We start from the raw sequence: 113,983 nt of genomic DNA on the forward strand, positions 1-113,983 counted from the left end.
GAGTTTTGCTTGCTCTGTGTACTTCCCCATGACACCCCCAAAGGTTGTGTCCAACATTTGGGGGTCAGTTCACTCTGCGTGGGAATGCAGCCAGTGACGCTCCGCGTCACATGCCGAAGCGGACGCAGAGCGTCCAGTGAGGCATTCCCACGCCGAGCGTGGGAACGATCACGCCGAGGTCAGTGCCGGCGCTTGAGGGTGTCCGACGGCAATTCGCCGAACTGCTTGCGGTAGCTTTCGGAGAATCGCCCCAAGTGCAAAAAGCCGTAATCCATGGCCAGTTCGGTCACATTGCGCACTGTGCAGGTCGGGTCGCCCAGGCAAGCATTGACCCGCTCGAGCTTTTTCTGCCGGATGTAGTTTTTTGGGGTGGTGGCCGCATTGCGCTGAAACAACCCATACAGCGAACGCAGGCTCATCTGTGCCTGACGCGCCAGCTCTTCGCTGCAAATGTCCTGCTTGAGGTTGCGTTCGATGTAGTCGGCGATCAACTCGAAGTTCGCTGACTGCGAACCGAGACCGAGGCGCCTGACGTTGGTTTTCATCAGGCTGAGCATCTTGCTCACGACAATGTGCGCGTAATGCTCCTGAACACGGGGCATGCGCTCGGTCGCTTCAGCTTCCTGGCAAACCATGCCCAGCAGATTGACGAAGCCTTCAAGCTCATCCAGTTGGTAGCGGTTCTCGAGAAACCGCACGCCCTGCCCCGGGTGCAACCAGCGTTGCTCCTGGCACACCGATTCGAGCAGGCTGGCGGGCATTTTCACGATGAATTTTTCGCAATCGTCGGAGTACGTCAGGTCCACCGGATCGTCCGGGTTGATCAGCAGCAACTCACCGGGCGCAAAGTAGTGTTCCTGCCGATGACCGCGCCACAAGCAGTTTCCGCGTAACAGCACTTGCAAGTGGTAGAGGGTTTCCAGCGCTGGCGAGGTCACCCGCACACTGCCGCCATAGCTGATACGGCACAGGTCGAGGCTGGCGAATTTACGGTGATTGAGACTGGCCTGAGGGTTGCCGCTTCTGGGTAAGCGGATGCAATGGTTGCCCACGTGCTGATTGACGTAGCCCGACACCGCATAGGGATCGGCCTGCTCAAACACTCTGCTGCGCTCACTCAATAGATGCGCTTGCATAACCGCTCACTCTAATTGTAATTATCGGCTGCGGTGCGGGCGCTATTGGGCACGCACCCCAGGAAAATCAGGCCTGGCCATTCTATGCGAGCCGCGACAAAGCGGAAGACCACGAGATAAACGGTCAGTTATCCCGTGGCCTGGGCCCGCGCTGATCAGTCTTCCAGTGCGCGCACTCGCTCGTGACGATGTTGCTCTTGCGGTTGCGCCGACGACTGCAGGGTGAAATCGAATTCGATCTCGGCAAAACGTCCGCTGACACCATGCTCACGTGCACGTTGCTGATCGTCACTGAAGGTGATTTTGGCGATCAGTTCGTCGCGGGTGGCGTAGGCGAAATCGTCGTGCAGGTACTTGTCACCGTCCAGGTTGATCTGGGTGGTCAGGTGGCGATGGTCATGCGCCGAGATGAAGAAGTGGATGTGCGCCGGACGCTGGCCATGACGACCCAATTGATCGAGCAGCTGCTGGGTCGGACCGTCCGGTGGGCAGCCGTAGCCCGACGGCACGATGCTGCGAAAACGATAGCGACCTTCGGCATCGGTGACGATCCGGCGACGCAGGTTGAATTCAGACTGGCTGCCATCGAAGTACGAATAGGTGCCGCCGGTATTGGCGTGCCAGACATCCACCACGGCGCCGGCCAGTGGCTGGCCTTCGGTATTCTTGACCTGGCCCTGCATGAACAGCACCACGCCCGGATCAACGCCGTCGTCCAGCCGTGCTTCACCGTTGGACAGCGGTGCACCGGCGACATACAGCGGGCCTTCGATGGTGCGCGGGGTGCCACCGGTTTTACCGGCCTGCGCGTCTTCGGCATCCATCAACAGGTCCAGGTAGTGTTCCAGGCCCAAGCCTGCAACCAACAGGCCCGCTTCTTGGCGCGCGCCCAGTTCGTTCAGGTAGTTGACGGCTTTCCAGAACTCTTCCGGGGTCACTTCGAGGTCTTCGATGATGTTCACCGAGTCACGCAGGATGCGGTAGATCAGCGCTTTGGCGCGCGGGTTGCCAGCGTCGTTGAGCAGGCCACTGGCTTCTTCGAGAAACTTCTGGGCGCTGGCAGTATGGGAAATTTTGGCGTTCATGATTAATCCTCATCTTGTATTTATTAGAGTACAGAACTGGCAGGCAACGGCTCAGCGATCATCCTCATGAATAGAGGAAGGATGCCTGCACATCGCGTTCACTTCGATAGCCATGTAGGGGTAAAGCGGCAGTTGCATCAGCAGGTCGTGCAGTTCCTGCACGCTGTCGACGTCGAACACGCTGTAGTTGGCGTAAAGCCCGGCGATACGCCACAAATGGCGCCACTTGCCCTGCTGTTGCAGGCGCTGGGCCAGGGCCTTTTCGTCGGACTTGAGCCGAGCGGCGCGCTCCGGGTCCATATCGACCGGCAGGTTCACGGTCATCTTTACGTGAAACAACATGCTGTTCTCCTCAGGCGGAATAAATGGCAGTGGAGGTTTTGTCGCGGCAGAAAAACGCCAGCCGCTCTTCGTCCAGGCTCAGGCCAAGGCCGGGGGCCTGGGAAACATGCAAATGGAAATCGCGGTAAACCGGCGGCTCGCTGAGGATGTCTTCGGTCAGCAACAACGGGCCGAACAGCTCGGTGTCCCAACTCAGCTCGTTCAACGTGAGGAAGGCATGGGCCGAGGCCAGCGTGCCGATCCCGCCTTCAAGCATGGTGCCGCCGTACAGGCCGATGCCTGCCGCTTCGGCAATCGCCGCAGTACGCAACACCGCGCGGGGGCCGCCATTTTTGGCGATCTTCAGCGCAAACACCGAAGCCGCGCCTTCACGCGCCAGGTTGAACGCATCTTCCACGCACTCGATCGACTCGTCCGCCATGATCGGTGCCGGGCTCATCGCGTTGAGGCGCACCATGCCGGCACGGTTGTTGCGCGAGATCGGCTGTTCGATCAGGTCGATACCATTACCACCGAGAATCCGGCAGGCTCGCAGCGCCACCGCTTCGTCCCAGGCCTGGTTGACGTCGACGCGCACGCTGGCGCGGTCGCCCAAGGCCTTTTTGATCGCAATGACGTGAGCCAGGTCGCGGTCGACTTCGCCGGCACCGATCTTCAACTTGAAGATCCGGTGACGACGCAGGTCGAGCATCTGCTCGGCTTCAGCTATGTCCTTGGCGGTATCACCGCTGGCCAGCGTCCAGGCCACTGGCAACGAGTCGCGTACACGGCCACCGAGCAACTCACTGACCGGCAGCCCAAGGCGTTTGCCATGAGCATCGAGCAAAGCGGTTTCGATGCCGGATTTGGCAAAGGTATTGCCGCGAATACTGCGCTCCAGGCGCAACATCGCCGCATTGATGTTGCAAGCATCCTGTCCCAGCAGCAGCGGCGCAAAGTGCTTGTCGATGTTGGTCTTGATGCTGTCCGGGCTTTCATTGCCGTAGGCCAGGCCACCGATGGTGGTCGATTCGCCGATGCCTTCGATACCGTCGGCGCAACGTACGCGGATGATCACCAGCGTCTGGTTCTGCATGGTGTGCATCGCCAGCTTGTGCGGGCGGATGGTCGGCAGATCGACGATGATCGTATCGATCGATTCAATGGCAGAAGAAAGCATGTCGATACCCGTCAGGTTCTTGAAGTTCTGTGACGGATTCTCGTACGGCTTTTTTCAAGGTTCCAATATAGAATTGGTCTGGATCGATACCTTAAAGGTATTCACCATCGTCGACTGTGGAGGGCTCATGGAGCTGCGTCATCTGCGTTACTTCCAGGTGCTGGGTCAAACCCTGAATTTCACCCGCGCCGCCGAACGCCTGCACATCGCTCAGCCTCCCTTGAGCCGGCAGATCCAGCAACTGGAAGATGAACTCGGGGTGATGTTGCTGGAACGTGGCAGGCCATTGCGTCTGACCGAAGCCGGGCGGTTTTTCCTTGAGCACTCCAGCGCCCTGCTTGAGCAACTGAGCAAGGTCTGCGACAACACCCGACGTATCGGCCTGGGTGAAAAGACCTGGCTGGGTATCGGTTTTGCCCCTTCGACCCTCTATGGCGTGTTGCCCGAACTGATTCGCCGACTGCGCAGCAACGAGTCGCTGGAACTGGAGCTCGGCCTGTCGGAAATGACCACGCTGCAACAGGTGCAAGCGCTCAAGGCGGGACGTATCGACGTTGGCTTCGGGCGGATTCGTATCGATGACCCGGCAATCATTCAAACCGTTTTGAATGAAGACCGTCTGGTGGCTGCCCTGCCCGCTGGCCATCCACTCTTGGCCGGCCCCATCAGCCTCACCGAGTTGGCCAATGAACCGTTCGTGCTGTATCCCGGCAATCCCCGCCCCAGCTATGCCGACCATGTGATCGCGCTGTTCGAGTCCTACGGGGTGAGCATCAAGGTCGCGCAATGGACCAACGAACTGCAAACCGCCATTGGCCTGGTGGGCGCCGGTATCGGCGTCACGCTGGTGCCGGCCTCGGTACAGTTGCTGCATCGCGACGACATTGGTTTCACGCCGGTACTGGAAACCAATGCCACATCGCCGATCATCCTGAGCCAGCGCGTCGGCGATGTCTCGCCGGGATTGAATCATTGCCTGAAAATGATCGAAGCCTTGCGTACGCGCGATCCGAAATGATCGCCCTGTGCGTTCGTGGTGACCCGGCGCGTCAGTCCTGCTTGTAGCCCCGAACGTCGTCGACGCCACGGTTGGCCAACTGGTCGGCGCGTTCGTTACCGGGATGCCCGACGTGGCCGCGTACCCACTTCCAGGTAACGTTGTGGCGGTTGACCTGCTCGTCGAGCTGCTTCCACAGATCAGCATTCTTCACTGGCTCTTTCGCAGCAGTTTTCCAGCCGCGCTTCTTCCAGTTGACCATCCATTCGTTGATGCCTTTCATCACGTATTGCGAGTCGGTGACCAGCAATACGTCGCAAGAACGCTTGAGCTCTTCAAGGCCACGAATCGCACCCATCAGTTCCATACGGTTGTTGGTGGTATTGGCTTCGCCGCCCCAGAGTTCCTTTTCAACGCCCTTGCACACCAGCAGTGCGCCCCAGCCGCCGGGGCCAGGATTGCCCTTGCAGGCGCCGTCGGTGAAGAGTTCTACGCTATCGCTCATGCCAACCTATCCAGAAAATGTCTGTGGCTGCCGATCAATGATCGACAACGCCCAAGGCCGGGCAAGCCCGGCCGGGAAAATAAAATGCTTATTACGGCTCGCTGTGGCGTCGATTGACCTTGGCCATCGGCAGCGGGATCAACTTGCCCATAGGCTCGCGGCGCACCTGGCGGACCGGTCGCAAGCCGACGACGATCTTGCGCGCCACCAATAAATAGAAACCGCCACCGGACAGCTGCCAGTCACCGGCCTTGCGTTCCCAACCGGCCAAGCGGGCTTGCCACGCCGGGGACGCAAGCGGCGGACGATAGCACCCGAAGCGGCGTTTCTCCAGTGCAAACCCCAGCAGGTTGAGCCAGTCGGCGACCCGCGACGGCGAAATGCAGCGCGCCTTGCGCATGGCGTCGCTCGCAAACATGTGGCGCAGCCCCCAACTGCTCCAGGGGTTGATCCCGACAATCAGCAAGTGCCCGCCGGGACGCACCGCGCTGGCGGCTTCACGCAGCAGACCGTGCGGCGACAGGCAGAAATCCAGACCGTGTTGCATCACCACCACGTCGGCGGCGTGCTCACTGATCGGCCAGGCCTGTTCTTCGCAGACTATTTCCACACCCGGCAGCGGCGCTCCCAGACGGACATTGCGCTGCACCTGCTTCGCCGCCGGTGGCGCTTCGGCCGAAGGACCGTAATGCACCAGATACCCACCAAAGAAACGCCCCAGTTCGTCTTCGAGCATCCGGCGTTCTTCATTCAACAAAAATTGGCCGATGGGACCTGACAGCCACTCGCGAGCGGCGCTGATCAATGCCAGCCAGTCAGGATCAGCCTGAGCGAACGCTTTATCGGTCATTGCATTCTCCAACTCGCCAAGAAGCTCTAAGATGCACCATTGTTTTCCGCTTGGCGAATCCTGCGATGATACAGATCAGTGCCCTTCCCGCCTTCACCGACAACTACATCTGGTTGTTACAGGATCACCGCAGCCAGCGCTGCGCCGTGGTCGATCCGGGTGATGCCGCCCCCGTGCAGGCCTGGTTGGCCATGCATCCGGGATGGCAGCTCAGCGACATCCTGGTCACCCATCACCACCATGATCACGTCGGCGGCGTCGAGCGACTCAAAAAAGCGACGGGCGCCACCGTCTACGGCCCGGCCAGCGAAAACATCCCCGGACGTGACATCGCCCTCAACGATAATGATCGCGTCAGCGTACTCGGCTTAGAGTTCGACGTGTATGCGGTGCCGGGCCACACACTGGGTCATATCGCTTACTACCATCAGGGGCTGCTGTTCTGTGGCGACACCCTGTTCGCCGCCGGTTGCGGACGCCTGTTCGAAGGCACGCCGGCACAAATGCACCACTCCCTCAGCCGCCTGGCCGCGTTGCCCGAAGACACGCTGGTGTACTGCACCCACGAATACACCCTGAGCAATCTGCGCTTTGCCGCGGCTGTCGAGCCGAACAACCCGGACATTGCCGAGCGTCTCGAGAAAGTCTCCCAATTACGCGAGTCGGGTAGCATGTCGCTACCGTCGACCCTGGCGCTGGAGAAACTTACCAACCCTTTTCTGCGTACTGGCGAAACATCTGTTAAAGAAAAAGTAGACGAACGGAATGGCCAGGATAACCGGGCTCCGAGTGAGGTTTTTGCGGCTCTTCGAGCGTGGAAAGATACGTTCTAGAGAGGGCCACTATTGGTCCAAAAATTCTGAATGGTTGACCGCACCCCGTACGCTTTCTAGAATCGCCCGACATTTTTGCCCGGAACTAACTTCCAGCCAATGTCGTCATCTATTCGTAAATCCATCAATTCAGACGCATTGACCCGCTTGGCTCAAGCCATCGCGGTGGCTGTGTCCGCCACCCTGGCGGGCTGCCAAAGCACCAGTCAGGTGCCACAAACCGACGTGGCACATACGCTTCCCACCCGGACCAAACAAAAACCTATCTGGCTCAACGAGAAACCAAGCCCACAAGCCGCGCAGGACGTCTGGGAGCGCATGCGCCAGGGCTTCCAGTTGCAGGACGGGCTGGGCGTCAACCCGCGCATCGAGCAACAGCGCCTGTGGTTCGCCAGCAATCCATCGTTTCTGCAAGGCGCCAGCGAACGTGGCAGCCTGTACATTCATTACATCGTCGAACGCCTTGAAGAACGCAACATGCCGCTGGAACTGGCGCTGTTGCCGGTGATTGAAAGCGCCTACAACCCGATGGCCTATTCGCGCGCCGATGCGGTCGGCCTGTGGCAGTTCATCCCGTCCACCGGGCGTTACTTCAACCTGCGTCAAACCCGCTTCTACGACGGCCGTCGCGACATTACCGCATCGACCATCGCGGCGATGGACTACCTGACCCGCCTGCACGATATGTTCAACGGTGACTGGCTGCTGGCCCTGGCGGCCTACAACGCCGGTGAAGGCACGGTCAGCCGGGCCATCGAGCGCAACGAAAAGCTCGGCCTGCCAACCGACTACTGGAACCTGCCACTGCCGGCGGAAACCCAGGCCTATGTGCCCAAGCTGCTGGCCTTGTCACAAGTCGTGCTGTCGCCAGAAGCCTATGGCGTGAACCTCAACCCGATTGCCAACCAACCCTATTTTGAAGTCGTCGAAATCAACCAGCGCATGGACCTGTCCAAGGTTGCCGCGGTGGCCAATATCGACGAAGACGAACTGTTCCAGCTCAACCCGGCCTTCAAGCAACGCACCACCATCGACGGTCCCCAGCACTTACTGGTGCCGACGTCCAAGGCGCAGTTGCTGACCGCCAGCCTGTCGACCATGAAACCCGAAGAGCTGATCAGTCAGCGTCCGCTCAAACCGGTTTTCGAAGGTGCAGACGACCGCGAGCTGGCAACGCTCAAGCGCAGCTACCGGGTCAAGCGCGGCGACAACCTGACGCAGATCGCCAAGGCCAACAAGGTCGAGGTCAAGGACCTGCAACACTGGAACAAGCTGAACGGCAAGGACCTCAAGGTTGGCCAGACCCTGGTGATGCGAGACACCAGCAAGAGCAAGCGTAGCGGTGGACGCATCAGCACGGTGGTTGCGGCCAACAACAAGAAGCAGACCCAATACAAGGTCAAGCAAGGCGACTCGCTGTACATCGTTGCCAAGCGCTTCAACGTTGAGATGCAACACCTCAAGCGCTGGAACCCACGTGTTGGCCAGGCCCTCAAACCTGGGCAGGTGCTGACGGTTTCTTCCCCGCGTTAAGACAGCCCGCGGCCGGGCTTTTGTGGTGAGGGGGCTTGCCCCCGTTGGGCCGCGAAGCGGCCCTGAAACATTCTTCACCCCCGCACATCGAGCCAGCCGTATTTGCGACGGCTGCGCCGTCGAACGGGGGCAAGCCCCCTCGCCACAGGAATTGCCGCCTGTTGAGTGCTTTAATTCCCTACCTTTTTCCTGTCGATACAAGCTGTTACTGTACGGTCCACAAAGCCCAAGCCGCCTGGACCGGATCTCTGCCTTGATACGTCCCCTCCTGCTCCTAATCAGTCTGGCCTTGAGCTTCCCCGCAAGCGCAACGATCAGCGAAAGCCATGGTTATGCGCAGTTCGGCACACTCAAGTACCCGGCCAAATTCACCCACTTCGACTGGGTCAATCCGCAAGCGCCCAAGGGCGGTACATTGCGGGTCATGGCGTTTGGCACCTTCGATACGCTCAACCCCTACACCTTCAAGGGCACCAGCCCGGTCGCAACCCCGAACTTTCTGCAGTACGGCATCAACGAGCTGAACGAACCGTTGATGGTCGGTACGGGGCAGTACGCGCCGTCCGGCGATGAACCCGCCTCCAGTTACGGGTTGATCGCCCAGTCTGTCGAATACAGCGAAGACCGCAGCTGGGTAGTGTTCAACCTGCGCCCACAAGCACGCTTTCACGACGGCACGCCGATCACCGCCTACGACGTCGCGTTTTCCTATCGCTTGCTGCTCAAGGAAGGTCATCCGCAATACCGCACCAATCTTCAGGAAGTGCAACGGGTCGACATTCTGAACCCACAGCGCATCCGCTTCGTGTTCAAACGTGCCGGTAATCCGTTGCTGATCCAGCGCCTGGGCGAGTTGCCGGTGTTGCCGCAGCATTACTGGGAAGGTCGCGACTTCAAGGCGACCACCTTCGAACCGCCGCTGGGCAGTGGCCCTTACCGCATCACCGAGGTTCAGCCGGGGCGGCAACTGGTGTTCGAGCGGGTCAAGGATTACTGGGGCAAGGACCTGCCGGTCAACCGCGGCAAGTACAACTATGATCGCGTTGAAGTCGAGTTTTATCGCGACAGCGACGTGGCGTTCGAGGCATTCAAGGCCGGCGAGTTCGATATCTACATCGAGCACCAGGCCAAGAACTGGGCCAATGGCTACAGCTTCCCGGCCGTGCGGCGTGGCGAGGTGATCAAGGCGCAGATCGACCACCAGATTCCAACCCAGACCCAGGGCCTGTTCATGAACACCCGGCGCAGTACGTTCGCCGACGACAAGGTGCGTGAAGCCCTGGGCTTGATGTTCGACTTCGAATGGACCAACCGCGCCCTGTTCAGCGGTGCCTACAAACGGGCCATGAGCTATTACCCCAACAGCGAGTTCACAGCCACAGGCGTACCGGTCGGCCATGAATGGCTGATGCTCTCGCCCTACCGCGATCAGCTCCCCGCCAAGCTGTTCACCGAGCCCTTCAGCCTGCCGCAGACCGACGGCCGCGGCATCCCCCGGGAAACCCTGCGCCGGGCGCTGGGTTTGCTCGCCGAGGCTGGCTGGAAACTCAATGGCCAGCGCCTGCAGAATGCTGTCGGGCAGCCACTGCGTTTCGAGATCCTGCTGGTCAATCCGAACCTGGAGCGCATTCTCCAGCCCTACGCCGAGAACCTCGCCAGTATCGGCATTGACGCGCACCTGCGCACCGTCGACCGTGCGCAATACAAGCAGCGTCTGGACCAGTTCGATTTCGACATGATCCTGATGACCCTCGACCAGACCCTCAGCCCCGGACTTGAACAGTGGCAGTACTTCCACTCGAGCCAGGCCTCGGTCAAGGGCAGCAAGAATTACGCGGGCGTTGCCAACCCGGTGGTCGATCATTTGCTGGAACAACTGCTCGCGGCAAAATCCCGCGACGAGCAACTGGCGGCCGGCAAAGCGCTGGACCGGGTGCTGCTGTGGCAGCACTACTGCATCCCCAACTGGTATATCAATTATCATCGCCTGGCGTACCGCAACCGGTTCGCCTTCGTCACCACACCGCCCTACTCCCTGGGGCTGAATGCGTGGTGGCTGAAGACTTTGGAGAAAGCCCAATGATGCGTTTGCGTACCCTGCTGGGTCTGGTCTTTGCGGGGCTAGCCTGCACGGCCCACGCTGCCCCGCAGCACGCCTTGACCCTGTACAACGAGCCGCCGAAATACCCGGCCGATTTTAAACATTTCGACTACGTGAACCCGGACGCGCCCAAGGGTGGGAGCTTCCGTCAGGCCGGCGCCGGTGGCTTCGACAGCCTCAACCCGTTCATCAGCAAGGGCGTACCCGCCGGCGATATCAGCCTGATCTATGACACGCTGGCCAGACAGAGCCTTGACGAACCCGTCACCGAATACGGCCTGATCGCCGGCAAGATCGAGAAAGCTCCAGACAACACGTGGGTGCGCTTCTACCTGCGCCCCGAGGCACGGTTCCACGACGGCCACCCGGTACGCGCCGAGGATGTGGTGTTCAGCTTCCAGACCTTGATGAAAAGCGGCTCGCCGCTGTATCGCGATTACTATAGCGACGTCGACAACGTGATCGCCGAGGACCCGTTGCGGGTGCTGTTCACCTTCAAGCACACCAGCAACCGAGAGCTGCCGCTGATCCTTGGACAGCTCTCGGTATTACCCAAGCACTGGTGGGAACACCGCGACTTCAGCAAGGGCAATCTGGAGATTCCGCTGGGCAGCGGCCCGTACAAGGTCAGTGAGGTCAAGGCCGGACGTTCGATCCGCTATGAGCGGGTCAAGGACTACTGGGGCAAGGACCTTCCGGTCAATCGGGGCTTTTACAACTTCGACACCATGAGCATCGATTACTACCGCGACAACACCGTCGCGCTGGAAGCGCTGAAGGCCGGACAGTTCGATTACTGGCTGGAGATGACCGCGAAAAACTGGGCCAACGCCTACAACATTCCGGCCGTCACCGAGGGTCGCCTGATCAAGGAACAGATCCCAAACGGTAACCCCACCGGCATGCAGGGTTTTGTCTTCAACCTGCGCCGCCCGATATTCCAGGACGTGCGTGTGCGCCAGGCCCTGAGCCTGTTGCTGGATTTTGAATGGACCAACAAGCAACTGTTCAACGGCGCCTACGCGCGCACCCGCAGCTACTTCGAAAACTCGGAAATGGCCGCCACCGGTCTGCCGGATCAGGACCAACTGGCGATCCTCGATCCGTTCAGAGGCAAAATCCCCGAGCAGGTCTTCAGCGAAGCGTTCCAGAACCCGGTGACCGATGCCAGCGGAATGATCCGCACCCAGCAGCGCAAGGCCTATCAACTGTTGCAGGAAGCCGGCTGGCAGATCGTCGACGACAAGATGGTCGATACCAATGGCAAACCGGTCAGCATCGAATTCCTGCTGGCGCAGACCGAGTTCGAGCGGGTGCTGTTGCCGTTCAAACGCAACATGAGTGACCTGGGGATCGAACTGGTGATTCGTCGGGTCGACGTGTCGCAGTACATCAACCGCGTGCGCTCGCGCGACTTCGACATGATGGTCGGCAGCTTCCCGCAGTCCAGCTCACCGGGTAACGAACAGCGCGAATTCTGGAAGTCCGAAAGCGCCGACAAACCCGGCAGCCGCAACTACATGGGCCTGAAAGACCCGGTAGTCGATCAACTGGTCGAAGAGCTGATCAACGCCGACTCGCGCAAAAGTCTGGTAGCCCATACTCGGGCGCTCGACAGGGTGTTGCAATGGGGCTACTACGTGATCCCCAACTGGCACATCGATACCTGGCGCGTGGCTTACTGGAATCACATTGGCCACCCGAAAGTCTCACCGACCAATGACGTGGGCATTTCCACCTGGTGGATCAAGCCCGACGCTAAACCTGCGATCGAAGTGCTGACCAAAGAACAAGCCGATCCTGCGGGCATGGAGCAATAAGATGCTGGCGTATATTTTTCGGCGACTGTTGCTGATCATTCCAACCCTGTTCGGCATTCTGCTGATCAACTTCGTGATCATCCAGGCCGCCCCCGGCGGCCCGGTGGAACAGATGATCGCCAAGCTCGAAGGCTTCGAAGGCGCTACCAGCCGCATTGCCGGCGGCGGTGCCGAAGTCTCGGTAGCCGGTTCCAGCTATCGCGGCGCGCAGGGCCTGGACCCGGCGCTGGTCAAGGAAATCGAGCACATGTACGGCTTCGACAAGTCGGCGCCGGAACGCTTGTGGATCATGATCAAGAACTACGCCACCCTGGATTTCGGCGACAGCTTCTTCCGGGACGCCAAGGTCATCGACCTGATCAAGGAAAAGCTGCCGGTGTCGATCTCCCTCGGGCTCTGGAGCACGCTGATCATGTACCTGGTGTCGATCCCGCTGGGAATCGCCAAGGCCACCCGGCACGGCAGCCACTTCGATGTCTGGACCAGTTCGGCGATCATCGTCGGCTATGCGATCCCGGCGTTCCTGTTTGCGATCCTGCTGATCGTGGTGTTTGCCGGCGGCAGCTACCTGGACTGGTTCCCCCTGCGCGGCCTGACCTCGAATAACTTCAGTGAATTGAGCTGGATGGGCAAGGTCCGCGATTACTTCTGGCACATCGCGCTACCGGTGACAGCACTGGTGATCGGTAACTTCGCGACCATGACCCTGTTGACCAAAAACAGCTTCCTCGACGAGATCAACAAACAGTACGTCGTCACCGCCAAGGCCAAGGGCCTGACCCGGCACCGCGTGCTCTACGGCCATGTGTTCCGCAACGCCATGCTGCTGGTGATCGCTGGCTTCCCTTCGGCCTTCATCGGGATTTTCTTCACTGGTTCGTTGCTGGTGGAAGTGATCTTCTCGCTCGACGGCATGGGCCTGATGAGTTTTGAAGCAGCGATCAACCGCGACTACCCGGTGGTGTTCGGCACCCTGTTCATCTTCACCCTGCTGGGGCTGGTGGTGAAACTGATCGGCGACCTCACCTACACCCTGGTCGATCCACGTATCGACTTCGAACACCGGGAGCATTGAGATGAACCTGTCCCCTCTCAATCGCCGACGTTTCGAACGGTTCAAGGCCAACAAGCGCGGCTGGTGGTCGCTGTGGCTGTTTTTGATCCTGTTTGGCGCGAGCCTCGGTGCCGAACTGATCGCCAACGACAAGCCGCTGGCGGTGCATTACGACGGCCAATGGTATTTCCCGGCGCTCAAGCGTTACCCGGAAACCACCTTCGGCGGCGAATTCCCGCTGGAAGCCAACTACAAGAGCCCGTACATCCGCGAACTGCTCAAGGCCAAGGACGCCTGGACTTTATGGGCGCCAATCCCGTTCAGCTACCAGAGCATCAACTACGACCTGAAAGTCCCGGCACCGGCACCGCCCTCGGCAGACAATCTGCTGGGCACCGACGATCAGGGCCGCGACGTACTGGCGCGGGTGATTTACGGCTTCCGGGTGTCAGTGCTGTTTGCGTTGACGCTGACCATTCTCAGTTCGATCATCGGCGTGATTGCCGGTGCCTTGCAGGGTTTCTATGGCGGCTGGGTCGATCTGGCCGGGCAGCGCTTCCTGGAGATCTGGTCGGGTTTACCGGTGTTGTACCTGCTGATCATCCTCGCCAGTTTCGTGCAGCCAAACTTCTGGTGGCTGCTGGGGATCATGCTGCTGTTTTCCTGGATGAGCCTGGTTGACGTGGTCCGCGCCGAGTTCCTGCGTGGGCGTAACCTGGAATACGTACGCGCCGCCCGCGCGCTGGGCATGCAGAACGGCGCAATCATGTTCCAGCACATCCTGCCCAACGCCATGGTCTCGACCATGACCTTCATGCCGTTCATCCTCACGGGCGCCATCGGCACCCTGACCGCGCTGGACTTCCTCGGCTTCGGCCTGCCGGCAGGCAGCGCATCGCTGGGTGAACTGGTGGCTCAGGGCAAATCAAACCTACAAGCGCCGTGGCTGGGCATGAGCGCCTTTGCAGTGCTGGCGCTGATGTTGAGTTTGCTGGTGTTTATCGGCGAGTCCGCTCGCGATGCCTTCGACCCGAGGAAGTGAAATGAATCAGGACAATCTGATCGAAGTGCGCAACCTCTCTGTCGAGTTTGTGGTCGGTGAGCGCGTGCAACGGGTGGTGGAAGGTGTCAGCTTCGACATCAAGCGCGGTGAAACCCTGGCACTGGTCGGCGAAAGCGGCTCCGGCAAATCGGTGACGGCGCACTCGATCCTGCGCCTGCTGCCCTACCCCTTGGCGCGGCACCCCACCGGCACCATCACCTACTCCGGGCATGACCTGCTGTCGCTGAAAGAGAAAACCATCCGGCACATTCGTGGCAACCGGATTGCGATGATCTTTCAGGAGCCGATGACCTCGCTGAACCCGCTGCACTCGATCGAGAAACAGATCAACGAGGTGCTCGGCATTCACAAAGGCCTGACCGGTAAGGTCGCGACCCAGCGCACCCTGGAGCTGCTGGAACTGGTGGGCATTCCCGAGCCGCACAAACGGCTCAGGGCCCTGCCCCATGAATTGTCCGGTGGTCAGCGTCAGCGCGTGATGATCGCCATGGCCCTGGCCAACGAACCGGAACTGCTGATCGCCGACGAACCGACCACCGCACTGGACGTGACGGTTCAGCTGAAAATCCTCGAACTGCTCAAGGAGCTGCAAGCCCGTCTGGGCATGGCCCTGCTGCTGATCAGCCACGATTTGAACCTGGTCCAAAGAGTCGCGCATCGCGTATGTGTCATGCAGAAGGGTTGCATCGTCGAACAGGCGTCGTGCGAAGAGTTGTTCCGCGCGCCGCAGCATCCTTACACCCGGGAGCTGCTGGCAGCGGAACCTCGAGGCAACCCGGCAACCAATGTCATTGGCCCGCCGTTGCTGCAAGTCGAGGACCTGAAAGTCTGGTTCCCGATCAAAAAAGGCTTTTTGCGCAACACCGTCGATTACGTCAAAGCGGTGGACGGAATCAACTTCAGCCTGCCTCAGGGACAGACCCTGGGCATCGTCGGCGAGAGCGGTTCGGGCAAGTCCACGCTGGGTCTGGCGATTTTGCGGTTGATTGCCAGCAAAGGCGCGATCCGTTTTGAAGGCAAGTCGTTGGATTGCCTGTCGCAGCAACAGGTAAGGCCGCTACGGCGGGAAATGCAGGTGGTGTTTCAGGACCCCTTCGGTAGCCTGAGCCCACGGATGAGCGTGAGCCAGATCGTTGGCGAAGGCCTGCGGATACACCGGATCGGTACAGAGACCGAGCAGGAACTGGCGATTATCGCGGTACTCAAGGAAGTCGGTCTGGACCCGGCAACCCGGCACCGCTATCCCCACGAGTTTTCCGGCGGACAACGGCAGAGAATCGCCATTGCCCGAGCCCTGGTGCTAAAGCCGGCGTTGATTTTGCTGGACGAGCCGACCTCGGCCCTCGACCGCACCGTGCAACGCCAAGTGGTTGAACTGCTGCGCTCACTGCAAAGCAAGTACAACCTGACGTATCTGTTCATCAGCCATGACCTGGCGGTGGTTAAAGCGCTGAGTCACCAGTTGATGGTGATCAAGCACGGCCAAGTGGTCGAACAAGGTGACGCGCAAGGTATCTTTGCCGCACCGCAACATCCCTATACACAGCAGTTGCTGGAGGCCGCTTTCCTGGCACCAGCCACTGCGCAATAACCTGAAAGAGGAGCAACACATGGGTTTTCTCGCCGGTAAGCGCGTACTGATCGTCGGTGTCGCCAGCAAGCTGTCCATCGCATCCGGCATCGCTGCCGCCATGCATCGCGAGGGCGCTGAGCTTGCCTTCACTTATCAGAACGACAAACTCAAGGGTCGTGTCGAAGAGTTCGCACAAGGCTGGGGTTCGAACCCTGAGCTGTGCTTCCCGTGCGATGTGGCCAGCGATGAAGAAATCGCCAGGGTTTTCGAAGAGCTGAGCAAAAAATGGGACGGCCTGGACTGCATCGTGCACTCCGTTGGCTTCGCTCCAGGCGACCAACTGGACGGCGACTTCACCGAAGCCACCACCCGTGAAGGTTTCCGCATCGCTCACGACATCAGCGCCTACAGCTTCGTGGCCCTGGCCAAAGCTGGCCGCGAGATGATGAAAGGCCGCAATGGCAGCCTGCTGACCCTGTCGTACCTGGGCGCCGAGCGCACCATGCCGAACTACAACGTAATGGGCATGGCCAAGGCTTCCCTGGAAGCTGGCGTACGTTACCTGGCCGGCTCCCTGGGCCCGGAAGGCACTCGCGTCAACGCGGTATCGGCTGGCCCGATCCGCACCCTGGCCGCTTCCGGCATCAAGAACTTCCGTAAAATGCTGGCCGCCAACGAAGCGCAAACGCCGCTGCGTCGCAATGTCACCATCGACGAAGTCGGCAACGCCGGCGCCTTCCTGTGCTCGGACCTGGCCTCCGGCATCAGCGGCGAAATCATGTACGTGGACGGCGGCTTCAACACCACTGCCATGGGCAACATCGAAGAGTGATCTTCGCGCGTTAACAAGAAACCCGCCGATGGCGGGTTTTTTGTACCTTGTGCAAATCCTGTAGGAGCCTGGCTTGCCAGCGATAGCGTCCGCGAGATCGCCATCGCTGGCAAGCCAGGCTCCTACAGAACCTAAACCAGACACCGCGCAAACAACTGCTGGATCGGTTGTGTACGCTGGCTGTAGCGCTGTAGCAGCACAATCTCCCGATAAAACGTCAGTTCGCCCAACGAGATGATCCTGACTTTCGCCCCGTACTCAAGCCAAAGCCCCGCCTGGGGAATCAACGCCACGCCCAGCCCGCACTCGACCATTTTCACAATCGCTTCCAGCTCATCCAGCTCCAGCGCGACTTTGACCTCGATCTGCTGCTCGCGCAGAAAGCGTGTCACCAGCCGTCCACCAAACGAGTTGCGGTCATAACGCACCTGTGGATGCGTGCTGAGCACCTGCAACGGATCCTCGCCTTCAAGGTCCGGCGGCACGATCAACACAAACGGCTCCTGCCGAATCACCTGGGCCGACAGTTCCTTGGGCAACTCAAAGGGTGGCTTGATCAGGATCGCCAGATCAAGTTCGCCAGCGTCGACCTGACTCAACAGGTTGAGTGACACGCCGGGCACCAGTTTCGGCTCGAGCAACGGCGCCTGCTGCCGCAAGCGCAGCAATGCCTGGGGCAGCAAACCGGTTTGGGCGGTCGCCACAGCGCCGACCCTCAATTCGCCGCGAAACTCGCTGACGTCGTCACTCACGGCCATGCGCTGAAAGGTTTCGAGGATTTCCCGGGCCATCGGCAACGCTCGCTGCCCAGCCGCGTTGAGGATGGCCTGACGCCCGGTGCGGTCAAACAGGCGAATACCCAGCGCCTGCTCCAGGTTGCGCATTTGCGCGCTGACGGCCGACTGCGTGAGGCCAATGTGCATGCCGGCTGCGGCGAACGTGCCATAGCGAGTCACTGCGATGAAGGTTTTCAGTTCACGCAGCATGAGCGCCTCGATTGATCGATTTAATTTGAGCTGGAGGCAAAAATTATCGTCTTTTAATCAAAAATCACAAGACTAGAATCAGCTCAACTCTCCTGTCATCGAGGCTTGAACACCATGCGTCTCTCCCCTTTTCATCTGGCCATCCCGGTGTATGACCTTACAGCTGCGCGGCTTTTCTATGGCCAGGTGTTTGGCCTGGAGGAAGGACGTTCAAGCGAACATTGGGTGGACTTCAACTTTTTCGGTCACCAATTGGTCATCCACGAACACCCGAAAACCGCCACCCAGGAGTCCGCCCACACCAATGCCGTGGACGGTCACGACGTACCGGTCCCGCATTTCGGCGTGGTGCTGTCGATGGAGGAATGGGAGTCCCTGGCCGAACGGCTCACATCACTGGGCACGCGTTTCGTGATCGAGCCCGGTATCCGCTTCAAAGGACTGGTGGGCGAACAGGCGACGATGTTTCTGTTCGACCCGTGTGGCAACGCGCTGGAGTTCAAGGCGTTCAAGGACATCGACCAGCTGTTCGCCAAGTAACCTTCAGCGTCATACCGGCCTGCAAGCGGATCCCGCCTAGCTCCCCGCCACCGGACATGGCCCACCCGCCTCTGCCCACAGCTTGAACTGGGTGACAAAAATATCGTGAGGCACCGGCACCGGAGTCCTGTTGCCACCGGGATTCCAGCCCCAGAGCACCAGTTTGTCGTCGCTGACATGGGTGATCAGCGCGGCAAAATCACGGTCGCCGTTGCTCGAACGATCCTTGATCATCTGGCACAGCCGGTCGGCCGGCAAGCCGATCCAGGCCATTTTGTGCGCAGCCGATGGCAGCCCCCAATGCGGTGCACCGGGTGGCGCGTGGGGGCCGTAGCTGGCAGGCGGATTGCTGTCGGCGTGGCAGGTCGCACAGGGTAGCCCCGCCGCTCCCTTGCCGTCAGTGCCACGAACCACGTTCATGGCATGCGGTTTCCCGGCGTCGAACTGCAAGGGCGAGTCACCGGGGATATGGCAGTTCTGGCAGCGCGGGCTCTGGAACACCTTCTGCACCGTGGCAAACGCCGCCAGTGCGGCTTGATCGTCGGCAAACAGCTCAGAGGCGTAACCACCGCCCCCAAGCAACAACAACGCGCCCAGAAGCAGATGCCGCCTCATCTCACACCCCCGCCAATTGCAGCGGCAGTTCGCGCAAGCGTTGCCCGGTCAGCGCAAACACCGCATTGGCCACCGCCGGCGCCGTCGGTGGCACCCCGGTCTCGCCGATACCGCCCGGCTTTTCAGTACTGGGGACGATGTGCACCTCGACCACCGGCATTTCATTCAGGCGCAACACCTGAAAGTCATGGTAATTGGACTGCACCACTTTCCCGTCCTTGAAGGTCAGCTTGCTGTGCAAGGTGAACCCCAGGCCAAAGGTGATAGCGGATTCCATCTGCGCGGCGATGCTCGCCGGGTTCACCGCAATCCCGCAATCGACCGCACAGACCACCCGGTGCACACGGATCTTCAGGTTGTCCTGGGACACCTCGGCGACCTGCGCAACGTAACTGCCAAAAGACTCATGCACCGCCACACCCAACGCGTGCCCCGCAGGCAACGGCGCCTTCCAGTTGGCCTTCTCCACCGCCAGGTTCAGCACGCCCAGATGTCGCGGATGATCCTTGAGCAAGGTCCGCCGGTACTCCACCGGGTCCTTGCCGGCCGCCGTGGCCAGTTCATCGATCAATGACTCGACGACAAACGCCGTGTGAGTGTGCCCCACAGAACGCATCCAGAGCACCCTGATGCCGGTTTTCGGCGAATGCAGATCGACCAGATGGTTGGCCAGGCCCTTGATGTAAGGGCTGTCGGCCACACCTTCGACCGAGGTGGCATCGACGCCGTTTTTGACCATCGTCGCTTCGAATGAGGTGCCGTCCATGATCGACTGCCCGACCAGTACGTGCTGCCAGGCCTGAGGCATGCCCTTGGCGTCCAGGCCAATGCGTGCGTGATGGAGGAACGCCGAGCGGTAGTAACCACCGCGTATGTCGTCCTCCCGCGACCAGACAGTTTTCACTGGCGCACCGGCCGCTTTGGCGACTTGCACTGCTTCACTGACAAAGTCCGAGGTCGGATTGGCTCGACGACCAAAACCGCCACCGAGGAATTCGGTATGAATCTCGACCTGCTCGGGTTTGAGCCCGGTGATTTTCGCCGCGACCATTTGATCCAGCGTTTGAAACTGGGTGCCGGTCCAGATTTCGCATTTGTCCGGGGTAATTTTTACCGTGCAGTTGAGCGGCTCCATCGGTGCATGGGCCAGGTAGGGAACGCTATATTCAACATCAATCGTCTTCACCGCCTTGCTCAGCGCGGCACTGATATCGCCCGCCTGGCTGGCCGGGGCCCCGGGGACTGCGGCAAGTTTTCGGAAGTTTTGCAGCAAGGCGTCGCTGTCTAGCCCAGCGTTGGGGCCCAGGTCCCAGTCGATTTTCAACGCATCGCGACCGAGTTTCGCCGCCCAATAATGATCGGCCACCGCCGCTACGCCCGTCGGCACCTGCACGACTTTATGCACGCCCGGCAGTGCCAGCGCCGCCGCGCCGTCGAATGATTTGACACTGCCACCGAACACCGGCGAGCGCGCGACCATGGCCGTCAGCAACCCATCGAACTGCACGTCCATGCCGAATTTCGCCTGGCCGGTGATTTTTTCCGGGGTATCCAGCCGTTTGGTCGGTTTGCCGATGATCTTCCAGTCCTTGGCCTCCTTGAGTTTGATCGATGCCGGATCCGGCACCGGCAGCTTGCCGGCGTCATTGGCCAACTCACCGTAAGTGGCGCGCTGATCACCGGCGATCACCACGCCCGGCTCGGTCCGTACTGTCGAGGGCGCGACGTTGAATCGCTTGGCGGCGGCCTCGATCAGCATCAAGCGCGCGGCCGCACCGGCCTGACGGTAGCGGTCGAACTCCATCCAGGTCGAGGTCGAGCCGCCGGTAATCTGCATGTTACCGAAGGCTGGCAGACCATAATCGGCCGCCGATGCCGGTGCATGCTCGACGCGAATCTTCGTCCAGTCGGCATCCAGTTCTTCGGCAATCAACATGGTCAGACCGGTCCAGATCCCCTGCCCCATCTCGGAGTGCCCCAACAGAATGGTCACGCTGCCATCGGGCGCGATGCGCAAAAAGGCGTTGGGGGCGAACACCGCGTCCGGCGTCGAAGCCGCCTGAGCAAAGCGATTGGCTCCCGGAATGACAAACGCCACCACCAGCCCTGCACCGAGCACGGCAGTGCTTTTCAAAAAGTCCCGTCGAGAAGTCTCGATCTTCGTGCTCATCGTCATGCCTCCCCGATTTGCGCAGCACGTTTGACCGCCGCACGAATACGCGGGTAGGTCCCGCACCGACAGATATTGCCCGACAGCGCCTGATCGATATCGCTGTCGCTCGGCGATGGGATTTTCGCCAATAAAGCCGCCGCCGACATGATCTGCCCCGACTGACAATAACCGCATTGCACCACGTCGATCTCGGCCCAGGCGCGCTGCACCGGGTGCGAACCGTCGCTCGACAAGCCTTCGATGGTGAGGATTTTCTGGCCATTGGCGACGGCCGCCGCCGGGGTGATGCAGGAGCGTAACGGCGCGCCGTCGACATGCACCGTGCAGGCGCCGCACTGCGCCATGCCGCAGCCGAACTTGGTACCGGTCAAGTGCGCGACATCGCGCAATACCCACAACAGCGGCATGTCGCCGGGCACGTCCAGGGATTGGTCTTTGCCATTGATATTGAGCGTCAGCACGGCGGTCTCCTCAGTCACTCACGATGTCCTTTCAGGGCGTCACTGCGGCAACGACTGCCTACGCGCGCCTCGGTTTATCCATTGAGCTAAGCGCAATTTTCCCGAAGCCTTGGTTTGCGCGACCGCCGGTCACAAAAAAATGATGAACGATAGAGATTCGAACGAATCCCGACGCGCCATGCAGGCCATGTTGAAGATGAAGAAGATCGAGATCGCCACACTTGAGCGGGCCTTTAATGGCGAGAGCTAATACACTCCCCCCACTGGACTGCCAAAGGACGCTGCAGATGAAACACGCCACTGCCAAGGATGCCGACAAAGCCCCACGTTTCTGGCGCGATGACGCACTGCCCTTCATCGAAGCCCGTTCCATCGCCGACGGCCGCGAAGTCTGTTATGCCCGACACTCCCACGAGCAGTTTTCCATCGGTGCGATTACGCACGGGCGCAGCACCTATCTGCATGAGCAGTCTGCATTTGAAGTCGGCACCGGCACCGTGGTGCTGATGAACCCCGGCGACGTGCATGCCTGCAACCCGATCGACGATCAGCCGTGGTCCTACCGCATGCTGTTTATCGATACGCCCTGGCTGACCGACCTTCAGCATCAGCTGGGCTTCAGCGAGGAGTTGGGCTTTCGGCGCTTTTCCACTACCCACTGCGCCGACGCCGGCCTTTTTAGCGGGCTCAATCAGCTGTACGACGTTCTGCTCGACGAACAGCTGGAGACGCTGCAAAAACACAGCGCCACCATAGCGTTTTTTACCGAGGTGCAGCTAAAGCTCAATCCGGCCGAACTGACCGTTCGCGAGCCCAACCTGAAGCTGGAACGAGCAGCCGAGTACATCCGCGACAACTGCACCCTGGCGCTGAAACTCGAAGACATCTGCGAGGCGGCAGATCTGTCGGCGTCGTACCTGATCCGTGCTTTCAAGCAGCATTACGGCATGACGCCCCACGCGTTTCTGGTCAACCATCGCATCCAGTTCGCCCGCAGCCAACTGCGTCGGGGCAAGTTGATTGCCGACGTGGCGCTGGAAGCCGGGTTCTCTGATCAGGCACATTTTCAGCGAGCGTTCAAACAGCATTTGGCCGCGACGCCGGGGCAGTATCGCGGTTGAAGCCCGAGATTTATGGCAACAGCAAGTAACCCGCACTCACCGCCAGCAACGACGCCATGAACCGGTTAAACAACCGCATACCGCCGGCATTGCCCAGGTACTGTCGCAGAAAGGTCCCGGCATAAGCCCAGCAGGCCACCGACAGGTAGCAGACCACCAGATACACCGCCGCAAACTGCCAGACCAGCTGCGCCTCGCCATCGGCAACAAAAGCCCCCATCCCCGCGACACAGGCCAGCCAGGCTTTCGGGTTCAGCCATTGCATCAGCGCGCCGTAGAACATCGTCGGCGCTTGCCCTGAATCACCCGCACTGAGCCGACCATCGTCAGTGGCGAGCTTCCAGGCCATGAACAACAGGAACGCCACCCCGCACAACTGCACCGCCCGCGTCAGCGATGGCCAGAGCTTTAGCAGTTCATGCAGGCCCAACCCCATCAACACCAGCAACAGCACAAACCCCAGCGTTGCACCCGCTACATGCCGTTGGCTGGCGCGAAAGCCGTACTGCGCGCCAGAGCTCAGTGCAACGATGTTCACCGGCCCTGGGGTGATCGACGACGCCAGCGCAAACGCGGCCATGGAAATGATCAGACTCATTGCACACCTTCTTCAATAACTTCGGGACATCCCGGCGCTCAAAGTAGGAGAACACTGATAGGCCTGTATTGAAGAAAAACACCCCCGTGCAGTCCTCGACATTTCAGATCGAACGCGTCGGTCACCCAGGTGTCATTAATAGTAATGGGATCGCGGTCTCTGCCCCCCCTCACACCGTTGAACGGGCAGCGAGTCCAGACAGAAGAGCAGAGTCACCGATAGGGATGTGGCAAGTGACCCTTGCGCTACGCCGAAATCATTGCGAAGGAGATCCACCGATGGTGACTCACTATAAGACTGCCGGACATCTGGCCTGCGGCCGCCATGGCAGCAATCTTACGTCTACGACTGAATTTGCCCGCGTCAAATGCCGCAGCTGCCGTAATACCGACGCGTTCAAGGACGCCCGAAAAGACGCTCGCAACGCCGCACGTCGAGCGGCGCGTAGAGCCAAAGTCGCCCACGCCTCGATTGACTGGCGCGCATCCTGGATCAAAAGACTCAGCGAGATGCCGGGCCAGCAACGTCTCCCACGGGGATTCAGTGGCCAGCCGTACGTTTAGGATTGTGGAAACACAGAGATCAGTACGCCGATGATTGCCATCGGCGTATGCGGTTTGCGAATGGCCGAATCAGTCGTGCTGCAACAGCCCCGAACTGTATTGATTAAAGTTGTTGCCGATCGCGCTACCGCCAAAGCTCATCTTGTTGGGGCTACGGCCGTCGAATTGATGGCAATCCTCTGAAAAACAGCTGCTGGTTGTCACGCCAGAGCACGCGCTCAACAACAACGTGCCGGTGATCAAAAAGACTTTGACGAGGTTCAACTTCATTTTTCAGTTCCCCTTGGCTGGAAACGAGGCGATGCACGATCCGAGTTAACCATCCTACGCCGCCAGATGAGCTGAAACATAATGAAACATTGCAGACTGACAGCCCGGGTTCAGCTTCTGGAGAAACCCCATCCATTGACAACCTGCCGCCAGCTGCGTAAATCGGTTCTCTCTCCCGACTTCAAGAGCTCGCCATGGATATAGCAGCCATCCCGTTCGGCACCACCGACTGGTCGACCGTCGAACCCACCGTCCACGCCGGCGAACGCGGCAGCGCCTATTGGCGCACCCAGCAGTTCGGCGCAATTCGCGTGCGAATGATCGAATACACCGCCGGTTACCTGGCAGACCACTGGTGCTTGAAGGGTCACATCCTGCTGTGCCTTGAAGGCGAGCTGCACACTGAACTCGAAGATGGGCGCCAGTTCGTGCTGAAACCCGGCATGAGCTATCAGGTGGCGGATAATGCGGAGTCTCACCGGTCGTCGACGGAGACGGGGGCGAAGCTGTTTGTGGTTGATTGACCTGCACGCTATGCCTTGACCGCCTCGGTTGCAGCCTCGTCAATAAACGCCGCCACCTCAACCGACTTCGACGCCAGCGAAGCATGGCTTGCAGCCAGAGTGATGACCTTTCTGGGATTGAGACGGGCCGCCATCATTTTCTGGTTTTGCGGATGAATCATTCTGTCTTCACTGGATATCTGGTACCAGGACGGTTTGTTCTTCCACGCAGGCGCAGAAATGGTATCGCCAAAAGTGCTGGCAACCGGTGCCTTCTGCGTTACGGCCATCACCAGCGCCTCGTCAGGCGTTAGATCCTGGCAGAAGCTATCGTGAAACTTCTCGGGTTTGAGCCACAGGTAGCCGTCGCTGTCAGGCTCAAGATTGGGCGCTGCGGCAGGAAGACACTGCTGCGTAATACTGCCGGGACTCTCCCCTGCGTCAGGCGCGAACGCGGCGATATAAACCAGTCCGACCACATTGGGGTGATTGCCCGCTTCGGTAATCACGGCCCCTCCGTATGAGTGCCCCACCAACAGGACCGGTCCGTTCAGTTGGGCAATCATCTTGCGAGTACGCTCGACATCATCGGCAAGCGATGTCAGCGGCATTTCGACCGCGCGAATGGACGTATAGCCCTTGCGCGTCAGTTCAACGATGACCCTGCTCCAATGCGCAGCGTCCCCCCAAAAACCGTGCACTAACAAAATCGTAGGTTTATCGCTCATGGCCTGACTCCTATCCGTGAATAAAGACTATTCGCCAATGACTGCAGAGTAGCGTAGCCCTTTGGCGTATCGGGTATGCTCTGGCCGGTCCATTATTGTGGGGACGGTGTCGACCGACCATGACCAAAATGCCGAAGACTGTGCAGAGACACCGAGATAGCAAGTCCCCTGTAAAAGATCTCAGGCATCCCGCTGCCGATGTTTTCTTTGAGGTATTCAACATTGCCCGCATGCGGGGTGAGCTGCTTGGAGAGGCCGTCATTCTGTCTGCAAAGGTGCTGCGGTTCCCGGCCGGCAGGGCCTGTTTCCATGTCGTGCATGACGGACCTTGCCGGTTCCACCTTGCAGGCAGGAGCGAGGCTATTCACCTGTCACCGGGAGACATTGTTTTTGTCCCGCACGGGCAAGGCCATCACATTGAGGGCGGCGCCTTTCCATCGCGTATGGGCAAGCACAGTGACAACGATGCACCAGCCCGTATTACCAGCGGTGTGTTCCAATTTGATGGCAGTGGCGGTCAGACCCTGATGCTCGGACTGCCCGAACTCCTGCATGTAGCCTGTAAGCCGGACGCACAGCCTGATGCCGTCGGATCGAGGGAATGGCTGTCGCTAACCATTGCCGCAATGCAAAAAGAAGTCGAAAGCCCTTCAATCGGAAGCGCTGTCATGCTGTCCAGAATCATCGACTTGATGTTCATCTGGGCAGTACGCCATTGGCTTGCAAGCGCTCCAGAAGGGGTGACGGGATGGATTGCAGCATTGCGTGATCCCGTGATGGGTCACGCACTCGCGTTATTGCATGCAGAGCCTGGAGCCGACTGGACGGTCGAACGACTGGCCGCATTGGTCAATCAGTCGCGCTCCAATCTGGCACACCGGTTTGGACGACTTGTGGGTCAATCACCCATGCGCTACCTGACTCACTGGAGAATGCAGCTTGCCGGCCAGTTTCTCTCGTCGTCAAGCCGGCGGGTTTCGCAAATCGCCGAAGAACTGGGCTACCAATCCGAGGCGGCATTCAGTCGTGCATTCCGACGCGAATTCGAGCTCGCGCCGACTGAATATCGCTCACGACACGGCCGACAACAGCCATAGCTGAACCCACAATGGGAACAGCGCACAAGACGACCATTGATCTGCGAATCCGGCCCACGCCCATTAAAAACATATTTATATGCTTCAATTGATATTGTTGGACAATCCCACGACAAGAGGGTGCCGTCATGAATATCAAAACCTTGGCTTTACTGCTGTTGGCGCTCTGCGCCCAGCCCGTCTGGAGTCAAACTCCTCCCGCCTCGCCTGCACCAGCCGAAAGCGCTGCGCTCACCACGCGCCTGTCGTTGCGCGGCCTTTGGATCGAGCATATTTTCTGGACCAGAAATTACGCGATAGCCAACCAGGCCGCTAACCATCAACAAGCCCAGGTCGCCGCTGCTCAGGTGGTAGACAACGCAACCCGCATCGCCAACAGCCTTGCTCCGCTGTATGGCCAGCCCGCTGCCGATCAACTGCTCAAGCTGCTTGCCGGTCACTGGGGCGCGGTGAAACATTACAGCGACGCCACTGTCGCCAAAGACAAGAAGGGCCAGCAGGCCGCTGTCGCAGAACTGACGAGCAATGCCAAAGCCATTGCGGCATTTCTCGCCAGCGCCAACCCCAACTTGCCTGAAAGCACGCTGGTGACGATGCTGGCAGCTCACGGCGGCCACCATGTCGCCCAGATCGACCAGCTCGCCGCGCACGACTATGCCAGTGAAGCGAAGACCTGGCAGATGATGCGCCCCCATATACTGGCGCTGGCTGACACGCTGACGGCGGCACTGGTCAAACAGTTCCCGGACAAGTTCTGATACCGAGCGAGCACAGACCATGTTTGAAGGATTGGGCCGTACACAGCAGGACCTGCTCAATGCGCTGCTGCACCACGCGGGCGGTATGAGCATTGACGAGTTGGCTGAGCAACTGGCTGTCACACGCACCGCGATTCGCCAGCATCTGGCGGCTCTGGAGCGTGACGGACTGGTGCTGCGCGGCGAAACTCGTCCGACAGGCCGGCGACCGGAGCAGCTGTATCAGCTCACCGACCATGCGCGAGAGCAGTTCCCTCGCCACTATCAGTTACTGGCTAGTGTGCTGATTGAAGAAGTGGCCGACATCATCGGCCCCGTTGAACTGGCTTCGCTCATGCGCCGTATGGGCCGCAAACTGGCCTTTGACCGTGAACGTCAGGTGGTTGACGAAACAAAAATCGTGCAGCACATGAACCAGACGGGATACGAAGCGCAGGTGTTCTTTCGCTCATCCGACGACAAGGAAATCGTCGCGCACAACTGCGTCTTCCACCGCTTGGCCGCGGCCTATCCGGTGGTGTGTGAGCTGGATCTGGCGTTGATCGGGACGTTGGGGGGGGCCGAAGTCGACCATACGGAGTGCATGGTACGGGGCGGCAAAGTCTGCCGATTCAAGCTTCGGCCGATCGAGCACCAAGCAGAGGCTGAAAAGGATGCACCACCCGATCCAGCAACGGCTCGATGATCGGCAAACAGCAGCTGCCTCGCGTTCACGACGTCGAGGCAGCTGTTTACACTTGAGACTTAAGCCTGGACCAGGTTGGAGATCTTGACGTCCGGATCGACGTCAGCCTCGTAGTCCACCCCTTCGATCCCGAAGCCGAACAGGCGCAGGAACTCTGCCTTGTAACCGGCAAAATCGGTGAGTTCGTAAAGGTTTTCATTGCTGACCTGATCCCAGAGTAGCTTGACGCGCTCCTGGACTTCAGGCGCCAGCTCCTTGTAATCCGCGCGCAGACGCCCTTCTTCGTCCATGACCGGAGGATGGCCGAACAAGCTGTCCTTGTAGAGCGCGTAGACCTGCTCGATGCAGCCTTCGTGTGTGCCCTGCTCTTTCATGACCTTGAACAACAAGGACAGATACAGCGGCATGATCGGGATCGCCGAACTGGCCTGGGTCACTACCGCTTTCAATACCGAAACCCGTGCATCGCCACCCAGGTCCGCCAGTCGCTCGCGAATGCTCAGGACTTTCTGGTCCAGGTCCTTCTTCGCCGCGCCGATGGAGCCATTCCAGTAAATGTCGTGGGTCAGCTTTTCGCCCAGGTAAGTGAATGCCGTGGTTTTCGCCCCCTCGGCCAGAACGCCCGCTTCGTGCAGGGCGTCGATCCACATCTGCCAGTCTTCGCCACCCATGACCTTGACGGTACCGTCGATTTCTTCCTGGGTCGCTTCGGCCAAGGTGGTCACGTTGACCTCTTCCTTGTCGGTGTTCAGGCCGCGCTGGGTAACCGACTTGCCGACCGGCTTGAGCGTCGAGCTGTAGACTTCACCGGTTTTCGGATCGGTACGACGCGGTGCGGCGAGGCTGTAGACCACCAGGTCGATCTTGCCCAGGTCGCGCTTGATGGTCTCGATGGTCAGGCGCTTGACTTCATCGGAGAACGCATCACCGTTGATGCTCTTGGCGTAGAGACCTTCCGATTCGGCGAACGTATGGAAGGCCGCGGTGTTGTACCAGCCGGCGGTGCCGAGTTTGCCCTCGACGCTTTCACGCTCGAAGAACACGCCCAGTGTCTTGGCGCCGCAACCAAAGGCCGCGGTGATGCGCGCAGCAAGTCCGTAACCGGTCGATGCACCCAGCACCAGGACATTCTTTGGCCCATCGGTGATCTGTCCTTGCGCACGGACGTAGTCGATCTGATTCTTGACGTTGGCTTTGCAGCCAGTGGGGTGGGTAGTCACACAAACAAAACCACGAACGCGCGGTTTAACGATCATAAATATCTCCCTCTTCCAAGATGCCGAGAGCCAATACTGGCTATAAAAGTCATAGACGCTGGGAAAACGGAAGCGTCACGGTGGCGGGCCGATTCATTGACCTCACTGTCCGGGCCTGTCGCAAATCCAGCGCATACCCTCGATGATTTGAGCCGCTGTTTCCAGTCCGAGAGTGGCGTTATTCAAAAACAACCTAACACGCGGTGATGACATTCTGGACGAACCCGTTTCCATTGCTAGCGTTATCCGTAGAAACACCTCAGGTCGTCAGGAGCAGTCCGGTGAACAAGCCCATGGAAGAGCCTTATGGCGGTAGGCGCAGGACCTATCTGTTCAAGGAATCGCACCTGAGACCACGGCAACGGGCCCTGCTCCTTGCACTGATTCTGTTGCTCATCAACGGTGTCGGTCGATTGTTCATGGTGGACGTGGTCGGACTTGATGGCGCAATCCTCCAGCTTGTGGTGGTCCTCACTGCCTTCGCCACGGTGATCTGTGGCGCCCCACTCATCATGTTTCTTAGCATGGGCTGGTTCACCCGCTACAGCGAATTCCAGAACAGCTTGAAGGGCGGCGCCCTGGCGGCCTATCTGCAACGCTTCTGGTCGACCAGTCTGATCCATTCACTCCAGGACGAAGGAAAGCTGGGGCCGAGCGGTTCCGTCGATGATTGGCGAGCCTGCTCCGACAAGAACCCGGAACTGTGCGAGCGTTTGTTTGCGCGGATCTACCATGAGCAATATGGATTGGTGCCGTTCATTGTGCCTTTCATCATTCTCTTGTTGGTGGCTTATGCCGCGGCAGCCTTGGTCGCCTCCAACTATGTCATCCCCAACTGCGACAACACGCTTAAAGTGGCGTGCGTGTACAAGCTCGGGATTCCACTGCTGGTCAGCTCGCTGGCGGGGGCTTTCATGTTTATCGTGAGCGACTCCGTCCTCAGTATCCGCCGCAAGTCACTGAACATTTCCGATGTGTATTGGTACTCCCTGCGCCTGTTTCTGGCCATTCCGCTGGCAATGGTGATCATGAATGCCGGCGCTGGAGATGGCCCGCATATCGTCACCGCCTTTGCCTTGGGTACCTTGCCGATCGATCCGCTGATGAAGATCGTGCGAAGACTGGGCTTTCCCCAACTCACCGACCAGGACATAAGGGACGGCAGTTCAGACAAGTTGCTGGTCCTGGAAGGCGTGACCCTGCCTGTGGTTGCGACGCTGGAGTCAGAGGGCATCAACTCGATCGAGCAGGTGGCTGCGGCGGATCCGGTATTGCTTTCAATCCGCACTGGATTCCCCTTCAGGTTCACTTTGCGCCTGGGCTCCCAGGCTATCGTGCGGCGTCATCTCGGGGAAAACGCGGCCAGGCTACTTCCAGTGGGGCTGGCAGATGTCGTCCCGGTTTTCCTGCTGGTGCGGGCACTCGATACCCCGGCGGTGCCTACCGGGGATTCCCCCAACAAGTACGACGGACCGTTTCCGCGGATCGAGACACCCGATGCGGTCGTCCAGAACGCGGCCGTCCGCCTTTTCCCCGATGACAATGACCTGCAACGCCAGGCCATCACCCGAATGAAATTCCGGCAAATTGCGGCCGAAGAATATACGGTGATGCTGGCACGGATAACGCCGCCCGATACCGGGTTGTAACTACAGGGCGAAGGTCATTTACGCGCCAACTTATACCTGACGCACTCGTTATAGAAACTCTGCCGGACAGCCTCGGGTTTGAACTTCGATTGACTGTCGTAGGTTTGCTCGGTAATGCCCATGGCCATCATCCGCATCCAGCCCTTACTGAACTTGTATGCCTGGATCTTCTGGCGAGCGGCATACAGCGAGACCCCGGACAGCTTGAGTTCCTGGGCCCTTGCCGCTGTACCCGCGCCCCAGCTGCACATAAACCGATCATTGGGCATCAACTCTCTTGCCTGGACAGAGACCGCAATGCTCGCCAGTACCAGCGAGATCGGCACGATCAACACATTGCGCATTTGCATTCCGCCTAACCACCTGAAAATGAAGCGATTTTGGCGGTAATTTTGAGGCTTCGGGGCCAGCAAAATGCCTTCTGTCCGGCTTTATGGGGGATGACGTTTGTCGAGCTACGGATTATTGCGGCTGAAATGTCTGAAGGTAGGCCAACAGGTTTTCGATCTTTTCCGGATCGCTGATACCCCAGAAAATCATGCGGGTCCCGGGGACTACTTTTTTTGGCGCTTCGATATAGGCGGCCAGCGTTTCGCGGGTCCAGACCACGTCTGACGATTTCATCGCGGTAGAGTACTGGTAGTCCGTCGTGCTGCCGGCATGGCGCCCAAAAATGCCATTGAGTTGCGGACCAAAAGAACCTCGGGCTGAATCGCCCACTTGATGGCAACCGCCGCATATTCGGTTAAAGAGTTTCCCACCCGCATCAGCATCGCCGGCCGCTTCTGCGTGCGCACTGAATACGCCTGTATTGAGTATCAAGGCGACGGTTAGTACTGCGGCTTTCTTCATGCTCTGCTCCCCATCAGGTGTTGCCTACAGCTTTGAAGCACTACAGCGTGCTCTGTGGCCGCTATTACCAGGATTTACGGTCCACGAGGGGACACGAAACCCTATGAACAGAGGGTTCATTCCTGCTTTCGATCAAGTGCTGAGCGGCACGCCGGCCCATTTCGTAATACGGGAGTTGCACGGTGCTCAGCGGTGGATAGAACAACTCGGCAACGCCAATCATATTGTCGTAGCCAAGTACGGCCACCTCGGCGGGAATACGCAGGCCACGACTGAGCAGGTATTGATAAGCGACCAACGCAATGCGGTCGTTGCCACAAATAAGCAGATCGAAGGTCGGCTTTCCATCCGACTCACGCAATTGCTGCTCCAGCGCTACAACCGTTTCCTCATAGGCGTCATCGGTCGACAGGTTGTATTGGGGAACACTGTTCAGGGGGATACCGCCCTCTGCCAGGGCGCGAACCAATCCCTGCTGGCGCAACTCCCAGGCGAGACTGGTTTGCGGCAGGTTGATGCACAACGGATGCCGGTAGCCACGCTTCAGCGCTTGCCGCACGGCCTGGTACTGACCGTCTTCGTCATCGGGGACGTAACAGGCCACGCCTGGCTCTGAACTCATGCAGTTGCTGAGTACCAGCGGCAGGCTGCGGAGCACCTGGGGAATCTCGACGGTACGAAGCTGCATGGCGCTGAAGATGATCCCGTCGGGCTGATGCGACAGCATCAGGTCGATGGTTTGCTGACTCGGCGGAGCCTCGAACACGTTGAGAATAAAGACGTTCCAGCCGTTTTCTCGTGCCGTGCGCTCCATTGAAAGCAGCATTTCTACAGCGAAGGGGGTTGTCGCGGTATCCAGCGCGAAGACTCCAATAGTCTTGCCACTGGAGTGACCGCCACGGATCTTGCGCGCAGAAAGACTGGGGACGTATCCGAGGGACTCGACCGCTTGACGAACTTTCGCCAGCGTTTCCTGGTTCAGCTTTTCCGGGGTGTTGAGCGCCCTGGATACGGTCATGAGGGAAACCCCCGCCAGCCGTGCGACATCTTTAACTGAAGCCATTCGCGGGTGCCATTGCTTATCTGGCCGGGCATCATGTCATGCTTGGCAAAAGCATGACAACACGATGCCCGGCAGCAGGCGGCACGAATGGTCTGCCAGGGGTGCTCAGAGCTTGAGATCGGCCAGGTTCCAGACAGAAATCTCCCCGAACACCCCAGCTCCGTTGACCGCAAAAGCGCTGACACCCTGGCTGTCGGGCCGCGGATAAATCCGACTGCTCAAGCTATAGACGCCATCGTCGACAAACACCTCGATGGACGAGCGATCGAGAAAAATCCGCAGCGCAATTCGCGTTTGCTCTGCTTTCACCGGAACGCTACGAACACCGCTCACGCCAGCACCCGAGTGTTGCCTGTCGAGGACCAGACGTCGGGACATGGCATCGAAATACAGCAATGTCCGTTCCTGTTGGTCTTCACTACAGCGCAGCGCCAGGCCAAAGCGCTCGGCGGTGCTGTCTGCCAGATCCAGATCCAGCTCAAGCTCAAACTCCAGCAGGGCGCCACGAACTTCAAGTGTGCGGTTCCGGGATTCGACCGCGCCGACCTGCAGCATTTGTCGGGATTGCCGTAGCGCTGTCAGCTCACGAGCCGGACGCATACGCAGCCGCTCGCCGTCGCGGCTCAACTCACGTGGCAACGACAGTGCACCGCACCAGTGTTGCGCCTGACTCGGCATAGGGCTGTCCCACATGTCCATCCATGCCCAGAGCAGACGGCGTCCGTCCGGCGCCAGCAGGGTCTGCGCGGCATAAAAATCGTGACCGTGATCGAGTTCGTGGAGCTTGCCTCTCTCAGTGAAATAGCCGGAGTCATCCAGCACGCCCAATCGATAGCTGTTCTGGAATTTATTCCAGTTGTCGTACCCGCTGGGCTTCAGGCCTTGCGGCGAGTACAGAAAAACGTCGCATCCATCCACTTCGAATACGTCCGGGCACTCCCACATGTAACCGTCGGACTCGCGCTGGCCATCCAGGGCACAGCCGAGGTATTCCCACTGATGCAGATCCTCGGAGCGATAGAGTAAAAGCTGCGGGTCGTCCCCCTGACGAGCACCAAGCGCCATCCACCATTGGTCTGCGCGCTTCCAGACCTTCGGGTCGCGAAAATGCATGATGTGCGGATGCGGTGGCGTTTCGATCACCGGCCCATGCTTGGTGAACGTGAGACCATTCGTGCTGCTGGCCAGGCATTGGACCTGGTGAATTTTCTGGTCATCACCCGGTTCCCCTAACCAGGTGTGGCCGGTGTAGATCAGATAAAGCGTATCGCCGCAAACAACAGCCGACCCTGAAAAACAACCGTCTCGATCGTAGGGATCGCTGGGCGCCAGCGCTATGGGCAGATGCTCCCAATGCACCAGATCGCGGCTCTTGGCGTGCCCCCAATACATCGGCCCCCACTGCGCGGAGTAAGGGTGATGCTGATAGAACACGTGGTATTCGCCTTGAAAATAGACCAGCCCATTTGGGTCATTCATCCATCCGACCGGGGGCGACAGGTGATAGCCGAGGCGATAGTCGTTGCCGCGTTCGGGCAGTTTTTTTTCGATGGCGCGATGCGCTTTTTCCAGCAGTACAGCGTGCATGGATTGATCCTTACTAGGGTTCGTAACGGTTGGCTGATTGCGCCATGGCAGGAAGCTCTATCGAATCAAGAGCGCTTGCCCGGGATGATTGGCGGGCGGGATCCGCACGTAACAACGACCATGACAGCAGCAGGCAACTGCCTACCAGGCCAGCCATCGCTACGTAAACGCTCGAGAAGCCAACATGGTCGTAGCCGTATCCAACAAGTGGCGACAGCAGCATCGCGGTCAATTGCTGGGCGAACTGGAATCCCACCAGATAAATCGAGGCCGACAGCCGCGAATCGAAGTTCAACGAAATGTATTTGAATACCGAGACCAGCAGGATCGGGACTTCAAGGGCGTGCAACATCTTGCAAGCGGCTATGGTCCAGGCATCTGTTGCCAATCCGGAACCAAGAATGCGGACGAACATGATGCTGCCAGCCAGGATCAATCCGTACTTGGCGCCTGTACGACCGACCACCCATGGCGCGAACAACATCAAGACCGCCTCGAGCAGAACCTGGGATGAATTCAGGTAGCCATAGGCTCGTGTGCCCTCCTCCGGGGTTGAGAAAAACGAGGAGAAATACACCGGAAACTGCTGTTCGTAGATCATGTAGATTCCACAAACCCCGGTCAGGTACAAGCTGAACGCCCAGAAGCGCGGCAGTGTCAGCAACTTCCAAAGATCGTTAAGCCGCACTGGTTTGCTGGCTTCGCCACCCGCTTGCGCTTCTGGTTTGTTGAAGCGCTTGAGATCCAGGCGGAACAGGATCAGCAAGAACACGACCCCGGCGGCACTGCTCATGTAAAACGCAATCTTCGGGTCAATGTTGAAGACCACACCAACGACGCCTGTCGCACTCGCCCAACCCAGCGAACCCCACATTCTGGTGGTGCCAAACTCGAAACCCGCGTGACGCGACAGTCGCTCCGTATAGGACTCGATGACACCCACGCCCGCGAGCATGGCAAACGCCAGGAAAGCCGCGCCGACCACGGCCCCCAACACCACGTTCTGGGCCAAAAGGTTGGCGTATACGTAGATTGCAAATGGGGCCGAGGCGCAGAGCAGTACACCAATCCATACCAGCAGTTTTTTCGACAGGCCAAGTCGATCCTGAAGAGCACCATAGAACGGCTGAATCAGCAGTGCCGCAATAGCGTTGGCGGCAAAAATAAACCCGGTTTCCGTTCCATTCAGACCGATGACTCGATGAAGCCATATCGAGAACAGCGAGTAGCTGGATGACCACGAAAAAAAGAAGAAAAACAGTAAACCACTGATGAGCCAGTACTCACGTTTGACTGATAGCTGCATGTGACGACCCTCTTGTTTTTATTCAAGTTAACGTTAACATAGCAGCGCATTACGCGTCCTCTCCCTGCTCGCTGTCAAGTGGATCCGAATACCCGGGTGAACAAGGCAGGATTCAGCCCTGCCGAAAGCGGTTCGCACGGCATGCTCGCCTACCATCAGCCTGACTTTTTCGGTCGTGAGGGCTACTTCAAAGCTGCGCTGTTGTATGGCAAGGGCTGGGGGCGGAGGTCAATAGCATCGGTGCCGATGGCGACTTGCTGGACGAGGCTCAGACCGTGCGGCTGGCGCTCTATGGCCATACCCGCCTGAATCAGGATTGGAGCATCGCACCTGCGATGATTGCCGAGCGCAGCAAGGATCGCTATGTCCCTGGCGACGACTATCGCTATGTGACGCTCAACATGCGCCTGGCCAACGAACTGAGCAGCAACTTCGAAATGCAATATGAGCTGAGCTGGCAGAGGATGGACCTGAACGCGCTTGGCTATAAGGACCGACAAACAGCCAATGGTGACTACTGGAAATTCACGTTGGCGCCCACTTTCAAGGCACAAACCGGAGACTTCTTCGCTCGCCCTGAATTGCGTCTGTTCGCCACGTACATGAACTGGTCCAGGGACCTCGATAACTTCAGTGCAACAGACGATTTTGGTCAGAAGGGCTTCAAGTCTGGCGGGGTCTGGCAATTCGGAGTGCAGATGGAGACCTGGTTCTAGGAGCCCTTGAGGGCTAAGCCGGCCCAGCAACGCTTGAGATCACTCGCCTTCAGCCAGCGCGTCCTCCCGTAAATGCTTGATGAGCTGCTCGGCGAAAACACTGACCGCTCGCGGCACCTGCCGACGGCTGGGGTAGACGATGTACAAGCCGTTGTTGAAGCGCCCATGCTCGGGCAACACCTGAATCAGCCGTCCGGCCTGCAAACTCTCGCGCAAGATCGCCATCGGTAACAGGCAAATGCCCAAGCCAGCAACCGCCGCCTTCAACTGGGCCTGCGCGGTGTTGGCACTAAACCGGCCCGTGACCTCGACACTGACGAAGCCTTGTGGCCCGTCGAGATTCCAGGCGGTGCGCGGTGCCTGCCTGGAGCGTCGAATACATTCGTGCATCGACAATGCCTGCACCGTGTCCGGCGTGCCGTGAACCTGTAAATAACCGGGGCTGGCGGCCAACACCTGGCTTCCGGTGCCGACCCTTCGCGCGACCAGGCTGGAGTCCGGCAAATCACCGGCTCTGATGGCGACATCGATCCCTTTGTCGATCAGGTCGTCCCGGCTATCGCTGAGCAGAAAGTCCAACTGCACACCGGGATACTGTTGAAAGAATTCCGCTACCCAGTCCATCAGATAAACGTCGAAAAAATCGGCGGGGGCCGCGACCCGCACAGCGCCGCTCGGTTCCTGGCTCTCCCCTGCCAAATGGCGAGCCGCCTCGATCAGGTCATTGACCTGCGTTGCACTGCGATCATGCAGGGATCGTCCCGCCTCGGTCAGCACCAGTTTACGCGTGGAGCGCTGCAACAAACGCACTCCCAAATGCTCTTCCAGCTGACTGATACGGCGGCTCAGGGTATTGGCCGGCATGCCCATGCGGCGCGCAGCGCTGGCAAAGCTACCCGCCTGCACCACCTGGACAAACATCGCGACTTCATTGAGATCCAGCACCGCATTACTTCCAGGAATGGATGAGTCAAACCCGATTATAACCGCTTATCAACGTATCACCGTCTGGATACGCTGGAGTCCACGTCAAACCATTCAAGGGTGCTACATGACACTTTCAACAACGACATTGAGTCCCCTGGCCTCTCCTCGAGTCCCAGCCTCGCGTGATATCAACCTGCGCACCCGTGGTCATGGGCACGGCCCCATTGTTCGGCTCATGAGCCCCTCGGATCTGGGCCAGTTACTCAAGCCGTTTGTGTTTCTCGACCTGTTCGCAGCGGATACCTCGGTCATTGGCAACATGCCACTTCATCCCCATTCGGGGATCGCGACCATTACCGTGATCACGGAAGGCAACCTGCGCTTTGACGATCCAGACTCAGGTTCTGGATTCATTGGCTACGGCGGAGTCGAATGGATGCGCGCAGGCGCGGGTGTCTGGCATGGTAAAGAGATGTCTGCCGGCACATCAAAGCGGATCCAGGGGTTTCAGCTGTGGATCGCGCTACCGGCAGACCTGGAAAACGCCGTTGTCGACAGCCAATACCTCGAAGCATCCGCCATCCCGGTGGCTGGACCGGCCCGCGTCATCCTTGGTGACTATCAGGGCATCCGCAGCCCTGTGCGTGCGCCCTCAGGTGTGAACTATTTATTGGTCACCCTGGCCGCAGGCCAAACCTGGGAGTACCAGCCACCGTCCGGGCACGAGGTGCTTTGGCTCAGCGTCAGTCGGGGGGCGGTGCATTCGCCGGAGCTAATCCAGGCGGGAGAGCTCGTTGCCTTCACGCCAGGTAACGGTGCGTTGAAACTTGAGGCTGGGGATAAAGAAGACGCGGTGTTTGTGCTGGGGTCGGCCATTCCTCACCCGCACGACCTGAAGATGGGCAATTACTCCGTGCACACCAGCCTGGAGGCGTTGAAAGCCGGAGAGGCAAAGATTGCGGAGCTGGGCAAACGTCTACGAGCAGAATCCTTGCAGAGGACCGGGTCGGGGTCAGTACCGATCTACAAATGACGCCACCTGGATTGCGAACCCCCCCCTCTGCTCATTGTCGAGATCAAAGCACTCTCCGCGCAAAAACCGCAGCGAGATGTTCATGACAGTAGCGCCCTCAGCGCTGCTGGTATGACTACAACCTCCTTGGTTTCGGGTGAAATACACACGTGAGTGACATTGGCGGTGAAAGACAATGTGTCACTGTTGAGAAAGCCCTCGACTAAAAAAGTGAAGGAATGAGTCCCTAGTTTCTCCACGCTGACCTTGATGCTCAACTCGTCGTCCCACGTCAAAGGCCTTAGCAGCTCCAATGACATGGCGCGCACCGGAGGCAATATATCGAACCCCATCAGCGTTCTGAGTCCGGGCGCTCCCAGCCATCTATCAAGCGCCGTATAAATGGCTTCCACTGCAAAATATGAAAATCGCGGGGTGTAAACCACACCTGCCGGGTCGCAATCTCCAAATAGAATGGTTCTGCTGACGAAAACCGCTTTAGGCATCAATCTGTTCTTCCTTGAAATGTCAGTCATATTCCGCTTCCCGATGCTCCCCCAGCAGGCGCCGTTGACGCGGTGTCGCGGCGGCCAGCACGCTGGGGTTGAAGCGCCAGTGCAGGTAAGGCGAGAACTTCTGCGCCACCATTCGCCGGCCGTAGTGTACCTGTAACAGGTAGCGCACGCGGTCGGGGGTTCGGTTGTCGCTACCGGCGTGCCACAGCTCACTGCGAAACATCAGAGCGTCCCCGGCCCGACACAGCACTGGTTTCGCCATACTGCCATGCCACTGGCTTTCGCCGCGAGCAGGCGGTCGCCCGGCTCGGTGGCTACCGGGGATCAACCGGGTAGGACTGAGGTCGGCATCGATATCGTCGAGGTAGAGCTGTGCGGTGCAGATCTGCATCGGCAACTCGAAGGCCGGGTCGGCCAGCAGGCTTCGCGGCAGTTCCATCACCAGGTAATCCAGGTGCAATTGGGCGCCGATGAAGCCGGGATGGCAGCGCCAGGCGGTCTGGCCAATGATGTGACAATCGTCTCCCAGGGCCGCTTCGGCCAGTTCGATGACCCCATCCAGATCGAGAAACGGCAACCAGAACGGGTCGCGGTTGAACACGCATTTGTAATGGTCAAGCAAGCCGCTGTAGTCCCAGTGCTCGGGCTTCAGGCCATCTATTGCATGGCGCAGCGCGCTGATTTGGGTGCTATCCAGCACGCCGGGCAGCACCACAAAACCGTCCTGATGCAAGGCTTGAAGGCGGTTGGCAGTCAGTGATGACAAGCACTCGGTAGTGTCCATGTTGCGCACCCGAAAAATGCCGACAACTCCCACTCATACTGGCACTGCGCGGGGCGCTTCGCCACGTTTGCATCCTGACGGAATCTGAGCGAACGCGTCTATCGTGCGGTACCGTCGTGAGGCTTATAAAAGACAAATTTTCGGGTCTCGGCGGTCTTGATGTATTCCCTGGCCCATTCGGGTTTCACGTGCTTACTATGGAAATACATGGCGCCATGGGTTCGGTCAGTGAGTTGGTGATTGAGCGCTTTTCGCGCTATTTCCGTAGCAGCCGCATAGGGAGCGTCTTCGTCGGTATGATCCGAACGTCGATCACACCACCACGAAAACTGGCAAGCATGCTTTTGCGAACCTTGCTTGACCACCTCGCACACCGTACCTGGAAAACCTTCATGGCCTAGCCGGTTCAACACCACATTGGCAACCGCTTCCATGTCGGCCAATTCCCCACCTTTGGCCTCCCAGAAAATAGTGCGTGAAAGGCAAGTTATTGCATCCTTCAAAGGTGCTTTGCCTGCCGGATCGACCGCCTGCGCTTCGGAGGGCGTAATCGCCTCGGCCTTGGGCACCGGCGTCTTACTGCCGTTTTCCGCAGTCTTCTGTTCCAGGACCTGCGCCTTGTCCACCGCCACCGCCTTGTTCTGCACTTGGTCGGCCGCGCTCGCCTGCCCGCCGAAAAGGGCTATCGCAAGGCAGGTGGCTATACAGATCAGGCGCATGGTCGAACCTTCTTGCCGAGTCATGTTGGCGGCTCCGCTTATTGCGGTCGACACCGTAGCGGCCCAATCATTCCAACAGACTGACAGCTGGCAACTATTGCCGCTGCGTATCAACCCGACCGGCCACTCACCCTTCTGCTTTGCGTGTAGATATGCCGACGCAGGGGAACTCCTGACTGCCGCCACACCTCCAAATTTAAGTAGCACATCCGTTGCTTCATCCATTCGGAGGACGCCGTCATGCGTCGCACACTTGTCATCTCTTCGCTAATCCTTTGTCTGCCCTTTGGTTCGGCCTTTGCCCGTGTGGATGCACGCGATGTCGCCACCTCGGCAGGGGTTTCCGCATCCCTTTACTCAACGTTCAAGGACCACAAACTGGTCGTTTCCGCCCGCGATGACGCTTCCAGCTTCGTGGCGAGTGGAGGTGCCATTCGCGGTGCCTATCTGGAGTCGGAGTTGAAACGGATTCGACTTGAACACCCAGGCCTCAAGGCCAGCGACGAAGATCTGGCCCAAGCAATCCTCATTCAAGCCGAGGCACCTGCCGATCACTAGAGGCATACGCACGTCAGTGACAGACTTCGGGGCTCACCGGGATGATGACGTTGGCCTAACGTCCCGGTCCTCGGCCTCTGTACTGACATGCACCACCGACCAGGAACTACTGTCCGACGCCACGTATCAAAAAACATAAGGCCGATCACTCAGGCCTCATGCATACGGAGGACTCGCCATGCGACGTATATTCCTCATTCCTTTGCTGGTGCTGCTTTGCCTGCCCTTTGGTTCGGCCATGGCCCACAGGCGCCATATGCCCGACATTGATGCGCGCGATGTGGCGACGTCGGCAGGGATTTCCTTGTCGCTGTACTCGACACTCAGAGACGACAAAATCGTCACGCCAGCCCGCGAAGACCTCTCCAGCTTCGTCGCGAGCGGCGGCGCCATTCGCGACGCCAATCTGGAGTCGATGTTGATGCAGGCTCGACGCGATCATCCTGGCCTCAAGGCCAGTGACGAAGAGCTGGCCCAGGCGCTGCTCGTTCAATCCGAGGCACCTGCTGATCACTAGAGATACGGTGAAGTGTCGAGTCGATCCCTCCTGCAAGGGATCGACGACACGACCGTGAGTCGGCATCGTCGTTGCACTCGCAAGCCGCTCAAAATCATCCCCAAATTTAATGGTCAGGTAATACATCCCCGACTAAACTCGCGTACATGAAACGCTACCTGCGATTTTGCCTCATCTTCCTGATTAGCCTGGCGCTTCCCCTCAGCGGGATGGCGGGCGTCCAGGCGCCCACCGAGCCTTGCCCCATGCAAACCATGGGCATGGCGATGATGGATGGCATGGGGCAAGACTGCTGCCACGACATGAAAAGCCCCATCGAGCACGGTAAACCCTGCAAGCCGGGCCAGGAATGCAAGACGGGCGGCATGCTGCAAGTCTCGATCATCAAGCCTCCTGTTACCTTGTTCAGCCCTGTTGCACTTTCCTTCTCCAGCGATTTCCTGCCAGTACAAACCCCTTCAGGGGTGTGGCGACCGCCCCGCGTTTGATTCCTGTACCACGTTGAGCCTCATTCCGCTTTAGCGGGATGGCATACCTGCGCATGCCTTGTGGCGCGCGCAGTGGATCATCACAGGAATCGTAAACATGAACTCCAAGTGCTATTGCACAGGTTGGGCCCTCGTGGCCGGCCTGGCGGCAAGCGTACTGGCATTGCCGAGCCTCGCCGCCCCACTGACGTTCGATGAAGCGTTGCGGCTGGCCGAAACCAATGCCCCGTCGCTGACCGCCCAAGCGGCCAAACTCCAGGCCGCGAGCAGCGCCGCCATACCCGCCGGCGAACTGCCTGACCCGAAGTTAAAGCTCGGCGTGCAGAACTATCCCATTGGCGGCCCTGACCGCTGGAGCATTGACCAGGACTCCATGACCATGCAGATGGTCGGGGTTATGCAGGAGGTGCCCAATCGCGACAAACGCAAAGCCCGTATTGAAGTGGCCAATGCGGCTGTTGATCGAGCCGCGGCCGACGCGCGTATCGAGCGTCTGAACGTCCGCCAGGCCACGGCACTGGCCTGGATCAGCAGCTACTCCATCGAACGCAAAGAGGCATTGTTCGAGGATTTTTACAAAGAGAATCGCCTGTTGGCCGATACCGTGCGGGCGCAGATCGCCGGGGGCCGCGCCCAACCTGCCGATGCAGTGACACCCAAGCAGGAGGCGGCTCAATTAGCCGATCAACAGGACGACCTGGCCCGACTGCGTGCTCAAGCCCGAGCGGCACTCAAGCGCTGGATTGGCCCGGCCGCCAATGACCCGCTCACCGGCAGTTTGCCGCAATGGCCCATCGAGACCTCGGGTTACTCCCATAAGCTGCAACATCACCCCGCACTGGCGGCCTTCGAACCGATGACCCGCGAAGCGGAGGCCAAAGTCCGTGAAGCCGAGGCGGAAAAACAATCCGACTGGAGCTGGGAGCTCGATTACCAACACCGTGACCGTCAGTTCGGCGACATGGTCAGCGTGCAGTTGTCGTTCGACCTGCCGCTGTTTCCCGGCTCCCGACAAAATCCAAAAATCGCCGCCAAACACGCCGAACTCAATCAGTTGGAGGCTGAGCGTGAAGACATGGTGCGCGAGCATACCCAGCAATTAGAGGAGAGCCTGGCCGAATACGAACGCCTGAATCGAGCCGTGCGCCGCAGTCAGGAAAGTCTGGTGCCCTTGGCCAAGGAAAAGGTCGGGCTGACCATGGCCAGCTACCGCGCCGGTAAAGGTGACCTGGGGGCAGTCATCGCTGCCCGACGTGAACTCATCGAAGCCCGCCTCAAACAGATCGATGTCGAAGAACAGCGAGCCCTGAGCAACGCACGCTTGTATTTCAATTATGGGGAAAGCAGCCAATGAACACTCGAATCTGGAAAGGGGCTTTATTGACTGGCTTGTCGGTTGCCCTGGGCGTTGCCGGCGGTTACTGGTTTGCTCAGCAGCGCATGAGCGCAATGCCCGGTGCAGCAGCCGAACCAAGTCCCACGACGCAAGACGAACGCAAGCCGCTGTATTGGTATGACCCGATGTACCCGCAGCAGAAGTTCGACAAACCAGGCCAATCACCCTTCATGGACATGCAACTGGTGCCCCAATATGCCGATGCCGCGACTGACAGCGCAGCCATCCGCGTTGACCCCAGTCTGACCCAGAATCTCGGGCTGCGTCTGGCGACGGTGACCCGTGGCGTCCTTACTTCCAGCATGGACGTTGTCGGTGCGCTGGCATTCAACGAACGGGAAGTCGCCGTGATCCAGGCACGGACTGCCGGTTTTGTCGAGCGGGTTTATGCCCGTGCTCCCGGCGATGTGCTCAAGGCCAATGCGTCATTGGCGGATATCCTGGTACCGGAGTGGGCTGCTGCTCAGGAAGAATTCCTGGCCCTCAAGCGTAACGGCGATGTCGACTTATTGGCCGCAGCACGTCAACGGCTGCGCCTCACCGGGATGCCGGCGACGCTGATTACTCAGGTCGAACGCAGTGGCAAAGTCCAGTCGAACCTGACGCTCACCAGCCCCATCGGTGGTGTCTTGCAAGAGCTGGATGTCCGTACGGGCATGACTGTGTCGGCTGGCGAGACACTGGCTCGCGTCAATGGCTTGAGCAGTGTCTGGCTGGCGGTGGCCGTTCCAGAGTCGGAGAGCGGATCGATCGTCGTCGGCCAGACGGTGGAAGCACGCCTTCCAGCTTTCCCTGGAACCGTCCTCAATGGCACGGTCAGTGCGATTCTGCCCGAAACGAATATGGACAGTCGCACCGTTCGCGTACGCATCGAGTTGCCCAACCCTGACGGGCGCCTCAGACCCGGATTGTCGGCGCAGGTGCGCCTGAACCAGAAGACCGGGCAAAGTGTGTTGTGGGTGCCGAGCGAAGCGGTCATCCGTACTGGCCGGCGCACGCTGGTGATGCTCGCCGAAGACGCGGGTCGCTACCGTCCGGTAGAGGTGCAACTCGGGCAGGAAAACGACGGCAAGACGGTGGTATTGAAAGGCCTGCAAGAAGGTCAGCAGGTGGTCAGCTCCGGGCAGTTCCTGCTGGACTCCGAGGCCAGCCTCAAGGGCATCGTCGCCAGCCCCCTGGAAGCATCACCACCTGCCACCGATGATGGCTTGCGCGTTGAGCGTCTTGAAAAACTGGGGGGGCAACCATGATCGCCGCCCTGATTCGCTGGTCGGTGGCCAACCGCTTTCTGGTGCTGCTGGCCACGCTATTCGTCACCGCCTGGGGCGTCTGGTCGGTTCAAAGCACGCCGATCGATGCACTGCCGGACCTGTCGGATGTGCAAGTCATCATCCGTACGCCTTATCCAGGACAAGCACCGCAAATCGTTGAAAACCAGGTGACCTACCCGTTGGCCACCACCATGCTCTCGGTACCGGGAGCGAAAACCGTGCGCGGCTATTCCTTTTTCGGTGACAGCTTCGTGTACGTGCTGTTCGAAGACGGTACCGATATGTATTGGGCTCGCTCGCGGGTGTTGGAGTATCTGAGCCAGATACAAAGTCGCCTGCCCGCCAGCGCCAAACCGGCATTGGGGCCAGACGCCACAGGTGTGGGCTGGATTTTCCAGTACGCGCTGGTCGACCGCAGTGGTGGGCATGACTTGGCGCAATTGCGGGCCTTGCAGGACTGGTTCCTCAAGTTCGAGCTCAAAACCCTGCCGAACGTTGCGGAAGTGGCGACTGTGGGCGGCATGGTCAAGCAGTATCAGGTGCAGCTCGATCCGCTGAAACTGGCCAGCCTCGGCATCACACAGGCGCAGGTGACCGAGGCGATCGGCAAGGCCAATCAGGAAACCGGTGGGGCCGTGCTGGAGATGGCGGAAACGGAATTCATCGTGCGAGCGTCCGGCTATCTGAAAACGCTCAATGACTTTCGGGCAATCCCGCTCAAGCTGAGTTCAGGCGGCGTGCCGGTGACATTGGGCGACGTCGCCACGATCCAGCTCGGGCCGGAAATGCGTCGCGGCATCACCGAGCTCGATGGCGAAGGCGAGACCGTTGGCGGCGTGGTCATTCTGCGCAGCGGCAAAAACGCTCGCGAAACGATTGCGGCAGTCAAGACCAAACTCGATGAACTGAAAAGCAGCCTGCCGGCGGGCGTGGAAATCGTCACGACCTACGACCGCAGCAAGCTCATCGACCGCGCGGTGGCGAACCTCAGCCACAAGCTGATTGAGGAGTTCATCGTCGTCGCCTTGGTCTGCGGGATCTTCCTCTGGCATTTGCGCTCCTCGTTGGTGGCGATCATCTCCTTGCCGGTTGGGGTGTTGATGGCCTTTATCGTCATGCGCCACCAAGGGATCAACGCCAATATCATGTCCTTGGGCGGGATCGCCATCGCCATTGGCGCCATGGTCGACGCCGCCGTGGTGATGATCGAGAACGCCCACAAAAAGGTCGAGGCCTGGCACAAGGCCCATCCTGGGGAAGAACTCAAGGGCGAACATCACTGGCATGTCATGACCGAAGCGGCGGCCGAGGTCGGGCCGGCGCTGTTCTTCTGCCTGTTGATCATCACCCTGTCGTTCATTCCGGTGTTCACCCTGGAGGCTCAGGAAGGTCGTTTGTTTGGTCCACTGGCCTTCACCAAAACCTACGCCATGGCAGCGGCAGCTGGATTGTCGGTGACCCTGGTACCGGTGCTGATGGGTTACTGGATTCGTGGGCGGATTCCCAATGAGCAACAGAACCCGCTGAACCGTTGGTTGATCAGGCTCTATCAGCCGGCCCTCGACGCGGTGCTGCGTCGACCAAAAATCACCCTGCTGGTCGCACTGCTGGTGTTTCTCAGCGCGGTATGGCCGATGTCCCGGTTGGGCGGCGAGTTTCTGCCACCGCTGGACGAGGGCGATCTGCTCTACATGCCTTCGGCCCTACCGGGGTTGTCAGCACAGAAGGCCGCACAGCTTTTGCAACAGACCGACCGCCTGATCAAGACCGTCCCTGAGGTCGAACACGTCTTTGGTAAAGCCGGTCGCGCTGAAACCGCCACCGACCCGGCGCCGCTGGAGATGTTCGAAACGACCATCCAGTTCAAGCCGCATGAGCAATGGCGCTCGGGCATGACCCAGGAAAAGCTCGTGGAAGAACTGGACCGGGTGGTGCGTGTGCCTGGATTGACCAACATCTGGATACCGCCGATTCGTAACCGTATCGACATGCTGGCCACCGGTATCAAGAGCCCGATCGGGGTGAAGGTTGCCGGCACCAATCTGACGGAGATCGATGCCGTCACCCAGGCCGTCGAGCGTGTCGCCAAGGACGTGCCCGGTGTCAGTTCAGCACTGGCCGAACGCCTGACCGGTGGCCGTTATATCGACGTGGATATCGACCGCAAAGCCGCTGCGCGCTACGGACTGAATATCGCCGATGTGCAGTCGATCGTGGCCGGCGCAATTGGCGGTGAAAACATCGGGGAGACCATTGAAGGCCTCGCCCGCTTCCCGATCAATGTGCGTTATCCCCGTGAGTGGCGTGACTCGCTCGGCGCCTTGGAACAGTTGCCGATCTACACCCCACTGGGCAGTCAGATCACTCTCGGCATGGTTGCTAAGGTCAACGTCAACGACGGCCCGCCGATGCTCAAGAGCGAGAACGCCCGACCGTCCGGCTGGGTGTACATCGACGTGCGCGGGCGGGATATCGCCTCGGTAGTCGCCGACCTGCGCCGGGCGGTCAGTGAGCAGGTCAAGTTGCAGCCCGGCATGAGCCTGAGCTACTCAGGGCAGTTCGAGTTTCTCGAAAGGGCCAATGCCCGGCTCAAGTTGGTGGTGCCAGCCACGTTACTGATCATTTTCGTGCTGCTCTATCTGACCTTCGCCCGCTTCGACGAGGCCTTGCTGATCATGGCCACCCTGCCCTTCGCCCTGACTGGCGGGGCATGGTTCCTCTACCTGTTGGGATTCAACCTGTCGGTGGCCACAGGCGTCGGCTTTATCGCACTGGCCGGTGTGTCTGCCGAGTTTGGCGTGATCATGCTGCTCTACCTGAAGAACGCCTGGGCCGAACGAGAAGATCTCGGCGACAGCACCGAACGCGGTCTGGTCGCCGCGATTCGTGAAGGCGCGGTGCAGCGTGTCCGCCCCAAGGCCATGACCGTGGCCGTCATCATTGCGGGCCTGTTACCGATCCTTCTGGGGAACGGCACCGGTAGCGAAGTGATGAGCCGCATCGCCGCGCCGATGGTCGGGGGCATGGTCACAGCCCCCCTGCTTTCCCTGTTTGTGATTCCGGCAGCCTACCGCTTGATGCGCCGCCGGCACCTCCCCGTTGCACCCACCAACCCACAAGGAAAAATCGTATGAAACTGACCCTGATCGCCGTTGCCAGCGCCGTTGCCGCATTGTCTCTTTCTGCTCAAGCCGAGGACATGCCGGGCATGAAAATGGACGGTATGGAAAGCATGCAGATGAAACAGGAAACCACGCAGGCCCCCACCGCCAAGGCCGAGGGAACAATCAAGGCGGTCGATACTGCCAAACAGACCGTGACCATCGCCCACGGCGCCGTTGCGACCTTGCAATGGCCGCCTATGACCATGGCCTTCAAGGCTTCGCCGGAGCAGCTGGATCAGGTGAAAGTCGGTGACCGGGTGGAGTTCCAGTTCAAGGCGCAGGGCACGGTTGCCACCCTCGTCGCTATCAGCATAAAGAAGTGAATGGGTAACGCGACCAGGCAAGGTCAACTTTACTAACACCCGAATCGAGGAAAAATCCGACTGCGTATGCCGCCCCCTGCCGGGGGGCGGTTTTAGTCCGCAGACCTGAATGGCATCGACGGGTCAGGACGCCTTTCACTCAAGCGCATGCCACCAACCGCAAGCCGGTCGGCCGGCCCGCCGCGCAATGCCACCTATACTCAATTTCACCTCCCCCCTCTCGGGGCCTGCACTGCCAACAATAAGTAGCAGAGGTGGAACATGGTCTGGCAGCAAGTCTACGATCCCTTCGGTAACCCGGTGGTCTCGACCCTCATGGCGGCGTTACCGGTTGTGGTGATGCTCACGTCCCTGGCGTTTTTCCATCTCAAGGCGCATATCGCGGCCTTGCTGGCCCTGAGCACAGCCTTGCTGATCGCCATCTTCGCCTTCGGCATGCCGGCGAACATGGCCGGTTCCGCTGCTCTCTTAGGTGCCGCAACGGGTCTGGTTCCGATTGGCTGGATCGTGCTCAACATCATCTATCTGCATCGGCTGACCACTGAGAACGGCTCGTTCAAAGTCCTGCAGGATTCCCTCGCACGCATCACCGACGATCGTCGCCTGCAATTGCTGCTGATCGCCTTTTGCTTCGGTGCGTTCTTCGAAGGCGCGGCGGGGTTCGGCACGCCGGTGGCGGTGACCGGGGCGATTCTGATCGGGCTGGGTTTCTCGCCTCTGGCCGCATCCGGCCTGGCGTTGATCGCCAACACCGCGCCAGTGGCGTTTGGGGCCTTGGGCACTCCCATCATCACTCTGGCGAAAGTCACCGGGCTGGATGAAATGGAACTGTCGATGATGGTCGGCCGGCAGTTGCCGTTCTTCTCGGTGCTCGTGCCGTTCTGGTTGATCTGGGCCTTCGCCGGTTGGCGCAAGATGCTGGAAATCTGGCCGGCGATTCTGGTGGCCGGAGTCAGCTTCGCGGTGCCACAGTTCTTCGTGTCCAACTACCATGGGCCAATGCTGGTGGACGTGATTGCTGCACTGATTTCCATGGCTTGCCTGACCGGTTTTCTCAAGGTCTGGAAACCCGCCCGCGTACACACCTCCGCCGCCTTGTCAGGGCGGGTCGACGACTCAAAAATTGAGGAATCGCCAGACGATAAACAGGCGGCCAATGCAACCTTTGCCAGCGATGCCCGACCCACCGTCATGCGTGCGTGGATGCCCTGGATCATCCTCACGGTTTTCGTCTTTGCGTGGGGCACCCAAGGCTTCAAAAACATGTTCGACACCCGTCCGGCCATGGACCCGCAAACCCACTCGGCCAAGCTCGATCCCCAGGGTAAGCCGGTGAGCGAGGCGAACCCGATCTTCGCACCGGCCCTGACCTTCACCACGCTGCACTTGCAGGTCGAGAAAGTTCCGCCCGTGGTGCCGCAACCGAAGCCTGAGGAAGCGATCTACAAATTCACCTGGTTCACCAGCACCGGCAGCGGCATCTTGCTGGCGGCGATCTTCGGCGGGCTACTGATGGGTTATTCGATCCCGCAACTGGTGAGCCAATACCTGCGAACGCTGTGGGTGGTGCGCTATTCGCTGATCACCATCGCGGCCATGCTCGCCCTCGGTTACATCACCCGCTATTCCGGCCTCGACGCGACCATGGGCCTGGCGTTCGCCGCCACCGGGATCTTCTACCCGATGTTCGGCACCCTGCTCGGCTGGCTCGGCGTTGCCCTGACCGGCTCGGACACGGCGTCCAACGTGCTGTTCGGCGGCTTGCAACGGGTGACCTCGGAACAACTGGGCATCAGCCCGATATTGATGGCCGCGGCCAACAGTTCCGGCGGGGTCATGGGCAAGATGGTCGACGCCCAGTCGATCGTGGTGGCCTCCACCGCCACCCGCTGGTATGGGCATGAAGGGGAAATCCTGCGCTATGTGTTTTTCCACTCCATCGTGCTGGCGATACTGGTCGGTGGGCTGGTCACGTTGCAGGCGTATGTGGTGCCGTTCAGCCATTTGGTGGTCGGCGGGCATTGATCGACACCGGCGGGTTGCTTTCCTTTAGCTCCATGCCCGGGATCTTCGCCCGGGCATGGAGCGTGTCAGTCAGCATCGCCCTCCTCTTACACCAGCCGCTCGATCTTCTGATGCTGCCAGACCATTGTGTAATACGCCGTCTGCAACGCCAGCATGCTCAGGTAAGCCAGCGGAAACGCCATCCACACCCCTTGCAATCCGAACTGCGCATCCAATAAATACGCCATCGGCAACTGCACCCCGACCACGCACACGATCGCAATTGCCACCGGTACCATCACCGTGCCGCTGGCGCGCATGATGCCGCCGATAACCGCCTGGAAACCGAACACCAGCAGGCTCCAGAGCATGATGTGCAACAGGTGTTCGGCCATGGCCTGGGTGGACGGATCGGTGAGGAACAACCCCAGCAACCAGTGCGACAGCAGGTAACCCAACACCACCAGGCCACCGGTCAGCCACACGTTGATCAACAGCCCGGTGCGCAGGATCAGCCCGATCCGTTCGATGCGCCCTGCCCCGATGGCCTGGGCGCCGAGGATCGACGCCGTGATCGCAATCGACAGCGCCGGGAACTGCACGTAATTGACGATCTGCGTCACCGCCCCGTACGCCGCCGTTGCCTGGGAACCGTGCTGGTTGACCAGCGCCAGAATCACCAGCTCCGACAACGACAGCACCACCATCTGCAACCCCGTGGGCAGACCAATGCGCAGCACTTTGCCGAGGATCCCCAGGTCCAGCCGCATCGCCGCAAAAAACGCCCGATCCGGCGCCAACGGATGCCCCTTGCGAATCAACCGCCAGGCCAGCCAACCCATCGCCGACAGATTGCCCGCCAACCCGGCAAACGCCGCACTCTGAATGCCCATCTGCGGCAAGCCGAACCAACCGCGAATCAACGTCGGCGTCAGCGCCAGCCCGATACACGTCGACACCAGCAACGCCACCAGTGGCGACAACGTATCGCTGACCCCACGCAACAACTGGGTGAACAGCACATAAACCAACAGCGACGGCAGGGTCCACATCATCACATGCGCATACGCCACCGCATCGTCCAGCACATCCGCCGGCGTCCCCAACCCCTGCAACGCCGGCCGCGCAAACACACTCCCCACCACCGCCGCCACCAAGCCGATCATCGCCCCCAACAGCAACGTCGTCCCGGCAATCGCCTTGACCATCTGCGGCTCCCGCGCCCCCCACGCCTGACCGATCAACACCCCGGCCCCCGCACCAAGGCCGATGACCAGCGCGATGAAGAAAAACACGATAGGGAACATCCCGGACACCGCCGCCAGGGCTTGAGTGCCGAGCATTTGGCCGATGTAGATGCTGTTGATCGTGCCTGACATGGATTGCAGGAAGTTCGACAGGACCATGGGGGCCAGGAACAGGAGGTAGGTTTGCCAGAGGGGGCGTTGGGTGGAATGTGCTTGCATGGGTGAGAGGTTCCGTCTCGGGTGGGGCTGCCGTGACGGGATTCTACGGAGGGTGGAATGAGTAATAAACACAATTAATGAGGGCCGACCCTCTACATCTCGTCCGGATAAACCAATCAGAAATACGCAGATACATCACTGAGAGTTCGGTTACGGAAAAGAGATCTACGCTCAATCCACACCCATCAAAGGAAGGTACGCATGCTTTACATACCGTGTATGAAAGTTGGCCAGAACGATGTAAAAGCACTGATCAATCTGGAAGATGCTCGTAAGGAATTAGTGTCCCCTCTGCTCAACATGAGAGGCATAGAACGCCACCTTAATGATTTTCTCGCAGACTGGGGTGACTACGCTTATTTGATGGATATATCCAGATCTGCGCTAGACATTGCCAATGACGTGATAGGTGAAAGAGATCTACACAACCCCAACAATCACTTCGAAAACAAACGTAATTGGTTTGTCGAGATCAAAGCTCAAAACAGTTCATTGATACCGGTCGTCTCCTGGTTAGACACCGACAACGCCCGAGACATCATACAACAGGCAAGGCTACTGCTAGCTGAGTTTGACACCATCGCAATCAGGGTTGCTTGCCCCTCTGAAATCGCGGGCCCAAGCTGGGACAGGGCCATGAGTATTCTGGATGCCATACCCGATCCAGAAAATATACTTGTGATTCTGGACTTTGGAGATAGATCTCCAATATCTACCATAAATGGCGGCACACTCGACCACAGTTTATCCGCCCTGGATAACTACGAGGTGTATGGCGTGGCGCTTGTCAGCTCGTCTTTTCCAAGTCAAAAGCCTCAATCCGGCAGCTCCAGCACCGCCCTATGTCACGACATCGTCTGGCAAGCTGAGGCCAGACAACTCAACGACTCAATAAACCTGATTTATGGCGATTATGCGGGCACCAACCCTGGCGCCGCAGTCGAGTACATTCAAGGCATGGCCGTCATACCCTTCGCCAGTTATTACGTACCTAACGAATGGTGGTTGAAGCGATTGGGGAGAGATAAAGAATTTGAAAACTACGTCCAGCTAGCCAGAGAAATCCGTCAACTACCCGATTACCATGGTGACGATTTTTGCTGGGCAACCAGGGAATATGGTCGGATAAGCCAAACCAATGAACGATATGGCAACAATGGAGTATGGAACGGTTTTAGAGCCAACCAGCACATTTGCGCAACGCTACAGTTTCTTCAATACGAAGATGATGGCGACATACTTTCCATTGACGACATGCTCTGACCTACTGAGTAACGAGCTTTAAGCCTGCTTAAAACCTTATCTCGGATCAACTCCCACTCCAGCGCCTCTGCGACTTCGAGGCGCACTTCTTTTATTTTCATCGCGCTTTTCGTTTCTACTTGAAATTCTTTACAGATCTCATCTAACTCGGACCGCCACAAAAGCCCCGTCAGCGTGAACTTATCGCGCAATTTATTGTGCGTGGCCTTCCTGACCACGGCGATAGATCCAAGGTCGTCAACCACCAGAATCCCAACGCTTTTATGAGTGACGCCAAAGGCTTTTTCCAGGTGCTTGGAATGACAGCAAAGCCATACCTGATCAAAGCACGTGAGATAAGCTTCCTGCTGCCCTTCCCACCTGGACAGGCTATCTGATGCGGACTTTATTTCGAATGCCGTTAGCTGGCCGTTAGCGTGTACAAGATCTGCACGCCTCGCTTTGTTGATGAAGCAAAGCTCGCCGATGAAAACATCGTCTTCAGCATGAGGCATGGTCTTGGCGACCCATGTTTTGAGCAATTCGCGGATATGATCTGGAGTGTGCATGGCGCAGGAGTATAGCTTCTCTACCCTGCGAAACCTATGCGCGATGTGGCTCTATCTGTGGACATGAAAGGTCCGGGGGCGCATCAATACAGATCCTACAGCAGCCTCGGAATCCCTCACCTTGCCCCCTGATTGGATGAAGCTTATAGTCCGCCCCGTCGCCCAAATGGCGACCAGGTTTGGCGACCTGTCGATCGGGTGCAAAAGCGCTGTGCTTTTTTGCAGGCGCTGTTGCACGCTCGCAAAGCTGTCTTTATGGCAGCTGTGCGCGGGAGACCTTCGGGTCTGCCGGTATTCCGATCCCGGTTCGCCAACCTGCGTACAGCTGCCACCCAATCGTTTGGCGACGATTGGGGGCGGTCAACCTTTGCATTGATCGGAGTTTTCAAACATGGATAGATACATGCCCCTCACCGGAATCGACCTGATCCCGGCATCCCTGCTCATCGACACCCAAGCCCCACTCGACGTGCTGCAAGCCACCGCCGACTACCGCATCCGCACCGTCACCCAGGTTCTCGAAAATATCGCCTTTCGTGCCGACATCGAGAGCGACACCGTGGTGCTGGCCGACTTCGCCAAGCTGCTGGCCATTCCGTTGCGCGATGGGTGCGATTTGATGGATGTGATCGGCAGACGCTTGCGGGCGCAAGCGTCGAAGTGAATGAAAGCGGGCGCCTTGAAGGCGCCCGTTTTGTGTGCGGGGGAGCGATAGTGTCGTGAGATCAACCGGAACGGCGCTATTTGATCTGCACAATGACCGGGCCTTCCGTAACGATCGGCGGGCTCGCGTGGATATGCGAGGCATTTTTCTGAATCCACTCGCGCGCGACTTTCAAGCTCGCATCGCTGCCGGCCTTGTCCGTGCAAACAGTCACCGCCGTCACACCATCACCCGTATTCAGCAGTGTGTAGCTGACGAGGCCAGGCACTGTCCGCAGGGCAGCTTCGACATCGGCCTTGCGCTCTTCTAATAGATTGAAAAGCTGCTTTGCTCCCGTACCCAGGTAGGTTCTTATCACCGCATACATAGTCGTCTCCTTTGGGAGTCACGTCTTGATGCCAAGCCAGATCCGATGATCGCCGCTATCACTCAGGTTTCAGTTCACTCCCGACTTTTTAAGTTTAGCCAAACGCTGGTGACAAACGAGATGCAACGACTACCGGCCGCTTTTGACTGTGGATTCAACCGGTCGTTGTATTGAGTTGAGTCGCCCTGGTTTCATTGGCTGTGAGTGACTGCTCCTGGCCGATTGCTGGCTGTCTCGTCCGGCCGGGGGCCGACGCTGGCTTGCGCCCTGTCCACCAGCCGTTGCACCCACTCGGCATCCTGGTTATTGACCACGGCGTAGCGGTCCGGGGGGAAAAAGGTCCAGTGATGGGCGACCTCGACAAGGCGCTTGAGTTCATCGGCAGACACCCAATACGGCGTGTCGACCAATGGCATCGGCGCGCCGCCGAAACGCCGGCCGAGAGGGAGGTTGGTGCCGGGGGCAAAGGCGATCGCCAGTTCCTGGCAGGGATGCATTTGCTTGTCCGGCGTGGGCATTTTCCCAACCCGTCCATAGTTGAAGCTGCCCGGATATTCTTCCTTGAGCACCAGCCAATGGCCCGCAGTAGTCTTGGCCAGGACCCATTGCGACACACCGCTGTCTTGCACGCATTCAAGCTTGCCGTTTGTCCATTGCATGAGGGTGTTGCAGTCCGGATCATAATCGGAGGACCACAGGCTGGTGCCAGATACCAGGCTATGGTGCTCAAGCTCGGCCAACCCTTGGTCCGGCATGGACTGCCAGTAGCGTTTGGTCGGGTCGTGGGCATCGCGCAAGAAGTTGCGTAACCCCCAGGCAGCCATGAAGAGCAGCGTCGCGAGGGCAAGCCAGCCAAAGGAGGCTCCGACGATCCGGTCAATATCCAGGCCGGGGGCGAATAACGAGCGATAGAGCAACAGGCCCAGTAAAAACGCGATACCCGGCAGAACAGGGCCAAAGCACAACGGCGGCACTAACACCTCGATCCAGCTGAAGCGGTGCCTGGACGCGTGCTCCCGCGCCCAGGCTTGCTCCTGGGCGAGCATCGGCGCCTGTTCGCGTGGGGCAATGCCAGGGGCGGGTGTCTGAAAGCGCATGGACAGTGTGTAAGGGTCATCTCTCATGGATCAAATCATGCTCTTGAAGTAATCGCTCTTCGGATATTTGAGTCATTCCTGCAACTCAGATCCAGTGACGTCCGACGCAGAATAAGGCGTAAGAATGAAATGCATACCTTCGAGCGACCGCTTTTGGCTGTGGATTCAACCGATTCCTGACTGTCACGACTGGCCGAAATCGACCCATTGTCGTCAGTCACAACCCCTGAAAGCGGTCATTCAAATGTCGAGAAGCTGACACTGACGGCCTTCAGCAAGTGGTTAGTCGTCCGTGTGCCCTTGGCGCCGAAGGACGACATGCGTGGCCTTCTCCGACGCTACGTGTTCAACGCATTCGTATCCCAAAGTCCGCAAGTCAACCCCTTCGAACAGCGATTCTCCACGGCCGAGCAGGACCGGTGCGATAGCAATGTGCAGTTCATCAATGAGGCCCTCACGAAGATACTGCCGGATTGTGTCCGGCCCACCGCCGATTCGCACGTCCATTCCGGCAGCAGCCTCGCGTGCACGGTCGAGCGCCTCGCGAATGCCTCCTGTTATGAAGTGGAACGTCGTGTCGCCTTCCATCTCGATGGGGGGACGAGCGTGATGGGTCAAGACGAAGACTGGAGCGTGATACGGTGGATTATCTCCCCACCAGCCTTTCCAGTTTGTGTCCGGCCAGTCCCCACGAATGGGTCCGAACATGTTCCTCCCAAGAATCCAGGCCCCAACATTCTGAAAGCCACGGGCGGCGAAATCATCGTCAACCCCGGTCGTACCGCCGTCCTTGCCGAACAAGGCCCGCTGGAACGTGCGTGTCGGGACTAGCCACTGGTGCAGTTCCGTCCCGCCAACACCGAGCGGATTGTTGATGTCTTGATTCGGACCGGCTCCGTATCCATCGAGCGAGAGGGTGAAGCCCTCAACGCGAACCCGTGTCATCGTTTGCCTCCGTTTAGACGCCTAGCAGGTAAGCAGCGAATGCCGGCGTTCGGCTGCGAAGCAGTCGTAAAATCAGACACCACGTTTTTTCAGGTTAACCGTGGATGCAGGATTTACGACTGCTTCGCCCGAGCGCGGACCGATCCGAACGCAGGCTTCGCCAGCTGCTACAGGGTTGCACTGCTCAGATCTGCGCCAGCGCCTGGGCCAGGTCGGCGCGCAGGTCTTCGACATCCTCGACCCCCACTGACAAACGTATCAGCGCATCACCGATGCCAAGCTCTGCACGGGTTTCGGCGGGGATGCTGGCGTGCGTCATGATCGCTGGATGCTCGATCAGGCTTTCGACCCCGCCCAGGCTCTCGGCCAGGGCGAAGATCTGCACGCTCTCGAGGAAACGCTTGGCACCGGCCAGGTCGGTATCGAGGTCGAGGGAAATCATCCCGCCGAAACCGTGCATCTGCCGTTGCGCCAGTTCGTGCTGCGGGTGCGACGGCAGGCCCGGATAGTAGACGCGTGCCACCTGTGGCTGATGCGAAAGCCAGCGCGCCAGTTCCAGCGCGTTGCTGCAGTGACGCTCCATGCGCAGCGCCAGGGTCTTCACGCCGCGCAGGGTGAGAAATGCGTCAAACGGCCCGGCGATAGCCCCCACCGCGTTCTGCAGAAAGCCCAGGCGCTCGCGCAGTTCAGCATTCTGCCCGACCACCGCGATGCCACCGATCACGTCGGAGTGGCCGTTCAGGTACTTGGTCGTCGAGTGCAGCACGATATCGAAGCCCAGCTCCAGCGGCCGCTGTATCCGTGGGCTGGCGAAGGTGTTGTCGGCCACACAGATGATGCCCCGTTCGCGGCAGGTACGCGCGACCGCGGCAAGGTCGGTGATGCGCAGCAAGGGATTGCTCGGCGTCTCGACCCAGACCATCCGTGTGTCGTCCTGCAGCGCCGCTTCGAATGCCGTCAGGTCAGTCAGATCGACGAAGCTGAAACGATGCCCGGCGCTGCGCCGACGCACCTTGTCGAACAGCCGGAAAGTGCCGCCATACAGGTCGTTACCGGAGACGATATGCGCGCCCGTGTCGAGCAGTTCAAGCACGGTGGAGATCGCCGCCAGCCCGGAGGCGAAGGCAAATGCCTGGGTGCCGCCCTCAAGGTCTGCCACACAGCGCTCCAACGCAAAACGCGTCGGATTGTGCGAGCGCCCATAGTCGAAACCCTTGTGTACGCCGGGGCTCTGCTGCAAGTAGGTGGAGTTCGCATAAATCGGCGGCATCAACGCCCCGGTGGTCGGGTCCGGCGTCTGGCCGGCATGGATCACACGGGTGGCGAAGGCCCGTGGCGTGGCGTTTTCATCGTGCTGACTCATGTAAGGGATCTCCGCAAGTGATTGAGCATGTCGACGCGAGTGATCAGACCATGGAAGCCCGAGGCATCGGCGATGATCGCCACCAGCCCACGGTCGAGTTCCGCCTGCAGTTCAGCCAGGCTGGCGCCGGGAGGCAGGGTTTCGACCTTGTCGGTCATCGCGCTGGCCACGGTCATTCGAAAGTGCGACGCGTCTTTGTGCACGCCCAGCAGAATATCCGACTCGTCGATCACCCCGACCAGCCGCTTTCCGCCCACCAGCACCGGCAGTTGCGACACATCCGCCAGGCGCATGCGCTGGAAGGCAGTCAGCAATGTGTCGTCCGGACCGACGCTGATCACCCGGCCATCCTCGAAGCGCCGCGCAATCAGGTCGCGCAGATCGCCGTAGCGCTTGCGCGCAAGCAGGCCCTGATCGGTCATCCACTGGTCGTTGTAGATCTTCGACAGATAACGGGTGCCGGTGTCGCAGACGAAGCTGACCACCCGCTTCGGCTCGGTTTGCTCGCGGCAGTAGCGCAATGCGGCCGCCAGTAATGTACCGGTCGAAGAACCGCCAAGAATGCCTTCGGCGCGCAGCAATTGGCGGGCATGATCGAAACTTTCCTCGTCGCTGATCGAGTAGGCCTGGCGCACGCTGGACAGGTCGGCAATCGACGGAATGAAGTCTTCGCCGATGCCTTCCACCGCCCACGAACCGGGTGTGCCGAGGGTGCCGCTGCGGCTGTATTCGGCCATCACCGAGCCGACCGGGTCGGCCAGCACCATTTCCAGGTCAGGCTGCACACGGCGAAAGAAGCGGGTCAGTCCAGTCAACGTGCCGGCCGAACCGACACCGACGACGATGGCATCCAGATCATGCTCGGTCTGCGCCCAGATCTCCGGCGCGGTGCTGCACTCGTGGGCCAGCGGGTTGGCCGGGTTGTTGAACTGATCGGCGAAGAACGCGTCGGGAATATCCTGCGCCAGCCGCGCGGCAACGTCCTGGTAGTATTCGGGATGGCCCTTGCCGACGTCGGAGCGCGTGATGTGTACCTCGGCGCCCATCGCCTTGAGGTGAAGGACTTTCTCGGTGGACATCTTGTCCGGCACCACCAGCACCACCCGGTATCCCTTGGCGCGGCCGACCAGGGCCAGGCCGAGGCCGGTGTTACCGGCGGTGGCCTCGACGATGGTGCCGCCAGGTTGCAGGCGGCCATCGCGCTCGGCGGTATCGATCATCGCCAGGCCGATGCGGTCCTTGATCGACCCCCCGGGGTTCTGCGATTCAAGCTTGAGGAACAACGTGCACGGGCCGGTATCGAAGCGGCTGACGCGCACCAGCGGCGTATTGCCAATCAGCCCGAGCACAGCCGGGCGAGAGTTGTTCGGCATGTCTTCACCTCCTTGCGGACTATCACATTGGATGGACTGCAACCGACGGTAAGTCAACGTGCGCCCATCGCAGGAAATGTCTCGCTTGGACCATAGGCCGGGATTGTGCTGCTCGCAACTTTGCGCAGCCATTTGCGTTCGGCTGCGAAGCACTCGTAACCCCTGCTTCCTTGGTCAATCTGGAAGACCGCATGGCATGATTTTACGCCGCTTCGCCCGAGCGCGGACCGATCCGAACGCAGGATTCGCCAGCTACGAGTGATGTAACGAGCACAGACGAAAAAGCCCGGCTAAACCGCAATGCTGTTCACTTAAGGAGGTCTGCAGGCCTGAGAAGTATCTGTGGCGAGGGAGCTTGCTCCCGCTAGACTGCGTAGCAGGCCCAATTCAGGGCCGCTTCGCGCCCCAGCGGGAGCAAGCTCCCTCGCCACAACTGCGGATATGCCTGAAACATCGGCTTAAGTGAACAGCACTGCGGCTAAACCGGGCTTTTTCACGTCAGCGCGTACTTGCCCGCAGGCCAGGTACTGCGTTTACTGAACGTTTTTCAACTTGATCACATCACCGGAGATCTTGGTGGTGTAACCGGTCAGGACCCAAGCCCAGAACCATTTTTCCTGCACCTGGGTGTTGATCATTGCATCGCCGCCCTTGGCCTTGATCGCCGCGTCCTGAGCACGAACAAAACGGCTGTTCTGCTGGATCGGGATGCAGCCAAACAGCATGAGGCCTGTGGCGCTCGCTTCACTGTGACCCAGAACGGTGTATTGGGTGCTGTCATAGTGCTGGGTTTTCATCGAGGTGCCGGTGCAACCCGCCAGAACCAGGCCGAACAGTACAACGGCAACAACTTTGCTGAGGTGTTTCACTGAATAACTCCATGAGAAAAAGCCCGGGATCCGTCTCTCGAGCGGCGCACACTTTAACGGATGAGATATCAAAATGGTATCGCTCGCGAAACCCGTTAAACCGGGTTGGTGCGGCGACACACACGAGATTTAAGAGAAAGAAATACAGCGCTGCGAAACCCAAAGTCGCAGTAGACAGCCCTGGATCATGCCGAAGTCAGTAAATGCAATGGCACCGATATGAACTCTAGGCAGCGCCAGACGCAGCTCTTCCCCATCCGATTGACAGATTCCCGCCGGTTCATCGTAATAGCCGGCGTTTACGGACGATGCAAGGGACCTGCCATGACCAAGACGCCATCTTCTGGCCGGGGCGATCTGCTCCGCGCGCTGATTTTCATCCCGCTGGGCCTGTGCCTGCTCTACCTCACCCTATGGCTGGTCGAAGACCGGCTGGGCTTTCTGGCCCAGGCGCAACGAGCCGAAGGGCATGTCAGCGCCCTGAACGCGGGCGGCAGCCACCCACAAATTGACTTCACCGACGCCACGGGCAAGGCAGTCAGCTACCCCGAGAACGGGTTTATATTCGGCTACGCGGTGGGCGACTCTGTGACGGTGTTCTACCGCGCCGATGCACCCTCCAGCACCGCGATCATCGAAGACCATGGCGCGCTATGGGGCGCGAGCCTGCTGGCGGGCCTATTCGCAATCGTGTTCACCGCAGGGGGCGGCTACCACGTGGCTGCCCAGCGCAAAGTTGATCGTTGCTAATGCACAACGACAACCAGCCCCTCCTCCTCGCCCGGAATGCTGAAGTAGCGTGTGATCAGATCAAATTCGTCGTCTGTGGCTGCGAAATCATGTGCGCCCTCGGCGTTCCGTGCGTGCAATCTGGCGCGGCAAGTCTCTTCGTCAACGTCCAGATAATGCAGGCAATGCTGCGCCCTCGCATGATCTGCCAAGGTGCGCAACCACTCGCGATCAGAGACGGTGTTTGCAGGAAAATCCAGTACCACGCAAACACCTGCCGCAAGCATGTTGGTGACCAACGGCCCCAATACCCCACGAATGCGATGTGCACACCGCACATAATCGCTCACCGAACGGATCTCTCCGGGGTAAAGCATCGAAAGCCAATGGTCTTCGCTGAGTAGGATGGCCGCGTGGTTGTCGGCAAGTACTTTTGCCAACGTTGATTTACCAGACGCGATCTTGCCGCACATCAAATGCAACGTAGGTGTAGTAGTCATGGGATACGTTCCTTCATATCAGGCAAAGGATAATGCCCAATGCTTGCTGCCGGGACAATCGACCGATTGAATCCACATCGAATGGCGGACATTCATTGGCCAGGACGCCGCTGCTTTCGGTGCTGGGGCGTGGTTTTTGTGCCTGAAATGAACGCCAAACGGGCATCATGTTCGAGTAGAGCGATATCATTGGCAGCATTGGTATTTCTGATGGCCCGCAGGGCCTGAATCTCCTTGAACGTTAAGGCACTGAGCCCCCATGAACCTGAGCATTATCTACGCCTTGAGCGCGGCCGCACTGTTTGGCGCCAGCACCCCGCTGGCCAAATTGCTGGGTGTGGAGGTCTCACCGATTTTACTGGCGGGGCTGCTGTACCTGGGCAGTGGACTCGGCTTGACCCTGGTCAGATTTATCCGCGACCGCGGCTGGCAGGCAACCGGTCTGACGGCCGGCGAGTGGCCGTGGCTGATCGGTGCCATCGCCTTCGGCGGTGTGCTTGGGCCGGTGGCATTGATGTTCGGCTTGACCCTGACTTCAGGGGCAACGGCCTCGCTGATGCTCAACCTGGAATCGGTACTGACCGCGCTGCTGGCCTGGCTGGTGTTCAAGGAGAATGCTGATCGGCGAATCGTTGCGGGCATGTTGGCCATCGTCGCTGGCGGAGTGTTCCTGGCCTGGCCACAGGACTCGACACAGGCGCAAGGCTGGATCGGCCCGCTGGCCGTCGCGCTGGCCTGTGCCTGCTGGGCCATCGATAACAACCTGACCCGCAAGATCTCGGCGTCCGATGCCCTGTTCATTGCCGGTATCAAGGGGCTGGTCGCGGGGGCGGTCAACTGTACGCTGGCGTTATCGTTAGGGGCCAAACTGCCAAACATCGCCACGCTCGCGCCGATACTCCTGGTCGGTTTTCTCGGTTACGGCATTAGCCTGGTGCTGTTCGTGCTCGCCCTTCGCGGCCTGGGCACGGCACGCACCGGCGCGTACTTTTCGACCGCGCCGTTTCTGGGGGCGGCGATTGCGATTTTGATCCTCGGCGAACCGGCTTCACTGACATTCTGGATCGCCGCCCTGCTGATGGGCATTGGCGTCTGGATTCACCTCACTGAAAGCCATGCGCACGACCACCAGCACGAGCCGCTCATCCATGGTCACCGGCATGTTCACGATGAACACCATCAGCATGAGCATGACTTTGAATGGGATGGTAGCGAACCCCACAGTCACGTTCACCAACATCAGGCGATCCGGCATAGCCACCCGCATTTCCCGGACATTCATCACCGGCACAAGCATTGAGCAGGTACTGGCCGGAAAACACGAAGCCCTTGCCCATGACCACCACCTGCCGCGTTTGTGAAAGAGGAATACCCCAATGAGTAATGCTTCTCCATCGCTCGTTGACGAGGAACTGCCAAGGCCTGAGGCGATCAGTTTGCGTGAGGCATTCTGGTTCTGGCTCAAGCTGGGTTTCATCAGTTTTGGCGGGCCTGCAGGACAGATTTCGATCATGCACCAGGAGCTGGTCGAACGACGGCGCTGGATTTCCGAGCGGCGATTTCTGCACGCCCTCAACTACTGCATGTTGCTGCCAGGACCGGAAGCCCAGCAGTTGGCAACCTACATCGGCTGGCTGATGCATCGAACCTGGGGCGGCGTCATCGCAGGCGGGCTGTTTGTGCTGCCCTCGCTGTTCATCCTGATTGCCTTGTCCTGGATGTATATCGCCTTCGGCGACGTGCCGATGGTCGCCGGCCTTTTCTATGGCATCAAACCGGCCGTGACCGCCATTGTCGTACAGGCGGCTCATCGAATCGGTTCGCGAGCGCTGAAGAACAATTGGCTGTGGGCCATCGCGGCGGCGTCGTTCGCGGCGATATTTGCATTCAATGTCCCCTTTCCGCTGATCGTGCTCAGTGCGGCCTTGATCGGCTACCTGGGTGGCCGTTTTGCTCCGGAGAAGTTCCGGATCGGAGGCCACAGCGCCGCCCAAAAATCCTATGGCCCGGCATTGATCGATGACGACACCCCTTCCCCCGACCATGCCCGGTTCAGCTGGTTGAAACTGGCGCTGCTGACACTCATCGGCGCGGTGTTATGGGCGTTGCCAATGGCGATCCTGACCATGCTCTTTGGCTGGGAAGGTACCTTGACCCAGATGGCCTGGTTCTTCACCAAGGCGGCACTGCTGACATTTGGCGGCGCCTACGCGGTGCTCCCGTATGTCTACCAGGGCGCAGTCGGACACTATGGCTGGCTGACCCCGACACAAATGATCGACGGCCTGGCGCTGGGAGAAACCACGCCGGGGCCGCTGATCATGGTGGTGGCTTTCGTCGGCTTTGTCGGGGCCTATGTTTCGCAGGTGTTCGGCGCCGACCAGGTGTTTCTCAGCGGCGCCGTCGCGGCGACGCTGGTGACCTGGTTCACCTTCCTGCCTTCGTTCCTGTTCATCCTCGCCGGCGGGCCGCTGGTGGAGACGACGCACAACGAACTCAAGTTCACCGCGCCGCTCACCGGGATCACTGCCGCTGTGGTTGGGGTGATTCTTAATCTGGCAGTGTTCTTCGGCTATCACGTGCTGTGGCCCAAAGGGTTCAGTGGCACCCTCGACTGGCCCTCTGCGCTGATCGCCATTGCCGCAGCGATTGCCTTGTTTCGCTTCAAGCGTGGCGTCATTCAAGTATTGATGGCCTGTGCGCTCATTGGTTTGGCAGTGCATCTGCTGCGCTAGAGAGCGTCACGAAGTTTTGAGCGCAAGAGACCGGGTGCGATCCTGCGGGCAGACCTTTAATCTGCTTGCAGTACCTGATCTTCTGTCTGGAATAACCATGCCCTTTCACCACGCCAGCCAATACCTGTCCGCCATCGACTCGGACTGGGCGCAGCACATCGCCGCCATCGGCCCGTGCCTGCACCAGCCAAAACCGGCCCGCGATCCCTACGAAGCGCTGGTTCGGGCCATTGCTTATCAGCAACTCCATGCCAAGGCCGGCGATGCCATTCTCGGGCGTTTGATAGCGCTGTTTCCCGATTCGCCGTTCCCGACACCCGAGCAATTGCTGGCCTGCGAATTCGAGGTGCTGCGCGGCTGCGGTTTCTCCGGCAGCAAGATCGCCACGCTTCACGGTATCGCCCAAGGCGCGCTGGAGGGGCTGGTGCCGGATCGTTCAAATGCGCTGTCGATGAGCGACGACGAATTGATCGAACGCCTGACCCGGTTACGCGGTGTCGGCCGCTGGACTGTCGAGATGCTGCTGATCTATACCCTCGAACGCATGGATATCCTGCCCGCCGACGACTTTGGCGTGCGCGACGGTTACCGCCGTCTCAAGGGCCAGGAGCAACAGCCAAGCCGCAAGCAGATGGTCGATATCGGTCAGGCATGGAGCCCCTATAGAACCGTGGCCGCCTGGTATCTGTGGCGAGTGCCGAACCCATGAAACGCTTTGTGTTGATCAATGCTCAGGGCGATCCGCTAGACAGCGCCGAACCCGGACAAATGGGCGGCCATCGACGATCACGAATCTACGGTCGACTGGACTGCCCTGCTGCACTGCGTGCCATTGCCCGTGGCGGCTATGTCGCGCACCGGGTATTTTTCGCCGATGAAACCACGGCCCGCGCCGCGGGTTATCGACCGTGTGCGGTGTGTTTGCCGCTGGCGTATAGGGAATGGAAAAAAGCATCCAGTCATTGAAGCGGTAACCTGCGATCGGGATCAATCACAGGTCAATGCGGCCTGGACAACTCATAAGCAGGCTCAAACCGCACCAAAGCGCTCGATAGCAGCCTCGATAAATCGTCGGAGTTTGGCGGTTCTCTGACGATTTGCCGTGTAGAGCAAATGCATCTGTCTGCTCGGCGCTTCGAAATCAGCCAGCAGTCGCACCAACTCGCCGCTTTGCAGTGCAGGCTGAAGAAAGTCTTCGGATCCAAGGACAATTCCAAACCCGTCAAGCGCGGCTGACAGCAGTGCTTTGCTCTCGTTGACCTGCAAACGACTGGAGACTTGTACTTTATGAACGGTGGAGCCTTTACAGAACTGCCATTCGCGGTCGGCCGGGCGAGACCAATAGGCAAATCCCAAACATTCATGGTTCTCGAGATCAGCCGGTGTCTGTGGCGTTCCGCGTTCAATCAGGTAGCTCGGTGCTGCGCAGGCCACCAACCGATAAGGCGCCAACGGTCTGGCGGTCAGACTGGAGTTGGCCAAGGGGCCGATCCGGAAAGCCACTTCATACCCCTCTTCCACCAGATCGACGAAGCGATCCGTCAAATGCAGATCGATTTCCACTTCAGGGTGGTGACGCAAAAAATCCGTCAAGAACGGCATGAGGCTATAGGAACCGAAAGTCACGGGCGCACTGATTTTCAGTTTGCCACGAGGGGTGTCGCTCATGATCTGCGCAAGGGAATCGGCAGCCTGGGCTTCGCTCACAATATGCTTACAGCGCTCATAGTAAGCACTCCCCAGTTCCGTCAGGCTTTGCCGCCGGGTGGTACGGTTCAGTAACCGTGCCCCCAGCCGGTGCTCAAGAGCGGCAACATGCTTGGCCACCATCTGCGGCGACATGCCCAAGCGCTCGGCGGCGCGGGCATAGGAGCCTGATTCCGCCGCGATCACAAAAGCGCTCATGCTCGTCAGGCGATCCATCATTCAATACTCCTGGTAACGAGACTAAGTAGTCGATGATTATTTATCTTCCACTGGTTGGCAATCATCATGATTTCTTCTTACCAACCAGCGGAGCAAGGACATGCGTATCGGTATTATTGGGGCAGGCTTCATCGGACGTGCAGTGGCGCAATTGGTCATCGCGGCGGGACACGAGGCGATGCTCAGCAATTCACGTGGGCCACAGACCATGAGCAGCGTGCTCAGTGACATTCCCGGCAGTAAAGTCGGGACCCTCGAGGAGGCTGCGCAGTTTGGTGAAGTGGTTCTCGTGGCAATCCCCCTGGCGCAATACCGAAGCGTGCCGGCCAAGTGGCTGGAGGGCAAAATCGTCCTGGATGCCAACAACTACTACCCGGAACGAGACGGTCACATTCCCGTCCTGGACCGATTCGACACCACCACCAGCCGCCTGCTCGCCGAGCACCTGCCCCACTCCAGGGTGGTCAAGGTTTTTAACGCAATCCTCGCTCAAGACCTGGTACAGGACTCGCGCCCGAAAGCTGCACCCAACCGACGCGCACTGCCGATCGCTGCGGATGATCCGGTCGCGAAAGCCTTGGTGATCACGTTGCTGGACGAGATTGGATTCGACGCTGTCGATGCTGGCAGCCTTGATGAAAGCTGGCGATTCGAACGGGCCAAACCCGCCTACTGCATACCACTGGATAAACAGGGGCTGAAGGTTGCCTTGGCAGCGGCTCAGCGGCAGGTTGAATTGCCTCATGGATCGTGGCGCCGCTGAATAGCCCTCCCCCCACTGATCGAGAGAAGACCTGGAACTGCCGACACCCCACCTACTGCCGCAAACGTGTCCGTGGCAGTGGGTGCTGATTGGCTGGCGAAAATGGGCGCCCTTAAAAAGGGCTGTCGTGTCGATCAGTACCGATAGGTTGCCTGCACTGAAACGCCATTCGCACTGTTTTCGTAATTGGCACTGTATTCAGGTTGAAGGCCGGAGCTGTTCGACTGCTTTACCGAAGCTTTGGAATCCCAGAGATAACCATAAGCAAAGTCTATGGTCAGATCGGGAGTCGGCAGATAAGCGCCACCCAAGGTCACGACTTGGCGGTTACCAACCGGAACGCGCACGCTGCGATCGGCATTTCCAATTGGCGACGGATCATAGGCGTAACCTGCGCGCATCAACCATTGCGGGGTCAATTGATAGGATGCGCCAACTGCGGTGGACCACGTGTCGTGCCAGTTCAATGGTTCGCCCACACGCTCCAGACCCGCACTCTGGCCAAGGGCGGAAACATCGCTGTTGATTGCCTCGAACTTTTCGAGCCGGCTCCAACGTTTCCAGGTGGTCCCCAGGTATCCCGTCCAGCGACTATTGAAATGATGGGTGATGGACGTATCCACCGATTCGGGCATAGTAAGATCTATCTTGGCGGGATATTTTCCGTCCAGCGGGATAACGCTCGGGGAGCCGGAAACCTCAGTATGCCCTTTGAGGTGATAGTTCACCTTCGAGTGATAGTTAATCCCCCAACTCGTTGCCTCACTCAAGTCAAACAAGAGGCCGACGTTGTAGCCAATTGCCGTGTCATCGCCTTTGATGGTGACCCGTGTGTCCTGGCCGTTGTTCAGGGCACCGGTGGCCAAGTAATTCTGAAGGTTTGCATCGAAACGGTTTATGGTCGGTCCGCCACCAATGGACACGTAATCATTGATCCGATAGGCAATGGTGGGCTGCAGGGTTACCTCCTTGGTCGAGCTATAGGAACCATGGTAGCGGCCCTGAAAACTGCTCTCGTAGTCATTGATCAGACCACTCGGAGCATAGAGGCCCAGACCAATCGAAAGACGATCATCAAGCGGTGTCGACATATAGGCGAAAGGCACGACCGCCAAAGGTACCGAGTCCCCCTTATTCGTTCCTGCGACACTGCTCCGCGCATCACTAATTTCGTCGCTCCCCGAGATGATCCCGGCCCCGCCGGAAATTTCACTGCGCTGCAACTTGGTCAAGCCTGCCGGATTTCCAAAGATAGTGCTGGCATCCAGCGCGGAGGACGACCTTCCCGCATAAGCCGTTCCCGCACTGCTGGCACTTTGTTCGTTAAGGGCAATGCCATTGGCGCCTGCCAGTGTAGAGGCGCTGAGCAGTGCCATGGCGCTGGTGAACTTGATCCACGCAGCACACTTTCGCTGAGCTGAGAGACACAGGACCGCACGGCCATTCAGTTTCATATTCCACCTCTTGTTTATTGTTTTTGTTGATTTCACGCAGGCAAGGCTTCGCCTTCCTGTGCACTTGTCAGTGCCAGTTGGAGTGGATCGACGTTGTGTAAAAGGCCCTGACTGATGAGTGCCAGGACCTGTTTGCTGGACTTACGGAAGCGAATTCGGGCTCATTCAAGCCACTCGACTTGAAAGCTGTAGTGTCCGAGGAGAGGAGCCAGGACTTCCTGGTCAGCTCCGGCCCTGATGCGGGCGACAGGCCCACGGCGATTATCCTGCACGACCTCCACTGCAATGTCCGAAAGCCCCAGGCGTTCCACTGCCTGATGGACCACCCTGGCAATCTCGCGCTGCTGCAAGGCAGGCTTGAATATCTTGCCCACGGCCGTCAGTGGCAGCGCTTCGAGGATTTCAATGCGCTTGGGAACTGCCGCCCGCTCGCTGATGTTGAGATGAGCGAACGCCTCAAGTTCTTCGGCGTTGCAGGCTTGCCCGGGGCGCAGTTGAACGTAGGCGACCGGCACCTCGCCCGAGTAGACGTCGGGGCTGCCGATTGCGGCGGCCAGGGCGACGGCGGGATGCGCTTGCAGAGCCTCTTCAATTTGCTTGGGATCGATGTTGTGGCCACCGCGGATGATCAACTCCTTCTTGCGTCCGGTCAGCCAGAAGTAACCCTGCGCATCCTGGCGTCCCAAATCCCCGGTATTCAGCCAGCGCTGACCGTCGATATCGATCCAGAGGCCGCGGTTATGACTCTCCTCCAGATAACCAACGAAGAGGTTCGGCCCACTGATCGTGATGAGGCCGGTCTCATCCACATTGGCGTCACGCAGGTACTCTGCAGAATCATTGAGCACGACCGCGCGCATATTCTGGTAGGCGATCCGTATCCCGATGGAGCCGATATGACGCTCGCCATGGGGCGGATTGATCGAGGAAACGCAGGCGCCCTCGGTCAGACCGTAACCTTCAAGGATCTTTACCCCGGTCCGGCGCTCGAACTCCCGGAAAAGCTCAGCCGGCATTGGGGCAGCGCCACACATTGCATAGCGAAGACTGGACAGGTCGCGGCCCTGCCATTCATTTTGCAAAAGTGCAGCATAGACAGTGGGTACACCGGAAAAGAAGTTTATGCCGAAGTGCTCGACCATCTCCCAGAATCGTGGGATCACCCCCTCGCCACGATACCCATGAGGCGTCCCAAGGATCACATGGTCGCCTTGAGTCCAAGGCATCAGTCCAGTCACCAGTTGTCCATTGACATGAAACAGCGGCAGGCCACAAAAGATGACCTGGCCACTGCTGCGTGGCTGCATGTGAGCGGCCATGGCCCATGCATTGAAGACTTCCGAGCCATGGGTTCGCGCGGCGATTTTCGGGAGCCCGGTGGTGCCGCCGGTACAGATGTAGGAGGAGCACTCATCCTGGCGAATTTGCCGACCGCTTTTCAGGTGTGTGTGCGGCTGCGTATTCATCAGCGATTGCCAATCATGGATCGCGATTGCGCTGTGCACGGCTCGTTCCTTCAGTGCCACGGCTTTCAGGATTCCGCGCACAGGTTCGGCGACATAGGGTTCCATGCTGATCCAAACGACAGACCTGACCGCGGGTAACTGATCCAGCTGCGAAGCCAGTTTGGGCCACAGATCGCTACCTGGAGTCGGTGCGAGTGTCACCACCACGGAGGCCTTCGCGGCATTCAGCAAACCGGCCATCTGCTTGGCTTCGAGCAGAGGATTGATTGCCATGACGATACCTGCCGCCTCCCCGCCCCAAATAGTGAAATGGGTTTCCGGCAGGTTGGGCAGGATGAAGGCAAGCACCTCGCCCGGTTTTATGCCCAGGTCATGGAAGGCATTCGCCGCGCGGGTGATATCCGCGAAGAGCTCGGAATAGCTCCAGTCGTGGGTGTTTTTGAAGTCAGTGGCGTCGGCGAAGAAACTCAATGCGGGCGCGTCGGGAGTACGCCCGGCCGCACGTCTCAGCGCTTCATAAGTGCTGGAAGCCAGGCCACGCTCCGACAATGGGACTCGTTCGATATTTTCGATGTCGCTCAGGGTCTGCACCGCCATCAGGCTTCTCCCACAACTCGGTTGCGTTGCACGCCAAGGTCAATCACACCATCGGCGCTGCGAATGCGCGCTTCGACCACATCACCCGCCTGGAGATACTGCGTCCGGCCTTCCTGCGCCTTGAGGAAAAGCTTCCACTTGGTGGCTTCCGGCATCAGGGCCGCTATGCGCTGTTTGGCAGGCGAAGGTACCGTTAGCGCACAGCCGGCAGGAGTACCGGTGGCGATCAGGTCTCCGGGGGCGAGATCTTGCACTGATGAGAGCTCGGTCAGGGTTTCAGCGGGGCCGTAAACCAGGTTCGCCGTGCTGTCGTTCTGTCGCACCTGATCGTTGACCGTCAGGCGCAGCTGCAGTGCTTTGAGGTAATGCATGTCCTTGGCATCCAGAAGGCAGAGGTAGGGACCGACCGGGCCAAACGTGCGGAAGCTCTTGCCCTTGTAGAACTGCATCTGGGGAATCTGAATGTCACGGGCCGAGTAGTCATTGACGATGACGACGCCGGCGATGAACTCATGCAGGTTGGCGTCGGTGACAGTCACGGCACCGGTGATCGCGCGTTTCATCACCAGCCCCAGTTCGATCTCGTAGTCAAGGAAGCGCACGCTGCGCGGCTTGATCAGGTCGCTGTCGGCCGCCACCAGGCAACTCGTCGCCTTGGTGAAGATCATGTTGAATTTCTTCGCATCCGGGTCCATGCCCGACTCGATCATGTGCTGACGGTAGTTGGCGCCCTGGCAGACGAACTGCTGGTTACGAGTCACCGGCGACAGCAGTTTCACTTCGCCTTCATCCAACTCCGTACCGTTCATTCGAGCGAGGTCGTCGATGCTGTTCTGGCGAATGAAGTCACCGGTGGTTTCAAAAACACCGGGGACAACAGTGATACGGCCTTGGCGTAGCACGCCCCAGTGGATACCGTTCTGAAACTCAAAGCGGACTACATGTACAGCAGACATTGAAGGTACTCCTGGAGCGTGTTTGTCCCGCGCGCGGCAGCACGAGAACTGTGGTGTTGTTCTGAGGAAGGGCTGGCGGGTCTACCCGAACATCCGCATCAGCGTTATCAACTTGCGAATGCTCAGGTCCGGGCTGCGCCGCAGGTTGCGGATCAGCGCGCGCAGATTGGTCAAGCTCATCTTGGGCTTTGTAAAACTCTTGGGCATGCGCTGCCCCCACTGCGCCATCGCCTCGGGGCTCACGGGATGAATGCCCGTAGGCTGTGCATCCGTGAAGATATCCCCGTCGCAGTAATGCTCGTGCTTATCGCCCCAAGGGTCTTGCCAGTAGTCGAATATCTGACTGCCCAAAATGTGCCGGCCAATTCCCCATGAGTGCTCCCACCCCCGCTCCCGCAGAACGCGCTGCCCCATGCCCACCGCGTCTGCATCAACGACCTCGTAGGCACTATGGCTGTAGGTGGCCATGAACCCTTGCGCTATCGCGAGCGTGTGGTGAGCCGTTGGAATATCACCAAGGTCAAGACGCATGAAGGCGACGATCGGTGTGCCGTCGGGGAGTACCTGCACATCGCTGGGAATAAACCCGAAATGCTGCGTATACCAGGCACAGGTCGCCTGGTAGTCGGCCACTTCAATCACGATGTGGCCCAGTTTGAGTATTTCAGGCGGTGCAATCGGCGGGCGCTGCGTGGCGTTGATGCGTGGCTGCTCTTGCGTCAGATTCCAGGGAAGTGGGGCTCTGTGCACCAGGGTTTTACCTGGAGCCTGGTCGCAAATGGCTTCCACAATGAACCCGGAAGGATCGGTCAGCCTGACGTAATGCCCGCCGCCAGGATGCGCCGATTTCTCGACCGATGACGCGCCCGGGATTCGAGCCAGCTTTTGCAGATCCTCGAGCGACTGGACGGCCAGTCCGAATCCGACAAAGCGTGCATGTTCCGCTCGATGGACACGGTAACAATAGGCAGTCGGTCCAGTGGCGCGCAGATAAAGCGTATCGGCGCTCTGATGACTGACGGTCAAGCCGAAGTCGGTCAGGAAACGCGCCGCCTCGTTCAAGTCCGGCCGTTGAAAGATCAGGTGAGTCAGATCCTGGGCCTTCACCGTCGGCTGCGGATGCCGGGCCGGATGTGGTGTCGCCAACTGGCACATTTCATTTTTGTTGTTCATTGTTCTTGTTTTCCGGTTTTTCAGGCCAAAACGATCCCCGCACCTCTGAAAATGCCAGAGGTGTTTTTTGTCGGGTCGGTTACCGCGCTTAGTCGAGTGGGGGAAGTGCCGGCAACTCTGTGGTCGCCAGCGCTCTAGCCTCTTCGTGAGGCACGCCCAATGCCCGTAGCACCAGCTCGGCCGTGTCAGAGCCCGATTCGCGCCACGTTCTGTGCCCTTCCAGCACCAGAAAAATCGAGCCGAGGACGCTGCTCGATATCAGCGTCAGTACCGAGAGCAATTGCTCCTGCCCAAACGTGTACCGCCCACTGGAAAGTCCGCTCAGAAGATCCGTAGTCGCTTGGCTGCTGAACATTTCGCGCAACGAAGAGTTGCTCATGGCGAATTTATGTATGAACGCCCCCCACTGGGGGTCCTCGTGAGCCCGACGAATGAAGAATCGAATGCCATTGGCAAGGCGCTGAGCCGGATCGGAGAGGGAATTGAAGCTCTTGTTGACGCGCTCATGCATCTCCCTCGCGAGATAGCCGGCGACCTCCTCGAACAGGTTTCCCATGCTGCCGATATTGCTATAGATCGTGCCGCGCGCCACGCCGGCCTCTTGCGCAAGGTCGAGGATGTTCACCTGGGAGGTGCCTTTTTCTGCGAACAGGCGAAAGGCGGCTCGGTGAATGCGGCGCTGTATCGGATTTAGGGATTCCACGCTCTCTCTCCAGAATGACTTGATGAGCCAATTGAACACTCGTGTTCAATTGCAGTCAACAAGGTTTTTTGAATCAAGAACGTGTTTCACAATAAAAAACGTTATAGCCTTCAGAAATCTGGGTGAAATGAGTGACATGGCAAGGCCAAGGAGGAAGTTTTAGATTTATACACACCAACAGAAATGAACACACGTGTTCACATCCGTAAACTGAAGGAAAAGCTCCTCGAGCGCCTGACAGCGCGTGATTCCAAACCGAATCGCCAAGGCTGCCAAGGAAGGAGAACCTTGCCAGCGATGACATAAGGACTTAGGGGAGCGGCTTACCGGCGATTCGCTTGGCTCTGGCAGGTGTTGCGCCCAGAGCCTTGAGAATCATCTCGGCGACCCGCAGATCGTGCTCCGGCACCCCACGCCCCTCGACCACCGAACGCATGGCTCCGGTTGTGCACGATACGACCATGTCCAGGGCGACCCCTTCGTCCTCGTAAGCCAAAGTACCCGCGCGCAGGCCATCACGCAGGTCGCCCAGCACATGGGCAGCCAAGCGCGAGCGCATGGTCTGATCGGAATGGATGATGCGCAGCAGCGCGTTGGCCCATTGATGGTCGTACGCGGCCCGGCATACGAACATCCGCACACCAATCGAAAGCCGCTGCGCGCCGCAGTGCACGTCCGAACTCAAGGCGGAAATGGCATCGGAGAACTCGGTCGCCATGGCGATGCCAACCGCCTCGAGCACTTCGTCACGTGTTCGAAAATAGTTGTAGATGGTGCCGTTGGATACCTCGGCCTCCGCAGCGACGTCGAGCAGTGCAATCTCCCCCACCTCCTTGCGCGCGACAAGACGCAATGCCGCGTCCACCAGGCCGCGACGGGTGCGTTCACGCTTCTTGTGGCCTCGGGTGAGAGGCTCTTGCGCAGTGGCTTCTGAAGGACAAGTGGGGGACGGCATCTTCAGGCTCTTAATCGAGGGGGTTCATTGATGGTAATGGAAACGCTATCGGCAGTGGAATTGGTGTGCGCCATCAGGACCTGGCAGTCTCGAACGAGACTGCCAGCCTCTACGCCTGGAGCATGGTGCATGATGATGCGATCGGGGCGAATCGCGACGAGCGTGCCTTTGGCAGCCAGCGGCAGGATGTCATGGTTCAGGTCTTCGATGAAGTCGCAACGGCCGCTGGAGCGTTGGCCGCGCGTCCTGATTTCCAGGAAGTGCCCGCCCATTTTTTCCCAGGAAACGACTTGAGCAGTGGTCAGCAGCGACAATGGGTCTACGCCGAATCCAACCAGGGTCAGGTTGTCCCCAAGCGCATCGTCGCTCAGTTGAATCTGCTTTTGCATAGTGCGAACCCAGGCCTGGGGAAACAGGCTGCCTCGTACCAGTTTGTCGCCCCGACGGTGCTTCACGAATAGCCCGTGCTTGAAGATGTTCTTCGGCTTGATATCCAACTGTTCGAAGTACCTCCGGGTAGCGGGAGTCAACGTCAGCATGCGCATCAGGCCGTGGATGAAGAAAGCCGCGAGCTTGTTCTTGGGCATCACCAGGCGGCCCATGAGTTTCGCCAGATTGATCATCGCCTGAGCATGAGGACGGCGCTCTTCGTCATAGGTGTCGAGCACCGCCGGCGCGGCATAGCCGCGAAGGACCCAGGCCAGTTTCCAGGCCAGGTTGGCGCCATCTCGAAGTCCCGCTACGAGCCCCTGCCCGACAAAAGGCGGGGTGATGTGCGCGGCGTCGCCGACGAGGAAGACGCGGCCCTTGCTGAAGCTGTTGCAGCAGCGCGCATGGAATCGATACACCGCCTTGCGTTCGATTTCCAGCTCCTGCGGTTTGATCCATGGCGCTATCAGCCGGGCGATACTTTCCGGGCTTTCCAGCTCTTCGCGCGATTCGCCGGGTTGCAGCATGAACTCCCAGCGCTCCCTGCCGCCGGGTGCGGGCATGTGCGGCGTTGGGCGCCGTGGATCGCAGAGAAACTCAATATGATCAATGGCTGACTTATGCCGGTTCATCACGTCGACAATCAGCCAATCCTCCGCATAGGTCTGCCCTTCAAACTCCTGGCCAATCAGTGTTCTGACCCTGGAGCTTGCACCATCCGCGCCGACCACGTACTGGGCGCGAACGGAATGCGAACGACCCTCCTGATCCCGCACGGAGGCGACGACGCCGTCCGACTCCTCGACCAGGCTCTCGAGTTCGAAGCCGCCCAGGCTGGTCACTGACTTCAGCCGGGAAACCTGGCTGCGCATCGCTCGTTCGAGGTCGGGTTGATAGAAGGTCACAAGCTTGGGATGGCCGTCGATACAACCCGCAGTGTTGGCGCGACCGAATTGCCCGAGAACCGGCGAATGCATCCTCACTTCAGGGATAGCAATCTTCTCGAAAGCCTCCTCCGACAATCCGGCGAGTTGCAGGATACGCAGCGCCTCGTTGTCCAGGGCAATGGCGCGGGGCATCAGAACGATCTCATGGATCTTATCCAACACCAGCGTCTTTACCCCATAGCGGCCGAGCAGCGCCGCGATTGTCGCGCCGACCGGACCGTTACCGACGACCAGCACATCGACGGCGGCCGGAGGCAGTTCGGATACTTTCTTGTTGTTGTTCATATCGAGCCCTTGTTGTGATTGAAGTCGTGGGACGCGCAGGTCTCATCGTCAGGCAAGGTGAAGATATGTAATATTGAGACATATTTCAATATTGATGTTTTTGTCATTATTTTTTGAGATCATTACCACACCCAAATGAGGCCACTTGGGCTGCGCTGAAGGTGTCAGGGGCTTGCGAATCGAACCCGGTCCGAAGAGATGAATCCCGGACGCCTGGGGAGTGAAGTCACGCTATGTCAATTTCCGACCGGTGAGCCTTGGCTTCTGAGCCGATCAGCGTTGTCATTGGAGCCATGCTTCACAGCGCACAACTGTGTTTTAGTCTTCAGGAATCAAACGTGGCGCGTACGCAGCCCCATCCGAACCCGGTCCAGCTTTGCTTCGTAGAGTTTGAGCTCGACGAGGCCAACGCCTGCTTGTTACGTAACGGACAAGCCGTCGCGTTGGCGCCAACGCCCTTCACCCTGCTGTGTGTACTTGCACGCCAGCCGGGATCGCTGGTGACCAAGGATGCCCTGCTTGATGCAGTGTGGGGGCATCGGTTTGTCAGCGATTCGGTGCTGAAAACGGCCATCAGCGATCTGCGCAAGGTGCTGGGCGACGACCCCAGGCAGCCCCGCTTCATCGAGACGGTGTCGCGGCGCGGCTATCGCTTCATCGCCGCACCGTCCCCTGCCCCTTCGATGCCGCCTGCAGCCACGACGTTACCCGCGGCGGGGGCGCATCCGTCGCCGCCATTCATCGGGCGCACCGACGAGGTTTCAAGGCTGCAACGGGCGTGGGAGCGAGCTGACGGAGGCCAACGTGCAGTGGTCTGGCTCGCCGGAGAACCGGGGATTGGCAAGACCACGTTGATCGAACATTTCCTCGCCAGCCTTGGCGGCGGCATCGCCTGCGCACGCGGCCATTGCGTGGAACACTACGGTACCGGCGAGCCCTACCTGCCGGTGCTGGAGGCGTTAGCCGATCTGTGCCGCAGCGACCCCACCCTGCCGGCGCTGTTGTGCGCCGTGGCGCCGACCTGGCTGCTGCAACTGCCGTGGCTGAGCACTACAGAGGAGCGCGATGCATTGCGGCGCGAGCTTGCCGGCATCGGCCCGGACCGCATGCTACGGGAAATGGGCGAACTGCTGGACCGCTACACGGAGCAGAGCCCGCTGTTACTGGTGACAGAAGACCTGCACTGGAGCGATCGGGCGACGGTCCAGCTCATCGACTATCTGGCGCGGCGACGTGGCCGCATGCGGTTTATGTGGCTGTCGAGCTTTCGCCTCGCCGAGGTGGTAGCGCTCGATCATCCGCTCAGCTCGTTGCGCCACGAACTGCGCCTGCAACGTTTGTGCGAGGAAGTGGTGCTCGATCCGTTCTCGGAAACCGAGGTCGCTGACTATGTTGCGCTGCATTCCGCCTCGTTGGCGCGAGATGAATCTTTCGTGCGGGCCCTGCACGAGCGCACCGACGGTGTGCCGTTGTTCGTATCGTCAGTCATCAGTGAGGTGATGGACCCAACAGACGACGATGCCACCATCGAGGCCCGGCTTGCGGGATTGGCGGTCCCCGAGAACCTCGCGGCCATCATCGATCACTACATCACCAAGCTCGGACAGGAGCAGCGTACGCTGCTCTCGGCGGCAGCGGTGTGCGGCGTCGAATTCCGGGTCGAGACGGTTTCGCTGGCCCTCGAGCGCGACCTCGCTGCTGTGGCCGACACCTGCGAGGAACTGGTGCGCGAGCAGGTATGGCTCATACGGTCGCGTGCCACCGATGTCGAAGAGACGGTAGAGCCACCCTACTCGTTCCGGCATGCCCTCTTCCGCCAAGTGCTGTACGACCGCACGCCGCGCTCATTGCGCACCCACCTCCATCGCCAGGTTGGCGCGGCTCTCGAACGCGAGCGCACGGCCGGCGTGCCGGTCGCTGCCTCGGAACTGGCAATGCACTTCGACCGGGCCCGGCAGCCGATGATCGCGCTGCGCTACTACGCCGAGGCCGCAGAAGCCGCGCTGCTGCACTTCAGCCCGGCCTTGTGCATCGCCCTCACTGAACGCGCGTTGGTCCTGCTGACGCAGGCACCGGAAGGGACCGAACGCGATACGCTCGAAATCACCTTGGCCACACTGCAGGGCGTGTCGGCTTTTCACACGTTCGGTGTCGGCAACGAAGCCAGGAACGCATTCGAACGCGCGTACACATTGCTAGCGGACGTACCCAAGCATCCAATGCGCGGTCGCCTGCTGCACGGATTCGGCTATCTGCTGGGTCTGCGCGGCGACTATGCGCTGGCGCTGGAGGTGGCGGAACGTGCCGAAACCCTCTCCTCCGAGACGAACGATCCAGCGCTCATGCTGGCGGCGTGCATCGTGCAGGGCGAGGTGCATCACCTTCAGGGTCGCACACAGACGACCCGTAGCTGGCTAGAGCGCGCCCTCTCGATTGCCGAGCCGCTGGACATCGGGGCGAATGAAATTTTTGCGGCCGATCCTCAAGTCATGCTGCACGGAATGCTGGCCATAGAGCTCGTGCGTTCTGGCCTGATTGTGCAAGGCCGAGCCCACATGCAGCGAGCGCGGACCCGCGCGCAGATGCTTCGCCAACCGATGACCTGGCTGGTCGCCACCTGGCAGGAAGTGTTGATCGAGGTGCGGATGGGCAACCCTGAGCGTGTGGCGGCGCTGGCTGACGACCTGCAGAAGCTGGTCGATGAGTACTCGCTCGCACTGGGACGTACGGCTTGCCGCTGGTGGCGCGGCTGGGCCGACGCTCGCAACGGCGCGCCGCGTGACGGCTACCAGCGCATCCGCCAGGCCTACGAAGAACACACCGGGCTCGGCATGCGCTCCGGCGCCAGCGAGGTGCTCGGCTACGCCGCCGAGGCGTTGCTGCTGGCGGGTGATTACGACGCTGCCCGCGTCGAGCTGGAGCAAGCGCTACGGGTCGGGGAGGAACTGGGCGAGCGCGTATACCTGCCGCAACTGTTGCTGCTGGAGGCAGCGATTGCGCGGATGCAGGGCCGGTTCGACGCCGGAAACACTGCGGTTCGGCATGCGATTGAAGAGGCTCGTGCCCAGGAAGCACCGTGGCTGGAACTGCTCGCACTGGTCGAACTGTGCGAGCACCACGACGCCACGGCCGAGGACCACCGGGCATTGGCGACGCTGATTGACCAATCGCCCGAAACCGACGGAACCGAGCTAGTGACACATGCGCGCTCGTTGCTTCAGGCTGCCAAGTCGGCTTGAAGCGCCAAGGGCGGGCGCAGTCCCGACCCAATCCTGACCTTTCGCTTACGACTCCACTCAGGGGACGGCCTACGCTGTCGTCGAACTTTCCCGAGCCCCTGGTCTGCGATGATCCTGAACCCTGAATCCAAGTACCCGAGCCGCCGCTCGTACGTAGTGAAGCTGCGTGGCGATGCCGCGCCGGGGGCCCTCGTCGGCCGCCTCGAAAACCTCGTCACCGGGCGTCAGCGCGAGTTCTCGTCCGCTGAAGAACTGCTGGAGTCGATTGCCTCGGACCTCGCGGCGGCGGCCGGCGAGCACACGGCAGATGCCGACGGCGAGTGACGTCTGCAACATCAATGAGCGCTCGATATGGCGACCGAACGGCGACGCTTCGCTGACGACTTCGCGCATACCGGGCCCTACGCTGTTGCCATTCTCGAATCCACACGAGTCCAATGCGATGCCGCGACTTCCAGTTTCCTTTCCACTGCCCCTCCACACCGGCCGGACGACCTTGCAACGGGCCGGGCTCGCCGTTGCAGCCACCCTTGCCACTTCGCTCGCCCTCGCCCTGGGCGGTTGTTCCACGCCGGTCGTCAAGCCATCGGTCGACTTGCCGAGCAACTTCGCTGCGAGCACGGCCTCCGAGATGGAACCCGAGGCGGCGTGGTGGGAGGTCTACCACGACCCGGTGCTGACGGATCTGGTGCGCCGAGCAGCGCGCGAGAACCGCGACGTCAAGATTGCCGCCGAGCGTCTGCGCGCCGCGCGTGCCGGCGAAACGGTCAGCCGTTCCTGGCTGCTCCCGAGCGTCGGTGCATCCGTCTCCGGCAGCGATAGCAGCACCGGCTACAACTCGGCCACGAAACAGGCTGTTCCGGATACCAAGACCACCAGCGTGGGCCTGGACGTCTCGTGGGAGCTCGACCTCAGCGGCCGCCTGCGCGCCGGCGCAGCGGCAGCCAACGCCGATGCGCTGGCCGCAGAGGACAGCATGCGCGGCGTACGGCTGCTGGTGATGAGCGATGTCGTCAGCAACTACTTCTCACTGGTCGGCGCACAGCGCCAGGTCGCGACCCTGCGCGCCATCTCGGCGATGCAGGACGAGACGCTGCGTCTGGTCACCGCGCGCCAGCAGGCAGGACTGGCATCCGCCTTCGACGTCGAGCGCGCGCAGACCGATGCCTTGTCGGCACGGGCGCAGATTCCGCCACTGGAAACGCTGGCGGCGGTGTCACGCCATCGTATCGCGGTGCTGGTCGCCGATCAGTCCTTCAATACCGCGAACATCCAGTCATCGAGTAGCGATGTGGCGGCGGTGCCCGAGGCCAAGCCGGGCCAGCCCGCCGCGCTGCTGCAACGCCGACCTGACGTGCTGGCGCTGATGGCACAGCTCGACGCCGCCAATGCGCGCCGCCAGCAGGCCGCAGCCGAGTGGTTCCCGCAACTTTTTCTCGGCGCGTCCTTCGGTCGCCAGGGCCTGAACGTGAACGGCGCCGATCTCGGCGTTGCACGCTTCACCAATGTGGCGGGCCTGCTGGCGATGCCGATCTTCAACGCCGGGCGCACACAAGCGATCAACGAGGCTGCCGAAAGTGCTCAACACGAGGCGCTGCTGCGCGCCGAAGACGGCATCGTACGGGCGCTCGAGGATGTGGAGAACGCCCTCGTTACGCTGTCGCAGGAACGCCGCCGCGCCGGATCGCTGCAATTGGCCGCCGCGTCCGCGGAGTCTGCGCAGAACCGCGCCCAGTCGCTCTATAACCGCGGGCAGATCGACCTGTTGCCGCTGCTGGATTCGCAGCGGGCGCGGCTGGCGGCACGTCTGAACGCCAACGACAGCAACACCCGCCTGCTGCTCGATAGCGTGCAGCTCTACAAAGCACTGGGCGGGGGCTGGCAGGTGTTCGAACAGCCCACCACTCCCACTGCTGCCACCCAAGCCGACCGGCCACCACTTTCCTGAGATCCAGTCGTTTTTCAAAGAGGAACCGCCTTGAAGAATTCCCTTACTGCGGCCGGCGCCCTGGCTGTCGCCGTCATGCTGTCCGCGTGTAGCCCGGACCAGCCCACCGTGCAAACACCACGCCCGGTGCGCACCGTTGAAATCAATTATGACAACGCCCGCGAAGCCAGTCGCTACGTGGGCACCGTGCAGTCGCGGCATGAAGTCGAACAGGCCTTCCGCGTCGGCGGCAAGGTCGCCCAGCGCAAGGTCGATGTAGGCCAGTTTGTGCACGAAGGCGACATATTGGCGGTGCTGGATGACAGCGACTACCGCCTCGCGGAGGAAGCGTCGCAGCAACAGTGGGCGGTTGCCGTCGAACAGACGCACCAGGCCGACTCGGAGCGCAAGCGCCTGAGCGCGTTGAAGGTTGACGGCTCGGTCAGTGCCGCCGACGACGAGCGTGCCCAGACCAATGCCCAGACCACGCACGCGAACGCCGAAGCCGAGGCGCGAAAGCTTGAGCTCGCGCGCAACCGGCTCAAGTACACCGTGTTGCGCGCCTCTCGAAGCGGCGTCGTCACGTCCGTGCGCTTTGAGGCGGGGCAAATCGTCGCGGAGGGCCAACCGGTTGTCTCGGTGGCGAATCCGGATGAATCCGAGATCGTCGTCGATGTGCCCGAGGATCAGCTGTCGGTCTTCAAGGAGGCGCGCTTCAAGGCCTCGCTGGCCAGCGCGCCAAACGAGACCTTCGATGTCACGCTGCGCGAATTGTCGCCACAGGCTGCGGCGCAGACGCGCACCTATCGCGCGCGGCTCAAGCCGGTGAATGCGCTGCCGCTGGGCGCCACCGCCACGGTAATGGCCGAGCGCAAGATGACCAATGTCTCGGTGGCGGCAGTACCCGCCACGGCACTGACGCAAAACGGCGGCCAGCCGGCGCTGTGGGTGGTCACGCCCACGGGCAAGGATCCGCTCGGCACCGTCGAACTGGAGCGAGTGGCCGTTTGGGGCTATCGCAACGACGAAGTGCTCGTCTCCGGGCCGCAGGCCGGCGTATTGGTCGTCACCGCCGGGGTCCAGAAAATGACGTCCGGACTGAAGGTCGCGCTTCCCGGCGCGGCAATTGTTGACGCGAATACCACGCAGCAGGCCGCCCGATGAACAACTTCAACCTCACCGACTGGGCGCTGCGTCACCGCGCCATCGTCCTGTTCATGCTGATCATCGTAGCGGTGGCCGGCGTCTTCAGTTTCACCCGGCTCGGTCAGCTCGAGGATCCGAGCTTTTCCGTGCCCTCCATGACCGCGATCGTCATCTGGCCGGGCGCTACCGCCCAGCAGATGCAGGACCAGGTCCTCAATCGCATGGAGAAGAAATTCGAGCAGATCGACAACTTCGAGAAGGTGGTCACCTACGCGCGGCAAGGCTACGCGGGCATGACGCTGACCGTGCGCGGCGGCACCTCCAAAGCCGACCAGCGCGAGGCCTGGTATCAGGCGCGCAAGAAACTCAACGACCTGAGCCGTGAGCTGCCTGACGGCGTGATCGGCCCAATCGTAAACGACGAGTATGGCGACGTGTATGGCCTGATGTACGCGGTCAAGGGCGACGGCGTCGGTCACGCCGACCTGTCAGACGCGGCCGAGGACATCAAGCGCAGCCTGCTGAAAGTACCGATGGTCAAGAAGATCGATGTCATCGGCAAGCAGGCCAAGCGTGTCTACGTCGAGTTCTCGCACGAGCGCCTGGCAGCGCTGGGCATTACACCGCTGGCCATTGCCGAAAGCCTGAAGAGCCAGAACGCCCTGTTGCCCGCCGGCCAGATCGATACCGACGGCGACCGCGTCATGGTCCGCGTGAGCGGCCAGTTCGCCAGCGAAGAGGCTATCCGCAACGTGCCCATCACCGCGGGCGGGCGGTTGATCAAGCTCGGCGACATCGCGACCGTCTCGCGTGGCTTTGAGGATCCGCCGACCTACACGGTTCGCCACAATGGCCAGCCGGTGCTGATGCTTGGCATCACGATGACCAGCGACGGCAATATTGTGGACCTCGGCAAGGCGATGGAGACGGCGGTCGCCAAGATCCAGTCCGAGCTGCCGCACGGCGTGGAACTGGAGCGCGTGGCCGACCAGCCCTCCACGGTGAAGGATGCGATCTGGGACTTCGAGCGGTCGCTGATGGAAGCGCTGGTCATCGTGATCGCGGTGAGCCTGGCCAGTCTCGGCTGGCGCACAGGCCTTGTGGTCGCGACCTCGGTGCCGCTGGTGCTCGGTGGCGTGGCGTTGGTGATGCTGGCGATGGGCTGGAACCTCGAGCGCATCTCGCTCGGCTCGCTGATCATCGCACTCGGGCTGTTGGTCGATGACGCGATCATCGCTATCGAGATGATGGTGGTGAAGATGGAGGCCGGCATGGACCGCGTGAAGGCGGCCGCCTTCTCCTACCAGTCCACCGCCATGCCGCGCCTGACCGGCGCACTGATCACCGTCGTCGGCTTCTTGCCCATCGGCCTCTCGAAATCCACCACCGGCGAGTACGCAGGTGGGATTTTCTGGATCGTCGGTGCCGCGGTGCTGTTCTCGTGGATCTGCTCGGGTATCTTCACACCCTACCTGGCGGTCAAGATGCTGCCCAAGGATTTTGGCAAGCACCAGCATGCCAATGACCCGTACGGCACGAAGTTCTACCGCACGCTGCGCGGCCTGATCGACACCGCCATCGAGCGCCGCTGGGTGGTCATCGGTGCAACGTTTGGCGCCCTGGCGCTTGCGCTGGCCGGCATGAAGTTTGTGCCGCAGCAGTTCTTCCCCAACAGTTCGCGCCCTGAGCTGGTCGTCGACCTGCGCATGAAAGAAGGTTCGTCCTTCGCGGCGACCACCGAGCGGGTGAAGCGAATGGAGGCGCAGCTGTCGAAGGATGAGGAGGTCAAGTACTTCACCGCCTACACCGGCGCCGGCGCACCGCGCTTCTATCTCTCGCTCAACCCCGAACTGCCGAATCCGGGCTTTGCCCAGTTCGTTGTGATGACCAGGGATCTGGATGCGCGCGAGCGGGTACGTACCCGGCTGATGGCCACCGCCGACCAGCAGTTCCCACAGGCGTGGGTTCGTGTAACCCGGCTTGAGCTGGGGCCGCCCGTCGGTTACCCGGTGCAGTTCCGCGTCGTCGGCCCCGATACCCAGGTGGTGCGCCGGATCGCCCGCGATGTGGAGAAAGTGGTCGCGGCCAGTCCGAAGGTGCGCGACCTCCAGCTCGACTGGAACGACCCGGTTCGCACGCTGAACGTGCAGCTTGATCAGGACAAGGCAAGCGCGCTGGGCCTCACGCCGGCCGACGTGTCACTGGCGACCCAGACCGTGATGAACGGCGCAACGGTGTCGCAGCTGCGTGAGCACGAGGACCTGATCGACATCGTGGCCCGTGCCGTACCTGAGGAACGCTTGAACCTCGACACATTGAAAGACATCAACCTGTACACGCGCCAGGGCACGGTGGTGCCGTTGTCGCAAGTTGCACAAGTGCGTTCTGAGTTGGAAGAGCCTGTCCTCTGGCGCCGCAACCGCGACATGGCGATCACGGTGCGTGCCGATGTGAAGGATGGCGAGCAAGGTGTATCGGTGACGCAGGAGATCCAGCCATTGCTCAAGGACATCGAAGCCAAACTGCCGACGGGCTACCGCATCGACGTGGGCGGTGCGGTGGAAGAAAGTGACAAGGCCAACAAGGCGCTGCTCGCCGTGGCCCCGCTGATGCTGATCACCATCCTGTTGCTGCTGATGCTGCAACTGCAGAACTTTTCCCGCATGTGGATGGTGATACTGACTGCACCGCTGGGCCTGATCGGTGTGGTGCCGGCGCTGTTGGTGTTCCAGTCGCCGCTGGGCTTCGTCGCAATCCTGGGCATCATCGCCCTGGGTGGCATGATCATGCGCAACTCGGTGATCCTGATCGACCAGGTGCAAACCGAGATCGCTGAAGGACGCGACCCGTGGAATGCGGTGCTGGACGCCGCCATTCACCGGACCCGTCCGGTGATGCTGACGGCGCTGGCCACCGTGCTCGCCATGATCCCGCTCACCCGAAGTGTGTTCTGGGGACCGATGGCCATTGCAATCATGGGCGGCCTTACCGTGGCGACGCTACTGACGATCTTCTTCGTCCCGGCGCTGTACGCCGCATGGTTCAAGGTGGGTCGCCAGACGGTCGTTGGCACTCAACTGACAAAGGGAGATGCCACGCTCGCTTCTGAGTGATGTGTGTGTGTGTGCCGTGGCGCTGTGCTCCCGGCCTCACCACTATCAGGACAAGTTGTCTTGCATGATCACCGCTCGGCAACTTTTCGTACAATCTCAAGACCGGGTTCAAGCCAGCAGTTCGGTGATCCACCGGGCCTGCCGGGCGATGTCCTGCACCTTCTCCTCGGGCACGGCCTGCCGCGCCCGGGCGAAGTTGCTCAGGGTCTTGTGCTTCTCGCGCAGTACGCGCTGCCACTTGGCCAGGAACGCCGGACTACGTGCCTGCATCTGCAGCGGGCCGAAGTACAGCTCCTCGGCGGTGTACATCACCGGTTCGGCGCGCTCGGCGACGATGATTTCGTAGTCGAAGCGATTTTCCCGCAGCATTTCCTCACAGAGGATGCGATAACCATTTTCCATCAGCCATTGGCGCAGTGGCTGCTCGCCGCCATTGGGCTGAAGGATCAGGCGCTCCTGGCCGCTCAGGCGCGCCTTACCGCCGTCGAGGATGTCGCGGATCGTCTCGCCGCCCATGCCGCAGATACTGACCACCGTGATCCCGTCTCCCGGCTCGATCGCCGCCAGGCCGTTGGCCAGGCGCACGCTGATCCGCTGGTCCAGGCCGTTCTCGCGCACGGTGCGTTCGGCCGAGCAAAACGGTGTCAATGCCACCTCGCCGGCCACTGCCGCCGCGATAGCACCACGGCGCATCAACGCCACCGGCAGGTAGCCATGATCCGAGCCGATGTCGGCCAGCCGTGCACCTGCTGGCACATGCCCCGCCACGCGCTCCAGGCGCATGGACAATGTCTGTTCGTTCAACTGCTGCCCCTTTTCACCACGAACATCCAGCATCTTTGGCCGGATCGGGGCGCGATTCTGTCGGGCAACGCCGTGCATTTCAACTTAATGCGACCAGGACCATGGCTCGCCCCAAACCTGGCGCTTGCGCATCGGCCCAAAGCACGCCCTGGTTATGAACCGCTTTGGGTCGATCTTCGCAAGGAAGCGGCCTGCCTGGATGATCCGCCTCATGACGAATGTAGGGGCTCATCCCATAGCAATTCTGCTGATACGCTGTACATCACAGTGTTTCTGAATAACATCTCGACACGCAGGCTTTCATCTGGCCTGCGATTCGACACAAACCCGATACATCACCGCCTTCAAATACAAGCAAGGTTTGAAGGGAATCAACCAGGTTCTCCAGTCAACAACTTGCAACGGAGACATCACCATGAAGATGGCAGTGCAGAACAACAAAACCGGTAAAACACGCCGCCGTCTGGTCGGCTCGTCAGTCCTCGCGCTCAGCCTGTTCGGCACTCTCGGCGCGGCCCACGCGCAAACGACCGCAACCGCACAGCCAGCCGTGATCAATGCCGGTACCGCTCATGCGGCACCCTCTCCGTTCGGCCCGCTGAAGCATGTCAACGCCGGACTACTGAACGTGGCATACGCCGAAACAGGCCCGGCCAATGGGCCGGTGGTGATTCTTCTGCACGGCTGGCCGTACGACATTCACAGCTATGACGAGGTCGCACCCTTGCTTGCAGCAAAGGGCTATCGAGTGCTGATGCCGTATGCGCGCGGCTACGGCGATACGCATTTTCTATCCGAAAAAACCCTTCGCAATGGCCAACCGACCGCGCTGGCAAGTGACGTCATCGACTTCATGGATGCACTGAAAATCAAGCAAGCCGTGCTCGGTGGCTATGATTGGGGCGCGCGTTCGGCTGACATCGTCTCGGCGCTGTGGCCAGAGCGGGTCAAAGCGCTGGTCTCGGTCAGCGGCTATCTGATCGGTAACCAGGCGGCCGGCAAGAACCCACTGCCACCGAAAGCTGAATTGCAGTGGTGGTATCAGTTTTACTTCGCCACCGACCGCGGTCGCGCCGGGTACGAGAAAAACACTCACGACTTCGCCAAGTTGATATGGCAAACGGCTTCGCCGAAATGGGCGTTCGATGACGCCACCTATGATCGCAGCGCCAAGGCACTGGACAACCCCGACCATGTCGACATCACCGTGTTCAACTACCGCTGGCGCCTGGGCCTGATTCAAGGCGAGCCCCAATACGAAGCTCTAGAGCAGAAACTGGCCAAGGCGCCGTCCATCAGCGTGCCGACCATCACCCTTGAAGGCGATGCCAACGGCGCGCCGCACCCTGCCCCCGAGGATTACGCCAAGCGCTTCACCGGTAAATACGAGTTCCGGCTGATCAGCGGCGGCATCGGCCACAACCTGCCGCAGGAGGCTCCGCAGGCGTTCGCCAAGGCTGTGATTGATGCGGATCACCTTTGAGGCCGATCCGACATCCGTGAACTTCCCCCGATAAGAACGTTCTCAACAGCGGCTCGTTATATCTGACGAGCCGTTGTTCTTTGCGCGGCTCTTTTGGACAATCACGAACTGAAAAGAGCCAGCCCGGCAAAAACGCCCCCAAATGCACTCGGTCCGCTGAACCGGCCCAAGGGCAGGCGCAACACTGTCTAATCTGAATAGAACACGACCACACTCTTGATACAGGGGAAACGGCATGACCGGAATCACAGCACGTCAATGCTCGTCATGGGCCCTGATCTCCCTGCTCGCCATCAACCTGGCGCTGACAGCCGGATGCTCAAGCAAAACTGCCGCACACCGCTATTCGACCTCAAGCACAGCCTCGAACTGCTACGCAAAAGCCCTACCCTCTGCCGGCGAAGGCGGCTTGGCCTGGGGCTCCACTTTGGGCATCGCTCGGCAAAAATCCCTGGATAATTGCAAACGCTATGCCGGCCAATCCGGTGGCACGCCGAGTACCTGCCATGTGGTGACGGCGGAGTGCAAAAAATAGTAGCGCGTTTGCAGTGTTTACCAATTGAGGGAGTACAAGCATGCACGATCCCTTCAATCTTCTTCGTTTCGTCGAGGCCCAGCGCCCGGTTTTTAGCCGAGTCATGGAAGAGTTGCGCGCCGGGCGCAAGACCAGCCACTGGATGTGGTTCATCTTCCCGCAACTGCAGGGCCTCGGGCATAGCGAGATGGCCCGGCGCTTTGCCATTTCTGGTGCTGCCGAAGCCCGGGCCTATCTGCTGCATGATGTGTTGGGGCCACGGCTGGAGGAAAGCGTCAGTACCCTCCTGCAACACCGCGACAAGAGTGCGCTGGCCATCCTCGGCCACCCCGATGACTTGAAGTTGCGCTCCTGTCTCACGCTATTCGCCAGTATCAAGCCCGAACAGCCCCTGTTCCAGCAGGCCCTCGACCAGTTTTTCGCCGGTGAGCCAGACGCCAGGACCCTGTCCCTGCTTGGAGAATAAGGTCGACACGAGCTACATAGAGACGAAATGCCGTGATCGCGTCGGCTGATCATCCCGTCGGGCAGACGAGGGCTCTCATTTTGCCTGATTGTTCCAGGATTATAATGTCAAGGCATCTCAACCTGCCCCGGAGAGCCTTGCCATGAACTTGCCTCCTCTCAACGAACGCCTGACCCGCGAAAATGCCATCCTGCTGCTGGTTGACCATCAGGTCGGCCTTTACACCGGCGTGCGCGACATCGACACACTGGCCCTCAAGCACAACGTTGTCGGCCTGGCCAAGGCGGCGTTGGCGCTGAAGTTGCCGATCATCGTCACCACGACAACCGAGAAGATGTGGGGGCCGCTGATCCCCGAACTCGCCGAAGCGCTGCCGGGTGTAAAGCGCATCGAGCGCACCACCGTCAACGCCTGGGACGAGCGTCGCGTCGTCGATGCGGTCAAGGCGACCGGCCGCAAGCACCTGATCGTGACGGGTATCTCGACTGACGTTTGCCTCGCCTTCCCGGCGATCTCGGCCATTGCCGACGGCTACAACAGCTATGCCGTGATCGATGCTTCCGGCGGCTTCACCCAGACGCAAGTCGCCGTGGGCGTGGCGCGCATGCTGCAGGCCGGTGTGATCCCCGTCGGCTACTCGACTGTCGCTGTTGAGATTCTGGCCGACAACGCCGCGCCCGAAGCCGAGGCCGTCTACGCTGCGCTCGACATGCCGTTCGCCGGGCTCGTGTATGGCCTGAAGCAGTACTTTTCGCACATCTGAGCGCTTACCGATTCACCACCGACCCTCCTTCGACAAGGAGTAAAGAAAAGACGCTCAAGAATATCCATCAAAGTCCACTGGCCGAGCGGTCACCTCGCCCCGCGTCTTTGGGCAAGCAAAAAGCCCAACGCCTCCAAACAGGGAGGCGTTGCGTTTTTTTAGAAACACCGAATGGAACATGACGTATCTATTCCTGGCAACCTCCCTGGGGAGCCCCCCGACCTGAACGATCAGGTCGAGGTGACCCACTCCAGGATCCAGGGTCCAACGCTCGCGTTACCTGAGGTCGAAACGGTCGAGATTCATCACCTTGGTCCAGGCTGCCACGAAGTCTTTTACGAACTTCTCCTGCGCATCGCTGCTTGCATAGACTTCGGCCAAGGCCCGCAGTTGCGAGTTTGAGCCGAAGACGAGATCGACACGAGTGCCTGTCCATTTGAGGTCGCCGGTTTTGCGATCGCGTCCTTCAAACTCTTCATTGGCATCCGAGACCGGCTTCCATTCCACGCCCATGTCGAGCAGGTTGGTGAAGAAGTCGTTGGTCAGCGCTTCAGTTCGCTTGGTGAAGACCCCGTGCGGGGTTTGTCCGACGTTGGTGTTCAACACGCGCAGGCCGCCAATGAGCACCGTCATTTCTGGCGCGGTGAGTGTCAGCAGTTGCGCCTTGTCGATCAGTAACGCCTCGGCCGGTACGCGGTATCGGGTCTTGAGGTAATTGCGGAAGCCATCGGCGATGGGTTCGAGAAACCCGAAGGATTCCACATCCGTCTGCTCTTGGCTCGCGTCCATCCGCCCCGGAGTGAAAGGCACCGTGACGGTGTGACCGGCATTTTTCGCCGCCTGTTCGACACCAGCACTGCCGGCCAGCACGATCAGGTCCGCCAGCGAGATCTTCTTGCCGCCAGTCTGCGCGCTGTTGAACTCGCTCTGGATTTTCTCGAGGGTCGCCAGCACGTTCGCCAGTTTCGCAGGCTGGTTGGCCGGCCAGTCCTTCTGCGGGGCCAGGCGCAAGCGCCCACCGTTGGCGCCGCCACGTTTGTCGGAGCCTCGGAAGGTGGAAGCCGCCGCCCAGGCAGTTGATACAAGCTGCGAGACTGTCAGGCCACAGGACTGAAGCTTGCTCTTGAGCGAGGCGATGTCGCTGTCGTTGACCAGGGCATGGTCAACCGCCGGGATGGGGTCTTGCCACAGGAGTACTTCGCTCGGCATTTCCGGACCGAGGTAGCGCGAAAGCGGCCCCATGTCGCGGTGGATCAGCTTGAACCAGGCGCGAGCGAACGCGTCGGCCAACTGATCCGGATTTGCCAGGAAACGCCGTGAAATCGGTTCATAGATCGGGTCGAAACGCAGGGACAGGTCCGTGGTCAGCATGGTCGGATTACGCCGCTTGGACGGGTCGTGAGCATCGGGAATGATGCCCGCACCAGCGCCGTTTTTCGCTGTCCACTGGTTCGCACCGGCCGGGCTTTTGGTCAGTTCCCACTCGAAACCGAACAGGTTTTCCAGGTAGTTGTTGCTCCACTTCGTGGGCGTAGTGGTCCAGGTCACTTCCAGGCCGCTGGCGATCGTGTCGCCACCTTTGCCGGTGCCAAAGCTGCTCTTCCAGCCCAGGCCCTGTTGTTCCAGACCAGCGGCTTCGGGGTCGGCGCCCACATGGGTTGCAGGCCCGGCGCCGTGGGCCTTGCCGAAGGCGTGGCCGCCGGCGATCAATGCCACGGTTTCTTCGTCATTCATCGCCATGCGAGCGAAGGTTTCGCGGATATCCACCGCGGCAGCGACCGGGTCCGGGTTGCCCTCAGGGCCTTCCGGGTTCACGTAGATCAGGCCCATTTGCACCGCAGCGAGCGGTTTCTCCAGGTTGCGCTCCTGGACAGTAGGGCTCTCATCTTTGCCATAGCGCACGTCGCCCCCCAGCCAGGTTTTTTCGGAGCCCCAGTAGACGTCCTCATCCGGTCCCCAGACGTCCGGACGGCCTCCGGAAAAACCAAAGGTCTTGAAGCCCATGGACTCCAGCGCGACGTTGCCGGTGAGGACGATCAGGTCGGCCCAGGAGATGTTATGACCATACTTTTGCTTGATCGGCCAGAGCAGTCGGCGTGCCTTGTCGAGGCTGACGTTATCCGGCCAACTGTTGAGCGGCGCGAAGCGTTGCTGGCCGGAGCCGGCACCACCACGCCCGTCACCGGTGCGGTAGGTGCCTGCGGCGTGCCAGGCCATGCGAATAAAGAACGGCCCATAGTGACCGAAGTCCGCAGGCCACCAGTCTTGCGAATCGGTCATCAGCGCATTCAGGTCTTTCTTGAGCGCCGCAAAGTCCAGTTTTTTGAACGCTTGGGTGTAGTTGAAGCCCTCGTCCATGGGGTCGGACAGGGACGAGTGCTGGTGCAGGACCTTCAGATTGAGTTGGTTCGGCCACCAGTCGCGGTTCGACGGGCCACCGCCCGCGGCGGCGTGATTGAACGGGCATTTCGATTCAGTTGCCATGTGTGAGCTACCTTTGGTCGTGTTCATCCGGCTATCCGACCCCGCGTGGGCGCGCGATAGCGACGAGCGAAATCAATGACATAAGCTGCAGGGCCAACAATTCGATCAATTGATCGTCGTGGTCCACACGGGCAATCCGGATAGCGGTAATCGCGTTACCAGCACGGTGGCCCACGGCAAGCCTAGTACGCTTCTGACTTATTCGTATCTCTTATCAGGTCTCAACCGGCCAGTTTTCACCAGCGCTCCGTTAAGGTTAGCCCCCTATAAAGCACTCAGCTAATAGGTGGCGTATTCGGTCCTGATAGGCCTAGTCTTTTACCTGACAACCAAGGAAGGAATAGACCTGTTACGCGACGTACGCCTGTACGGGAGAGGACCAGACCATGAATAAGTGCCGGCGCTGCACGGCCGTCCACGAAGCTGGCCACGCCCTGGCTTTTTGGTGGAATGGTCAGCACATCGAGCGCATCACTGTGCGCACCAGGACAGAAGCCTGCACCGGCCCAATGATTGATCTGCGCGGCAACCTGCAAAACGTAGAGGGGTTGGTCGAGGCTGATTACCTGGTCCCGCACCCATCCTTCGACGCGCCCGGGATTGCTGAATACCTGCCCTCTATGGTCGATTCAATTGAGCGCGACCTTCTCGACTGCTTCGCCGGCCCGGTGGCCGAAGCCGTCTACAGGCGCACCAAATCGGACAAATTCACCTGGGGCAGCGGCAGGGGGGACCGGAGCCGGGGTTACGAATTGATAAGTTTGCTGCCTGCACGAAAGCTACTCGACGCCGAGTCCCAGGCAATCACCCGCTCCTGCTGTCTGGTGCGTCGTTACTGGCCCGCTGTCACCGCTGTCGCGGATCTTCTACAAGAGCACGGCACGGTTAACGGGGAAGCTATAACAGCGCTGCTGTGCTAAGTCACCGGGGAGTCACCTACGCGGCTCACTAATGACCTGGCAACCCTCGATATGCGACGCAACAGGCGGTGGACTGCAGCCCACTCCAAGCGACTTTTCAGCAAAGCCCGGCAATCGATAGTCTTTTAGCCAGCGGTGAGTAAGCCCTATTGATTTGATGGAGGGTGACACACCGCTGATGTTTATCTCAGTAATCGGCCCAGCCCCCGTCACGTGGCAACCCGGTTGATTCAAAGGGAGCGCACAGATGAACCGTCTTACTGCAAAAGATTTTGCCCCTGAACTGCTGGAACTCTACGACTACTACGCCCACGGCCTGATCAACAGGCGAGAGTTTCTGGATCGGGCGGTGTTGTTCACGTTAGGTGGTTTAACGGCCAGCGCACTCCTCGCCGCGCTGAGCCCCAATTATGCGCTCGCCGAGCAGGTGCCCATTACCGACCCGGACATCATCGCCGAATACATCACCTATCCCTCACCCAAGGGACACGGGCAAGTCCGTGGCTATCGGGTGCGCCCGGCGAAAGCCAGCGGCAAGGTGCCGGCAGTGGTGGTTGTGCATGAAAATCGCGGGCTCAATCCCTACATCGAGGATGTCGCCCGGCGGCTGGCCAAGGCGGGATTCATCGCCCTCGCCCCCGACGGTCTGACATCGGTCGGAGGTTATCCCGGCAACGATGAAAAGGGTCAGGAACTGCAGCAGACTGTCGACCCTGAAAAGCTCATGAATGACTTCTTCGCCGCCATCGAGTGGCTGATGAAGGATGACTCGACCACTGGAAAAGTCGGCATCGTCGGGTTCTGTTATGGCGGTGGCGTCGCCAATGCCGCGGCCGTGGCCTATCCAGAATTGGGTGCTGCCGTGTCCTTTTATGGCCGTCAGCCGAAGGCTGAAGAGGTCATCCGTATTCAAGCGCCTCTGCTACTGCACTATGCCGAACTGGACACGCGGACCAATGAAGGATGGCCCGCCTATGAGCAGGCGTTGAAAGCTGCCGGCAAGACTTATGAAGCCTACATCTACCCTGGCGCTAACCATGGTTTCCATAACGACTCCACGCCTCGATACGATGAAGCCGCCGCCAGGCTTGCGTGGAGCAGGACGCTGGATTGGCTCCGGCGGTACCTGGCTTAGCGTTGAAAACGTCACGCAACACGAGAACTTGCGCACGGTCAGTGAGGCGTTGCACCCGGCAGGAACCTCGCTCAGGAACCGGATCGCGGCTGCAGCCACTTTCCAAACAGACGCGTCACCCGAGGCATGAACACGTAGACCACCAACAGCACAATGCTGGCCGTGATCAGCACATTGCCTTGCACATAGCCGCCCAGCCAGGGCACCCAGCCAAACAACGGTTTGAACAGCATCGGCACCAGAAAGCTCAGGGGCAGGATGACCAAAAAGGTCACGCAAGCCTGCTTCCAGCGCGGTGGGGGCGGCGCAGCCGCATCGACCGGGGTAAACCAGAACTCACGGTCGGCATTGACCTCGGTCTGGTCGCCATCGGCGAGCAATGGCTGCGCCTCTTCGACCAGCTTGCGGCGATCCTCGGAATCGAGCCAATGCTGCAATTGTTCGGTCGTGGCGAAGCGCAGCACACTGGTGAACTGCGCCAGCCCCTGACTCTGTCCGCGCATCACATCAATGCCCAGATGCCCCGGATACATGCGCGCCTTGGCGATGGTACGACGCAACCAGTTTTCGTACGCCTCATCCCCACCCTTTTTGACCCGATGGCGCACCAGCAGTGTGACCACGCCTTCCGACAATTCGATGTTCATGACTGACTCTCCGAGCATGCCCCCTGGCAGTGACGGCGCAGCGAACTGCGCCGTTGAGCAACGGTATTTTTCCGAGGTTTACTTGACCTGACGTTGCGGCGCCTTGTGCACCATGGTGTAAGCGTAATCCACGCCCATGCCGTAGGCACCACTGTGCTCGCGCACCAGGTCCATCACTGCGTCGTAAGTGTCTTTGTGTGCCCAGTCACGTTGGTACTCGAGCAACACTTGCTGCCAGGTCACCGGCACCGCACCGGTCTGGATCATCCGCTGCACCGACATGTCGTGCGCTTCTTTGGTCGTTCCGCCCGATGCGTCGGTGACGATGTACACCTCGTAGCCTTCGGCCAGCGCTTCCAGAGCCGGGAAGTTCAAGCACACTTCAGTCCAGAGCGCGGCCATGATCAGCTTTTTGCGACCGGTGGCCTTCACCGCTTCTACCAGTTTTTTATCTTCCCAGGAGTTCATCGAGGTGCGCTCGATGGGCTGATGATCGGGAAACACACTAAGCAATTCCGGCCAGATGTAGCCGCTGAAGCTTTCGGTTTCGACCGACGTCAAAATGGTCGGCACGTTGAAGATCTTCGCGGCTTTGGCCAGTGCAACGGTGTTGTTCTTCAAGGTCTGACGGTCGATCGATTGCACGCCGAAGGACATTTGCGGCTGGTGGTCGATCAGGATCAGAGCGGAGTTGGTTGGGTTGAGCAATTCACGAATAGACATGGCGTGTTCCTTTTGATGTCGCTGTTCTGGAGGGTTGAGTTATTCAGGCTGCAAGGCGCGGTGCTTGGTCTCGTTGGAGGTGGTGTGCTACCGGCTTGGAACCTAATGTAGTTTCTGGATAAAACCGAAACAATTACCTAAAATGCATAATCATTATTTCCAAAATAGGGACAGTCTTGGACCGGATCGAATGCATGCGTGCTTTTGTCGCCACCGTCGGAGCAAACGGCTTCGCCGCCGCAGCCCGAGCGATGGATGTGCCACGCTCAAAAGTCAGCAAACAGATTCAGGCGCTGGAAGAGGCCATCGGTGTGCAGTTGCTGCAGCGCACGACGCGCAGCCTGCACCTGACCGAGGCCGGCGCGGAGTACTACGAAGCGGCCCGTGAAGTGATCGCGTCCGTGGACGAAGCCGAGCAACGTGCGCGTAACGGCATTGGCGAGCTACGCGGCGTGCTGCGGGTCAACGCGCCGATGTCGTTCGGTCTGCGGCGGCTCGGGCCGTTGATTCCGCTGTTTCATGAGCAGCATCCGAACATTGAGCTGCAACTGGTCCTGAGCGACCAGCAGGTCGACCCGGTACGCGGCGGCTTCGATGTGACCATCCGCATCGCGAGCCTGCCGGACTCCTCCCTGGTGGCCCGACTGTTGGCGCCCGCTCCGCGGATCATGGTCGCCTCCCCGGCCTATCTTGAGCGCGCGGGCACACCGCAATCGCCAAAGGACCTGAGTGCACACCAATGCCTGAATTATGGCTACCTGCAGAGCGGCGTCAGCCTGCAACTGAGCAACGGCAACGAAACGCAGCGCGTACACGTCACCGGTCCTCTGCATGCCAACAATGGCGACCTGCTGGCCCAGGCCGCAGAAGCCGGCATGGGGATCGCCTTGCTGCCGAGCTTCATTGTCGAAGAGGCTTTGGCGGCCGGCAGGCTGGTCGCCGTGTTGTGCGAATGGCAGGCCCCACCGATCACCATCAACGCGGTCTACTCGTCTGCACGACGGGTTCCGCAGAAGACCCGGGCGTTTATCGAGTTTTTGGTGACGCAGCTTGCGCAAAAGCCGAGTTGAGTCGGCGGTTTGATTCTCGCTGTAATCGCCTCAAGCAACCTGCCCATCGGGCAGATACGCGGCGATATTGCGCATTGCGCGCTCAACGTACTGTTCTTTTTCCCCGACCGGCGCAACGTAGTGCAGTGCGCTCTCTGCCGCTTCGACGCCTTCCAGGCGGGCGATGATCCAGGCCGCAAGATAGACCGAAGCGAGGCATCCGCCGGCGGTGGCGATGTTGCCTTTGGCGAAGAACGGCTGGTTGAGGATATCGATGCCAGCCGCCTGGACCCACGGTTTCGTCGTCAAGTCCGTGCAGGCTGGTACACCCTCCAGCAAGCCAAGCTTGGCCAGCACCAGCGTGCCGGAACATTGCGCGCCCAGGAGCTGCCTCGAGGGATCAAGTTGTAACTGCGCCATAAGGGCGGTGTCAGCCACGACTTCGCGAGTCTGCATGCCGCTCCCGACAATCACCGCATCGGCTTCGCTCGCCTCGCGAAGCGTTGCCTGGGATTCGATCACCACTCCGTTCATTGAACGAACACGGGCCGCTGGGCTGGCAATCGACACGCGCCATCCCGGCTTCTTGATGCAGTTAAGCACGCCGAGTGCGATCAGGGAGTCGAGTTCGTTGTAGCCTTCGAAGGTGAGAATGGCGATATGCATGGCTGGGTCTTCCTGCAAATGTGGCTGGCATCCGCCAGAAGGAGGCGGTTGTACAGGCGCAGGCTATGGTGAATAATTAGTACAATCAAATTATTGTAATGGATACATCTCCATGGCTCGCTCGCGGTATAAATCGTTGGTGGACGCGTTCGCTGCCGACATTCGCGCAGGACGCCTGTCACCTGGGACGCGCCTGCCCACGCACCGAGAGCTTGCGGCCAACGAAGGCCTCGCCTTAGCCACGGCGACCCGTGTCTACGCAGAGCTTGAAACAATGGGCCTGGTCAGCGGCGAAACCGGGAGAGGTACGTTTGTCCGGGAGACCTCGTTGCCATCAGGATTAGGCATCGACCAGCAAGCGGTCGCCACCGGTGTTCTGGACCTTAACTTCAACTACCCGTCTCTACCGGGCCAGGCAGAACTACTGCGTGGAGCCTTGCGTCAACTGGCGTCTTCGGGCGATCTGGAGGCATTGCTCCGCTATCAGCCCCATGGCGGGCGACAGCATGAGCGTGCGTCAGTTGCCCGGCATCTCCAGTGCCGAGGCTTGAGCGTCGGCGACGAGCACGTACTGATCGTCAACGGGGCTCAACACGGGCTGGCAGTGACTGTCATGGGGCTGCTGCGCCCAGGCGATGTCGTCGCGACGGATGCCTTGACCTATCCCGGTTTCAAAGTCCTCGCGGATACCCAGCGCCTAGAACTGGCCCCCCTCCCTGCTGCCGGCGGTGAACCTGATCTGGATGCCCTGGTTCGACTGTGCCAGGGCAGAAAGGTCCGCGCCGTCTACAGCATGCCAACCTTGCACAATCCACTGGGGTGGGTCGCCAGCCAAAGCTGGCGGCAACGCTTGGTGAGCATCGCCCGTGAGCATGACTTGCTGATCATCGAGGACGCCGCCTATGCGTTCCTCGCAGAGGACGCACCGCCCCCCTTGGCAGCGCTTGCACCGGAAAGAACCGTGTACGTGACAGGCCTTTCGAAAAATGTCGCCACCGGGTTGCGCGTCGGATTTGTCGCGGCACCCTCCGCCTGGGTACCCGCTATCGAGAGAGCCATACGCGCGACCATTTGGAACACGCCCGGGGTGATGACTTCAATCGCCTGTAACTGGCTCGACGACGGCACGGTCAATCGCCTGGAGCGCGAAAAGCGTCAGGACGCCGCAAAGCGACAGGCCATGGCCAGGGCCACGTTGACCGACCTGAAGTACATCGGCCATCCCTCCTCCTATTTTCTCTGGCTGCCGTTGGGTGAAGAGGTTCGCGCGGACCAGGTGGCGATGGCGCTGATGCGCGAGCACGTTTCGGTGTCGACTGCGGAACCCTTTGCGACTTCTACCCCTATTCCTCATGCGATCAGGCTTGCGCTCGGCTCGCTGGAACTGGATGCCCTGCAAGTCGCACTCGACACGGTGAAGCGTGTGGTTGACGCTCATTCTTATTGAGGTGGCCGAGCGTCGCTGAACGATGAGCAAGCAGGCCTTATAGCCACCGACGCACCTTTGCTTTTGCGTGAGTATCGGTACGCCGCACACACCCAAATGCGCCAAGTCCGCTAAACGGACCCAAGGGCATGCGCAACGTAAGCGGATGGCAAACACATCTTTACTTCGCCCTCACATCGATCCGCTTCCAACTGCTATATAAGGCTCCGTCTCGCTAAGAGGTGTGAGTAGGGTGTGGGAGCGATGCGATCATTTGATCAAAGGCCGCCACCGCATATCTTCCATCAAGGTTTTTCAAGGTTGGCATTTCTGAAGGAAAACCGAATCGCACTCTGCCGGGAAGCACTTCATCCATAGCTGAGTACCAGGTCAGCAGGGCTTGTTGGAGGCGCACGTGTAGCTCGAATCTACTCCGTCGGCGGGTGGTATCGGCTTTGGCTCGCTCGCGCGCGAGCTGAGGATCTATGCGGCCAACAATGTAACAGTCAGCAAAGCCAATACGTCCTTGTGCGATCGTTTCTCTTGTGGCGTCCAACTCTATTCGCCAGTCGTGTTCGCTCGCCTCGCCGATCTGCCAAAGACTCCAAATGTAGTGGAGCTTGAGGGGGTCACTATCACACAAAGCCCACGAAAAAATGTCTTCCATGGCCAGCGCCGTTTGCCAGCGATCCACGTTTCGCTCTGCCCAAAAAGCTGCTGCTCCGGCTGAATCCTTTATCCGATCCGGCTCGTTTTCAAACCGGCCGTTTTCAGGAATGACATGTTGCCCTCCATGCTTAGCGCACCAAGTGGTTTTCCCGCTGGCGCTGATACCTTCAACAACCAAAATCATCGTTATGACTACTCCGTTAATTGCGTCATCCTTGTAAGTCTCAAAGCATCGGGGGCTTACGTGATTTCTGCGGCCACTCTCTGTTGCGGCAGCAGATGCCCGATCTCACTCGCTGGTTGTGTCGGCAGCCGCATCAGCACATCTTTGAGATAAGTATGCGGATCATGGCCATTCAGTCGCGCAGACTGGATCAAACTCATGATCGCTGGCGCCCGTTTGCCGCTACGCAATGGTCCTGCAAAGCGCCAGTTCTTGCGCCCTAGTGCCCAAGGCCGGATCTGGTTTTCTGCCCGGTTGTTGTCAATGGGTACGGCGCCGTCATCAAGGTAGCGCGACAGCGCTGCACAGCGTTTCAGGCTGTAATCCAGCGCTCTACTGATAGCTGAACCTTCGGGCACTAAATTCCGCTGGACGATCATCCAGGTGTGCAGCATACCCATCGCCGGCATGGCTTTTTCTTGCCGTATTCGATGCCGTAAATTCGGTTCCAGGTCTGAAAGTCATCAGCTTTCATAATCACCGAGGCTCAGCGAGGCTGGAATCTTAGCCCCGCGACGCCAATACACGGATCCTATTTTTGGCTGAGCGCCGCTATCGATACTCCCGAAGCAACGAAGGTGAGTCCTGCCCCTACGTTCAGGCCATTTACCAGCCGTGGCCTCTGACGCAAAAATCGGGACAGTGCAGTGGCAAATACGCCCATAAGTGCGAATCCCACTGCCGTAAGTGCGGCGAACCATATGCCGTACACCAGCATCTGCACGCTCACTGAGCCGCGTTGTGGGTCTACGAACTGGGGGATAAACGCAAGGACGAAAAATCCAGGCTTCGGATTGAGTGCTGCCGAGAGTAATCCCGTGAGGAAAATGCTCGGCAGTGATTGCCGAGTCGCTGGCTGGAAGCTAATCAGGCTACGAGAGCGTAGGACTTTTATGCCAAGCCATAGTAAATAACCGGCGCCGATAAGCTTGACGACCCAGAAGGCAACTGCGGACGTCTGCATAAGCAAAGTCAGTCCCAGCGAAGCGGTTGCCACATGAAATAGAATTCCCGCCCCAGATGCCATACCCGATACGATAGCGGCTACCCTGCCCTGACTGAGTCCTCGGCCTACGGCCAGCAGATTGTCCGGGCCTGGTGCGAGAACCAATAGCAAGCACGCGGCAGTATAGGCAAGCCAAATATTGATCGGAAACACGGCATTCTCCTTAAGCCTCACCGAGGCATCCATCCTCACGTAGCGCCAGACTCTGCCCGTACCAGGCGGCAAAGTCAAAACCACTGCAATTGACAATATGTGCTTGCCGAACGGTTACCGAAATACGTTCGTTTTCCCGCAAAGGACACAGGCTCTAAGTCGATCACGACTTCAGGTTATTGCCCGAAGCCTACGTAACCGGACTCATCATTGCCCGTCCGCCCACCCCGGGTGGCGTCCGAACGCCTCGAACAGTTCGAAAATGGTCGCCTTGACCTTTTGCACCGCGTTGCTCTGCACGGCGGTGTCTGGCCAGCATAAAGACAGCTCACGGGTGAACAGCCGATGATCGATCCTGGCCAGCTTGAGCTTATGTTGATCCAGTTCAGCATGGGCGGCTGCCCAAGGCAGGATCGTCACGCCCAGTTTTGCCAGGACGGCTGAGAACAACAAGTCCGTGGAGTTGGCTTCGAACTCGACCTCACAGTGCAGACCGGCCTCCTGCAATGCCGACTCGACTCGACTGCGAATCGTGTTCGGGGCACAGGGCAGCACCAGCGGCATCTTCGCCAGGGCGTCGATCGTCACCGGCCCCTCGGGTAACGGAAATTCCGGCCACGCAATCAGGTACAGCGTTTCGGTGAGCAGTCGCTGCGAGATCATCCCGCGGGTTTCGACCACGTCGACATTCACCGCGAGCGCCACCCGCCCGACCGTGATCAGGCCGCCCAGCTCGGCGCTCGGGGCGTCGATCAATTCCAGCTTGATACCCGGATACCGACTGCGGATCGTGCGTGCGAGCGGAATCGCCAACATCCGCGCCGTACTCGACGGCATGCCGACCGAGACCTTGCCCTGCGGGAGTTCTGCGTCCTGACGCAGCAGTTCACGGGTGCCGTCCGCTTGGCGCAGCAGTTCGATGGCATGCCGGTACAGCGTCTGCCCGGCCGCGGTGGGTACTACGCCCTGCACGCTGCGCTCGAGCAATTGCGTGTCCATGTCTCGTTCGAGATTGCGCATCTGCTGGCTGATCGCGGGCTGCGCGATATGCAGTGCCTCACTGGCGCGGGTGATATTGCCGCACTCGACCACCTTGATGAAATACCGCAACTGGCGCAGGTCCATGGGGGGCGTCCAAAGAATATGACTCTATATAAAATTCCGATGGGACCAAAGGAATTTCATATTTGTAGCTTATGAGATGCGCTGCCTAGACTGACTTCACAATAAACGAAGCGCTGACGGCGGCCCCGCCTCGCAGCGCCTCAATAGGCCTGATCAAGGTCAATGGGAGATCCTTAATGTCTAGAGCATTAACCGCATCAGCAACGAGCGTGAAGCCGATCAAAACGCCCCTGACCCGCGAGCAGATTCGCGGCTTCTGGACCGTCTACCTGGGATGGGTGCTGGATGGCGTGGACTCGGTGATCTTCGCCCTGGTCTTGATTCCCGCCCTGACCGAGTTGCTGCCCAACTCGGGCATCACCCCAACCCCCGCCAATATCGCCATGTACGGATCTCTGCTGTTCGGGTTGTTTCTGATCGGCTGGGGAATGTCGTTTATCTGGGGGCCGCTTGCCGACCGTTTTGGCCGGGTGAAGATGCTGGCAGCCAGCATCCTGGTGTACTCACTGTTTACCGGGGCCGCGGCTTTCTCGGAGAACATCTGGCAATTGGCGGCGTTTCGACTGATCGCCGGGATCGGCGTCGGCGGCGAATGGGCACTGGCCGGCACCTATGTGGCCGAGAGCTGGCCGGAGGACCGACGCAAGATGGGCGCGGGCTATCTGCAAACCGGCTACTACTTCGGCTTTTTCATCGCCGCGTTGTTGAACTATACCGTCGGCGCAACCTACGGCTGGCGCGTGATGTTTCTGTGCGGCCTCGCACCGGCGGCGGTGGCGATCTACACCGCGTTGAAGGTGAAAGAGCCTGCCCAAACGCACAAAGCTGCGAACCACGCCGGGCGCCCTCACGCCCCGAGCGCTGCCACTCGAACGTCGTGGTGGGAAATCTTTGCCCCGGCCTTTCGCCGACGCACGCTGACCAGCTCGGCCCTGGTCGGAGTCGCCATCGTCGGTTTGTGGGCCGGCTCGGTTTACGAAGCAACGGCCGTGGTGACCCTGGCGACCCGCGCCGGCATCGACCACATTGGCGCCGTGCACCTGGCCTCCATTGGTGCGGCGGTGCTGTCGCTCAGCACCATTCTCGGCTGCCTCGTCGCGCCGTGGCTGGCCGAACGGCTTGGGCGACGGCTTGCACTGGGCATCTACTTCGCGGGTATGGCGACGTCGATCGTGGTCGCCTTTGGCTGGGTGTTCTACATGGACGACGGCCTGCACCTGTTCATGGTGTCGCTGGTGTTCCTTGGCTTCTTCGGCGGCAACTTCGCGATTTTCTCGCTCTGGCTGCCTGAACAGTATCCAACCCGGATCCGCGCCACAGCATTCGCCTTCAATGCCTCGGTCGGCCGCTTCATCGGCGCCGGGGTCAACTTCCTGCTGGCCGCTGCGATCCACTGGCATGGCTCGCTCGGCGCCCCCATCGCCTGGACCGCTGCGGCCTTCGTGGCCGGCATCCTGATCCTGCCGTTTGCCGTCGAAACCCGTGATCAACCATTGCCCCAATAAAACAGCAGCGCTCAAACATTCAGTGGAGAACCGTATGCAAGCTTTGCAAGGCGTGAAGATCGTCGACTTGAGCCGTGCGCTATCGGGGCCGTTCTGCACCATGGTGCTGGCTGATCTCGGCGCCGATGTGATCAAGATCGAACCCGGCCCGACCGGCGATATGAGCCGGACCTGGGGCCCGTTCGACCGGGGCGTGAGCACCTACTATCTATCGTGCAATCGCAATAAACGCGGCATGTGCATCGACTTCCGCAACCCCCAGGGCTTGGCCACGATCCAGCGGCTGATCGATGATGCCGACGTGGTGATCGAGAACTTCAAACCCGGCACCCTCGATAGCATGGGCCTGAGCTATGAGGTGCTCAGCGCACGCAATCCGCGGCTGATCATGGGCAGTATCAACGCCTTTGGCAGCGACGGCCCGATGAGCAGCTGGCCGGGTTTCGATCAGATCGCCCAGGGTTACTCGGGGCTGATGAGCCTGACGGGGTTCGTCGATGGCGACCCGACCCGCACCGGCACGGCCATCGGCGACCTGACCTCGGGCATGTGGCTGGTGACCGCGGTATTGGCCGCCCTGCTGGAGCGCGAACGCACCGGGTATGGCCAACACGTCAGCACCTCGTTGCTGGCCAGCCTGGTCGGGTTGCTGAGTGTGCACGGTCAACGCTACCTCAGCCTCGGAGATGTCCCCCGCCGCACGGGCAACGCCCACTCGGTCATTGCGCCTTACGGGGTGTTCCAGACGCTGGATGGCCCGCTCAACCTGGCGCCGATCACCTCGGCCATGTGGGGACGTTTATGCACGCTGCTCGATCTACCGACGCTGCCGGACGACCCGCGCTTCGCCACCAATGAAGCCCGGGTCGAGCGACGTGACGAGTTGAAAGCTATTCTGGAAAGCCGCTTGAAAACCCGCAGCAAACGCGCCTGGACCGAACTGTTTATCGAGGCTGGCTTACCCGCTGGCCCGATCAATACACTCAACGAAGTGTTCGACGACCCGCAAGTGCTGCATAGCCAGCTGACCCGGACACTCATGCACCCGACACTCGGCGCGCTGCGCCAGGTCGTGACCCCGGTGTTCAGCGCGACCGACGCCGCAGAACCTGCGCCCGGTGTCAGCCAGCGACCACCGCCACTGCTCGGTGAACACACCCTCGAAGTCCTGCGCGAAGCAGGTTTCGACACAGCGTCGATCAACGCACTGCTGGCCGCGAAAGCCGTGTATCAGGACAACAGTGATTCGCCAGTAATGGCATCCGGACAATCAACAGGAACCGCACAATGAACCCGACACAAACCTCTTCCCCCACCGTGACCGTCAACAGGGTCGATGAACGAATCGGTCGGCTGGTCTTCAGCAACCCCACCCACCGCAACGCCCTCAGCGCACAACTGCTGAACGCCCTCGACGAAAGCCTCGCCGCACTGGCGTCACAACGCATACCAGTGGTGATACTCGGCAGCGAAGTCGGCCAGCCCGTCTGGAGCGCCGGCCACGACATCCGTGAACTGCAACACGACCACGACCCGGTTGCCTACGGCAAGCCACTCGAAAAAGTCTTGCGCCGCATCCGCGCCTACCCCGGTGTGGTGATCGCCATGATCTCCGGCTCGGTATGGGGTGGCGCGGTCGACCTGGCGATGAGTTGCGACCTGGTGGTCGCGGATCACAGTGCGAGCTTTTCGATGACGCCGGCAAACATCGGTTTGCCCTACACCACCAGCGGGCTGCTGCGCTTCTTCAACAACCTGCCGATTCACGTATTGAAGGAAATGTTTTTCTGCGCGCACAAGCTCGATGCAGAACGCGCTGAACACTTCGGTGTAGTGAACCGGCTGGTCGATAGCGACGTGCTGGAAGCGACTGCGCTGGAACTGGCACGCACGATTGCCGGCAAAGCACCGCTGGCCATTGCGGCGGTCAAGGAGCAATTGCGCATCCTCGAAGACCTGCAACCGATGCCCGTCCAGGCGATGGAACAGATCGCAGAACTGCGTCGACTGGCGTGCGAGAGCAGCGACTTCGATGAGGGGCTGGCGGCGTTTGCAGAGCGTCGGCCTGCGGTGTTTGGCGGTCAGTAGGACACGCGGAAGTAGACGACTCGATCCGGCAATAAATGCCTGTCCTGCAGATGAGTCCAGATCCGGCTCCCATAAAAAACGCTGAACGTTACCGGTTCAGCGTTTTTCATGAGTTGTCTCTAGCCCTGAAACAGGTTTACAGCAGTTTCATCCCATCACTTCAATCAAGTCCCTCGGCGTCATCTTCGTCACCATAATCATCACAATCACGAACATTCCCAAAAACCCCAGAACGCCCATCCAGAACCATTTCCTGTAAACGGATCTGTACTCCTCAGCAAGCCCCACCCCCGCCTCAACCGCGCTCAAGGCCATCATCTGCAGCCGCTTCTGAAGCACCAACACCGGAAGCCACAGCGAGCCCACACACAGGAAGATGATCAGCGACGTCAGAATCCATTCCGTGGTCAGGGGAAGTCCGGCAAGCCTCACCAACAGATAGCCTGTCACGATCTGAATGAAACCTGCCGGTGTGGTAATCCAGGTGTCGAATCGCACGACCATTCTCGCCACATGCGCGATCACTTGAGGATTGGCCGTGCGGCTGGCGGCGATCAAGTAGAGGTAAGACCCCATGCCGAATCCGAACAGGAAAATGGCAGCGATGACGTGGATGTACTTCAGGCACAGGTAGAGCATGGTCAGCCCTGCTCGTCAGAGAATTTTACGGACAAGTGTAGATTCACCGGGTCGTTGATTGCAGCCATGTACTCATCAACGGTGATCTCGCCCACGCAAGCTCGGGCACCGGGCTCGGGCAAGTACCCCTGGACGATTTTTGCGGCCAAGGCAACAGCCGCGCAGCTGGGGATTTCCGGCCCCTTGTCATTCATAGCCGTCAGTTGCACCGTCATGGACAGCGGCTTTGCATCAATATCGATGCCCCGGACGTCGATGTACATTGCACTTTTACCATCACCGAATCGCTCGAACCTCCGGCCCCAACGATGCAATCTTGCCGCCCATGGCGCAGGGTCTCGAACCAGCCCCACTCTCATCGCCTGAGCCAGCAGATAGTTGGCCACACCACCGAGCTTCAGGCCCGATCCTGCTTTGAAACTCAGGGTTTTGGCACCATAACGCTGGGCGAATATATCGATGTCCGGCACGTCGACATTGGCCAGGACCCGGGTACCCAGTTGTGGCATCTTGCGAAGCGTCAGGTCCTGCCAGCCCAACACTTCATGCACCTGCCCATTCCTGAGTTGCTTGATCGGTTTACCTGCGTAGGCGAGCACGCCTTCGACGGTCGACAGTCCCGGCATCTTTGCCGAAGATGAAATGCCATGGTCGATCGAGTCGATACGTTTGAAGCGATGTCGGTGTTGGTCGATTATTGCTGCAGATAACGTCGGCACCGAACTGCAACCGCTGAGGATAGCCACTCCTGCACGCTTGGCTTGTGCGTCGAGCGCGCCGATACCGGTGACGAAAGTACGGCAGTCAGACAGGTCGCAATAGTTCACGCCCGCATCGATACAGCCCTGCGCAACGGCATAGGTCTGTCCCTGAAACGGGCCGCCGGTATGGATGACCAACTGAATACCCATCGAGTCCAGGACGGACTTGAACGCAGTGTCCATGGCATCGCCGCACCAGCTTTCACAGGTTGTGCCCGATTGGGCTTTCAGCTCATCGACTTTGCGCAACAACTTCTGTGAGTCACGCCCCGAAATCACCAGGGATACACCTGGCATCGCAATTAAATGCCGGCAAACGATGCTGCCAAAGTTTCCGTAGCCACCGATTACCATCACCCTGAGTGTCATTCATCTCTTCCCTAAACCATTCAATCATGTGGCTAATTCGCCCTGAACATGGACTGGCGCGGAGCTTCTCTGATATCAGATGGCCAGGCAAGCGGCAATGCCATCTACCCAACCAGGCGACTCACCCCGCTAACCCTGATTGAGAAAAAAGGGTACAACCATTAGCCTGCTCTGGATTGAAATCCGGCATCTTTGGAGGCATCGCATGCGCCTGCTGTGCAGAATCAAACCGCTGTGCCTCTCGATGCTAGCCATCATCGCGCCCTGCCTGGCGAGCGCCGAGCCAAGGCCCGAGCATATGGTCTATCTGCGGGCGATTGATCCGGGTATCGAGCAAGACATCCGTTATGCCAGCGCCCACAACTTCACCGGACACCCGCTCGACGGCTACGGCGCTGCGGAGTGTCTGTTGTCGCTGGACGCCGCCAAGGCCCTTGCCCGGGTACAAGCGGCGTTGCGCACGCAAGGCTACGGTTTGAAGGTATTCGACTGCTATCGACCCAGCCGTGCTGTTGCCGACATGGGGCGCTTTGCGACGCAACGGGGTGACCCGCGCAAGGCCGAGTTTTATCCGCGCGTGGACAAGCAAGACTTCTGGCGTTTGGGCTATGTGGCCCGGGTTTCGAATCACTCCAAGGGCGGCACGGTGGATCTGACGCTGACGGGGCCGGAGGCTCTGCCCGCCCAGACATGGAGTCCCTCGGCCGTGCAAGTCGACTGCGCCGCTCCCTATGAACAGCGTTGGCATGATGGTGCCGTCGACATGGGAACAGGATTCGATTGCTTCGATGAACGAGCGCATACCGACAGTTCAACGATCAACGCGACCGCCAGAGAGAATCGCCAGCGGCTCGGCAACGCCATGCAAAAAGAGGGATTTTCCGGGTACTCGAAAGAATGGTGGCACTTTACCTACACCGGGAACGATGCGTTGAAGAACGTCATGGATTTCCCCATTACGGCTCAGGCGCTGGACACCAGTAACCAGCTGATTGTGGTCACGACAAAAAACTGGACTGATATCCAGGGGACCGCCCAACGCTACGAGCGGCAAGGGAAAACATTTCAGAAATACGGGGCGCCGTTTCCGGTGGTTGTCGGCAAAAGCGGCCTGGCCTGGGGCAAGGGTCTCGGTGTCGTCGAGCAACGCGAAGGGCCGGTCAAACGTGAAGGCGACGGGAAAGCGCCTGCTGGCCTGTTCAAACTGGGTACCGCCTTTGGCTACGACAGCTCGGCCGATACCAGGCTTCCTTACCTACCGCTGACATCGACCACCGAGTGCGTGGATGACAGCCACTCCAAACGCTATAACGAGCTTGTCGACGGGTCGACGACTGCCAAGGACTGGAACAGCTCCGAACACATGCGTCGCGATGACGACATGTATCGACAAGGCATTGTCATCGAGCACAACACGCCAGCGTCCGCCGACGCTGGCTCGTGCATTTTCTTGCACATCTGGCGTGCCCCCACCTCCCCAACGCTTGGCTGCACAGCCATGGACCCGGCAGATATTGCTCGTTTGTTCAGCTGGCTGGATCCGCGTCAGTCGCCCCTACTGGTTCAACTGCCCGAAGCGGAGTACGAGCACTTTCGCGAACGCTGGAGCCTTCCCCAGCGTTGATATCGCAGACTCAAACTCGAGCTGCGCCCATGGCGCCGACCTCAGTCGTGAGCCACGCCAACGCGCTTGAGCATTTTCTTGCAGCGTTCGGACAAGTGAAACACCCGCAACTGTTTGCCGATCTTGACGTAGCGCTCACGCAGCGTCTTCAGCGCGGCGATGGCCGAGTAGTCGACAAAGCTCAGGTGACGACAATCCAGGGTTACCTGAGGCGGGTCGTTGGCGGGGTCGAACTGGTTGAGGAACGGTGCAGTAGAGGCGAAGAACAGCGTGCCATGCAGGCGGTAGAGCTTGCTGCCGTCGGCTTCCAGGTGACTGTCGGCGTATAGCTCACGGGCCTGCTGCCAGGCGAAGTTCAGCGCAGCAATGACAATCCCGCAGAGCACAGCGATGGCCAGATCGGTAAACACCGTGATGATCGTTACGGCAATGATCACCAATACGTCGTTCAACGGCACCTTGTTGAGCACCCGCAGCGAGGCCCAGGCGAAGGTCTGCTGCGCCACGACGAACATCACCCCGACCAGTGCCGCCAGCGGGATGCGCTCGATCAGCGGCGAAAGAAACAGCACGAACAGCAAGATCATCACTCCGGCGACCACGCCAGAAAGGCGACCGCGGCCGCTGGAACTGAGGTTGATCACGGTTTGACCGATCATGGCGCATCCGCCCATCCCACCGAACAGACCGGAGACCATATTGGCCGCGCCCAATGCCACGCATTCGCGATCCGGGTAGCCACGGCTCTCGGTGATCTCGTCGGTAAGGTTCAGCGTCAAGAGGGTTTCCAACAGCCCGACCAGGGCCATCAACACCGCATAAGGGGCGATAATCCGCAGGGTTTCCAGGTTCCAGGGCACTTGAGGCAAGGCCAGGCCAGGCAGGCCGCCGGCAATGTGCGCCATGTCGCCAAGGGTGCGAGTCGGCAGGCCGAGCAGGTAGACCGCCAGACCAACGCCGAGGATCGCCACCAACGCCGGTGGCACGGCTCGGGTCAGGCGCGGTAACACGTAGACGGTGGCCATCGTCAGCGCCACCAGCCCAATCATCAGATACAGCGCTGTCCCGCTCAGCCAGGTCCCGCCACTCTTGAAGTGCTCCAGTTGAGCCAGGGCAATGACAATCGCCAGGCCATTGACGAAACCGAGCATCACCGGGTATGGCACCATGCGCACCAGCTTGCCCAGCCGTAGCAGACCGAACGCCATCATCAACAGTCCACCCATCAACACCGTTGCAAGCAAATACTGCACGCCGTGTTGCACCACCAGCGCGACGATCACCACGGCCATTGATCCGGCAGCACCGGAAATCATCCCCGGCCGGCCCCCGAACAATGCAGTCAAGGTACAGATGATGAAGGCTCCGTATAAGCCCATCAGCGGATTCAGGTGCGCAACCAGGGCGAAGGCGATGCATTCGGGCAGCAGAGCAAAAGAGGTGGTGAGTCCGGCCAGGGCATCAGCGCGCAGACGTTTGGATTTCATGACTTACCTAAAATACAGGCCGACGGAACGAGCCGCAGGGCGTGGCGGGAAAAGACGGCTGCGGATGTTACGGAATTGAAGGCGGACCGGCCAGTTATCGCTCGACCAGTGGCTCACGCGTTATTTTTTCAGGCTTTGCAGGCGCAGGTTCGCGCGTTGCACGGCGGCCATTTTTTCGGGGCGCTTCATGCGCTTCCATTTCCTGATGTCCTCCTTGATACGCCCACAACTCACACACAGCTCGCCGCGCAGCTGACAAACGGAAATACACGGGTTTTCGATATCCTTGGCCATGGTTCAATCCCGAGTCGAGCGCTGGCGCGCCAAACGTTGCTGCCAGTTTCCGGCATGAGAGCGCTGACACTCTTCTTCAGTGTCAAATTGCACGTGAGCCGAAACCGGACTGACGAGAATGTCCGCTTCACTTAACGCCACGGACGTCAGTTCAACCATGCGTTCAGCTTGCCCGACGGCCAGGGCCTGGCGCTTGTCGGCCAGTGTGTCGAAGACCCAGGTCACCTGCAGGCTTGCGGGGAACGCCGAGTAATCTACCTCATGGGTCAACCAGGCGAACCCGACGATTTCCGCCTTGGCCGTCTCACACGCCTCGGTCAGGGTAACCACCAGGCGACGCTCGATTCGCGCCTGATCGCGTTTGCTTAAAAGCATGGGTTGATCCTTGAATGAGTATCCAGGGCCGGCCGAGGAATGCACCGGCCGGCTATATGTTCTTTTTGCAAATGATACCGCGCCTACAATTGGGCGGCAGGGGGAACGCTGCGGGAAATCAATGACGGCAACCACACCGAGACACACAACCCGCTTCTTGCCACCTCATCGCCAAACCCCAGGCGGATCTGTGCCCCGTTGCGATCCGCTACTGCCTTGACGATCGACAGCCCCAGGCCGGACCCGACCTCATGGTTCCCGAGGCTGCGATAAAACGGGTCGAACACACGTTCCCGTTCCTCGGCCGCAATCCCGGGGCCGGTGTCCTTGACCTGCAACAGCGCTCCACCCTCCTCCATGCCCACAGAAAGATCTACGCGTCCGCCCGCAGGCGTATAGCGAATGGCGTTATCGACCAGGTTCTTGACCATGGCCAGCAGGTCGAGCTCGTTGATCAGCACCTGCACATCCTGTTCGTCCTCGACACCGATGTCGATATGCTTGGCCTCGGCCAGCGGCAGCAGGTCCTCCAATACACGCCGATAGACGCCATGCACGGAAACCGCCATTGCGGGCAGCATCGAGTTCGATTGTGCGGTGGCCAGCGCCAACAGTTGATCAATCAGATTTTTGCCGCGCTCGATCCCTCTGCGCAATGCAAACAGACGCTCCCGGGCCAACGTCGACATGTCTGCGACGGCCAGGCGTTCAGCTTGCAGCGACAGGGCCGTCAACGGCGATCGGAGTTCATGGGCAGCGTCGGCGACGAAGCGCCGCTGGGTCTCCATCGACTGAGCCACACGGTTGAGCAATCGATTGATGGCCAGCACAAAGGGACGGATCTCGGCGGGCAAATGGTTTTCATCGATGGGGTGCAGCTCCTGCTCGCCGCGCTGGTCGATTTCAGACGCCAGTGCCGCGATAGGCCGAAACAGCTTGCGCACCAGATCGGCAACCACCAGCAAGAGCACCGGAAACAGGATGAGAAACGGCAACAGGCCGCGCCAGGCGCTCTCGCGGGCGTCCTTGTCGCGCGTGCCGGTTTCCTGTGCAACGGCGATGCGTGCGCCACTGGTCAGGGTCTTGACCAGCACACGAAACGGCTCGCCACCGACCACCAACGTCGACAGGCCGTCGGCCAGCGTTGTCGGCAGTGGCAGCGGTGCGCCAGCCTCCACATTGCCCGACACCTGGTTGCCATCGTTCAGGTACTGAACGGTGACCCTGGACTCTTCATCGTCGCCCTCGATGCCCTTGCCTTGCGTCGGATAGGTCAGCGTCATCTGCTGACGCTCGAACAGCACGGCCACCTGATGCAAGGTGTTGTCCTGCATTTCCAGGGCTTCATCGAATGCCGAGACAAAGGCAAAAATGCCGGCCACGATAGCGACGATCAGAATGGCCAGCGACAGGGAAACGGACAGCCTGACCTGGACCGACTCGCTCAGTCGCCTTTTGAAACCATCCATCCCATACCCCTGACATTCTTGATGACGTGGCCACCCAGCTTGCGACGCAGTGCATGGATCAGAAACTCCACCGCATTGCTTTCCACTTCATTGCCCCAGCCATAGATACGGTCTTCGAGCTCGCTGCGCGAGAGAATTGCCCCCGGTCTGATCAACAGCGCCTGCAGCAGCGAAAACTCGCGGCTGGAGAGCTGGACCTCGGGGTTTTCTTCGGTGCTGGCTTGTTTCGAGATCGGGTCCAGCGACACCACACCGTTGCTGAACACCGGCAGCGCGCTGCCGCCTTTGCGGCGTAGAACGGCACGCATGCGGGCCAGCAGCTCGGCCATATCAAAGGGTTTGAGCAGGTAATCGTCGGCGCCGCCATCGAGGCCGCTCAAGCGATCGTCGAGGCTGTCGCGGGCCGTGATGATCAGCAGGGGAACGCCGTTGTTGCGCGCCCGAATGCTGCTTAATACCGCAAGACCGTCCTTGCCGGGCAGGCCGAGGTCAAGCAGCACCAGGTCATAATGTTGAGTGTCCAGCGCCGTCAGGGCGGTAAGGCCATTGTTGACCCAATCGGCGGCGTAACTGGCATCTTTCAGTGCGCCCTGGATCGCCTCCCCGATCATGGGGTCGTCTTCGACCAGTAATATCCGCATGTCCCTCTCCGGTGATAAGTGAGGCTCGGCACTGACGCAGGTATACACCTGCGCATTCAGTGTCGAGCCTGCATTGAATCACCTGTTCAAGCGTGCGCGAAGCGATTTATTGGCATTGAAAGCGGTCAGCTTTTTCCTTGCAGCGAATTGAAGGTTTTCAGCAAGTCATCCATCGCCGCCTTGCAGTCGCTCTGTTTCGGGGTGCTGGCACGCAAGGCTTCAAGTGCAGTGTCGATGGACTTGTCCAGGACATGCCAGTCGCTGGCGGCACGCGGCTTGATGCCGGCTTCCGCGGAGTCCCAGGACAACTCCAGGTCCTTGATTCGCGTTTTCGCGCCCGGCAGGTCGTTTTTACTCACCAGATCGGCAACGTTGGCCGCAATGCCCTGGAACGCCGACAGGTCGCCGAGTTTCGAGGCCGAGCTCTGCTGGACGCTGGCCGCGCCCGAAGTAGCACTCGTTTTAGGCGAGTCTGCGGGTTTCGAACACCCGGCGACCAGGCCGAACACGACAATGGCTGAAAGGACGGCGGCTTTACGAATGGCGGTTTGAACGTAGACCATGATGATTCCTTGATAGGCTTTTGAACGGGTTATTCAGTGACGAGTTTGCGATTGCCGACGCTCATCTGTGCGACGACGACCAGTATCAGGATGACGCTGAGGAAAATCGCGCTGGTCCACATGGCGCCCATGCCGAGGCCGCCATAGGTCTTGGCTTGCGTCAGCAAGTCTCCCAGGGAGGCGCCAAAAGGACGGGTCAGGATGTAGGTGATCCAGAAGGTCAGGACCGTATTGCCACCCAGGCGCCAGGCGGCGAACGTCACGCCGATCAATGCGCCGAAAATCACCGCGCCCAGTGTGAAGCCAAGCCCCAGCGCCTCGGTGGCAAGATCACCGGCCGCCGTGCCCAAAGCAAAGGTGCAAAGCACCGTCGCCCAATAGAACAACTCCCGGCGCGGCGTGACGATTTCAGTGATCGAAAGACTGCGTTCCAGCCCGTACCAGATCATGAAATTGATCGCCAGCAACACCGAAAATACCGCGGTGCTGGCATACAGGCTGATGCCCATTTTGTCAGTGAGCACATCGGTAATCTGCGTTCCGACGACGCTCACCAGCACCACAGTAAGCCAATAAATCCAAGGGGTGTAGGCACGTGTACGAAGTTGGCCGAACAGTGCAATCGCCAACAGCACGGCCATGCCGATACTGGTCACACTCTGCCCCAACCCGGCATCGACGGCGAGAAAGTCGGCGCCGGTTTCACCCACGGTGGTGGACATAATCTTGATGACCCAGAACGACAGCGTCACCTCGGGGACTTTATTGAGCCAGTCAGCTTTCGTAAGCGGCTTCATGTGGATGC

The 113,983-nt window shown here is 59.7% G+C and carries 108 protein-coding genes and 3 pseudogenes; 53 read left to right on the forward strand and 58 right to left on the reverse strand.

The genetic code is table 11. The features are described from left to right. Positions 1-179 precede the first annotated feature (179 nt). The 4 genes from KRR23_RS08435 to KRR23_RS08450 all read right to left on the reverse strand — a co-directional run bounded on the left by KRR23_RS08435 (position 180) and on the right by KRR23_RS08450 (position 3,722). Positions 180-1,136 (reverse strand): AraC family transcriptional regulator, encoded by a 957-nt coding sequence (locus KRR23_RS08435; protein WP_216742127.1) that lies wholly within the window; start codon positions 1,134-1,136, stop codon positions 180-182. Between the two features lie 155 nt (positions 1,137-1,291). Further along, the gene (gene catA / locus KRR23_RS08440) at positions 1,292-2,221 is read right to left on the reverse strand and encodes a catechol 1,2-dioxygenase (RefSeq protein ID WP_216742128.1); all 930 of its coding nucleotides are present in this window, start codon (positions 2,219-2,221) and stop codon (positions 1,292-1,294) included. 51 nt (positions 2,222-2,272) lie between these two features. Further along, a complete protein-coding gene (catC, locus tag KRR23_RS08445; RefSeq protein WP_054597129.1) occupies positions 2,273-2,563 on the reverse strand; it encodes a muconolactone Delta-isomerase in 291 nt (96 codons plus the stop codon). A gap of 10 nt (positions 2,564-2,573) precedes the next feature. Beyond that, the gene (locus KRR23_RS08450; RefSeq protein WP_216742129.1) at positions 2,574-3,722 is read right to left on the reverse strand and encodes a muconate cycloisomerase family protein; all 1,149 of its coding nucleotides are present in this window, start codon (positions 3,720-3,722) and stop codon (positions 2,574-2,576) included. Between the two features lie 127 nt (positions 3,723-3,849). Here KRR23_RS08450 and KRR23_RS08455 point away from each other — a divergent pair, with 127 nt between their 5' ends. Next, the gene (locus tag KRR23_RS08455) at positions 3,850-4,740 is read left to right on the forward strand and encodes a LysR family transcriptional regulator (protein WP_216742130.1); all 891 of its coding nucleotides are present in this window, start codon (positions 3,850-3,852) and stop codon (positions 4,738-4,740) included. A 31-nt stretch (positions 4,741-4,771) separates the two neighbouring features. On the opposite strand, the gene rnhA is transcribed toward KRR23_RS08455, so the two are convergent. Further along, complete coding sequence (gene rnhA / locus KRR23_RS08460; RefSeq protein ID WP_019690633.1) at positions 4,772-5,224, reverse strand: ribonuclease HI; 453 nt, start codon at positions 5,222-5,224, stop codon at positions 4,772-4,774. 91 nt (positions 5,225-5,315) lie between these two features. Next, positions 5,316-6,074, reverse strand: a complete 759-nt coding sequence (locus KRR23_RS08465) for a class I SAM-dependent methyltransferase (RefSeq protein ID WP_216742131.1) — start codon at positions 6,072-6,074, stop codon at positions 5,316-5,318. A gap of 65 nt (positions 6,075-6,139) precedes the next feature. Here KRR23_RS08465 and gloB point away from each other — a divergent pair, with 65 nt between their 5' ends. The 8 genes from gloB (at position 6,140) to fabI (ending at position 16,883) form a co-directional block, all read left to right on the forward strand. After that, positions 6,140-6,907, forward strand: coding sequence for a hydroxyacylglutathione hydrolase (gloB, locus tag KRR23_RS08470; protein ID WP_216742132.1), 768 nt, complete (start codon positions 6,140-6,142; stop codon positions 6,905-6,907). Positions 6,908-7,006: 99 nt separating this feature from the next. Beyond that, positions 7,007-8,440: a transglycosylase SLT domain-containing protein gene (locus tag KRR23_RS08475; RefSeq protein ID WP_216742133.1), complete on the forward strand. Its 1,434-nt coding sequence runs from the start codon at positions 7,007-7,009 to the stop codon at positions 8,438-8,440. 253 nt (positions 8,441-8,693) lie between these two features. Continuing rightward, a complete protein-coding gene (locus KRR23_RS08480) occupies positions 8,694-10,523 on the forward strand; it encodes an extracellular solute-binding protein (RefSeq protein WP_216742134.1) in 1,830 nt (609 codons plus the stop codon). Further along, positions 10,520-12,361 carry an extracellular solute-binding protein gene (locus KRR23_RS08485; RefSeq protein ID WP_216742135.1) on the forward strand — a complete coding sequence of 614 codons (1,842 nt, stop codon included), beginning with the start codon at positions 10,520-10,522 and terminating at the stop codon, positions 12,359-12,361. The genes KRR23_RS08480 and KRR23_RS08485 overlap by 4 nt, the downstream gene beginning before the upstream one ends. Before the next feature lies 1 nt (position 12,362). After that, positions 12,363-13,436, forward strand: a complete 1,074-nt coding sequence (locus tag KRR23_RS08490; RefSeq protein WP_216742136.1) for a microcin C ABC transporter permease YejB — start codon at positions 12,363-12,365, stop codon at positions 13,434-13,436. A gap of 1 nt (position 13,437) precedes the next feature. Then, positions 13,438-14,457 carry an ABC transporter permease gene (locus tag KRR23_RS08495; RefSeq protein ID WP_054597120.1) on the forward strand — a complete coding sequence of 340 codons (1,020 nt, stop codon included), beginning with the start codon at positions 13,438-13,440 and terminating at the stop codon, positions 14,455-14,457. Position 14,458: 1 nt separating this feature from the next. Then, entirely contained in the window at positions 14,459-16,069 is a 1,611-nt protein-coding gene (locus tag KRR23_RS08500) for an ABC transporter ATP-binding protein (protein WP_216742137.1), read from the forward strand. A 19-nt stretch (positions 16,070-16,088) separates the two neighbouring features. Further along, complete coding sequence (gene fabI / locus KRR23_RS08505; protein ID WP_216742138.1) at positions 16,089-16,883, forward strand: enoyl-ACP reductase FabI; 795 nt, start codon at positions 16,089-16,091, stop codon at positions 16,881-16,883. A gap of 131 nt (positions 16,884-17,014) precedes the next feature. Here fabI and KRR23_RS08510 read toward each other — a convergent pair whose 3' ends face one another. Next, entirely contained in the window at positions 17,015-17,869 is an 855-nt protein-coding gene (locus tag KRR23_RS08510) for a LysR family transcriptional regulator (protein WP_216742139.1), read from the reverse strand. 114 nt (positions 17,870-17,983) lie between these two features. On the opposite strand from KRR23_RS08510, the gene KRR23_RS08515 reads away from it, so the two are divergent. Next, entirely contained in the window at positions 17,984-18,409 is a 426-nt protein-coding gene (locus KRR23_RS08515) for a VOC family protein (protein ID WP_216742140.1), read from the forward strand. Positions 18,410-18,445: 36 nt separating this feature from the next. Here KRR23_RS08515 and KRR23_RS08520 read toward each other — a convergent pair whose 3' ends face one another. Genes KRR23_RS08520 through KRR23_RS08530 form a run of 3 tightly spaced genes read right to left on the reverse strand, consistent with a single transcriptional unit; the run spans position 18,446 to position 21,658 of the window. After that, positions 18,446-19,024, reverse strand: coding sequence for a hypothetical protein (locus KRR23_RS08520; protein WP_216742141.1), 579 nt, complete (start codon positions 19,022-19,024; stop codon positions 18,446-18,448). Position 19,025: 1 nt separating this feature from the next. After that, entirely contained in the window at positions 19,026-21,194 is a 2,169-nt protein-coding gene (locus KRR23_RS08525; RefSeq protein ID WP_216742142.1) for a xanthine dehydrogenase family protein molybdopterin-binding subunit, read from the reverse strand. A 2-nt stretch (positions 21,195-21,196) separates the two neighbouring features. Continuing rightward, entirely contained in the window at positions 21,197-21,658 is a 462-nt protein-coding gene (locus KRR23_RS08530; protein ID WP_054598315.1) for a (2Fe-2S)-binding protein, read from the reverse strand. A 139-nt stretch (positions 21,659-21,797) separates the two neighbouring features. Here KRR23_RS08530 and KRR23_RS29055 point away from each other — a divergent pair. Beyond that, positions 21,798-21,908, forward strand: a pseudogene (locus tag KRR23_RS29055) (VOC family protein); the annotation flags it as partial. 37 nt (positions 21,909-21,945) lie between these two features. After that, complete coding sequence (locus tag KRR23_RS08535; protein ID WP_216742143.1) at positions 21,946-22,779, forward strand: AraC family transcriptional regulator; 834 nt, start codon at positions 21,946-21,948, stop codon at positions 22,777-22,779. 10 nt (positions 22,780-22,789) lie between these two features. Here the strand turns inward: KRR23_RS08535 and KRR23_RS08540 are convergent, their stop codons facing one another. After that, entirely contained in the window at positions 22,790-23,377 is a 588-nt protein-coding gene (locus tag KRR23_RS08540) for a LysE family translocator (protein WP_216742144.1), read from the reverse strand. A 278-nt stretch (positions 23,378-23,655) separates the two neighbouring features. Between KRR23_RS08540 and KRR23_RS08545 the strand changes: the two genes are divergently transcribed. After that, on the forward strand, positions 23,656-23,940 hold the full coding sequence (locus KRR23_RS08545) for a hypothetical protein (protein WP_216742145.1): 285 nt from the start codon (positions 23,656-23,658) through the stop codon (positions 23,938-23,940). A 69-nt stretch (positions 23,941-24,009) separates the two neighbouring features. Here the strand turns inward: KRR23_RS08545 and KRR23_RS08550 are convergent, their stop codons facing one another. Beyond that, positions 24,010-24,210: a hypothetical protein gene (locus KRR23_RS08550; protein WP_216742146.1), complete on the reverse strand. Its 201-nt coding sequence runs from the start codon at positions 24,208-24,210 to the stop codon at positions 24,010-24,012. 194 nt (positions 24,211-24,404) lie between these two features. Between KRR23_RS08550 and KRR23_RS08555 the strand changes: the two genes are divergently transcribed. Continuing rightward, complete coding sequence (locus tag KRR23_RS08555) at positions 24,405-24,734, forward strand: DHCW motif cupin fold protein (protein WP_054597108.1); 330 nt, start codon at positions 24,405-24,407, stop codon at positions 24,732-24,734. Between the two features lie 8 nt (positions 24,735-24,742). Here KRR23_RS08555 and KRR23_RS08560 read toward each other — a convergent pair whose 3' ends face one another. Then, complete coding sequence (locus KRR23_RS08560; protein WP_216742147.1) at positions 24,743-25,441, reverse strand: alpha/beta hydrolase; 699 nt, start codon at positions 25,439-25,441, stop codon at positions 24,743-24,745. A 119-nt stretch (positions 25,442-25,560) separates the two neighbouring features. On the opposite strand from KRR23_RS08560, the gene KRR23_RS08565 reads away from it, so the two are divergent. The 3 genes from KRR23_RS08565 to KRR23_RS08575 all read left to right on the forward strand — a co-directional run bounded on the left by KRR23_RS08565 (position 25,561) and on the right by KRR23_RS08575 (position 27,981). Then, positions 25,561-26,538, forward strand: a complete 978-nt coding sequence (locus KRR23_RS08565) for an AraC family transcriptional regulator (RefSeq protein WP_216742148.1) — start codon at positions 25,561-25,563, stop codon at positions 26,536-26,538. A gap of 128 nt (positions 26,539-26,666) precedes the next feature. Beyond that, positions 26,667-27,296, forward strand: coding sequence for a hypothetical protein (locus KRR23_RS08570; protein WP_216742149.1), 630 nt, complete (start codon positions 26,667-26,669; stop codon positions 27,294-27,296). A gap of 19 nt (positions 27,297-27,315) precedes the next feature. Then, positions 27,316-27,981, forward strand: coding sequence for a metalloregulator ArsR/SmtB family transcription factor (locus KRR23_RS08575; protein ID WP_216742150.1), 666 nt, complete (start codon positions 27,316-27,318; stop codon positions 27,979-27,981). A 59-nt stretch (positions 27,982-28,040) separates the two neighbouring features. On the opposite strand, the gene fabV is transcribed toward KRR23_RS08575, so the two are convergent. Continuing rightward, positions 28,041-29,237 carry an enoyl-ACP reductase FabV gene (gene fabV / locus KRR23_RS08580; protein WP_216742151.1) on the reverse strand — a complete coding sequence of 399 codons (1,197 nt, stop codon included), beginning with the start codon at positions 29,235-29,237 and terminating at the stop codon, positions 28,041-28,043. A gap of 281 nt (positions 29,238-29,518) precedes the next feature. Between fabV and KRR23_RS08585 the strand changes: the two genes are divergently transcribed. Beyond that, a complete protein-coding gene (locus tag KRR23_RS08585; RefSeq protein ID WP_216742152.1) occupies positions 29,519-30,886 on the forward strand; it encodes a hypothetical protein in 1,368 nt (455 codons plus the stop codon). A 14-nt stretch (positions 30,887-30,900) separates the two neighbouring features. On the opposite strand, the gene KRR23_RS08590 is transcribed toward KRR23_RS08585, so the two are convergent. The 5 genes from KRR23_RS08590 to KRR23_RS08610 form a co-directional block, all read right to left on the reverse strand. Beyond that, positions 30,901-31,236: a hypothetical protein gene (locus tag KRR23_RS08590; protein ID WP_216742153.1), complete on the reverse strand. Its 336-nt coding sequence runs from the start codon at positions 31,234-31,236 to the stop codon at positions 30,901-30,903. 112 nt (positions 31,237-31,348) lie between these two features. Beyond that, entirely contained in the window at positions 31,349-31,738 is a 390-nt protein-coding gene (locus KRR23_RS08595; RefSeq protein ID WP_216742154.1) for a cytochrome c family protein, read from the reverse strand. A 64-nt stretch (positions 31,739-31,802) separates the two neighbouring features. Beyond that, complete coding sequence (locus tag KRR23_RS08600) at positions 31,803-32,801, reverse strand: LacI family DNA-binding transcriptional regulator (protein WP_216742155.1); 999 nt, start codon at positions 32,799-32,801, stop codon at positions 31,803-31,805. A gap of 105 nt (positions 32,802-32,906) precedes the next feature. After that, entirely contained in the window at positions 32,907-34,388 is a 1,482-nt protein-coding gene (locus KRR23_RS08605) for a sucrose-6-phosphate hydrolase (RefSeq protein WP_216742156.1), read from the reverse strand. A 13-nt stretch (positions 34,389-34,401) separates the two neighbouring features. Further along, entirely contained in the window at positions 34,402-35,694 is a 1,293-nt protein-coding gene (locus KRR23_RS08610) for an MFS transporter (protein ID WP_216742157.1), read from the reverse strand. A 60-nt stretch (positions 35,695-35,754) separates the two neighbouring features. On the opposite strand from KRR23_RS08610, the pseudogene KRR23_RS08615 reads away from it, so the two are divergent. Continuing rightward, positions 35,755-36,410: pseudogene (locus tag KRR23_RS08615) on the forward strand (carbohydrate porin); the annotation flags it as partial. A 39-nt stretch (positions 36,411-36,449) separates the two neighbouring features. Here the strand turns inward: KRR23_RS08615 and KRR23_RS08620 are convergent. Further along, the gene (locus KRR23_RS08620; protein ID WP_216742158.1) at positions 36,450-37,355 is read right to left on the reverse strand and encodes a LysR family transcriptional regulator; all 906 of its coding nucleotides are present in this window, start codon (positions 37,353-37,355) and stop codon (positions 36,450-36,452) included. Positions 37,356-37,461: 106 nt separating this feature from the next. Here KRR23_RS08620 and KRR23_RS08625 point away from each other — a divergent pair, with 106 nt between their 5' ends. Beyond that, on the forward strand, positions 37,462-38,370 hold the full coding sequence (locus tag KRR23_RS08625; protein ID WP_253911997.1) for a pirin family protein: 909 nt from the start codon (positions 37,462-37,464) through the stop codon (positions 38,368-38,370). An 80-nt stretch (positions 38,371-38,450) separates the two neighbouring features. Here the strand turns inward: KRR23_RS08625 and KRR23_RS08630 are convergent, their stop codons facing one another. From KRR23_RS08630 to KRR23_RS08640, 3 genes are all read right to left on the reverse strand, one after another. Then, a complete protein-coding gene (locus tag KRR23_RS08630; RefSeq protein ID WP_216742457.1) occupies positions 38,451-38,855 on the reverse strand; it encodes a thioesterase family protein in 405 nt (134 codons plus the stop codon). 22 nt (positions 38,856-38,877) lie between these two features. After that, entirely contained in the window at positions 38,878-39,648 is a 771-nt protein-coding gene (locus KRR23_RS08635; RefSeq protein WP_216742160.1) for a phytanoyl-CoA dioxygenase family protein, read from the reverse strand. 98 nt (positions 39,649-39,746) lie between these two features. Continuing rightward, on the reverse strand, positions 39,747-40,367 hold the full coding sequence (locus tag KRR23_RS08640) for a cell wall hydrolase (RefSeq protein WP_216742458.1): 621 nt from the start codon (positions 40,365-40,367) through the stop codon (positions 39,747-39,749). 240 nt (positions 40,368-40,607) lie between these two features. Here KRR23_RS08640 and KRR23_RS08645 point away from each other — a divergent pair, with 240 nt between their 5' ends. From KRR23_RS08645 to KRR23_RS08680, 8 genes are all read left to right on the forward strand, one after another. After that, entirely contained in the window at positions 40,608-40,925 is a 318-nt protein-coding gene (locus KRR23_RS08645; RefSeq protein ID WP_054597100.1) for a DUF2388 domain-containing protein, read from the forward strand. 178 nt (positions 40,926-41,103) lie between these two features. Further along, positions 41,104-41,442 carry a DUF2388 domain-containing protein gene (locus tag KRR23_RS08650; RefSeq protein ID WP_216742161.1) on the forward strand — a complete coding sequence of 113 codons (339 nt, stop codon included), beginning with the start codon at positions 41,104-41,106 and terminating at the stop codon, positions 41,440-41,442. A gap of 146 nt (positions 41,443-41,588) precedes the next feature. Then, the gene (locus tag KRR23_RS08655; protein WP_216742162.1) at positions 41,589-41,930 is read left to right on the forward strand and encodes a hypothetical protein; all 342 of its coding nucleotides are present in this window, start codon (positions 41,589-41,591) and stop codon (positions 41,928-41,930) included. Between the two features lie 97 nt (positions 41,931-42,027). After that, the gene (locus tag KRR23_RS08660; protein WP_216742163.1) at positions 42,028-43,284 is read left to right on the forward strand and encodes a TolC family protein; all 1,257 of its coding nucleotides are present in this window, start codon (positions 42,028-42,030) and stop codon (positions 43,282-43,284) included. Further along, positions 43,281-44,576 (forward strand): efflux RND transporter periplasmic adaptor subunit, encoded by a 1,296-nt coding sequence (locus KRR23_RS08665; RefSeq protein WP_216742164.1) that lies wholly within the window; start codon positions 43,281-43,283, stop codon positions 44,574-44,576. Before KRR23_RS08660 ends, KRR23_RS08665 begins: the two co-directional genes overlap by 4 nt. Continuing rightward, the gene (locus KRR23_RS08670; RefSeq protein WP_216742165.1) at positions 44,573-47,731 is read left to right on the forward strand and encodes an efflux RND transporter permease subunit; all 3,159 of its coding nucleotides are present in this window, start codon (positions 44,573-44,575) and stop codon (positions 47,729-47,731) included. The genes KRR23_RS08665 and KRR23_RS08670 overlap by 4 nt, the downstream gene beginning before the upstream one ends. Beyond that, entirely contained in the window at positions 47,728-48,084 is a 357-nt protein-coding gene (locus KRR23_RS08675) for a copper-binding protein (RefSeq protein ID WP_216742166.1), read from the forward strand. The genes KRR23_RS08670 and KRR23_RS08675 overlap by 4 nt, the downstream gene beginning before the upstream one ends. A 261-nt stretch (positions 48,085-48,345) precedes the next feature. Continuing rightward, positions 48,346-50,109 carry an L-lactate permease gene (locus KRR23_RS08680; RefSeq protein WP_216742167.1) on the forward strand — a complete coding sequence of 588 codons (1,764 nt, stop codon included), beginning with the start codon at positions 48,346-48,348 and terminating at the stop codon, positions 50,107-50,109. A gap of 86 nt (positions 50,110-50,195) precedes the next feature. Here the strand turns inward: KRR23_RS08680 and KRR23_RS08685 are convergent, their stop codons facing one another. Beyond that, positions 50,196-51,554, reverse strand: coding sequence for an MATE family efflux transporter (locus KRR23_RS08685; protein ID WP_216742168.1), 1,359 nt, complete (start codon positions 51,552-51,554; stop codon positions 50,196-50,198). A 201-nt stretch (positions 51,555-51,755) separates the two neighbouring features. Here KRR23_RS08685 and KRR23_RS08690 point away from each other — a divergent pair, with 201 nt between their 5' ends. After that, a complete protein-coding gene (locus tag KRR23_RS08690; protein WP_216742169.1) occupies positions 51,756-52,817 on the forward strand; it encodes a beta family protein in 1,062 nt (353 codons plus the stop codon). Here the strand turns inward: KRR23_RS08690 and KRR23_RS08695 are convergent. Beyond that, a complete protein-coding gene (locus tag KRR23_RS08695; protein WP_054597095.1) occupies positions 52,769-53,365 on the reverse strand; it encodes a sce7726 family protein in 597 nt (198 codons plus the stop codon). The genes KRR23_RS08690 and KRR23_RS08695 overlap by 49 nt on opposite strands. Before the next feature lie 391 nt (positions 53,366-53,756). Here KRR23_RS08695 and KRR23_RS08700 point away from each other — a divergent pair, with 391 nt between their 5' ends. Continuing rightward, on the forward strand, positions 53,757-54,029 hold the full coding sequence (locus KRR23_RS08700; RefSeq protein ID WP_054597094.1) for a hypothetical protein: 273 nt from the start codon (positions 53,757-53,759) through the stop codon (positions 54,027-54,029). A 76-nt stretch (positions 54,030-54,105) separates the two neighbouring features. Here KRR23_RS08700 and KRR23_RS08705 read toward each other — a convergent pair whose 3' ends face one another. The 6 genes from KRR23_RS08705 to KRR23_RS08730 form a co-directional block, all read right to left on the reverse strand. Further along, complete coding sequence (locus KRR23_RS08705; RefSeq protein WP_216742170.1) at positions 54,106-54,396, reverse strand: hypothetical protein; 291 nt, start codon at positions 54,394-54,396, stop codon at positions 54,106-54,108. Positions 54,397-54,587: 191 nt separating this feature from the next. After that, entirely contained in the window at positions 54,588-55,520 is a 933-nt protein-coding gene (locus tag KRR23_RS08710; RefSeq protein ID WP_216742171.1) for a hypothetical protein, read from the reverse strand. Positions 55,521-55,775: 255 nt separating this feature from the next. Continuing rightward, positions 55,776-56,438 (reverse strand): dihydrofolate reductase family protein, encoded by a 663-nt coding sequence (locus KRR23_RS08715; protein ID WP_216742172.1) that lies wholly within the window; start codon positions 56,436-56,438, stop codon positions 55,776-55,778. A 184-nt stretch (positions 56,439-56,622) separates the two neighbouring features. Further along, a complete protein-coding gene (locus tag KRR23_RS08720) occupies positions 56,623-57,801 on the reverse strand; it encodes a cystathionine gamma-synthase (protein ID WP_216742173.1) in 1,179 nt (392 codons plus the stop codon). Then, complete coding sequence (locus KRR23_RS08725; RefSeq protein WP_216742174.1) at positions 57,798-59,174, reverse strand: cystathionine beta-synthase; 1,377 nt, start codon at positions 59,172-59,174, stop codon at positions 57,798-57,800. The genes KRR23_RS08720 and KRR23_RS08725 overlap by 4 nt, the downstream gene beginning before the upstream one ends. Positions 59,175-59,707: 533 nt before the next feature. Then, on the reverse strand, positions 59,708-60,043 hold the full coding sequence (locus tag KRR23_RS08730) for a hypothetical protein (RefSeq protein WP_054597088.1): 336 nt from the start codon (positions 60,041-60,043) through the stop codon (positions 59,708-59,710). 324 nt (positions 60,044-60,367) lie between these two features. Between KRR23_RS08730 and KRR23_RS08735 the strand changes: the two genes are divergently transcribed. Next, positions 60,368-60,793, forward strand: a complete 426-nt coding sequence (locus KRR23_RS08735) for a DUF3592 domain-containing protein (RefSeq protein ID WP_216742175.1) — start codon at positions 60,368-60,370, stop codon at positions 60,791-60,793. Here the strand turns inward: KRR23_RS08735 and KRR23_RS08740 are convergent. Then, entirely contained in the window at positions 60,790-61,272 is a 483-nt protein-coding gene (locus KRR23_RS08740; protein WP_216742176.1) for an ATP-binding protein, read from the reverse strand. The genes KRR23_RS08735 and KRR23_RS08740 overlap by 4 nt on opposite strands. A 259-nt stretch (positions 61,273-61,531) precedes the next feature. On the opposite strand from KRR23_RS08740, the gene KRR23_RS08745 reads away from it, so the two are divergent. From KRR23_RS08745 to KRR23_RS08760, 4 genes are all read left to right on the forward strand, one after another. Continuing rightward, positions 61,532-62,572, forward strand: a complete 1,041-nt coding sequence (locus KRR23_RS08745) for a DMT family transporter (protein WP_216742177.1) — start codon at positions 61,532-61,534, stop codon at positions 62,570-62,572. Between the two features lie 76 nt (positions 62,573-62,648). Further along, positions 62,649-64,007: a chromate efflux transporter gene (chrA, locus tag KRR23_RS08750; RefSeq protein ID WP_216742178.1), complete on the forward strand. Its 1,359-nt coding sequence runs from the start codon at positions 62,649-62,651 to the stop codon at positions 64,005-64,007. Between the two features lie 97 nt (positions 64,008-64,104). Next, positions 64,105-64,716 (forward strand): DNA-3-methyladenine glycosylase, encoded by a 612-nt coding sequence (locus tag KRR23_RS08755; protein ID WP_216742179.1) that lies wholly within the window; start codon positions 64,105-64,107, stop codon positions 64,714-64,716. After that, a complete protein-coding gene (locus KRR23_RS08760) occupies positions 64,713-64,973 on the forward strand; it encodes an Ada metal-binding domain-containing protein (RefSeq protein WP_216742180.1) in 261 nt (86 codons plus the stop codon). Before KRR23_RS08755 ends, KRR23_RS08760 begins: the two co-directional genes overlap by 4 nt. 63 nt (positions 64,974-65,036) lie before the next feature. Here KRR23_RS08760 and KRR23_RS08765 read toward each other — a convergent pair whose 3' ends face one another. Then, complete coding sequence (locus KRR23_RS08765) at positions 65,037-65,933, reverse strand: LysR family transcriptional regulator (protein WP_216742181.1); 897 nt, start codon at positions 65,931-65,933, stop codon at positions 65,037-65,039. A gap of 100 nt (positions 65,934-66,033) precedes the next feature. Here KRR23_RS08765 and KRR23_RS08770 point away from each other — a divergent pair, with 100 nt between their 5' ends. Continuing rightward, positions 66,034-66,696, forward strand: a complete 663-nt coding sequence (locus KRR23_RS08770; protein ID WP_216742182.1) for an NADPH-dependent F420 reductase — start codon at positions 66,034-66,036, stop codon at positions 66,694-66,696. Between the two features lie 134 nt (positions 66,697-66,830). On the opposite strand, the gene KRR23_RS08775 is transcribed toward KRR23_RS08770, so the two are convergent. The 7 genes from KRR23_RS08775 to KRR23_RS08805 all read right to left on the reverse strand — a co-directional run bounded on the left by KRR23_RS08775 (position 66,831) and on the right by KRR23_RS08805 (position 75,661). Beyond that, a complete protein-coding gene (locus tag KRR23_RS08775; RefSeq protein ID WP_216742183.1) occupies positions 66,831-68,150 on the reverse strand; it encodes an outer membrane protein transport protein in 1,320 nt (439 codons plus the stop codon). Positions 68,151-68,311: 161 nt separating this feature from the next. Continuing rightward, entirely contained in the window at positions 68,312-70,213 is a 1,902-nt protein-coding gene (locus KRR23_RS08780) for an acyl-CoA synthetase (protein WP_216742184.1), read from the reverse strand. Next, entirely contained in the window at positions 70,213-71,169 is a 957-nt protein-coding gene (locus tag KRR23_RS08785; protein WP_216742185.1) for a fumarylacetoacetate hydrolase family protein, read from the reverse strand. Before KRR23_RS08785 ends, KRR23_RS08780 begins: the two co-directional genes overlap by 1 nt. Positions 71,170-71,250: 81 nt before the next feature. Beyond that, positions 71,251-72,342, reverse strand: coding sequence for a VOC family protein (locus KRR23_RS08790; RefSeq protein WP_216742186.1), 1,092 nt, complete (start codon positions 72,340-72,342; stop codon positions 71,251-71,253). A gap of 88 nt (positions 72,343-72,430) precedes the next feature. Further along, positions 72,431-73,045, reverse strand: coding sequence for a TetR/AcrR family transcriptional regulator (locus tag KRR23_RS08795; RefSeq protein WP_216742187.1), 615 nt, complete (start codon positions 73,043-73,045; stop codon positions 72,431-72,433). Between the two features lie 310 nt (positions 73,046-73,355). After that, the gene (locus KRR23_RS08800; protein ID WP_216742188.1) at positions 73,356-74,000 is read right to left on the reverse strand and encodes a TetR/AcrR family transcriptional regulator; all 645 of its coding nucleotides are present in this window, start codon (positions 73,998-74,000) and stop codon (positions 73,356-73,358) included. 2 nt (positions 74,001-74,002) lie between these two features. Further along, on the reverse strand, positions 74,003-75,661 hold the full coding sequence (locus tag KRR23_RS08805; protein WP_216742189.1) for a bifunctional 3-(3-hydroxy-phenyl)propionate/3-hydroxycinnamic acid hydroxylase: 1,659 nt from the start codon (positions 75,659-75,661) through the stop codon (positions 74,003-74,005). A gap of 338 nt (positions 75,662-75,999) precedes the next feature. Here KRR23_RS08805 and KRR23_RS08810 point away from each other — a divergent pair, with 338 nt between their 5' ends. From KRR23_RS08810 to KRR23_RS08830, 5 genes are all read left to right on the forward strand, one after another. Beyond that, positions 76,000-78,900 (forward strand): AAA family ATPase, encoded by a 2,901-nt coding sequence (locus KRR23_RS08810; RefSeq protein WP_216742190.1) that lies wholly within the window; start codon positions 76,000-76,002, stop codon positions 78,898-78,900. Between the two features lie 108 nt (positions 78,901-79,008). Beyond that, positions 79,009-79,224, forward strand: coding sequence for a hypothetical protein (locus KRR23_RS08815; protein ID WP_216742191.1), 216 nt, complete (start codon positions 79,009-79,011; stop codon positions 79,222-79,224). Between the two features lie 118 nt (positions 79,225-79,342). Then, a complete protein-coding gene (locus tag KRR23_RS08820; protein ID WP_216742192.1) occupies positions 79,343-80,848 on the forward strand; it encodes an efflux transporter outer membrane subunit in 1,506 nt (501 codons plus the stop codon). A gap of 30 nt (positions 80,849-80,878) precedes the next feature. Continuing rightward, the gene (locus KRR23_RS08825) at positions 80,879-81,991 is read left to right on the forward strand and encodes an efflux RND transporter periplasmic adaptor subunit (RefSeq protein WP_216742193.1); all 1,113 of its coding nucleotides are present in this window, start codon (positions 80,879-80,881) and stop codon (positions 81,989-81,991) included. Continuing rightward, entirely contained in the window at positions 81,988-85,086 is a 3,099-nt protein-coding gene (locus tag KRR23_RS08830; protein ID WP_216742194.1) for an efflux RND transporter permease subunit, read from the forward strand. Before KRR23_RS08825 ends, KRR23_RS08830 begins: the two co-directional genes overlap by 4 nt. A gap of 108 nt (positions 85,087-85,194) precedes the next feature. Here KRR23_RS08830 and KRR23_RS08835 read toward each other — a convergent pair whose 3' ends face one another. Then, positions 85,195-85,890, reverse strand: coding sequence for a tRNA (adenine(22)-N(1))-methyltransferase TrmK (locus KRR23_RS08835; RefSeq protein ID WP_301542409.1), 696 nt, complete (start codon positions 85,888-85,890; stop codon positions 85,195-85,197). A gap of 415 nt (positions 85,891-86,305) precedes the next feature. Between KRR23_RS08835 and KRR23_RS08840 the strand changes: the two genes are divergently transcribed. The 4 genes from KRR23_RS08840 (at position 86,306) to KRR23_RS08855 (ending at position 89,137) form a co-directional block, all read left to right on the forward strand. Continuing rightward, positions 86,306-87,373: an alpha/beta fold hydrolase gene (locus KRR23_RS08840; RefSeq protein ID WP_216742196.1), complete on the forward strand. Its 1,068-nt coding sequence runs from the start codon at positions 86,306-86,308 to the stop codon at positions 87,371-87,373. 235 nt (positions 87,374-87,608) lie between these two features. After that, entirely contained in the window at positions 87,609-87,908 is a 300-nt protein-coding gene (locus tag KRR23_RS08845) for a DUF4189 domain-containing protein (protein ID WP_216742197.1), read from the forward strand. 40 nt (positions 87,909-87,948) lie between these two features. Further along, positions 87,949-88,374 (forward strand): DUF1810 domain-containing protein, encoded by a 426-nt coding sequence (locus KRR23_RS08850; RefSeq protein WP_216742198.1) that lies wholly within the window; start codon positions 87,949-87,951, stop codon positions 88,372-88,374. A gap of 142 nt (positions 88,375-88,516) precedes the next feature. Then, positions 88,517-89,137 carry an isochorismatase family protein gene (locus KRR23_RS08855; RefSeq protein WP_216742199.1) on the forward strand — a complete coding sequence of 207 codons (621 nt, stop codon included), beginning with the start codon at positions 88,517-88,519 and terminating at the stop codon, positions 89,135-89,137. A gap of 276 nt (positions 89,138-89,413) precedes the next feature. On the opposite strand, the gene katG is transcribed toward KRR23_RS08855, so the two are convergent. Continuing rightward, a complete protein-coding gene (gene katG, locus KRR23_RS08860) occupies positions 89,414-91,648 on the reverse strand; it encodes a catalase/peroxidase HPI (RefSeq protein WP_216742200.1) in 2,235 nt (744 codons plus the stop codon). Between the two features lie 359 nt (positions 91,649-92,007). Between katG and KRR23_RS08865 the strand changes: the two genes are divergently transcribed. Both KRR23_RS08865 and yghX read left to right on the forward strand, forming a co-directional pair. Then, complete coding sequence (locus KRR23_RS08865; protein ID WP_216742201.1) at positions 92,008-92,541, forward strand: hypothetical protein; 534 nt, start codon at positions 92,008-92,010, stop codon at positions 92,539-92,541. Between the two features lie 247 nt (positions 92,542-92,788). Beyond that, positions 92,789-93,676: a YghX family hydrolase gene (gene yghX, locus KRR23_RS08870; protein WP_216742202.1), complete on the forward strand. Its 888-nt coding sequence runs from the start codon at positions 92,789-92,791 to the stop codon at positions 93,674-93,676. A gap of 71 nt (positions 93,677-93,747) precedes the next feature. Here yghX and KRR23_RS08875 read toward each other — a convergent pair whose 3' ends face one another. Together KRR23_RS08875 and KRR23_RS08880 are read right to left on the reverse strand one after the other, a co-directional pair. Further along, positions 93,748-94,323: an antibiotic biosynthesis monooxygenase gene (locus KRR23_RS08875; protein ID WP_216742203.1), complete on the reverse strand. Its 576-nt coding sequence runs from the start codon at positions 94,321-94,323 to the stop codon at positions 93,748-93,750. 78 nt (positions 94,324-94,401) lie between these two features. Beyond that, positions 94,402-95,046 (reverse strand): hydrolase, encoded by a 645-nt coding sequence (locus KRR23_RS08880; RefSeq protein ID WP_216742204.1) that lies wholly within the window; start codon positions 95,044-95,046, stop codon positions 94,402-94,404. Positions 95,047-95,222: 176 nt separating this feature from the next. On the opposite strand from KRR23_RS08880, the gene KRR23_RS08885 reads away from it, so the two are divergent. After that, entirely contained in the window at positions 95,223-96,116 is an 894-nt protein-coding gene (locus KRR23_RS08885; RefSeq protein ID WP_216742205.1) for a LysR family transcriptional regulator, read from the forward strand. 30 nt (positions 96,117-96,146) lie between these two features. On the opposite strand, the gene KRR23_RS08890 is transcribed toward KRR23_RS08885, so the two are convergent. Next, on the reverse strand, positions 96,147-96,761 hold the full coding sequence (locus KRR23_RS08890; RefSeq protein WP_216742206.1) for a DJ-1/PfpI family protein: 615 nt from the start codon (positions 96,759-96,761) through the stop codon (positions 96,147-96,149). 112 nt (positions 96,762-96,873) lie between these two features. Between KRR23_RS08890 and KRR23_RS08895 the strand changes: the two genes are divergently transcribed. Further along, positions 96,874-98,208: a PLP-dependent aminotransferase family protein gene (locus KRR23_RS08895; RefSeq protein WP_216742207.1), complete on the forward strand. Its 1,335-nt coding sequence runs from the start codon at positions 96,874-96,876 to the stop codon at positions 98,206-98,208. A 214-nt stretch (positions 98,209-98,422) separates the two neighbouring features. Here KRR23_RS08895 and KRR23_RS08900 read toward each other — a convergent pair whose 3' ends face one another. The 4 genes and pseudogenes from KRR23_RS08900 to KRR23_RS08915 all read right to left on the reverse strand — a co-directional run bounded on the left by KRR23_RS08900 (position 98,423) and on the right by KRR23_RS08915 (position 101,363). Next, a complete protein-coding gene (locus KRR23_RS08900) occupies positions 98,423-99,040 on the reverse strand; it encodes a hypothetical protein (protein ID WP_216742208.1) in 618 nt (205 codons plus the stop codon). Between the two features lie 56 nt (positions 99,041-99,096). Next, positions 99,097-99,516, reverse strand: a pseudogene (locus KRR23_RS08905) (transposase); the annotation flags it as partial. A gap of 95 nt (positions 99,517-99,611) precedes the next feature. After that, complete coding sequence (locus KRR23_RS08910) at positions 99,612-100,271, reverse strand: LysE family translocator (RefSeq protein WP_081013800.1); 660 nt, start codon at positions 100,269-100,271, stop codon at positions 99,612-99,614. 174 nt (positions 100,272-100,445) lie between these two features. After that, complete coding sequence (locus tag KRR23_RS08915) at positions 100,446-101,363, reverse strand: LysR substrate-binding domain-containing protein (protein WP_054597053.1); 918 nt, start codon at positions 101,361-101,363, stop codon at positions 100,446-100,448. Between the two features lie 176 nt (positions 101,364-101,539). On the opposite strand from KRR23_RS08915, the gene KRR23_RS08920 reads away from it, so the two are divergent. The 3 genes from KRR23_RS08920 to scpB are packed head-to-tail and all read left to right on the forward strand — an operon-like array spanning position 101,540 to position 104,956. Next, a complete protein-coding gene (locus KRR23_RS08920) occupies positions 101,540-102,868 on the forward strand; it encodes an MFS transporter (protein WP_216742209.1) in 1,329 nt (442 codons plus the stop codon). Between the two features lie 34 nt (positions 102,869-102,902). Further along, positions 102,903-104,159, forward strand: a complete 1,257-nt coding sequence (locus tag KRR23_RS08925; RefSeq protein WP_216742210.1) for a CaiB/BaiF CoA-transferase family protein — start codon at positions 102,903-102,905, stop codon at positions 104,157-104,159. Then, the gene (gene scpB / locus KRR23_RS08930) at positions 104,156-104,956 is read left to right on the forward strand and encodes a methylmalonyl-CoA decarboxylase (RefSeq protein ID WP_216742211.1); all 801 of its coding nucleotides are present in this window, start codon (positions 104,156-104,158) and stop codon (positions 104,954-104,956) included. Before KRR23_RS08925 ends, scpB begins: the two co-directional genes overlap by 4 nt. A 147-nt stretch (positions 104,957-105,103) precedes the next feature. On the opposite strand, the gene KRR23_RS08935 is transcribed toward scpB, so the two are convergent. Together KRR23_RS08935 and KRR23_RS08940 are read right to left on the reverse strand one after the other, a co-directional pair. Next, positions 105,104-105,595, reverse strand: a complete 492-nt coding sequence (locus KRR23_RS08935; RefSeq protein WP_216742212.1) for a DUF2269 domain-containing protein — start codon at positions 105,593-105,595, stop codon at positions 105,104-105,106. Positions 105,596-105,597: 2 nt separating this feature from the next. After that, on the reverse strand, positions 105,598-106,725 hold the full coding sequence (locus tag KRR23_RS08940) for a saccharopine dehydrogenase family protein (protein WP_216742213.1): 1,128 nt from the start codon (positions 106,723-106,725) through the stop codon (positions 105,598-105,600). A gap of 205 nt (positions 106,726-106,930) precedes the next feature. Between KRR23_RS08940 and KRR23_RS08945 the strand changes: the two genes are divergently transcribed. Then, the gene (locus tag KRR23_RS08945; protein ID WP_216742214.1) at positions 106,931-108,349 is read left to right on the forward strand and encodes a M15 family metallopeptidase; all 1,419 of its coding nucleotides are present in this window, start codon (positions 106,931-106,933) and stop codon (positions 108,347-108,349) included. A gap of 41 nt (positions 108,350-108,390) precedes the next feature. On the opposite strand, the gene KRR23_RS08950 is transcribed toward KRR23_RS08945, so the two are convergent. The 7 genes from KRR23_RS08950 to KRR23_RS08980 all read right to left on the reverse strand — a co-directional run bounded on the left by KRR23_RS08950 (position 108,391) and on the right by KRR23_RS08980 (position 113,975). Then, the gene (locus KRR23_RS08950; RefSeq protein WP_216742215.1) at positions 108,391-109,836 is read right to left on the reverse strand and encodes a SulP family inorganic anion transporter; all 1,446 of its coding nucleotides are present in this window, start codon (positions 109,834-109,836) and stop codon (positions 108,391-108,393) included. A 120-nt stretch (positions 109,837-109,956) separates the two neighbouring features. Further along, positions 109,957-110,130, reverse strand: coding sequence for a DUF1289 domain-containing protein (locus KRR23_RS08955; RefSeq protein ID WP_019690716.1), 174 nt, complete (start codon positions 110,128-110,130; stop codon positions 109,957-109,959). A gap of 3 nt (positions 110,131-110,133) precedes the next feature. After that, positions 110,134-110,505, reverse strand: coding sequence for a hypothetical protein (locus tag KRR23_RS08960; protein WP_216742216.1), 372 nt, complete (start codon positions 110,503-110,505; stop codon positions 110,134-110,136). Positions 110,506-110,588: 83 nt separating this feature from the next. Then, the gene (locus tag KRR23_RS08965; protein ID WP_216742217.1) at positions 110,589-111,974 is read right to left on the reverse strand and encodes an ATP-binding protein; all 1,386 of its coding nucleotides are present in this window, start codon (positions 111,972-111,974) and stop codon (positions 110,589-110,591) included. Then, positions 111,950-112,615 (reverse strand): response regulator transcription factor, encoded by a 666-nt coding sequence (locus KRR23_RS08970; protein WP_216742218.1) that lies wholly within the window; start codon positions 112,613-112,615, stop codon positions 111,950-111,952. Before KRR23_RS08970 ends, KRR23_RS08965 begins: the two co-directional genes overlap by 25 nt. 125 nt (positions 112,616-112,740) lie before the next feature. Then, positions 112,741-113,178: a hypothetical protein gene (locus tag KRR23_RS08975; protein WP_216742219.1), complete on the reverse strand. Its 438-nt coding sequence runs from the start codon at positions 113,176-113,178 to the stop codon at positions 112,741-112,743. A 29-nt stretch (positions 113,179-113,207) separates the two neighbouring features. Then, positions 113,208-113,975, reverse strand: a complete 768-nt coding sequence (locus KRR23_RS08980; RefSeq protein ID WP_216742220.1) for a hypothetical protein — start codon at positions 113,973-113,975, stop codon at positions 113,208-113,210. Between the last annotated feature and the right edge of the window lie 8 nt (positions 113,976-113,983).

The organism is Pseudomonas sp. CVAP#3 (assembly GCF_018986375.1).
GTDB lineage: Bacteria > Pseudomonadota > Gammaproteobacteria > Pseudomonadales > Pseudomonadaceae > Aquipseudomonas > Aquipseudomonas helvetica.

Bases quoted from the DNA above. Each gene is read 5' to 3' on its own strand.
- KRR23_RS08700 (WP_054597094.1), top strand. From the start codon at position 53,757: ATGGATAGATACATGCCCCTCACCGGAATCGACCTGATCCCGGCATCC.
- catA (WP_216742128.1), bottom strand. From the start codon at position 2,221: ATGAACGCCAAAATTTCCCATACTGCCAGCGCCCAGAAGTTTCTCGAA.
- KRR23_RS08960 (WP_216742216.1), bottom strand. From the start codon at position 110,505: ATGCTTTTAAGCAAACGCGATCAGGCGCGAATCGAGCGTCGCCTGGTG.
- KRR23_RS08675 (WP_216742166.1), top strand. From the start codon at position 47,728: ATGAAACTGACCCTGATCGCCGTTGCCAGCGCCGTTGCCGCATTGTCT.
- KRR23_RS08740 (WP_216742176.1), bottom strand. From the start codon at position 61,272: ATGACTACTACACCTACGTTGCATTTGATGTGCGGCAAGATCGCGTCT.
- KRR23_RS08975 (WP_216742219.1), bottom strand. From the start codon at position 113,178: ATGGTCTACGTTCAAACCGCCATTCGTAAAGCCGCCGTCCTTTCAGCC.
- KRR23_RS08515 (WP_216742140.1), top strand. From the start codon at position 17,984: ATGCGTCTCTCCCCTTTTCATCTGGCCATCCCGGTGTATGACCTTACA.
- KRR23_RS08765 (WP_216742181.1), bottom strand. From the start codon at position 65,933: ATGATGGATCGCCTGACGAGCATGAGCGCTTTTGTGATCGCGGCGGAA.
- KRR23_RS08650 (WP_216742161.1), top strand. From the start codon at position 41,104: ATGCGACGTATATTCCTCATTCCTTTGCTGGTGCTGCTTTGCCTGCCC.
- KRR23_RS08720 (WP_216742173.1), bottom strand. From the start codon at position 57,801: ATGAGTCAGCACGATGAAAACGCCACGCCACGGGCCTTCGCCACCCGT.
- KRR23_RS08925 (WP_216742210.1), top strand. From the start codon at position 102,903: ATGCAAGCTTTGCAAGGCGTGAAGATCGTCGACTTGAGCCGTGCGCTA.
- KRR23_RS08560 (WP_216742147.1), bottom strand. From the start codon at position 25,441: ATGAGCGATAAACCTACGATTTTGTTAGTGCACGGTTTTTGGGGGGAC.
- KRR23_RS08915 (WP_054597053.1), bottom strand. From the start codon at position 101,363: ATGGACCTGCGCCAGTTGCGGTATTTCATCAAGGTGGTCGAGTGCGGC.
- KRR23_RS08475 (WP_216742133.1), top strand. From the start codon at position 7,007: ATGTCGTCATCTATTCGTAAATCCATCAATTCAGACGCATTGACCCGC.
- KRR23_RS08600 (WP_216742155.1), bottom strand. From the start codon at position 32,801: ATGGCTTCAGTTAAAGATGTCGCACGGCTGGCGGGGGTTTCCCTCATG.
- KRR23_RS08490 (WP_216742136.1), top strand. From the start codon at position 12,363: ATGCTGGCGTATATTTTTCGGCGACTGTTGCTGATCATTCCAACCCTG.
- KRR23_RS08690 (WP_216742169.1), top strand. From the start codon at position 51,756: ATGCTTTACATACCGTGTATGAAAGTTGGCCAGAACGATGTAAAAGCA.
- KRR23_RS08775 (WP_216742183.1), bottom strand. From the start codon at position 68,150: ATGAAACTGAATGGCCGTGCGGTCCTGTGTCTCTCAGCTCAGCGAAAG.
- KRR23_RS08565 (WP_216742148.1), top strand. From the start codon at position 25,561: ATGACCAAAATGCCGAAGACTGTGCAGAGACACCGAGATAGCAAGTCC.
- KRR23_RS08705 (WP_216742170.1), bottom strand. From the start codon at position 54,396: ATGTATGCGGTGATAAGAACCTACCTGGGTACGGGAGCAAAGCAGCTT.
- KRR23_RS08645 (WP_054597100.1), top strand. From the start codon at position 40,608: ATGCGTCGCACACTTGTCATCTCTTCGCTAATCCTTTGTCTGCCCTTT.
- KRR23_RS08800 (WP_216742188.1), bottom strand. From the start codon at position 74,000: ATGCCGTCCCCCACTTGTCCTTCAGAAGCCACTGCGCAAGAGCCTCTC.
- KRR23_RS08575 (WP_216742150.1), top strand. From the start codon at position 27,316: ATGTTTGAAGGATTGGGCCGTACACAGCAGGACCTGCTCAATGCGCTG.
- KRR23_RS08900 (WP_216742208.1), bottom strand. From the start codon at position 99,040: ATGATTTTGGTTGTTGAAGGTATCAGCGCCAGCGGGAAAACCACTTGG.
- KRR23_RS08785 (WP_216742185.1), bottom strand. From the start codon at position 71,169: ATGTCTGCTGTACATGTAGTCCGCTTTGAGTTTCAGAACGGTATCCAC.
- KRR23_RS08840 (WP_216742196.1), top strand. From the start codon at position 86,306: ATGAAGATGGCAGTGCAGAACAACAAAACCGGTAAAACACGCCGCCGT.
- KRR23_RS08980 (WP_216742220.1), bottom strand. From the start codon at position 113,975: ATGAAGCCGCTTACGAAAGCTGACTGGCTCAATAAAGTCCCCGAGGTG.
- KRR23_RS08495 (WP_054597120.1), top strand. From the start codon at position 13,438: ATGAACCTGTCCCCTCTCAATCGCCGACGTTTCGAACGGTTCAAGGCC.
- KRR23_RS08755 (WP_216742179.1), top strand. From the start codon at position 64,105: ATGCCCTTTCACCACGCCAGCCAATACCTGTCCGCCATCGACTCGGAC.
- KRR23_RS08455 (WP_216742130.1), top strand. From the start codon at position 3,850: ATGGAGCTGCGTCATCTGCGTTACTTCCAGGTGCTGGGTCAAACCCTG.
- KRR23_RS08685 (WP_216742168.1), bottom strand. From the start codon at position 51,554: ATGCAAGCACATTCCACCCAACGCCCCCTCTGGCAAACCTACCTCCTG.
- KRR23_RS08640 (WP_216742458.1), bottom strand. From the start codon at position 40,367: ATGCGCCTGATCTGTATAGCCACCTGCCTTGCGATAGCCCTTTTCGGC.
- rnhA (WP_019690633.1), bottom strand. From the start codon at position 5,224: ATGAGCGATAGCGTAGAACTCTTCACCGACGGCGCCTGCAAGGGCAAT.
- yghX (WP_216742202.1), top strand. From the start codon at position 92,789: ATGAACCGTCTTACTGCAAAAGATTTTGCCCCTGAACTGCTGGAACTC.
- fabV (WP_216742151.1), bottom strand. From the start codon at position 29,237: ATGATCGTTAAACCGCGCGTTCGTGGTTTTGTTTGTGTGACTACCCAC.
- KRR23_RS08695 (WP_054597095.1), bottom strand. From the start codon at position 53,365: ATGCACACTCCAGATCATATCCGCGAATTGCTCAAAACATGGGTCGCC.
- KRR23_RS08790 (WP_216742186.1), bottom strand. From the start codon at position 72,342: ATGAACAACAAAAATGAAATGTGCCAGTTGGCGACACCACATCCGGCC.
- KRR23_RS08510 (WP_216742139.1), bottom strand. From the start codon at position 17,869: ATGCTGCGTGAACTGAAAACCTTCATCGCAGTGACTCGCTATGGCACG.
- KRR23_RS08880 (WP_216742204.1), bottom strand. From the start codon at position 95,046: ATGTCTATTCGTGAATTGCTCAACCCAACCAACTCCGCTCTGATCCTG.
- KRR23_RS08955 (WP_019690716.1), bottom strand. From the start codon at position 110,130: ATGGCCAAGGATATCGAAAACCCGTGTATTTCCGTTTGTCAGCTGCGC.
- KRR23_RS08500 (WP_216742137.1), top strand. From the start codon at position 14,459: ATGAATCAGGACAATCTGATCGAAGTGCGCAACCTCTCTGTCGAGTTT.
- KRR23_RS08450 (WP_216742129.1), bottom strand. From the start codon at position 3,722: ATGCTTTCTTCTGCCATTGAATCGATCGATACGATCATCGTCGATCTG.
- KRR23_RS08545 (WP_216742145.1), top strand. From the start codon at position 23,656: ATGGTGACTCACTATAAGACTGCCGGACATCTGGCCTGCGGCCGCCAT.
- chrA (WP_216742178.1), top strand. From the start codon at position 62,649: ATGAGTAATGCTTCTCCATCGCTCGTTGACGAGGAACTGCCAAGGCCT.
- KRR23_RS08875 (WP_216742203.1), bottom strand. From the start codon at position 94,323: ATGAACATCGAATTGTCGGAAGGCGTGGTCACACTGCTGGTGCGCCAT.
- KRR23_RS08815 (WP_216742191.1), top strand. From the start codon at position 79,009: ATGATCCTGAACCCTGAATCCAAGTACCCGAGCCGCCGCTCGTACGTA.
- scpB (WP_216742211.1), top strand. From the start codon at position 104,156: ATGAACCCGACACAAACCTCTTCCCCCACCGTGACCGTCAACAGGGTC.
- KRR23_RS08610 (WP_216742157.1), bottom strand. From the start codon at position 35,694: ATGCAGCTATCAGTCAAACGTGAGTACTGGCTCATCAGTGGTTTACTG.
- KRR23_RS08725 (WP_216742174.1), bottom strand. From the start codon at position 59,174: ATGCCGAACAACTCTCGCCCGGCTGTGCTCGGGCTGATTGGCAATACG.
- KRR23_RS08940 (WP_216742213.1), bottom strand. From the start codon at position 106,725: ATGACACTCAGGGTGATGGTAATCGGTGGCTACGGAAACTTTGGCAGC.
- KRR23_RS08710 (WP_216742171.1), bottom strand. From the start codon at position 55,520: ATGAGAGATGACCCTTACACACTGTCCATGCGCTTTCAGACACCCGCC.
- KRR23_RS08735 (WP_216742175.1), top strand. From the start codon at position 60,368: ATGACCAAGACGCCATCTTCTGGCCGGGGCGATCTGCTCCGCGCGCTG.
- KRR23_RS08525 (WP_216742142.1), bottom strand. From the start codon at position 21,194: ATGAGCACGAAGATCGAGACTTCTCGACGGGACTTTTTGAAAAGCACT.
- KRR23_RS08965 (WP_216742217.1), bottom strand. From the start codon at position 111,974: ATGGATGGTTTCAAAAGGCGACTGAGCGAGTCGGTCCAGGTCAGGCTG.
- KRR23_RS08625 (WP_253911997.1), top strand. From the start codon at position 37,462: ATGACACTTTCAACAACGACATTGAGTCCCCTGGCCTCTCCTCGAGTC.
- katG (WP_216742200.1), bottom strand. From the start codon at position 91,648: ATGAACACGACCAAAGGTAGCTCACACATGGCAACTGAATCGAAATGC.
- KRR23_RS08570 (WP_216742149.1), top strand. From the start codon at position 26,667: ATGAATATCAAAACCTTGGCTTTACTGCTGTTGGCGCTCTGCGCCCAG.
- KRR23_RS08950 (WP_216742215.1), bottom strand. From the start codon at position 109,836: ATGAAATCCAAACGTCTGCGCGCTGATGCCCTGGCCGGACTCACCACC.
- KRR23_RS08630 (WP_216742457.1), bottom strand. From the start codon at position 38,855: ATGCCTAAAGCGGTTTTCGTCAGCAGAACCATTCTATTTGGAGATTGC.
- KRR23_RS08830 (WP_216742194.1), top strand. From the start codon at position 81,988: ATGAACAACTTCAACCTCACCGACTGGGCGCTGCGTCACCGCGCCATC.
- KRR23_RS08555 (WP_054597108.1), top strand. From the start codon at position 24,405: ATGGATATAGCAGCCATCCCGTTCGGCACCACCGACTGGTCGACCGTC.
- KRR23_RS08745 (WP_216742177.1), top strand. From the start codon at position 61,532: ATGAACCTGAGCATTATCTACGCCTTGAGCGCGGCCGCACTGTTTGGC.
- KRR23_RS08855 (WP_216742199.1), top strand. From the start codon at position 88,517: ATGAACTTGCCTCCTCTCAACGAACGCCTGACCCGCGAAAATGCCATC.
- KRR23_RS08660 (WP_216742163.1), top strand. From the start codon at position 42,028: ATGAACTCCAAGTGCTATTGCACAGGTTGGGCCCTCGTGGCCGGCCTG.
- KRR23_RS08655 (WP_216742162.1), top strand. From the start codon at position 41,589: ATGAAACGCTACCTGCGATTTTGCCTCATCTTCCTGATTAGCCTGGCG.
- KRR23_RS08820 (WP_216742192.1), top strand. From the start codon at position 79,343: ATGCCGCGACTTCCAGTTTCCTTTCCACTGCCCCTCCACACCGGCCGG.
- KRR23_RS08895 (WP_216742207.1), top strand. From the start codon at position 96,874: ATGGCTCGCTCGCGGTATAAATCGTTGGTGGACGCGTTCGCTGCCGAC.
- KRR23_RS08485 (WP_216742135.1), top strand. From the start codon at position 10,520: ATGATGCGTTTGCGTACCCTGCTGGGTCTGGTCTTTGCGGGGCTAGCC.
- KRR23_RS08770 (WP_216742182.1), top strand. From the start codon at position 66,034: ATGCGTATCGGTATTATTGGGGCAGGCTTCATCGGACGTGCAGTGGCG.
- KRR23_RS08665 (WP_216742164.1), top strand. From the start codon at position 43,281: ATGAACACTCGAATCTGGAAAGGGGCTTTATTGACTGGCTTGTCGGTT.
- KRR23_RS08595 (WP_216742154.1), bottom strand. From the start codon at position 31,738: ATGAAGAAAGCCGCAGTACTAACCGTCGCCTTGATACTCAATACAGGC.
- KRR23_RS08540 (WP_216742144.1), bottom strand. From the start codon at position 23,377: ATGAGTCTGATCATTTCCATGGCCGCGTTTGCGCTGGCGTCGTCGATC.
- KRR23_RS08590 (WP_216742153.1), bottom strand. From the start codon at position 31,236: ATGCAAATGCGCAATGTGTTGATCGTGCCGATCTCGCTGGTACTGGCG.
- KRR23_RS08920 (WP_216742209.1), top strand. From the start codon at position 101,540: ATGTCTAGAGCATTAACCGCATCAGCAACGAGCGTGAAGCCGATCAAA.
- fabI (WP_216742138.1), top strand. From the start codon at position 16,089: ATGGGTTTTCTCGCCGGTAAGCGCGTACTGATCGTCGGTGTCGCCAGC.
- KRR23_RS08435 (WP_216742127.1), bottom strand. From the start codon at position 1,136: ATGCAAGCGCATCTATTGAGTGAGCGCAGCAGAGTGTTTGAGCAGGCC.
- KRR23_RS08890 (WP_216742206.1), bottom strand. From the start codon at position 96,761: ATGCATATCGCCATTCTCACCTTCGAAGGCTACAACGAACTCGACTCC.
- KRR23_RS08970 (WP_216742218.1), bottom strand. From the start codon at position 112,615: ATGCGGATATTACTGGTCGAAGACGACCCCATGATCGGGGAGGCGATC.
- KRR23_RS08760 (WP_216742180.1), top strand. From the start codon at position 64,713: ATGAAACGCTTTGTGTTGATCAATGCTCAGGGCGATCCGCTAGACAGC.
- KRR23_RS08715 (WP_216742172.1), bottom strand. From the start codon at position 56,438: ATGACACGGGTTCGCGTTGAGGGCTTCACCCTCTCGCTCGATGGATAC.
- KRR23_RS08605 (WP_216742156.1), bottom strand. From the start codon at position 34,388: ATGCACGCTGTACTGCTGGAAAAAGCGCATCGCGCCATCGAAAAAAAA.
- KRR23_RS08680 (WP_216742167.1), top strand. From the start codon at position 48,346: ATGGTCTGGCAGCAAGTCTACGATCCCTTCGGTAACCCGGTGGTCTCG.
- gloB (WP_216742132.1), top strand. From the start codon at position 6,140: ATGATACAGATCAGTGCCCTTCCCGCCTTCACCGACAACTACATCTGG.
- KRR23_RS08945 (WP_216742214.1), top strand. From the start codon at position 106,931: ATGCGCCTGCTGTGCAGAATCAAACCGCTGTGCCTCTCGATGCTAGCC.
- KRR23_RS08865 (WP_216742201.1), top strand. From the start codon at position 92,008: ATGAATAAGTGCCGGCGCTGCACGGCCGTCCACGAAGCTGGCCACGCC.
- KRR23_RS08910 (WP_081013800.1), bottom strand. From the start codon at position 100,271: ATGGATGCCTCGGTGAGGCTTAAGGAGAATGCCGTGTTTCCGATCAAT.
- KRR23_RS08635 (WP_216742160.1), bottom strand. From the start codon at position 39,648: ATGGACACTACCGAGTGCTTGTCATCACTGACTGCCAACCGCCTTCAA.
- catC (WP_054597129.1), bottom strand. From the start codon at position 2,563: ATGTTGTTTCACGTAAAGATGACCGTGAACCTGCCGGTCGATATGGAC.
- KRR23_RS08780 (WP_216742184.1), bottom strand. From the start codon at position 70,213: ATGGCGGTGCAGACCCTGAGCGACATCGAAAATATCGAACGAGTCCCA.
- KRR23_RS08805 (WP_216742189.1), bottom strand. From the start codon at position 75,661: ATGAACAACAACAAGAAAGTATCCGAACTGCCTCCGGCCGCCGTCGAT.
- KRR23_RS08670 (WP_216742165.1), top strand. From the start codon at position 44,573: ATGATCGCCGCCCTGATTCGCTGGTCGGTGGCCAACCGCTTTCTGGTG.
- KRR23_RS08935 (WP_216742212.1), bottom strand. From the start codon at position 105,595: ATGCTCTACCTGTGCCTGAAGTACATCCACGTCATCGCTGCCATTTTC.
- KRR23_RS08850 (WP_216742198.1), top strand. From the start codon at position 87,949: ATGCACGATCCCTTCAATCTTCTTCGTTTCGTCGAGGCCCAGCGCCCG.
- KRR23_RS08535 (WP_216742143.1), top strand. From the start codon at position 21,946: ATGAAACACGCCACTGCCAAGGATGCCGACAAAGCCCCACGTTTCTGG.
- KRR23_RS08550 (WP_216742146.1), bottom strand. From the start codon at position 24,210: ATGAAGTTGAACCTCGTCAAAGTCTTTTTGATCACCGGCACGTTGTTG.
- KRR23_RS08520 (WP_216742141.1), bottom strand. From the start codon at position 19,024: ATGAGGCGGCATCTGCTTCTGGGCGCGTTGTTGTTGCTTGGGGGCGGT.
- KRR23_RS08845 (WP_216742197.1), top strand. From the start codon at position 87,609: ATGACCGGAATCACAGCACGTCAATGCTCGTCATGGGCCCTGATCTCC.
- KRR23_RS08465 (WP_216742131.1), bottom strand. From the start codon at position 6,074: ATGACCGATAAAGCGTTCGCTCAGGCTGATCCTGACTGGCTGGCATTG.